This window comes from Chryseobacterium hagamense (assembly GCF_007991455.1).
Taxonomy (GTDB): domain Bacteria; phylum Bacteroidota; class Bacteroidia; order Flavobacteriales; family Weeksellaceae; genus Chryseobacterium; species Chryseobacterium hagamense.
In genome coordinates this window covers 1-111,917 of the sequence record NZ_BJYJ01000011.1, presented here as the reverse complement: position 1 = coordinate 111,917, position 111,917 = coordinate 1, and the positions used below count along the sequence as shown (strand labels likewise).

Genomic DNA, 111,917 nt, shown 5'->3' with positions numbered 1-111,917 from the left:
TTTGTTATTTGTTATTGGTTATTGGTTATTGGTTATTGGTTATTGGTTATTGGTTATTGGTTATTGGTTATTGGTTATTGGTTATTGGTTATTTGATAATAAACAAAGTTCGATATTATTCCGTGATTTTCTGCTAACTGTTTTTACGGTCAGCCGGTTAATTTTTTCAACGCAAAAAATCATTTGACAGTCAAACCTATGAAAGCATAATAATTCAAGACTTCCAGCTTTCTCCATCCTACTTTTACTCCGATTCCCGCTGCTTAGCATTTAATTTCTAAATTTTATCTTTGTATAAATTCAGAATATGGAACATCAGATCAGACCCGCCACTTCAGAAGATTACCCGGGAATTATGGAAATCTGGGAATCTGCCGTAAAAGCGACCCATGACTTTCTTACTGAAGAAGATTTTAATTATTTTAAAGAAGCCATTCCCAATGAGTACCTGCCGAATCTAACCGTGTATCTTATCATCGAAAATGAACAACCCAAAGGTTTTGCTTCCGTTGCAGAAGGAAACCTGGAAATGCTTTTTATTCATCAGGATGTACGGGGAAAGGGATTGGGTAAAACACTATTCCGGTTTATGAAAGAAACTACACCACTTACAAAAGTGGATGTGAACGAGCAGAATCCACAGGCGATCGGTTTTTATGAAAAAATGGGTTTCAGAAAAACGGGAAGATCCGAAAAAGACGGTTCCGGAAAGCCTTATCCGATTATCCATATGAGCCTGTAAAAAACTGCGATCGATAATCCTCATCCGTAAAGATGCCCTGGTCTGATAACAAAATCATTTCGGCACTCATGATTCTTAAAAGTCTCTTAATTCAAGATACTTCCAGCCTCCATCTCCTATCTCCCAGCCCTTTAATCCTGTTTCTATTTCAAATTCACGTTAAATCATTTCTTTCCCCATCACTTCCCGGAACAGTCCTTTGATATGACCAATCTCCTGCGGGTAATCCGTTTTTTTCCGGCAACCGAAATATAAAGTATTCTCCAGTTTTTTTTCACCTTCCCAGATCAGCTTGATCTCTCCGTCTTCAATTTCTTTTTTGCAGAGGAAATCGGGTACGACTGCTACGCCGGATCCTCCTTTCAGGCAGCGGACAATGGAATTGAGGTTGGGAACGATATAGTTAGGACGGAAATCCGGTTTGTGTCCGAAATTCAGGATCCAGAACTGGAAAAGGTGTTCCATATCCCCGGCAGTCCCGTACCATTTCTCATTTCTGAGCCATTCTTCTGCATATTCGGTTCCTTTGCCATGTAAAGCATTTTCAAATCCCTGTACATCAACATTCCTGCCGCCGACCAGAATAATCTGCTCCGATGAAAATGCTTCATGCTGAATATTCGGCGAAATGCCCTTTTTCGGGGTTATAATTAAATCTAAAATTCCTTTATCCAGCTGATCGAGCATCTCCCGGTATTGCCCGAAACTGATGATCAGGTTGAACGGCAGGCTTGAAACATACTGCTCCAAGGTGGTCTGGAAAGTTTCAAAGCACATTCCGACGCTGATGGTCGGCGTCAGCTTTTCAGTGGATTTCTGAAAATTCTTTTCTACCTCTTCCAGCTTGGTCAACGGCTCTGAGATGGCATTGAACAACACCTTTCCCCTTTCCGTAGGGATCATTTTCCTTCCCGTCCGGTCAAACAATTTATAGCCGACATAAGCTTCAAGGGAACTGAGATGCAAACTGACCCCCGGCTGGGAAATAAATAGGGTATCCGCAGCTTCCGTTAACGTACCGGTTCTGTAGATCGCCTTAAAGGTCCGGTACCATTCCAGATTAACCATAGGTATTATTTTTATGATGCAAATTTAATTAAATAATCACAACATTACTATTCAAGAGAATAAATAAAGCAATTTAAGCTGACTAAATTACAATTAAATAATTGAATTTTAATTAATTAATCATTAAATTATTTAAATAATACTTAAGTATAAATTATATTATTTTTCTGATGGTACTTAAGTAAATATCTTTGTCCTGCAAAATTTAAACCATCATCAAGCAATGAAAAAAGTATTGATTATCAATGGAGGACAGAACTTCGGGCACTCCGGAGGAAAATATAACGAAACGATTACGAAAAATACCCTGGAAGTATTAAAAGGCTTTGGAAATATAGAAACACAGATTACCCATGTCGATCAGGGCTATGACAGACATGAAGAAGTAAAGAAATTTGTGTGGGCAGATTATATCATCTATCATACGCCGATCTGGTGGTTCCAGCTGCCGAACGGATTAAAGAAATACATCGATGAAGTTTTCACTGCAGGCCATGCCAAAGGCATCTACCTGAGCGACGGCAGAAGTTCTGAAAACCCTGAAATCAATTACGGAACCGGCGGAATGCTGGGCGGAAGAAAGTATATGGTAACCACGAGCTGGAATGCCCCGGAAACGGCCTTTACCCTTCCGGGAGAATTCTTTAATGAAACCAGTGTGGATGACGGCCCGCTGTTCGGATTTCACCGGATGAACGCTTTTGTCTCCCTGGAAAAACTGGAAAGTTTCCATTTTCACGACGTGGAAAAAAACGCCGATGTGGATCGCGATATGAAACGGTACCGCGAGCACCTTACCGCCGTGTTGGAAAAAGAACTGAAACCGTATTTTGCCTGAAACAGGATGAAAAAGATACTGATTACCGGAATTACCGGATACATCGGCGGAACCATCGCCCAAAAGCTCCTGGATAAAAATTATACCGTAACCGGACTGGTCCGTAACGAGGCTCACACCAAAGAACTGCACACGATCGGAATTAAAACCGTTACAGGAAGCATTCATGATGAAGCGGTTTTGCAGGCGGCTGTCTCCGATGCGGATGCCGTTATCCACAATGCCGATTCCGCAGATGACGCTTATGCGGCAGACAGCATCATCCGTGCATTGGAAGGAACGGGCAAGACTTTTATCTTCACGTCCGGTTCAGCGATTTTCGGAGGAAAGGAAAACGGAGAAAGAAATGATTTCGTGTTTACGGAAGATTTCCCGCTGCAGCCGAGACTGGAAATGGCTTCCCGGGTTCTTATCAATCAGCATATCCTACGGTCTGCCCAAAAGAACGTCAGAAGCATCGTTATTGTGCCCACGATGGTCTATGGAGAAGGTCTGGGCCTGAAAAAAGACAGCATTCAGCTTCCTGCACTCGTCAGCTTCTCGAAAAAGAAAGGATTCGGGGCTTATTTCGGGAAAGGGGAAAACATCTGGTCGAATATACACATTGAAGACCTGGCCGATCTGTACGTTCTTGCTCTGGAACAGGCCAAAGCCGGATCTCTGTATTATGCAGAAAACGGTGCTTCAACGATAAAAAACCTGGCAGAAAAAATAAGTGAGCGTTACAATCTTCAGCCTGCCCGGTCGGTCACCGTTCAGGAAGCGGTCGATACCTTCGGACCTGCCGGAGGCTATTTCGGTTTTGCTTCCAACAGCCTGTGCCGCTCGGATAAGGCCCGGACGGAACTGCACTGGAAACCGCAACATCAATCGATCGAACAATATATTTAAATTATGAAAGTTTACCTTACCGCCATTATTAGGGCCAAAGAAGAACACCGTGAAGAAGTTTTGGAAACGCTTCGGAACATGGTCAGAGAAACCATACAGGAGGAAGCCAATGAAGGGTATACGCTCCATCAGGGAATTGAAGACCGCAACGCGTTTGTATTCTATGAAATCTGGAAAAGCGAGGAAGGGCTGGCCCGTCACAATGAACAACCCTACATCAAAGCTTTCGGCGAGCTGGCTGCCGAAAAGCTGCAGGAAAAACCACAGATTTATATTACGCAGGCCATTTAATAGGTTGAACTCCTGAAAACAGGAAACCGAAAGCATCATCAGGATCTTTGGTGCGGAAATTTCATATTTTTATTAAACTATCTGAATATGAAGCTTTTGAAAAACATGCTCACCGTTTTGATTTTTGTATTGATAAATGCTGTTAATGCACAACAGAAAGACCGGTGCCGTTACCTCAAAACCCCGACCGGCTACCTGATGGTGCTCCGCCAGGGGGATGATGTGCTGGCTCATATCGGAGATCTGGCCAAAAAGGAAAACATTCCTTCGGCCGGTTTTACCGGAATCGGTTTTGCTTCGGAAGTGACTTTCGGGTTTTATGATTTTCAGGCTAAAAAATTTAATCCGAAAACCTTCAGCAAAGTGGAAATGGGAAGCCTGACCGGATCTGTTGCATGGAATGAAAAAGGGCCATCCATCCATCTACACGGCATAGCTACCGACGATCAGTTCAATGCCTACGGAGGCCATATCCTTTCGCTTTATGTCGGCACCGGCTCGATGGAAATTTATATAACCGTCAACGACCAAAAGCTGGAACGGAAAATAGAACAGCCGCTGAACGCCAACGTCCTTCAGCTCAGCTGCCCAAAATAACAAAAGCGCTTCTCTTACCGGGAAGCGCTTTTAAAATTAAAAAATACACTACAGTCCGCTCTTATCGATATAATAATCTGTGAAGATCTTGCAATCTGCAGGAAATTATCCTGCAACCGCCATGTGCGTGGAAATCGCAATCCGGTTCCACATATTGATCGCGACTGCCGCCATGATGATATCTGCAATCTGGGTTTCGTTGAAAATCTGTTTTGCTTTTTGATAGGTTTCCTCAGTAAGCCCCTTGTGGCTGATCAGGGTAACCTCCTCGGCAACAGCTAAAATGACCTGCTCTTCTTCAGTATATAATTCCCGGGCATCCTTCCAGGCATTCAGAAGGAAAATCCGCTGTGGCGTCTCGCTATACTTCAGGGCATCTTTGGTATGCATATCGAGGCAGAAAGCACAGCCATTGATCTGCGAAGCCCTGATCTTGATCAGTTCTTTTTGGATCGGGGTCAAAAAACTGTTCTGAAGGGCTTTTTCCATTCCTGCTCCGGCCTGGTAAGCGGCGGGATGTACCTCATCCATGTTGAATCTTGTACTCATTTTTATTTGTTTAAAAGTTCTGAGGCAAAGTTCCCATTTCCGGATGGCAAAAATCTTAAACGGGTTTAAGAAATGAGATTTTTGGATACTGATGAAGTTGGAATACGCAAAGGCGCAAATCAAAGGGATAAGCATAATGTTTTAGGGCGCAAAGAATTTGACGATGTCAAATTTTAATACCGCTGAATTCCGGATTCGATCTGTGTCATCTGCAAAATCGGCGAGTGATGATGTTTCCGGTTATAGGAAAACGATCCTACGTAATCCATAATTTTATCAGAGATAAAATCCTTAAGACTTAAAAAAATGAAGCATCCAAAACCTCTTATGGCTTCACGTTTCCCAACCCTTTACCTTACAACCGCAGTTTTGCCCGGATTTCACTTAAATATTCCGGGGTGAATCCCAGGAAGGAAGCCACCAGATACTGCGGGATCCGCTGAATAAACCACGGATACAAGGTGCTGAACTGAATATAGGATTCTTCTTTGGACAATTCGTATAGGTACCGGATTCTACGTTCCGCAGCAGCCGAAGACCGCTGATAAACCATTCTGAAATACCGCTCCATTACGGGATGTTTTTCCAGCAGCTTTTCCCGGTCCTGGAAATCAATCGCCAGAACCACAGACCGCTCCACAGCCTGAATCCCGAAATCCGTTTTCGACTGCCTTTCGTAAGCGAAAGTATCGGTGATCCACCAGTTTTCAATGGCAAATTCCGTAGTCTGCTCAATGCCCTTTTCATTGATGAAAAACTTTCTCAGACAGCCTTTTACCACAAAAAATACCGAACGGCAGACTTCCCCTTCACACAGCAGATTTTCTTTTTTCTTCACTTCCAGCACCCGGAAGTAAGAAAGGACAGAACCCAATTCTTCCTCACTGATATGGATGAACTTTTCCAGATGCGCCCTGAATGCTTCCATGACTAAAATTATATCACCAAACTTACTTAATTTTACTACGCACAGGAAATAAAAATCAAAGATTTTTTAAAACTTTTACGGACTTATAAGCATAAATAATTAACTTTAATATCCAGCATTCTCATCTTTTGCGCCTTTTGCAGTTAATATAAATAAGCAAGTTAAAAGTAAACGATAAATTCATGGAAATCATAGCCAAAATCCTGACCGCCGCCGTTGCGCTCGAACACCTTTATATCCTGTGGATGGAAATGTTTGCCTGGGAAACCAAAGGAAAAGAAGTTTTCAGAAATGCCCTTCCGGCCGATCTGTTTAAACCCACAAAAGGCCTGGCCGCCAACCAGGGACTGTACAACGGGTTCCTCGCAGCCGGACTGATCTGGTCCCTGCTCATCAAAGATCCGGAATGGCAGACGAATGTGGCCCTTTTCTTCCTTGGATGTGTAGCCGTGGCCGGAATTTACGGAGGCATTTCCGCCACGAAGAAAATCCTTTTTGTGCAGGCATTACCGGCTATTCTGGCAATGGTGGCGGTGTTTCTGAAGTAAGAATCAGGGGTTCTGAAGGGCTAGTCAAAATTTGTAATAAGTTTCGGCTAAAGCCGACTTAAATGACGTTAGATTAGAACGGGTTAAAACCCGTTCCTATTGATAATTACCTTTACCTTTATGTTTATAACGATTCAATTAAACGCAAAGATTAATTAAGGCAACGGTTATTTTAAGAAGGCAATGGCAGATAAATTTGCTGCGCGAAGCGAACGTACAGCTTCTTCAATCAGCCTGCTGATTCACTCTTTGCTCCCTTAAATTACGCATTAGGAAAATAAAAACTTTGCGTTAAAAAATGAGACATTAGGATTTCCTTTTGTTCTGATTTTTAAATTTCTTTTGAAGATCGTCAATTTCTTTTTCGATCTCCTGAAGTTCTTTGTTGTCAAGCTTTTTGAATAGGACTAATAAATCAATCTCCAGGAAATTGCAGAGTTTGGAAATGATCCCAATAGTTGGATTAGTCTTGCCTCTTTCCATCCTGCCAATGTGATTGCTGGATAAATCAAGCTCATTTCCGATTTGGAATTGTGAAAGACCTTTTCTCAGTCTGTGTAATTGAAAAAGTTTACCGATCTGATATGTTAACTGCTCTAATTCCCATTTATGCATTCCGTAAATTTTAGGCTTTCTGAAGTTTTTCACCAACACATATATGTTATTTTAATAATTTTTTTTACATTTGATAATACTACCAGGTTAGCCGAATGCAGCCATTTGTAGAAAAACACAGCCAGAAACAGATAAAACGATTTGGCAATGTAACTTCAACTAAAAAAAAAATAAAAAACACAAAAACCTTCTTCCTATGAAAAAGAAAAAAAGAGACTTCGAATCCCGGTTCTGGTCCGGCACCCGGAAACATACCGCAATGGGATTGCTGGAAACGTTCTTCCAGTTTAACGATCTGGCCCCTGTAAAAGAAGCACTCACCGTTATGATGCAGTGTTCGGTACAGAAGAAAATGCGGATTACCGATCATCCTGCCGAAGTTTTCCAGTTGCACCAGTCGTTGCGTTCGCTGGTCCGTGCCGGTCATTTAATTTCAACCAAAGCAAAGAAATTGATGGCCAATGCTCCTTCGGAATCCCGATTTTCAAAATTCACAGGTTTGCTTTCAAATGAAGAATATCAGAATCCGGTTCTTGTATTCCAAAAAGCTTTTGAGGTCTGCAGCCTGAATGAATTTGAATATTTCCTCGCCTCTGCCGTTTACTTTTCACTCGGAAAGGCCCGGTGCGGGCAGGAAAAGAAGATCATCCTTCCCTACATCCAGCTTATGAAAATGTTAGAAGCAGCTTATCTTATGACAGAGCACACACTGAAAAAGACCAGAACGGGTTAAAACACGTTCCAATTGATAATCGTTTTGCGCTTAGACTCATTTTAAGGTATTGATAACTTAATTAAACGCAAAGATTAATTAAGTCCGCGTTTATTTCAAGAAGGCAAAAGCAGATAAATTTACTTCGCGAAGCAGCTGTTTTTAATACACCTTCATAAAAGCGTTAAGATAAAACATCCGCTTCATCAATCAGCTTACTGATTCATTCTTTGCTCCCTTAAATTATGCATCAGGAAATAAAATCTTTACGTTAAAAAACACAATATGCCTTCCGGAATAAAATTATAAGCTCCATAAAGTTAAAAGCTCATACTGATTTAGTAACATCAAAAGCCATACTATTTTACAACCTTAATTTATTGTCATTCAGACAACAATTCACCCGTTTCGTAAAGCACTACAATTCAATTATTTACATTTAATAAAATCCATTTAATTTAAATTCCGTAAATTTGCAGAGCCAATAATCTATAAAGCAATGCTTTTTATTGGCGTGCGTTTTGTCAAAATGTAGAAAATTCCAGTTGTATAGTCCGCCTATCTGATCGTTATTCTAAGGATAATGATCATCTGTTTAAAAAGAAATTTTTCTTTTCTGATCTTCTTTAAGAAGTAAAATCTGCAACTTTATATAAGCATCACGTTTTATATTTTTATTTGCATCAAGGTTCAGTCACCTTTCAAAGGATATTATTCAACGGTTAAACCTGAATACAGATTAAACGTTTAACTTATTTCGTCTAAATCTATACTGCATACAAAACATCTGATATGAATACAATTGAAAATAAAAAGAAAGTAAAACTTAAAGTCGAGGATCTCACGATTATCTTCGGCAAAAACAGAGAGAAAGCCCTCGAACTTCTCGACGAAGGCTTTTCGAAAAAAGAAATCCTTGAGAAAACCGGCTGCACGGTCGGAATCAACAGAGCGAATTTTGAGATTTATGAAGGGGAATTCTTCGTGATCATGGGTTTGTCGGGAAGCGGAAAATCCACGCTGTTGCGCTGCCTGAACCGGCTGAATGAGCCGACTTCGGGAAAAGTCTATATCAATGACGATAATATCACCGGTAAAAACAACAAAGACCTGCTGGAAGTACGGCGGACGGAAATGAGTATGGTGTTCCAGAAATTCGGTCTCCTGCCCCATCATACGGTGCTGAGCAATGCTGCCTTTGGACTGGAAATCCGCGGTGAAGATAAAGCTTCCCGTGAGGAAAAAGCACAGAAGGCTTTGGATATTGTCGGTCTGAACGGTTTTGAAAACCAACATCCGTCACAACTGTCCGGAGGGATGCAGCAGCGGGTCGGCCTGGCAAGAGCATTGGCCAACGACCCTGAAGTCCTGCTGATGGATGAGGCTTTCTCAGCTTTGGACCCGCTCATTAAATCGGAAATGCAGGACCAGATGCTGGAACTCCAGGAGACACTTCAGAAAACCATTGTCTTCATTACCCATGACCTCGACGAAGCCATCAAGATCGGCGACCGCATCGTGATTATGAAAGACGGGGTGATCGAGCAGATCGGGACCGCCGAAGATATCCTGACCAATCCGGCCAGCGATTATGTGAAAGCCTTTGTGGAAAAAGTAGACCGTAAAAGCATCATCACCGCAAGATCTCTGATGTTCGACAAACCTACCGTAGTCCGCTTCAGAAAAGACGGTCCGGAAGGCGCGCTCCGTAAAATGCGGACAACCGGGCTGGAAAACTTACCCGTAGTGGATTTCCAGAATACCTTCCTGGGATTTGTAAAGCTGGATAACATCCTGCAGATCGCCAAAAAGAAAGAGCCCACCGTAGAATCGGTAATTAACAGCAATGTCCCGTCGGTATTTCCGGAAGCTACCGTGGAAGAAATGCTGCCGCTGATTTCGGGAAGCAAATCCTCGATTGCCGTGGTAGACGGAAGCAACAAATTTCTGGGGCTGGTGACGCAGCTGTCGCTGGTGATCGAAGCCACAAGGTTCAACAAAGAAGAAATCATCGAACTAAAAGAAATCGCCAACAATCAATAACATCCTATGCATAAAATCATAAATATAGGGCAATACGTGGAAACAGCCGTCAACTGGCTCACCGACAATGCCAAACCTTTTTTTGATATCATTAAACATATCGGCAACGCTTCCATTCTCGGAATCGAATGGCTGCTGACCAACACGCCGTTTTACCTCATCATCCTTCTTTTCACCCTGCTTGCCTGGTGGAAGTCCGGAAAAGGAACCGCCCTGATGACCGCCGGTGGATTAACGATGATTTTCCTGATGGGATTCTGGAAAGAAACGATGGAAACCCTCGCGCTCATTTTCGTAGCCACGCTTACGGCGCTGCTTCTTTCGGTGCCACTGGGAATCTGGGCGGCGAAAAACAAACTGGCGGCAAAGGTGATCCGTCCCATGCTCGACCTGATGCAGACCATGCCCGCTTTCGTCTATCTCATTCCGGCCGTGTTGTTTTTCAGCATCGGTAAGGTACCGGGTGCTTTTGCCACCATCATCTTCGCTATGCCGCCCGCGGTCCGGTTAACGACACTGGGAATCGATTCGGTTCCGAAGGATATTGTGGAAGCGGCACGGGCTTTCGGAGCCACCAACCGCCAGATTTTATTCAAGGTCGAACTTCCTTTGGCCATGCAGACCATCCTGGCAGGAGTGAACCAGACCATTTTATTATCGCTTTCCATGGTGGTGATTGCCGGAATGATAGCCGCCGGCGGACTGGGTGAAAAAGTACTGGAAGGCATCAACAACCTGGATATCGGACTGGGATTTGAAAGCGGACTGTCCGTGGTGATTTTGGCCATCATCCTCGACCGCATAACCCAGGGATTTGTAAAGAAAAAAAAGTAAAATGAAACATTTAAAATATATCATACCCGTTTTTTTAACCGTTATTGCAGGTATGCTGATTTCCTGCAAGCAGTTGAAAAACTCCAAATACATCACCATCGGCATGGTAGACGGCTGGGCGGAGGATGTTGCGATGACGCACGTTGCCAAAGCCATCCTTGATGAACAGGGCTATCATGTCATCATCCAGAAAGCCTCTACGGATATGATCCTGGCCTCGATGAACAATGAAGACACCGACCTTTTCATGGGCGTCTGGCTGCCTTATACCCACGCCTCAAAAGTCAACCGGTTCCCCGATCTGAAAGTTCTCGGAACGAATTACGATGCCGGCCGCATCGGTCTGGTGGTTCCGGAGTATGTTCCGGTAAACTCTGTCGCAGATTTGAACCGGTACAAAGACCGGTTCAACCACCGGATCATCGGGATCGAAAAAGGAGCCGGACTCACGACTGCTGCCGACAAAGCGATCAGGGACTATCAGTTGGACTACAGCCAGGTAAATTCTTCCACCATTGCCATGATTACGGAGCTTCAGAATGCGATCCGGCAAAAACAATGGATGGTGGTAACGGGTTGGCAGCCGCACTGGATGTTCGGAAAAATGAAACTGAAATTCCTGAAAGACCCGGAAAAAACATTCGGCGACGCAGAGCAGATCAAGACCTACAGCCGGAAAAGCTTTGCCAAAGACCATCCGGAACTGGCAACATTCTTTTCCAATATGTACTATACCGATGCAGACATGACGGATCTTTTAACCAGGATGGAATACAGCAAAGACAAGGAAAGAACAGCCAAATTATGGGTGAAGAATCATCCTCATCTCATCAGCTCATGGCTGAAGAAAGATTAATTACCGCAAAGCCAGACGAAGGTTTCTGAACATTATGCTGCTTATTTTAAGCTAAACAGGCGCTTTGCCTATCAGGGAAATATAAAGTAAGAAATCTTGTATTATTTGGCTAAGTGAAATCGGAGATTCGACGGAGTCAAATGCTTTTGTTAAACTTTACAGGTATTCAAATGGATTTATTATTTGTTTAGCCCTGCGATAAATTAAAATCTGTGCAATCAGCCCAATCTGCGGGAAAGGATAAACGTCTTAAAAATCCGGAATTTCCAACAGCTTTTTCTTCAGTTCTTCAGGAAGAAAAATTCCTTCATGGTATTCGATGAGATCCTGATTTTTATCTAAAATGATCCACAGCGGATAGACCGGCCGGCTTTTGTTCCTTGATAATGCCAAAGCCAGTTCATGAATCCCGGAATTGCCGTTTGAAAAATAACGAAAGGTTTTACCCTGAAGCCTGATTGTTTCCATTGTTTTCTCTGCTTCGAACGGGATGAAATAAAAATGATCATTAATGAATTCCAAAAGCGGTTGATCTTTGTCCAGTTTAAATTGTTCAACCTTACAGACCGAACACCATTCCGTATAAAGATGAATAATAGTTGGCTTCGGGTTTCGATGCTGCCAAATTTCCCAATCTGAGAAACCAACAGTCCTAAGCTGGCAGAAACAGAAAAACGGAATTGTCATTAAAAAAAGGCTCATTAATTTCATAAAATATTTTTTGACTTTGTAAAGATTGAAACCGGATGACGGGTTGAAAGTGGCTTCAGTTCCGCTCAGCCACAGTACCGAATTGAAAATCTTTGATTTTCTTCTTATGTGCTCTAAAATTTGCGCAACGCAAGCAACTAAAATCTAATGTGACTCATGTGTTAAAGAGCTTTTGTGGCTTTTGTGGATAATATTCTTCGGTTAAAGTTTAATTCATCTGCTTCAAAGTATACTTTACGCCCAGGAATCCCCGGATTCTCTGCATCGGCGCATAACCGTAGGTTGTATCGAACGTATAGCCGTTCGGGTTGGTTACCGGATCATTCACAGTCCGGTCGAACGGATCGAAAGGACGCATCAGCGGATCTTTAGGGGTAAAATTGAAAAGGTTCTTGACACCGCAGTAGACTTCAAATCCGGACCTGAAACTTTTGGAAACCTGGATATTGGCCAGGGAATACCAGGGAGAATATTCCGGGCGGTAATCGTCGGGCAATACCGGGAGCCGCATCGGGCCGTAAAACTGGCCGGTAAAATCAATGGCCAGATCATTCGGAAACCGGTAAGTCAGGTTGTAGGTTCCGCTCCATTTCGGGGCATGCAGCTGCTGCGATTTTTCCCTTTCATCATCAAATTTCTGGTAAACATCAAGATAGGTTACGCCTGCATTCATGCTCAGCGGAAAACTGAAACTGTAATCCACATTTAACGAAGCCCCCCTCGAAATTCCGTATCCGCGAAGGTTGTCGTAAATGATCTTTCCCGGATCGGTATCGAAATCCCCGACAATTTTATTGCTGAAATAAGTATAGAAAGCCGAAGCGTCCAGATTGATCAGCCGGTCACCCGCCGGAATCTTCCAGATATAGTTCAGGTTTCCATTGACCGATCGTTCCGGCTTCAGTTCAGATTGGATCACCACTTCCCGGGAACCCGTCAGAGCAGCATGGTCTTCCGTAAACAGGTTGACCACCCGGAAGCCCGTTCCGAAATTGAACCGCAGCGTATGATAAGGATTCGGGGAAAACTTCCAGGCAAAACGCGGCGAATGAATGGCATGATGGATTTTATCATAATCCAGACGGTATCCGAGTAACAACGTATTTTTTTCATTGACTTCCCACTGATCCTGGACAAAAGCCCCGAAAATCGGCGACTTCATCGGTTCGTTCTGGAAACCGTCGGCAGATAAGGTGCCGGGAGTGTTATCATCATAGAAGGTTCTTTTGATGGTGACTCCTAAAATAAGATCGTGCTTACCCAGCTTTTTATCCCAATACGTCTGTGCAAAGGCCACTTTCTGGATGGCCAGAAAATGATGGTCTCCGTAAAAAGAATTCTGGTCATGGAAATTATAGGAAAACTGGGTCATGATATTCTCTTTCAACGGCCACTCATACATCCCGAACGCTTCTACCCTGTTGGTGTAAATACTTTCGCCGTAGACCTGATCACTCCCGCGGCAGGACCGGTTCCATTGCATTTCCCCGCCGAAACGGTCTTCATACAGGTACCGAAGGGCAAAGCCGGCCTGCCGGTTTTCTTTCCGTTTGAAATTCCATTTGTTGAATATTGACATCCGGTTCTGTAAGGCACCATCTGTAAAATTGTCATGGTTTTCATCGAATCTCTGGGTAGCATTAAAATAGTTGAGGCTTACTAGCGATGCTGCTTTTTTGCCCAGATTAAATTTTGCTGAAAGATCCACATTATTTTCGTTCCAGGTCGTAGTCATCAGGTCGACGCTGAATTTCGGAGCGGTCAGGGTATTTCTGGTAATGATGTTGATGACGCCGCCCATGGCTTCAGAACCGTAGATCGAAGAAGCCGGGCCTTTTACGACTTCAATCCTTTCGACGAGGCTGTTCGGGATTCCGCTTAATCCATAGACGGTGGAAAGTGAACTCACAATAGGCATCCCGTCGATCAGGATCATGGTGTAAGGCCCTTCCAGCCCGTTGATGTGGATGTCGCCCGTGTTGCACACCGAACAGTTGAGCTGAGGTTTTACGCCGTTTACCATGGCAATGGATTCAAAAATACTGGGCGTCGGGTTTTTCCGGAAGAATTTCTGGCTGTAGATTTCCACTGCTACGGGACTTTTGGAACAGCTGACCGGCTTTAGGGATCCGGTGATGACGACATCGTCAATATCCTTTATTTTAATTTCTTTTTTCTTCTGACTTCCCGACGAATCTGCTTTTAAAGATTGGTTTGTATTCAGACTGTCCGGTTCCTGAGAGGAACAGAAAGTGGAAAACAAAACAACCAAAAGTAATATTTGTTTCATGAAATTAAAATTGTTAGACAAAGCTAACAATTATTTTTTAAAGGAAAAACTTTAATTTGAAATTTATTTAAAATGCTGATTGATTACCTCTAACATGATGTACGCAAGGATCTTTCCTTAAAAATTACACATAAATCAGGTTGCAAAAGCAGATGGTAAATCGTTAATTTTTAATAGTAACCCTGCCTTTGATGTAAATTTTATCAAAGAATTATCTACATATTCCATTAGGGATAACCATCTGTGCAGCAACAAGTGTAGTGCATAGAATTGAACTCCGGCGGAGTTCTATCTCTTTCCAGCATACCAGTTGATATAATAGCACACCTACGGCGTGCCGACCGACTAAAAATCTTTCTTTTCTACACAGATATTGCTCCTCCGGAGCAAATTTATACAGGCTGAATTTTTAATTAAAAAGCTGATTATTTATTTTAATATGATGCATACAAGGATTTTTCCTTTACAATACGCAGAATTTGGTCGCAAGACAAAAGGTTAATTTTTAATGGTGAACCTATCTCTACTACAAATTTTGTCAAAAATCATCTAAATATTCCGTAGGAATACTATCTGTGTAGCAAGACAAGAACAGCAAATAGAATTGAACTCCGGCGGAGTTCTATCTCTTTCCGCAGCCTATCAGCTTGGTATAATAGCACCCCTACGGCGTGCCTATTGACTGAAAATCTTTCTTATCTCACAGATATTGCTCCTCCGGAGCAAATTTATGCTCTGATTATTCTTTATTTATATCCAACTTCCGCCTTACAGTCAAAAAATTTAACCGATTCTGATTTCAATTTATTTTAGCAAGCTTTCCCCCTTAAAATATATTCAGTATTTACCTTTCATTTCAATAAACCATTCCGGCCTTTGCGGTTAAACAAATCATCTTTCCGTTTCATTAAAAATTATTACATTTGAGAATCCACATATACAAGTAAAATGAGATATCATCAGTCGGGAAATATCCCACCAAAAAGGCATACGGTTTTCAAGTCTCCGGAAGATAAATTCTATTATGAACAGCTTTTCGGGACGGAAGGATTCCACGGAATTTCTTCTTTGCTGTACCACATCCACCGCCCTACCCAGATCAAATCCATCGGAGTGCCGAAAGATGTGTCACCTAAGATTGCCGTTGATAAAAACGTTACTCCGAGAATGTTCAAGGGGATGAATGTAACCCCGGAAGACGATGTGCTGGACAGCCGCAAATTCCTGATGGTGAACAACGACCTGAAAATGGGACTGTCCAAACCACGGAAATCCATGGACTATTTTTACAAGAATGCGGAATGCGACGAGCTTCTGTTTGTCCACAACGGAAACGGGATCCTGAAAACATTTGTCGGGGACCTGGAGTTTGCTGTCGGCGACTACCTCATCATTCCGAGAGGGACGATTTACCAGATCGAGCTGCATTCTGAAGATACGGTTTTCTTCATCGTGGAAAGCCACTCTCCGATCTATACGCCGAAACGGTATCGGAATGAGTTCGGCCAGCTGCTGGAGCATTCGCCGTTCTGCGAAAGGGATATTGTAGCACCGGCTTACAAAGCACCGAAAGATGAGAGGGGAGAATTTGTAGTCAAGGTAAAAAAGGAAAACCAGATTACGGATTTCGTCTATGCTACCCATCCGTTTGATGTCGTTGGATGGGACGGGTATTTTTATCCTTATAAATTCAACATCAAGAATTTCGAACCGATTACGGGAAGGATCCATCAACCGCCGCCGGTTCACCAGACTTTTGAGGCCCATAATTTTGTGGTGTGTTCCTTCTGTGCAAGAATGTACGATTACCATCCGCAGGCAATTCCGGCACCTTACAACCATTCGAACATCGACTCTGATGAAGTACTGTTTTATACCGAAGGGGATTTCATGAGCCGTAACCATATCGACCTGATGGACTTCACCCTGCATCCGGGAGGAATCGTGCACGGCCCACACCCGGGAGCGATGGAACGCAGCATCGGAAAAAAATTTACGGAGGAATATGCCGTAATGGTCGATCCGTTCCGTCCGCTGAAAATTACGGAAGAAGCCTTGAAAGTGGAAGATCCTTCTTACAAGACTTCATGGCTGGATGAAGAAGATCCTACCATGAAAGACCGTCTGCAGGAATAAGTATAAGCCCGTAAACCTCATAGGTGGTTGAAAACTCATGAGGTTTATTTTATATAAATACAGCCATAATATTTTGAAATATAACCCTTTGAAAAATATTTTGTAACTTTGAAAAAGTATGAATAAAGAAATTAAAAAGGAAACGGTCATAAAATCAATATCAAAAATGATATCTGATAAAGAAGCGGTATGCTCATACATCAAAGGAAAAACTTCAATCCAAACACTAACCAAAAAGAGGATTAAGTTTGCAAAGCCATTATAATTATGTTTTCGATTCTATTACAAATACTTATAACTTCGCTACGAAAAACAATATCCTTTATAGAGTTGCATTTGTTGTTGTTGAAATATTCTCTACAATTTCAGGTGAGGAAATTCCAAACATATATCAGTTAATTATAGAAAAAGCGACAGATGAATTAGAACCATTTGATACAAAAGTTTCTAAAACTATTGAACATATTATTGAGAGATTTTTTCAGAAGACAGAAAATGCATTGATTTATGTTTGTTCTGACGAAGATGAGAGAGCCAGAATAAGACATGAAATTTTTGACATGTGGTACAGGAATTCAGATTACAAGAATTGGATTGTTAAGATTGATAATATTATGAAATTTAATATCAAAAATGAAATTCAAAAGCTTTATACTTCTTTTTTGTTTCACAAGCAGAATTTGAACTATGAGAAACTTATTCAAATTTATACTCAAATTGAAAATGTTCTGAATGAAGAAAAGTAAACGGAAAATTCATAAATTAAAGAAGACTGAAAGCAATGCATTCAGTCTTTTTTATTTAAATATTCAGTTAAAACATGACAAAAATCTGTGCCCGTTTTCTCCGGATCCAAACAATATGAACTATCTTTAAGAAAAGAAAACCTCTGTAATCCAAACCCAATCTAATATGGATCAATACATCAGCGCAGAAGAAGCCATCTATACCATCAAAAGCGGCAACCGTGTTTTTTTTCACGGAAGTGCCTGTACCCCCAATTATTTAATTGACGAACTGGCAAGACAGGCCCACCGCCTGGACAACGTAGAAATGGTTTCCATTACCCAGCAGGGAAATGTGGAAATCGCCAAACCGGAATATGCCGGAAAGTTTTTTGTCAACTCATTATTTGTTTCCTCGCCGGTGCGGGATGCCGTCAATTCCGAGCGGGGGGATTTTGTACCGGTTTTCCTGAGTGAGATCCCGATTTTATTCAGAAAGAATATCCTGCCGCTGGACGTTGCCCTGATTACCGTTTCCCCTCCGGATAAGCACGGATTCTGCACTTTGGGAACTTCCGTAGATGTTGCCCGGGCCGCTGTGGATACGGCAAAGATCATTGTAGCCATCGTTAATCCGCTGATGCCGAGAACGCACGGTGACGGGATGATCCATATCAGCAAGATCAATAAACTGGTATGGCATGAAGAAGAGCTGCCGACCGTAGATTACGGATCCAAAGTAGGTCCTGAAGAAATGGAAGTGGGCAAAAACGTAGCGGAACTGATCGACGACAGATCTACTCTTCAAATGGGAATCGGAACCATTCCGGATGCGGTACTGAAATGCCTGCACAACCACAAAGATCTCGGAATCCATACGGAGATGCTGAGTGACGGCGTGATCGATCTGATCCGGAATGACGTGATCAACAACAAATACAAAGGCTACAACGACAATAAAACCATCACCAGCTTCTGCTTCGGTACAAGAAGGCTGTACGATTATGTGGATGACAATACTGTGTTTGCCTTCAAGGATGTCAGCGACGTAAATTTTCCGATCAACATCATGCGGAACAAAAAGATGGTGGCCATCAATTCGGCCATTGAAATCGACCTCACCGGACAGGTCTGCGCCGACTCTATCGGAACAATGCAGTACAGCGGGATCGGCGGACAGATGGACTTCATGCGGGGAGCAGCCCTGAGCGAAGACGGAAAGCCTATTATCGCCATCACCTCAAGAACAAAAAAAGGTGTTTCCAGGATTGTTCCTTTCCTGAAACAGGGAGCGGGAGTTGTAACTACCAGAGGACATATCCACTGGGTGGTAACTGAGTACGGAACTGCTTACTTATATGGAAAAAACCTGAAGCAAAGAGCCCAGGAACTGATCAGTATCGCCCATCCGGCCGACCGGGAAATGCTGGAGAAAGCAGCTTACGAACGGTTTAAGATATAATTGTAGCCGATCTCACACAGGTAATACGGATTCGTGCAGAAATTTTTAACACATAAGAAACATGAAAGAAGTTTCCGGCTTTGAAAATATTTAAGATCACATGAGATAAAAATCAAAGATTTTTAAGAGCTTTTGATTGCTTATTCAACATCTGGCTATTAAACTTTATTATGCAGGGTAATAGGCTTTTGTTGCTTTTGTGGTAAATTTTTAAAGTTAAATGTAATACTGATGCATAGGTTCTGCTCCGCTTAGCCACATGAAGTACAACTCCATTGAAAATCTTTGATTTTCTTCTTCTGTGATCTGAAATATGCGCAGGCTTTCAAATCTGAATCTTATGCTTCTTATGTGTTAAAGTCTAACCTTGTCCGTTCCTCCGTTCTTTTCATAATTCATCTTTCGTAACTGGAAGACCTTCCGACTACCGAATCTCAGCGTGATGAAGCATCTTGAACGGTTGCCTAACGTTTGTTTGTATATATTTTCCGTATTAGGGATAAATTCGTAATTTGCAACCCTAATTATAAAAAGTAAAAATAGAATATGTCAACACTTACATTTGCCGAAAAGATTGCTCAGGCAGAGAATTTTTTGCCGATCAACGGTACCGATTATATTGAGTTTTATGTAGGGAATGCCAAGCAGGCCGCGCATTATTACAAGACCGCTTTCGGATTTCAGTCTGTAGCGTATGCAGGACCTGAAACAGGCGTGAGAGACCGTGCATCGTATGTTCTTCAGCAGGGAAAAATCAGATTGGTGCTTACTACCGGGCTTAAATCCGATTCCCCGATTAATGAGCACGTAAAGAAACACGGCGACGGGGTAAAAATCCTGGCGCTTTGGGTAGATGATGCCTATTCCGCTTTTGAGGAAACCACGAAAAGAGGCGGAAAACCTTATCTGGAGCCGGTTACCTTAACGGATGAGCATGGTGAAGTAAGAATGTCCGGAATCTATACCTATGGCGAAACGGTACACATGTTTGTGGAGAGAAAAAATTACAACGGTGCCTTCATGCCGGGTTACGAAAAGTGGGAAAGCAAGTACCAGCCTGAAGAGGCCGGGCTTCTGTATGTTGACCACTGCGTAGGAAACGTAGACTGGGACCGCATGATCCCTACCGTGGAATGGTACGAAAAAGTAATGGGGTTTGTAAACATCCTTTCTTTTGACGATAAGCAGATCAATACCGAATATTCTGCCTTAATGTCCAAAGTAATGTCCAACGGAAACGGATTTGCCAAATTCCCGATCAATGAACCGGCCGAAGGTAAAAAGAAATCCCAGGTGGAAGAATACCTTGATTTCTACGAAGGGGAAGGCGTACAGCACATTGCCGTGGCTACCAAAGACATCATCCATACCGTAACCGAACTGAAGAAACGTGGTGTGGAATTCCTTTCCGCTCCGCCGGAAGCGTATTACGATATGGTTCCTGAAAGAGTGGGACCTATTGATGAAGATCTTAAAAAACTGCAGGACCTTGGAATCCTGATCGATCATGATGAAGAAGGGTATCTGTTACAGATCTTTACAAAACCGGTAGAAGACCGTCCTACCCTGTTCTTCGAAATTATTGAGAGACACGGGGCCCAGAGCTTCGGGGCAGGAAACTTCAAAGCGTTATTTGAAGCCCTGGAAAGAGAGCAGGAAAAAAGAGGAAATCTTTAATTTAAACAATCATACAGAGTTTTGTCAGGATAAACCGTCCTGGCAAAACTTTTTATACAAACACAGCAGTATGAAAAAATTAATCATCGGAATGTTATTCTTAGGAACTGCTTTTGCCGCAAAAGCACAATACGGTTCAATAAACAGCATTCTTAACAGGCTTGAAGAAAGGAAAGGTCTCAACCAAAACCTGGAAACAGTAAATATCGACAACAAAAAATTTGTTTTCATTAAGGATGAAGCCGACCATACCGAACGGGATTTCATCGTCATCAAAGGAAATAAAGCCACTTACGTAGAAGTTTTCGATGACAAAGCTACGGGAGAGAGCAATTCCAATGTCTTTTCAGGAGATATCGTCAGAAACAAAAAAAATATCATTTCCCTGCGAGCCGATATGCTGGAAAACAAGAAAGTGCCGGTCCCGGTAGCCAAAACCCTGCTGCTTACAAAGCAGGATAATATTCTTTACCTGATCGACATCAATACCCGCGACCGATGGATCGATGAAGAATCTTTCTCAAAAGCAAAATCCAATAAATAACTGTTGTCTATTCCCTTGAGTTACCGTTTTATCAGGAAGTTTTTGAATTTTCTTTCCGGTATTCTTAAGGAAACACAACGGTCTTAAATATTTCACAAACCGCAATGGCTGCCGTGCATTTACGGCGGAAATTATGTAATTTATGTCAGTATCAACTCAAAACACCTTACTGTAAACCAAATTAAAATTATAAGCTTATGAAATCATTTGTAGAATACGCAGCAGATTCAGATTTTTCCATACACAACATTCCTTTCGGGGTAGCCGTGTTCAACAAAGAATTTATCGCCTGCTGTACAAGAATCGGGGATCAGGTGATCGACCTGGCCACTTTATACGACTTAGCCTATTTTGAAGATATCGAAGGTCTTGAAGATAACATCTTCGAAGCTTATACTTTGAATGAATTTATTGAACTTGGAAAGCCGGTAACCAATGCGGTGCGGGCAAAAATCCAGGAACTTCTTCAGGAAGGTTCCATCCTCTCGAAAGATGAAAAAACCATTGAAGAAGCCTTCTATGACCTGGACCAGGTAAAAATGATGATGCCGGTACATATTCCGAACTATACGGATTTCTACAGCAGCATCGAGCATGCCACCAATGTAGGGAAAATGTTCAGGGATCCGGCCAACGCTTTACTGCCAAACTGGAAACACCTGCCGGTAGGATATCACGGCAGAGCTTCTTCGATCGTGGTTTCCGGTACGGAAATCAACCGTCCGAAAGGCCAGATGAAACCTGCCGATGCCGATCAGCCGGTATTCGGGCCATGCAAGCAACTGGATTTCGAACTGGAGATGGCTTTTATCATCAATAAAAACACCGAGATGGGAGAAAGCATTCCTACGCAGGAAGCGGAAGATGCCATCTTCGGAATGTTGGTCTTCAATGACTGGTCGGCAAGAGACATCCAGTCCTGGGAATATGTTCCGCTAGGGCCGTTCCTTGCAAAAAATTTCGGTTCGTCGGTTTCTCCGTGGGTGGTTACCCTGGAAGCGCTGGAGCCTTTCAGAACCGCTTCCCCGAAACAGGATCCTGAAGTACTGGACTACCTTAAATTCGAAGGCGATAAGAATTATGACATTAATCTTGAGGTATACATTCAGCCTGAAAACGGTGAACACAACCTGATCTCCGAAAGCAATTACAAACATATGTACTGGAACATGACGCAGCAGCTTGCCCACCATACGGTAAACGGCTGTAACGTGGAAGTCGGTGATATGTATGCCAGCGGAACCATCTCCGGAAGCGACCCGAAATCGTTCGGTTCGATGCTTGAGCTCACGTGGAGAGGCCAGAACCCGATCCAACTGAGCAACGGGGAAGAAAGAAAATTCATCAACGACAACGATACCGTCACCATGAAAGCCTGGGCGGAAAAAGACGGGATAAGAGTGGGCTTCGGTGAAGTTTCAGGTAAGATTATCCCTTCAAAATAATCAAAGATCAAAAAACATTAAACACGTAAGTCACAAAGAGATTTTATTTTAAATACATTAGAAAAAGAACACATTAGACTGAAAATCTGAGATTTTCATTTTTTAATACACAAACAGATGAGAAAGCTTACAAAAAGGTATGTTAATGAACTTACCTATAAAATTATCGGTGCATGTATAGAAGTTCATAAAGTTGCAGGCCCGGGTCTTTATGAAAATGCGTACCATAAATGTCTCGAAGGAGAATTCCAGGTATTTGGTATGAAATATAAAAGTGAACTTGAGATTCCTCTTATTTATAAAGATGTGAAGATTGACTGTACGGTAAAATGTAATTTTTTAATAGAAAATACTATTGTTCTGGAAATAAAATCTGTTGCAGAAATGAACAAGATTCACAAAGCACAGGTCATTAATTACATGAATTTATTAAAAGTTCCAAAGTCTATATTGGTAAACTTTAATGTATATAATCTCTATAGTGAAGGGACGGAGACATTTGTAAGCAAAATTTTCGAAACACTGGAATAATGAAAATCTCTGATTTTCGATCTGATGTGTTCTTAAATATTTCAAGGTATAAGATCTTAAATCTAATGTGACTTATGTGTTAAAAGAATTAATGTAAATATGAAGACACTCATTCCATCCGAAATAACCGCTGTACAGCTGCAGACGGTGATGCAGACGGCCATTTCGCCAAGACCGATTGCTCTGGCTTCCACGGTTGATAAAGACGGGAACAGCAACCTGTCGCCGTTCAGCTTTTTCAATATGTTCAGTACGGTACCGCCCATCTTAATCTTCTCACCATCGAGGAGGGTGCGGGACAATACGACGAAACATACCCTGGAAAACGTGCTCGAAGTGCCGGAAGTGGTAATCGGGACCGTGAATTTCCCGATCGTGCAGCAGATTTCGCTGGCTTCCACCGAATACGGAGACGGCGTGAACGAATTTATTAAATCCGGACTGACCATGAAAGAAGCGGATCTGGTACAGCCAAAACTGATTGAAGAATGCCCGGTCAACTTTGAATGCAAAGTATTGGAAGTAAAATCACTGGGTAATCAGGGCGGCGCCGGAAACCTGGTGATCTGTGAAGTACAGAAAATCCATATCCGCGAAGAATACCTGGATGAAAACGGCAACCTGGACCAGGCCAAGCTGGATATGGTGGCCCGTCTCGGCAGCAACTGGTATTCAAGGAATAATGAAAACAATCTCTTTGAAGTTCCGAAACCGCTGGTTACCAAAGGCATCGGTTTCGACCAATTGCCGGAAGCCATCAGATACAGCCGCATTTTTACCGGAAATGACCTGGGGATGCTGGCCAATGTGGAAGTACTTCCCGAAGGAGACTGTCATTCCGATGAAGAGATCCATCGTCAGGCTCAGGGATTGTTGGTGGAGAGTAAAATTGATGAGGCCTGGAAGTTGCTCATTAAGTAACGTGAATTCTAAGTACAAACCGTAATATAAATGCTGGAAGAGGGAAGCTGGATGCCGGAAGTTTCTCCTGTCAGGCATAGGATCAAAGGTCCTGATCATTAAACTGAATAAGTTATCGCTTTACCAGAGGAATTCTTATTCAATCCTGAATAACCGGCCTTTTTTTTATCAGGGAGGGATTTCTCTTGTTTTAAAGTCCTGAAAGGACGGCTTAGTACAGGATAGGATAAAATCCTATCAGAAGCATAAACTGTGTATTTGTTCTTGCACGATGAGTATTAATCAAAATTCCGACTGAATCACCTTCATTTTTATTTTTGAATAAAATAACTACTGAATATGATTCCACTACGGTCGAACTCACGTTAAATAACAAGAAACCATATACAAAGTAAAGGAGTGAAAATATTCACTCCTTTTTTATTTATTCTAAAGCTTAGTAGCAGCACTGCCAGCGGCCGTTGGCATTCTTTACTTCTGTCCCCAGATTGGGAGGTGCACATGGCGGTACCACGCAGTTCCCCTGGCCGTCACTTATGTAATCGTTATAGCATCCACTTGCCGAACATACCAAAACTTTGTCGCCTCCCGTAATCTGCTTCTGTGCTTCACGATTCAGCTTCCGGGCATTTTTTAAATTTGAATTTTTCATAGCAAAAGATTTTTGATTTAATTTAGTTTAGCCGATCAGTACCGGGAACAGTCAGATCATTCAGATTGATTGTTGCATGATTCCGGTTTATGGCAAAGTGTAATTACAATGTACAAATCAGCCGTTCCCGCAGTAGAACGGCTGATTTTATTTATGTTTAAAAGCAACACTGTGTCCGGCCGTCGATCACGACTTCACTTCCCGTTAATTCGTTACATGGCGGAGCTTTACAGTTTCCCTGGCCATCACTGAAGTAATATTTCACACAGCCTGACTGGCAAATCAGTTGTTTGTCGCCTCCCGAAATATGTTTCTGGGATTCCCGGCTCAGTTTCTGAGCATTTTTTAAATTTGAATTTTTCATAGTAATCTGGATAGATCGTTTTATTTTAAATTAAGTCTGTTACAATATTTACGGCCTGTAATTTCAGAAACAACATTTACGGGTTCCGTTGACGGTTTGCATATAACCATATACCGAACGGCAGGAAAGGATGTAGCACCGGTCATTGCTGTTATTAATGGCATTGTCATAACATCCGGTCGGCGGGCAGGAAGAAGATGCCGGCCCCCTTCCCGTAATGCTTTTCTGAGCCGCTCTGCTTAATTTCTGAGCTTGATGTAAATTTTTCATAATAATCTGGATTTTAGGTTAATAATATTTATCACCAAGATAGGATTTTTTTACTGATGGCAAATCTCTTTTAACAAAAAATACCCTATTTCCATGAATTTATATTTTTTCTTTAATGAAACGGATACATTTTTCAGTTACCCGATTCAGGTTTTCAGGAAGCTGACCACTTTCCCAGGGTTCTTTTGCTCCGAAAGTATGATCCGCATTTTCAATCAGATATAATTCGGAATTCGGGTGCAGCAAATGAAGATGCTCAGCATGCTTTACCGGTACGCTCTCATCATTGGTCCCGTGGATAATTAAAAAATGAGCTTTTGCCATTTCGGTAGCCCGTTCTACATCAAAACGGTGGACATCTTTTTCATAATCTTCATAGAATGGGTAATAATGCGGCATTTCCTGTTTTGTACGTCCATTCGTTACATAGTATACTCCTTCTTTCTTCCAGTTTTCAAAGGCTTCATTTTTCGGAAAACGGTCCAGGGTATCGACGCTGGCCAGGGTAATCAGCCCATGAATACGCTCATCTTCATAGGTTTTAATAATGGAAATCCCTCCTCCTCTGCTGTGGCCTACCAGGACGATTTTATCCTGATCTACGGCCTTGTCCGCAGTAAAATAATCAATGACGGCTCCCAGATCGGAAAGTTCCTTGGAGTAATTGTTATTGCCAAAAGCTTCGAGATCACCGAAATTCAGCGGATCGCCGACCGTCGTTCCGTTGTGCGAAAAATTAAATTTAACAAAGAAAAAACCGGCCTCTGCAAACTTCTCCGCCATCAGGTTCCAGGCACCCCAGTCTTTATAGCCTTTATAGCCGTGAACAAAAATGACCAGCGGCAGCCCGATTCCGTTTTCAGGATAAAAGGCATCGGCCAAAAAGTCCCTGGTTTCCGGATTTGAAATAACGATATTCTTCTTTTTTGTAATTTCCATAATTTATTTTTTATTCAATTTTAAATATGAGCAGACACTGTTACCGATTAATTTAACTTCAACCAGACAGAGCATTGGCCTACCTGCTTAGGTTTTGCACCCAATTCCCTCTTAAAAATATTAAAAATAGAAACAAACACAAAGGAAAACCTTATTTTTGCTGCATGTTGGACTTAAGAACGGTAACAGTCATGCGTTACATCCTGCCGCTTCGTGAGGGAGGTTCACTCCCTGCATTGGCAGAAGCTGATGACGATTTTAAATATGTGCTCAAATTCCGCGGTGCGGGGCATGGCGTGAAAATGCTGATTTCCGAACTGTTGGGCGGAAAAATCACGGAGGCGTTGGGGCTGAAAATCCCCGAATTGGTTTTTGTAAACCTGGATGTGGATTTCGGAAGAACGGAAGCCGATGAGGAAATCCAGGACCTGCTGAAGAATTCGGAAGGACTGAATCTCGGACTGCATTATCTTTCGGAATCGATTACGTACGACCCCGGCATTTCCGTAGATCCGCTGCTGGCCTCGAAAATCGTATGGCTGGATGCCTTTATCACCAATATCGACCGTACCTTCAAAAATACCAATATGCTGATGTGGCATAAAGAATTGTGGATCATCGATAACGGCGCTTCCTTTTACTTCCACCATTCCTGGCAGAATTTCGATACAGCGGCAAAAACCCCTTTCAAATATGTGAAAGACCATGTTTTGCTTCCTCAGGCGGCAAAGCTCGATGAAGCCGATCAGCTGGCAAAGGAAGTTCTGAATGATGCCGTTTTCAGGGAAATTGTCGATCTGATCCCGCAGGACTGGCTGCACTGGGAAGATGCCGAAGAAAGCCCGGACGAAATCCGTGATGTCTATTTCAAATTCCTGAAGACAAGACTGGAACATTCTGAAATCTTTTTAAACGAAGCCAAAAATGCAAGAGGATAAAATTTACGAATATGCCGTGATCCGTTTGGTTCCGAAGGTTGAAAGAGAAGAGTTTTTCAACATCGGACTGGTGATGTTTTCCAAAAGAGAGAAATTCATTAAGGTAGACTTCTACCTGTGTCCCGATAAGTTCCGTCTGATGAGAAGCAAACTGGACTATGAAGATGTACACCAGAATCTCGAAAGCTTCAAAAAGATTGCCGAAGGGAAAAAAGACGGCGGCCCGATTGCCCTGCTCGATATCCCGGACAGGTTCCGGTGGCTTACCGCGGTAAGAAGTGCCTCGGTACAGACTTCGAGACCTCATCCCGGAAAATCAAAAGACCTGGAAAAAACGTTTGAAAAGTTGTTTCAGGAACTGATTTTATAAACAATGACCAATCCTTTTTGAAACTGGGAAAATAATAATTGGTAAGACTTTTGATAACCTTTTCTGCAGAGAAAAATCAGATCTTCTCCGCATCGTATTTTATGAAACAATTTCACCAAAGTATATTGTACAGGTTTTCTTTAAACCTGTTTTTTATTTTCCTTTTAACCTCTTTCACAGCAGGATTTTCTCAGGAGCTTCCCGAACAGAAGTTCCCTCCCAGTACCCTCCTTCCTGAAAGAACGGTCATGACCAAAGAGATCGTTTACAAAACCAATTCCTTGGGAACACCGGTTTCCCTGGATCTCTACCGGCCTAAAAATCAGCCGACGGAAAAACTTCCGGTGGTTATTTACGTTCATGGCGGTGCCTGGGCCAAAGGTGATCAGGTCGTAAGGGCGGATAATTACATCGAACGTTTTATTTTAAAGCTCGTCGAAAAGAATTATGCCGTCATCAGCATCGATTACACCCTGGTCAGTGAAACGGTACACTTCCCGGTACCTATTGAAGATACGAAAGATGCCGTAAGATGGGTACGTAAAAATGCAGAGCAATATCACTTCGATCCTGACAATATCGGCTATTTCGGAGCCTCATCAGGAGCACATATGTCTCTTCTTGCGGCATATACACCGGACAATGAATATAAGGGAAGTTCTGAGCTCTCGCCTTATTCCGCAAAAGTAAATTACGTCGTAGACAATTTCGGACCTACGGACCTGAATAAGCTTTTACATACCAGATTGGGTAAAGTTCCCGTTACCATTGTAGGATGGTTTTTTAAACCGATTGTCGAAATCAGGGAAAAACTGGTGTACGGAATTTCAGGATACGACATCAACACAGAAAAAAGAAAAGCCATCGACTATCTGGAAACCGTATCCCCCATCAATGATACCGAAAACGGAATCCCTACTTTCATCCTTCACGGCGATAAAGATAAAGTAGCTCCCCTAAAGCATTCGAAAAAGCTGGTCAGAAAGCTGAAAAAGCAAAACGTTGAATCGACTCTGGTCGTGGTAAAAGACGGTATCCACGGTTTTGGAAAAACGGACCGGACTTATATGGACCAACTTACCGATGAAATGGTTCAGTTTATCGTTACTCACAAAAAATAAATTTTCCGCATCCCAGAATATCAATCCGGCTTATGGGTATTGAGGGTGGCCGGACGGTAAACCGGGCTATCAGCTTCCGCAGACCCTAATTCAGTTCAATGGAAATTTAATTCCGGATGCACCGATATGTTCTGCGCCACCGGCAAAATGATCAGAAAATCTATGTGGTTCCCGGCAAAAGGCTCGTTATCATCCGGATGAGCGATGTGGCAGATAATGTTAACCCTGCCCTTGGGATTTTGATGATGTACTCTGGCAGAAAATAAGTGCCGTAATCAATTAATTGATATATGCATGAATTCATAGCATCATTAATATCAGTGAACTATAGCTGAACAGTGCGCTAATTTGCTAAATTGATATACATCCTGTTATTTTATATGCTTAAAATAATTAACTTGGCTTTTGTTTAAATTATTCAAAAAAAAATTAATTGTTAATTCATTTATTCATAAAAAAAATACACGATATGGATTCATTAAATAATATCAATGCCTTAACCATCGTCTTTGTTTCCGTACTTGTTTTTGCCATCGCCTACCGTTTTTACGGGATCTTCATGGCCAATAAAGTATTGAAGCTGAATGATCAGAATACCACACCGGCTGTAGAATTTGCCGATGGTAAAGACTACGTGGCGACCAATAAAAACGTCCTTTTCGGACATCATTTTGCTGCCATTGCTGCTGCCGGACCTCTGGTAGGACCTGTTCTCGCCGCACAATTCGGATACCTCCCAGGTGCGTTATGGATCCTTGTCGGCTGTGTGCTCGGGGGCGGAGTCCATGATATGGTGGTTCTGTTTGCTTCCGTACGCCATAAAGGTCAAAGTCTCGCAACGATTGCCTCCAAAGAAATCGGCAAGACCACGGGAACGGTAGCCGGCTTTGCGATTTTATTCATTCTGATCCTCACGCTGGCCGGGCTATCTTTAGCCTGTATCAATGCCATGCATGAAGCTTCCTGGTCGCTGTTCACCGTCATCATTACCATGCCGATTGCCATCCTCATGGGACTGATCATGCGGTACAGAAAAAACTCGGTGACTTTTGCCAGTATTTTAGGTGGTATTCTTCTGATTGCCGGAATCGTCGGAGGGCATAACCTGATGCAGAATGAAACGATGAACAACCTGTTTTCATGGGATATCACAACCATTTCCATTGCTATACCGTTATACGGGTTTCTGGCCTCGGTGCTGCCGGTCTGGCTGCTTTTGGTTCCAAGAGATTATCTTTCGACCTACCTGAAAATCGGAACCATCATTATGCTGGCCATCGGTGTGATCGTTATTCATCCTACGGTACAGATGCCGGCGCTTACGCAATTCGTTAACGGCGGCGGACCCGTAATTGGCGGCCCGGTACTGCCGTTCATCTTCATCGTCATTGCCTGCGGCGCAATTTCCGGATTTCATGCCGTAATCGCAACCGGAACAACCCCCAAAATGCTGAACCGTGAAAGGGAAATCCTTTTCGTAGGCTACGGCGCCATGCTGGTAGAGGGTTTTGTAGCTTTAATGGCTCTTATTGCAGCCTGTACCTTAATGCCCGGTGACTATTTTGCGATTAATACCCCGAAAGAATCTTACGATGCTTTCCTGGCTGCACATCCTGCCCTTCATGGGGTCGATATCGACTATTTTTCTCAGAGAATCGGTCTTGATCTTCACGGAAGAACGGGAGGTGCCGTGTCGCTGGCGGTCGGTATGGCCCATATTTTCAACAAGATCCCGTATATGGACCAACTGATGGCGTACTGGTATAATTTTGCCATTATGTTCGAGGCGGTATTTATCCTTACGGCTATTGATGCAGGAACAAGGGTCGGCCGTTTCTTTCTACAGGAAATGCTGGGCTCCGTTATTCCCAGATTCAATGATAAAAACTGGACGCCAGGGATTATCATCAGCAGCCTGGTCTTCACCTTTGCCTGGGGTTATCTGGTCTTCACCGGAAACGTAAGCAGCATCTGGCCGCTGTTCGGGATCAGCAACCAACTGCTGGCTGCCTGCGGACTAATCGTATGTACCACCATGCTCATCCGTCTGAACCGTGGAAAGTATGCCTTATGCTCCGCCATTCCCGGCGTTTTCATGGCCGTGATTACATTTTGGGCAGGCTACATCCAGGTTACCTCCATTTATATTCCCAAAGGGCAGTACCTCCTGGCTTCCTTGGCAGTGATCGCAATGCTTCTTATGCTGGTGGTGTTCATCGGAGCCTTCCGGAAATGGTATCGGTTGCTGAAAATCAATAAAGCAGAAACCGATTTTTACGGAGAACAGGTAAAGGAACTGGTAGAGCGGTAAATGTGAATGGTGAATGGTGAATTCGCTGCGCTTGTCAATTTATACAGGGGCTAAATTCACCATTCATTTTCCAATCAAAAATGACAGTGGATTCAAGGATCAATAGTGAATCGTCAATCCGCTGCGCTTGTCAATTTTTCAAATCCTAAAAAATTCCCCATTCACTTGCGAAGCAAAATTCCCCATTCACCCTTAAGCATTCAACTTAACGATCGGGTTCTTCATACAGCTGGCTTCCCCAGAACTGGATGTCCCTTTCGGGCAGTTTGGAATGGTAGAACACTTCTTTTACTTCTTCTATAATCCTGGCCACGGCATCAGGATCGGTTGTTCTGATCCTGGTCTCATGGTTATCCCGCATTCCGCTTTTAGTAAAGTTGAGCGAGCCGATATAGGCAATTTCGTCGTCGATGATATAAATTTTGCTGTGAACGAATGTTTTGTTTGTGGAATTTCCACTGTTGGGAGAAACAAAAACCTTAAACGGGAAAAGCTGCTTATAGGTATAATGATATACTTTCGTTCTTTTTATTTTCTTAACCACAGCATCCCGTACAAAAAACATCAGAACCACAGCGATAAAGCCATACGCCAGTTTAAAATTGTTTAGGAGATACATTAGGGGCAATAAAACCATACCCAGCCCAATCATGGCAAGCAGAAGGGTTCCCGACAAACTCAAAAGGTTATCCCTTTTCTGCCTTGCTTCCTCGTCAACATGCTTATGCTGGATAATGAGCTTGTGGATATTTTTATCATATCCGTAAAAGTCTTCAATTTCATCGCTGGTAATCAGCCTGATCCGGATCCCCCTTGAATGGAGATCGATAAGTTCCTTAATGAGAACAGGCGAAAGGTAGGGGGAAACGATTTTCACGTTTTTACGGGCACTCCTGATGTCCTGCATTACCTTTACCCCCGCACTTTTTCCTATATAGATGTCGCAAACCGCATTGTTATAAAAAATTCCCATACCCATATATTTTAATTCACCTGACAAAGAATAAAAAAGCTTTGCAAAAATAAATTCTGCAAAGCCCGTATTTACTCTTTTGCGGAAATTTTATTTTTTTAATTTCTCAATCCTTTTGATTTCATTGATTAAAAGCGGAAACGCAGGCTGTGCCATTCCGCCGTGATCGAACCCCTGTAATTCGTATAAGGTGGTTTCTTTATGCCCTTTCAGCTTCATCATCCGGGCCATATAGGCATTTTCCTCGTATCTTCCCAGCAGTTCTTTTTCGCGGTCTCCTGTAATCAGCAGTAACGGCGGTGCATCGGCCCTGATAAAATGCAACGGTGCATAATCGTCGATCCTGGCATCCAGTTCGCCGATTCCTTTTTCCTGCCGGGTGGTAAAGTGGGAAATCATCTGTCCGCTGAACGGAATGATTCCTGCCAATTGATTGGCATCAATTCCGTATTTGTTCAGGTACATTTTGTTTAAACCTACCATAACGGCCAGATATCCTCCGGCTGAATGCCCTGAAATAAAGACAAGATCTTCCCTTCCGCCATAATTCCTGATATTTTTAAAGATCCATGCGGTGGCAGCAGCGGCATCTTCGATGTATTTCGGGGCATTTATTTTGGGCGAAAGCCGGTAATTCACTCCGATCACGGCGATCCCTTTATTTTTTAACCCTTCGGGAATTTCTTTCTGTCCGCCTGTCAGGCCTCCGCCATGAAACCAGATCACGGTCGGGAAATTCTTTATATTTTTCGGAATATAAATATCCAGTACACATCTTTCATTGATGTAGGCATCGGATCGGTTTGTTTTATCATCGTAATAATGGATATTCTGTATCGTGTTATACTCCTGTGAAAATAATGGTGCCGAACATAAAGTCAGGGCTAAAAATAAGAGAATCCTTTTCATTGTAGAACTTTTAAGGCTTAAAGATACGAATCGATACGGTCTCATTCTGATGATTGCCTATGAAATTTGCTGTAGGGCGTGCAGGTTTATAATGTATAACTGGATTGACATGAATTTTATCTCCTACGGGCTGTAAGGATTTTCACGGATGATTGCAGGTACTTTTAAAGATTATACTTTGGCTGAAGTGGATTACCGTGAGATTTATTTCCCATCGATTACACAGGTGATTGCGTGTGGCATCGAATCCGCTCACCCACCGTAAAGGAATCGTTTAAATAGCATTATAGATCCGGGTTTCAACAAAATATTTTAGAAGTATTGACCATAAAAACTCCCGGTATCCGGCATCCCTCTTCCAGCCTTTTACTGTCATTATTTCAGCTAAATCCGGCTTCCGCAAAAATCATGAATTAACGATTTGTCAACCGAACGGATTTAAAACAGTTGATATCTGTAAAATCCGTTCGGCGGTTGGAAGTTTTAAATCTTCGTCAGTTTGGCGTATTTTAGGATCAGGTTCTTTTCGCCTTCATGCTGGAAGACCACTTTGGCTTTGATGTTCTGCGGATCAGTGCCGTCCAGGAAAGTCACTTCCCCGACTCCGAAACGGTCATGCCTTACCTTGTCGCCCACTTCAATATCCTGTGAAGAAGCACCGCTCGGGTTAACGATTTTTGCGGTACTTACCGGCCTCAGCTTTTTCGGTTCTGCAACCGGCTTCGAGCTGTCCGATCTTTCAATGCTTTTCTTTTCCACTTTTTTGAAGCTCCTCATTTCGGAAGGATGCTCATCAAAGATATTGGACCGGACCCCGGAATTGTTGATAAACCGTTTTTCAATCGCCGGATTTACAAATTCAATGTATTCGTCATCGATTTCACTTAAAAACCTTGACGGCTCCGCATCAGTAATTTTTCCCCATTGGAAACGGGACACTGCATAGGAGAAAAAGGCCTGCTTTTCGGCTCTGGTTAGAGCCACGTAGAACAAACGTCTTTCTTCCTCCAGGTCTTCCCTGGTGGCCGAACTCATGAAGCTAGGGAAAAGGTTTTCTTCCAAACCTACCAGGTGGACTACCGGGAATTCCAATCCTTTGGAGAGGTGAATGGTCATTAAGGAAACCATGTCTTCATCGTTGTTCTTATCCTGTGTATCGGCAGAAAGGGCAATATTTTCCAGAAAGTTCGGCAAGCTCGGGTCGCCGTCTTCCAGCTGCATCTGTTCCTCAATGAATCCCTGCATCGAGTTCATCAGTTCCTGAACGTTTTCCACCCTGGAAATGCCTTCCGGCGTCTGGTCGTCTTTCAGGAATTTAATCAGGCCGCTCCGTTTGGCGACTTCCATGGCTACATTGTAGGCCGTTTCCGTTTTCAGCAGTACCTGAAAGGCTTTGATCATGGACCAGAAATCGTTCAGCTTATTTAAAATCCCATTATTCAGACCTAATTGCGGGGCATACATCGGCAGGTTGGCCAATACTTTTGATACGGAAATATTCTGCGCATCTGCAAAAACCACCAGTTTGTTCTGCGTTGTTTCACCGATTCCCCTTACCGGATAATTGATGATCCGCATCAAGGCTTCGGAATCGTTTTCATTTACCAGAAGCCTGAGATAAGCAATCAGATCCTTTACTTCCTTCCTCTGGTAAAAGGATAAACCTCCGTATACTTTGTACGGGATATTCTTACGCCTCAGCGCATCTTCAAAAGCACGCGTCTGGGAGTTGGTCCGGTATAAAATGGCAAAATCGCTGTATTTCCGCTGATCGCGGTTCCGGGATTCCCAGATGTTTCCGGCTACGAAGTTGGCCTCATCCGCATCTGAAAGCGAACGGTAGACTTTAATTTTTTCTCCTTCTTCGTTTTCGCTGAATACATTTTTCTTGAACTGCTGAAGGTTTTTGGCGATTACGACATTGGCCGCATTCACAATATTCTGTGTCGAGCGGTAATTCTGCTCCAGAGCCACCGTTATGGCGTCCGGATAATCTTTTTTAAAGTTTAAGATGTTGTAGATATTGGCTCCGCGGAAAGAGTAAATCGACTGGGCATCATCCCCTACCACGCAGATGTTTTCAAATTTTGAGGCCAGTGCTTTTACGATCAGGTACTGGGAATGGTTGGTATCCTGGTACTCATCCACCAGGATGTACCTGAAACGGTCCTGGTATTTCGCCAGCACTTCCGGAAAGCGGGTCAGCAATTCATTGGTTTTAAGCAGTAAATCATCGAAATCCATCGATCCGTTTTTGTAGCACTGCTCTACATACCGCTGGTAAATCTGCCCGATAAATTTCATGTTGGCCTTTTCATCCGCTTCCAGCAATTCCGGGTTGTTGAAATAGGCTTTTACGGTAATCAGGTTATTTTTATAGGTGGAAATTCTCGACTGTACCTTTTTGGGCTTATATAAATCGGCATCGATATTCATATCTTTCAGGACTTTCTTAATAACATTAAGCGCATCCTGCTGGTCGTAAATTGTAAAATTGGAAGGATATCCCAGGTAGTGCGCCTCACCTCTCAGAATCCTTGCAAATACGGAGTGGAAAGTTCCCATCCACAAACTTCTTGCGTTACTCTGCCCCACCACTTTGGCAATACGCTCTTTCATTTCCTTTGCGGCTTTATTGGTAAAGGTCAATGCCAGAATATTGAAGGGGTCTACACCATTGGTAATCAGATGGGCAATACGCATGGTAAGAACCCGCGTCTTCCCGGAACCTGCCCCTGCAAGAACCATCAATGGTCCTTCAAGTGAGGTAACGGCATCAAATTGTGATTCATTCAGTCCTTTCAAATAATCCTCCATACTGCAAAAAAATTAGGAATACAAAATTAGTGTATTATAAGGAGAATTCAAATTCCGATCCATAAACATCCATGCATTGGCCCGGTTCCGGGTTTTAATGCCGGATTTCTATTTTTAAATCATGAGAAAGCTTCAGAGTTTTGAAAACCCTGATGCTTTAATTTTATAAAAAAGAAGGTAAAATATTTAAATCTCTTTGATGTAAGTTCTCACCCGGGTAATCATATCCCCCATATCAAATGGCTTGGCAATGAAATCGTTGGCTCCGGCATCCAGGGCAGACTGTTCCAGACCACGGCTGGCCGACATGATGAGTACAGGGATATCACACAGGTTTTCATCGGCCCTTATGGTGCGGCAGATGTCCCGTCCGTCCTCACCGGAAAGCCACATGTCCATTAAAATCACATCAGGTTTAGGCTGAGCATTCAATGCATTGAGCATATCTGACCCTTTATAGAACTTGGCAACGCTTAATCCTTCCAGCTCCATCATCATTTCAATGGAATCAACAATTGCAGGACTGTCATCCAAGACTAAAATTTGTGTAGAAGTAGACATGTTTTATATTTTAATTTTAGGTATCTCGAAGCAAAAATCAGACCCCTTTCCTTCAACGGAGTGAACATAAATCCTGCCGCCCGTTCTTTTGATAATTTCGGATGAAATATATAAGCCCAGGCCCAAGCCCGGGAAGGTATGCTCTTTGGTTCCGCTTACCCGGTAATACTGTTCGAAAACCTTTTGCTGCTTATCTTCCGGGATACCGATTCCAAAATCTTTTACGCTGAATCTGATCGCATCGCGGCTTAATTCCGTAGATACAATAATTTCGTCGGCATCGGGAGAATATTTAATGGCATTGCTGATAAGGTTGCTCATGACCTGCGAGATCCGGTGCCGGTCTGCTGTTACTTTTCCGATTTCATTTTTATGAAAAATAATTTTATGCCGTGCCGTCATCTGCTGTTCAACAATCACATCTTCTGCCAGCCGGTCAAAATCGAATTCGGATTCATTCAGCTGGATTTTGCCGTTCTGGATTTTGGTAACGTCCAGCAGATCATTTACCAGTTCGGTAAGCGTATCGATCTGGCTGTTCATTCTTTTAGCTACCTCGGCATTTTTAAGATCTCCCTGTTTGCTGAGGCTGGTTTCAATAAACTGGGTGTATAATTTAAGGCTGGTCAGCGGTGTTTTCAGTTCATGGCTGGCAATTCCCAGGAAATTGTCTTTCTGGGCCTGCAGCTGTTTGAAATCATCAATATCCGTAAAAGTACCGGTCCACTGGCTGATTTCTCCGTCCTGACCGAAATTGGCCACTGCCCTTCCCAGGAACCAACGGTAGACCTCGGGATTCTTGGGATCGGCAAACTCATATTCCATCTCAAAGGGCTTCCCCGTTTTCAGGCTTTCTTCCCAGATTTTTACAATCCCGGGATAAACTTCCGGCCTGACCACTTTCCTTATCGCTTCGTTGGGATCCTCGTCCTTATGAAAACCCATATGCCTGTACCAGCTATCGTTCATGTAATTAATCCGGCCATGCTTGTCGCTGGTCCATACGAATTGCGGCATGGAATCGGCAAGATCCCGGTATTTCCTTTCTCTTTCCTGGACTTCTTTCCGGGTAATTACCAAATCGGTAACGTTAACGGCCACATTATAAATGGCATAAACTTCACCCGCAGAATTCTTCAGGGGCTTGTATGAAAAATTATAATAAAAAGTCTGAAGCTTACCATCTACCACCAGGTCTGCCGAATCTTCCGTCGCCATATAGGATTTCCCGGTCCTGAATATATCTTTCAGGATACCGATAAAGGGCTGACCTTCCAGCTCCGGAAGTGCATCTTCCAGCTTCATTCCGATAACCGAAGCATCCTTTCCCCATGTTTTCAGCATCGGCTCATTGGCCAGCTCAATGTAAAGATCTTCGGTACGGTAAATCGCAATACAATAGTCCGATTTTTTAATAAGATCTTCAAAACGGTACTCGCTGTCGATCAGCTTCCGTTCGGAGATGACCTGGTCGGTAACCTCAGTGGCAGCTACACTGATCCCCGTAATCTGTTTATCATCATTATAAACCGGGGAATAGATAAAATCGAAAAAATGCTCTTCGTAATTTCCGTATTTATTTAAAAAAACCGGCCATTTGTTTCCCTTGAACACTTCTCCTTTACGGTAGACATTGTTCAGGATTTCGTCAAATCCCTGGGTTTTTATCTCGGGAATAGCCTCGAATATGGATTTTCCGATTACCGAAGCCTCTCTCCCCCAAAGGCTCAGCATCTGCTCATTGGCATTACTGATGATAAAATCATCGCCCATCAGCAGAGACATGGCTACCGGAGCCTGGCTGAATAAAGTGACCAGTGAGTCATGAGAAATTTTCAGGTTGGAAATGTTTTTCATTATAACAGCGGTTTCTTATTTACAAAAGTAATTTTTATTCTAATCTCTACTCATAAATTTAATACCACTTTTTGGAATTTTTATGATTTATATAAAGAAATCTTTTCCGACGGAATTTTTATTTTGATAATGTAACAATTAGTGTAATTTTGGGACTCATTGACAAAACAATTTCTACTTTATGAAAAAGCGACTTCTTTCTGTTGCTGCAGCGGCTTTCTTCGGAATGGCCCTGAATGCACAACAAATTAAATTCGAAGAATATGACCTGCCAAACGGCCTTCACGTGATTCTTCATCAGGATAATTCTGCTCCGGTAGTTACAACAAGTGTAATGTACCACGTAGGTGCCAAAGATGAAGTAAAAGGAAGAACCGGCTTCGCTCACTTTTTCGAGCATCTGTTATTTGAAGGAACTCCCAATATCAAAAGAGGCGACTGGTTCAAGATCGTTTCTTCAAACGGAGGGCAAAACAATGCCAATACCACAAACGACAGAACGTATTACTATGAAACTTTCCCATCCAACAACGAGCAGCTAGGCCTGTGGATGGAAGCAGAAAGAATGCGTCACGCGGTTATCAACCAGGTTGGCGTTGATACGCAAAGAGAAGTTGTAAAAGAAGAGAAAAGGCTTAGAATGGATAACCAGCCGTACGGAAACCTTTTCACAACCATCCAGAAAAATTTATTTACCAACCACCCGTACAACTGGCCGACGATCGGTTCTATGGAAGATCTTAACTCTGCAAAGCTTGAAGAGTTCCAGGCGTTCTACAAAAAGTTCTACGTTCCGAACAATGCCACGCTGGTGGTAGCAGGAGATATTAAGCCTGAACAGACTAAAAAGTGGATCCAGGAGTATTACGGAGGAATTCCGAAAGGAACCCTTTACCCTAAGAATTACGCGAAAGACGCACCAATCACCCAGGAGAAGGAAGTAACCGCAACGGATCCGAACATCCAGCTTCCTGCTTATGTATTTGCTTACAGAACCCCGGCCAACAAAGAAAAAGATGCTTATGTATTAGATATGCTTTCATCTTATTTAAGCAACGGTAAATCTTCCGTTCTGTATAAAAAACTGGTTGACCAGGATAAGAAAGCTTTACAGGTACAGGCTTTCAACCAGGGTCTTGAAGACTACGGGATTTTTGCTTTCTTCGCAATCCCGATGGGACAGACCACGAAAGCGACATTACAGGCAGATATCGATACGGAAATCAAAAAACTGCAGACGACGCTGATCTCTGAAGAAGATTACCAGAAACTGCAGAACCAGTTTGAAAACCAGTTTGTAAACGCGAACTCCAGCATTCAGGGAATTGCTGCTTCACTGGCCACCAACCACGTTCTGATGGGCAATACCAATCTGATTAATAAAGAAATCGATATTTACCGGTCAATCACCAGACAGGATCTTCAGAATGCGGCTAAAAAGTATCTTAACTCCAACCAGAGAGTAATCATCAACTATGTTCCTGAGAAAAAATAATCCATAGGGATTTCAGGTTTAAATGATTATTAAAAATTAAATTTTACAAATGAAAAAGCAATTGACATATATAGCTGCAGCATTTTTCTTCGCAGGAATGGTTTCAGCACAGAAAATAGATCTTAATGCCATGCCGAAGCCGGGACCTACCCCAGCCATCAACATTGCAAAACCGAAGACGTTCCAGATGAGCAACGGACTTACCGTAATGGTCGTGGAAAACAACAAGCTTCCGAGGGTAAGCGCCAGCCTGTCGATGGACCGGCCTCCTTATTACGAAGGAAATGTAGTGGGTGCAAGCGAAATCATGGCGGAACAGTTCGAAAACGGAACGATGAACATGAGTAAGGATGCCTTCAACAAAAAAGTGGATTACCTTGGAGCCAACCTGAATTTCTCTTCCAACGGTGCTTCTGCAAACTCGCTTTCCAAATATTTCCCTGAAGTTTTAGGCCTGATGGCCGATGCCATCGTTAATCCTAAATTTTCGGCTGAAGAGATCCAGGATTCTAAAGACAGGGCTATTGAAGGACTGAAATCCGAAGAAAAAAATGCTTCTGCCATTGCTTCAAGGGTTTCCAATGCGTTGATGTACGGAAAAAACACCTCAAGAGGCGAATTTGAAACAGTAGAAACCATCAACAGGATCCAGCTGGCTGACGTACAGAATATCTATAAAAAATACTATACTCCGGACAATGCTTATCTGGTCATCGTAGGAGACGTTAAATTCGATAAGGTAAAGCCGATGGTTGAAAAGGCTTTCAGCGGATGGAAAAAGGCCAATACGCCGATCACTCCGGTAGAACCTGCTGCCAATGTGGCTAAAACGGAAATCGATGTGGTAGATGTTCCTTCTGCCGTACAGTCCGTGGTTTCGGTGAATAACCTGAATACCTTGAAAATGAAAGATCCCAACTATTTCCCGGCAACAATCGCAAACTATATCCTTGGCGGCGGCGGTGAAGCAAGGCTTTTCATGAACCTTCGTGAGAAGAACGGTTTTACTTACGGAGCCTATTCCAACATGAGTTCAAGCAAATACTCTCCACAGTTCTCCGCAAGTGCCAGCGTAAGGAATGAGGTAACGGATAAGGCAGTGAAGGAATTCATGAACGAGCTTAATTCAATCTCTAACGTAAAACCGGAGGAACTGGCCAATGCCAAAGCCAAGCTTAAAGGGTCTTTCATCCTGGCGCTTGAGCAGCCGGCCACCATTGCAAGATTTGCCCTGAACCAGAAAATCCAGGATCTTCCGGATGATTTCTATACCAATTACCTGAAGTCTATCGACAAAGTAACGGCTGCTGATGTTTCGAATGCGGTAAATTCGACCATTATGCCGAACCAAAGCAGGATTTTTATCGCCGGTAAAGCTTCCGATATTTCCGAAGGGCTGGAGAAATTGGGTTATCCTGTAAAGTATTACGACACGCAGGCCAATCCTGTGGCAAAACCATCTGCTAAAAAAGCTGATGCAAGCGTAACGGTAGCGTCGGTAGCCGATAAATATATCGATGCCATCGGAGGAAAAGCGAACGTTTCAAAAATTTCTTCCTATACCGTAAACGCTTCGATGACGATGCAGGGCCAGAACATCGACCTGAAAATGGTAAAGGCGCAGGGCGGAAAAGAAATGACACAGGTAACAGCCATGGGCCAGGTAGTTCAGAAGCAGGTATTCGACGGAAAGACCGGATATTCCGAGCAGATGGGCCAGAAAGTTCCTATGAAGCCGGAACAGATTGCTGAAAAACAGAAAAACACCGAACTTTTCGAAGAAATGGCATTTGCCAAATCCCCTGAATACAAACTGATGGGAATCGAGAAAATCGGCGGTGAAGATTCTTATGCTATCAAAGGTCCTGAAACAACTTATTATTACAGCGTTAAATCCGGACTGAAGACCGGAGAAACCAGAACGGTAAAAGCTCAGGGGCAACAGATCAGCGTTCCTACCGTATTCTCGGATTACAAAGATGTAGCGGGTGTTAAAATGCCTTATTCCATTACGGTAAACCAGATGGGGATGGACATGACGATGAACGTAAAGTCTTACGATATCAATCAGGCTAAAGATGCTGATTTCAAATAAAACTTTCTGATTTACAGAAAAACGGCAGCTCCGGCTGCCGTTTTTTATTTTTGGAATATTTAAAGGATTGTTTCTTTGCTATTCCGTAAAAAAAGATTAAATTTGCCCATTCAAAAAGATATCAAATTAATGGATTCTATATTTATACTATTGATGGTTCTTATTATGATCGCCAGCATCTTACTGGTTATCATCGTTATGGCTCAAAATCCAAAAGGAGGAGGCCTTTCCAGTACTTTCGGAGGTGCATCTTCGGCGCAGTTCGGGGTACAGAGGACCAACGACTTTATGGAAAAAGCAACCTGGACGCTGGGCGGAACAATTATCGTTCTTATCCTGCTAAGCGTTGTTATTACAGGTAAACCATCAGCGGCAACACCGGTACAGGTTCCTGCTAAAAAGGAAGCTCCGGCTAACCAGAAGGCAGCTCCTGCCTCTACAACCGCTCCGGCTCAGACCCCTGCACCGGCGAAATAAGCAAATAATTTTTTACATAGAAAAAGCAACTCTGTATGGAGTTGCTTTTTTGTTTTAAGCTAAATCCCACTGTATTCAGCTTGGCTTAATTGAAAAATAAAATAAGGCTGTTTCATCAGAATCTCAGATAGAATTCTTTTTAACGGAATGATGAGCGGATTTCTTTTGATCTTCATTCCCTTTGACTGTATTTATGACGGAAGGGTATTCAGGTATCCGACATCCCTCTTCCAGCCCGCCAATATAACGTGAGTTCGACCGTAGTGACATCATATCTTTAATTCAAAAATAAAAATGAGACTGATTCAGCCAGGAGTTTGGATACTACTCACTTTGCCGGAACAAATAAACGGTTCGCAGTTCTGACAGGGCTTCGTCCTATCCTGTATTAAGCCGTCCCTCCGGGACTTTAAAATAATATAAATCCGTTCCCCCTGATTGAAAAAAAACTAATGCTGGCTGTTCAGGATTTGATAAGAACCCCTCTGATAAAGCGATAAGATATTCAATTTAATAATCAATGTCTTTGATCTTATGCCTGGTAAGAGCAACTTCCGGCATCCCGCTTCCTGCTCCCAGCCTCTTGATCCAGATCCTTCATCGAGTTCACGATAATGTAATTTCCCGCTATTTCAATTTGATCTTCTCAATCTGATGTCTGAGGTTGAGCCCTGCTTTTAAAAAAGAATACTGCACCGGCTTAGCGGTTCTGTAATATTTATTAATAAAAATGTGCATGGCGCCGTAAAAACGTTCCAGATAGACTTCGTCTTTTACCGTACTTTCGCCCTTATGATGAAGAATGGAAGCTTTGCCGTAATAAAAGTTTTTAAAACCTTTCTTCAGCAAGGTGTAGCAGAGGTCGATATCTTCCCCATACATGAAGTAAGATTCATCCAGCCCCCCTACTTCCTGATAGACTTCTCTTTTTACCAAAAGGAACGCTCCGGTAACAATGTCTACTTCTGCCACTACCTGTTCATCGATATCACAGCGGTAATACGACTTGGAATTGTTCTTTTTAAAATTCGTAAAAAGCTTTTCAAAGGAATTAAACATATCCGGAACCGAACGTTTGCTTTCAGGTAAAAAACGGCCTTCCGCATCATGCATCCTCACGCCGAGGCATCCGAAATTGTTCCGGGCATCTGCAAAATCAAGGATCTCTTTCATGTAAAACCCTTCCAGTTCCGTATCCGGATTCAGGAGCAGTAGATACTCCCCTTTTGCAGTGCTTATGGCTTTGTTGTTCCCCTTGGCAAAACCGTCATTGGTTTCGGAAGGAATAAAGCGGACTTCCGGAAACTCCGGGACCAGTTTTTTCCAGGAGGGATCGGTAGAGGCATTATCCACGACAATCGTTTCGTAGTCTGTTTCCCGGAGATATTTCCGTAACGATACAAGACAGTTCCGAAGCAATGGAGTGACATTATAGTTGACGATAATGACGGACAACCTCATAAGAATCTCCTTTGGTTATTTATTTAAATGGTAATAATAGGTTCTGGTCAGCAAAAGTAAGTATTTCGCTTTATAAAATGCCTTCAATGCAAGATATTGAATAAAATTAATATTTTTCAAATCATACATTTCTTTCAGATTCCGCTGAAATCCTTTCTCCATTGCGGAAAGATTGCCCGAAAGTCCGGAAACCCCGAAGGTCCTTTTTCCTCCACCGGCAATCAGCAGGCTTTCATCGAGAATAAACATGCGGTTGTTGTTTGAAATCTTCATCCAGTAATTCAGATCTTCCGCATACCGCTGGTCTTCATTGAAAAAGCCTGTATTTTCGAGTACTTTTCTCTTAAACATAACGGTTGACGGCTGTGCTTCATTGCGGAGCAGTAATTTGCCAAAAGTTATTTCCGCCAGATTATTCTTCACCCGGTAAGGGGGCAGGATTTTACTGTTGTTGCGACGGGTGGCAATAAAGTCGATATCCGGATTTTTATCCGTAAGAAGCTTCAGCTGTTTTTCCGTTTTTTCCGGGAGCCATTTGTCATCAGCATCCAGTAAGGCGATAAACTCACCGGTTGCTGCCTGTAACCCTTTATTCCTGGCCATAGAGACCCCGCCGTTTTCCTGTTCGAAATACAGGATACCCAATCCGGGATTTTCCTGGATAAACGAATCTACTTCTTTCTTACTTCCGTCCGTAGAACCATCGTTGATGATAATAATTTCAAACATGCGGCTGTCTACTGTCTGCGCCTTTATGGAATCAAGAGCAGTCCGGATGGTTTTTTCAGCATTGTACATGGGAATGATAACGGAAATCATCTTGAATCGTAATTAAGGATTTCCTTCGCTGTAGGGAAGCCTGTTCATAATCGACCTTCCGAGTGAAATCTCATCGGCATATTCCAGCTCGTCCCCTACCGAGATTCCCCTGGCAATGCTTGAAAAATTCACTTCTGTATTTTTGAACTTTTTATAGATATAGTACGCCGTGGTATCCCCTTCCATAGTGGCACTGAGTGCAAAGATAAATTCCCTGACTTTTCCTTCGTTCAGCTTTTTTTCAATACTCGGGATATTCAGCTGGCTGGGGCCTACGCCTTCTATCGGAGAAATCTTTCCGCCAAGGATCAGGTATTTCCCGGTATATTTTCCTGTATTTTCAATAGCGATGACATCGCGCACGTCTTCCACGATGCAGATCAGTTCGTCGGATCGCTTATCATTGCTGCAGATCTCACAAATATCGAAATCCGAAAAATTATGGCATTCTTTGCAGTATTTAATGTCATTCACAAGGCTGATAAGGGAATTTCCGAGGCTCACCGCTCTGGAATTAGGCTGCTTTAATAAATGTAATGCCAGCCGCAAAGCAGTTTTCCTTCCGATTCCGGGAAGTCCGGAGATTTCATCCACCGCTTTGGCCAGTACTTTACTTGGATAGTCCATAATACAAAAATAGTGATTATTGTTGAGAGTTATCATGGATGACCATCAGTTTTTCATCTTAAACAGCCGCTGAAAAAGCAGATCTGATCCTGTCTCAGAAACCTGAAACTTCCGGCTTCCGGACTTTCCGTTTCCCCTGTTCAATTAAAAATCTTATCTTTGATCTACTTAATATTAACTGAAAAAAATAAACCAAATGGTACTTAACAACTTAAATTATCCGCTGGATTTTAAATTTAAGATTACAACGCTTGCAAGCGATTTCAACATCACCGACAGGAACGGGAACTATGTCGCTTATGTTCGTCAGAAAATGTTCAAGCTGAAAGAAGACGTCATCATTTTTAATGACGAAAGCAAATCCAAAGAACTTTTCAGAATCAAAGCCAACCAATGGATCGATTTTAACGCTTCTTATTCTTTAAGCGAAATTGCGACCGGCAGAAGCTTCGGAAGACTGGCCAGAAAAGGGATGCGCTCCATCTGGAAAGCAAGCTACGACATTCTGGATGCCAACGATCAGCCGAAATTCAAAATCCAGGAAGATAACGGATGGGTAAAGGTGTTTGATAATATGGTAGGAGAAATCCCTGTGATCGGGATGTTTACCGGCTACTTCCTGAATCCTTCGTATACGGTGACGGGCATGGATGGAAAAGCCTATTTCAGGCTGAAAAAAATGCCGTCTTTCTTCGGAAGGAGATTCCAGCTCGACCGTGTGATCGATATCGATGATGAAGAAGAAAGCCTGGTGATTCTCTCTTTGTTAATGATGACCCTGCTGGAAAGAGCAAGAGGATAACACCGGATTCCGCAGTTTCTTATCAATGAAAATATCATTTGATTTAGATGATACGATGATCTCCACCAGATTTCATTTGGAGAAAAGACCGTTTTTTGCTAAAATGGTCGGAACGGAAAAACTCAGGTCTGGGACAATTGCGTTATTTAAAACATTAAAAGCTCAAAAACATAAAATTTATATCTATACAACTTCTTACAGGAGTGTGTATAAAATTAAACTTATGTTTTTAGCTCATGGCATTCCGGTTGATTTTGTTATCAATCAGCAGATGCACGAAAAAAGGATCCGTAATAAGGGAAAGAGTATTTCAAAATTCCCTCCTGAATTCAGTATTGACGTTCATATTGATGATTCAGCCGGAGTAGAGACCGAAGGGAAAAAATTTGGATTCAAAACAATTATAGTGTCAGTCAGTGATAAAGACTGGGTAAATACGGTTCTGAAAAAAATGGATGAATTCTAATGTCAGAATTAAGATTAATTAAATACTATTACGATGAAATATTTAATCATTTTCATGTCAGCTTTTCTGTTGGTGTCCTGTAAAAAGGAACAACAGACGGTTTCGGGCCATAAACCTTCCGATTCTGCACAGGTGGTTCAGGATACGGTAAAGGCTGAAGCATCTTCAGATAAAATTGCCGTGGGAACCTTTGCCTTTCCGAAAGAAATTAAAGAATGCTCCTGCTACTTTGCCAGGAACAAAGCTGACTTTGAAAACGAAAAGTACATTTACGCCGACGATGCCGGAAAAACCGCTTATATGAAGCTTGACGGGAAAAGACAGGCGATGAACCTGATCTCTTCCAGCGATATGGAAGTGGATGAGCAGCTGAACAAAGAGATCGAAAGCGGTGATTATAAAATTTCCGTACAGGGAAAAAAGATCAGAGGCGAAGAAGCCCTGCTGTTTGAAGGCACCATCAGGATTGAAAAACCGGACGGAACCGTTGTTACGCTGCCGATCTACGGAGAGTGCGGATGTTAATGGCTGATGGCTGATGGCTGATGGCTGATGCAAAAAATATAGCTTCTGTTTTTACGGAAGCTTTTTTTTATTTTGTAATTTTGAGAAAAATAAATTCAATGGAACTATCGAATATAGAACCGCAGATCATCTGGAAGAATTTTTCCAGATTAAATGCAGTTCCGAGACCGTCAAAAAAAGAAGAAAGGGTAATTGCCTTCATTCAGGAATTCGGGGAAAACCTGGGACTTGAAACTACCGTGGATGGCGTAGGAAACGTGATCATCAGAAAACCGGCAACCCCGGGAATGGAAGACCGCAAACCGGTAGTCCTGCAGTCTCACCTGGATATGGTCTGCCAGAAAAACAACGATGTAAATTTCGATTTTGAGACGGAAGGCATTCGGATGGAAGTAGACGGCGACTGGGTACGGGCAAAAGGAACAACCCTGGGGGCCGATAATGGCCTGGGAGTAGCCACGATCATGTCGATCCTGGAAAGTTCGGATATTCGGCATCCTGCGCTGGAAGCCCTGTTTACCATCGACGAAGAAACCGGGATGACGGGAGCCTTAGGCCTGAAACCGGGACAACTGACCGGCGATATCCTACTAAACCTGGATACGGAAGAAGACGATGAAATCGATATCGGCTGTGCCGGAGGAATCGATGTAACCATTTCCCGGGATTATGAAACCGGTTCACCGGAAGGCCAGATGATCCGATTTGAAGTGAAAGGCCTTCAGGGCGGACATTCGGGAATGGATATTCACAAAGGTTTCGGGAATGCCAACATTATTCTCGGACGGCTCTTATACAAAGCCCTGGAAAAAGAAAACATTCAACTGATTTCCATTGACGGCGGCGGATTGCGGAATGCCATCCCCAGAGAAGCTACAGCAATAGCTTCCGTAAGAAATGCCCAGGAATTTATAGATGAGCTGACCAACGGCCTTAAAAATGAAATTTTAGAGGAGTTCGCAGGCCTTGAAGCAGGATTGCAGATCAATATTGAACATGCAACCAGCTCGGATCAAGCCATTTCCGAAGCCGATTCAAAAAAAATCATTCTGGTATTGAAATCCCTGCACAATGGGGTATACCGGATGAGCCCCGATGTGAAAGATCTGGTGGAATCTTCCAACAACGTAGCAAGAGTTGAGTTGAAAGAAGGGGCTTTAAAAATTTTAAACCTTTCGAGGTCATCGGTAGAATCTTCAAAGAACTCGGTGGCGGAACAGTTGAAATCCGTAGCGGATCTGGCCGGAATGAATACCGTCTTCAGTGGATCGTATCCGGGATGGAAGCCGAAGCCGGGTTCTGAAATCGTTCAGCTTATGGAGAAGATCTATACGGAAAAATTCAGCGAGAAACCTCATGTCGTAGCCTGCCACGCCGGACTGGAATGCGGGATCATCGGAGCGAATTATCCCGAAATGGAGATGGTAAGCTTCGGTCCGACCATCCGCGGAGCCCACTCTCCGGATGAAAAGGCCAATATTCCTTCTACCCAGAAATTCTGGAGTTTCCTGAAAGATATTTTAGCAAATATTCCACAAAAATAAAATTGTAAAATTGCTATACTGAAATATCCAAAGTCGTCTGATTTTGGATATTTTTGTTTTTTAAATAATTTGATTACATCATGAAAAGCATCACCGTATTCTGCGGATCGAGTTTCGGTTCGGACGATATTTATAAAGAACAGGCAGCCTTATTGGGACAGGCCCTGGCAAAACAAGGTATCCAGCTGGTCTATGGCGGCGCAGATGTCGGTCTGATGGGTGCAGTGGCAGACGGAGCCCTGAATGCCGGCGGAAAGGCCATTGGCGTCCTTCCCCACTTTTTACAATCCAAAGAAATCGCTCACCAACAGCTGACCGAACTGGTTCTGGTGGAAACCATGCACGAAAGAAAAACCAAAATGAATGATCTGTGTGACGGAGTGATCGTTCTTCCCGGCGGCTATGGAACCCTGGAGGAATTCTTTGAAATGATCACCTGGGCACAGCTGGGCCTTCATCAGAAACCAATCGGGCTTTTGAATATTGACGGCTTTTACGATGACCTGATCCGGATGGTTCAGACCATGGTAGAAAAGGGCTTTTTAAAACAGGTCAACCGGGATATGCTGCTGATCAGCGAAAGTATTGAGGAATTGCTTGAAATGATGAGGAATTATAAGGCGCCGACGGTCGGGAAGTGGATTTCGAAGGATGACGTTTAATAAACTTCTTTTTATATTGTTTTTTCAAATCCAAATTACGGTAATTTTTTATTTTAGCGTAAAACTTGCAGATTCATACACAATTCAATTCATTAAAAATTTATCCATTCAAAACACGAGTTTACCCATATGGCTGACGAATACCTGAATAAAATTCTGGCAGAATATAAAGAATGTCATTCCCTATATTCCGATTTAGGCTCCAAAGTGGAACAGCTGTTAAGAAGATCATGCAGGAAAATTCCGATCCATCAGATCAACAGCAGAGTAAAGAGCAAAGCAAGCCTTGCTCAGAAAATCATTAAAAAAGACAAATACAAAAGCCTTGATGAGATTACCGACATTCTAGGGTTACGGGTGATTACTTATTTTGAGGATGATATTTCTAAAATTGAAGAGATCCTGAACCGCGAATTTACGGTGGACTGGAGCAATTCCGTGGATAAAGGGCACATCGAGATTGATAAATTCGGATACAAGAGCATCCATTTTATCCTGCAGATCAATGAGGAGAAAGCAAAGACGAAAGCATATGCAGACTACCAAAATATCAGGTTTGAGATTCAGATCAGGAGCATTCTCCAGCATTCCTGGGCGGAAATCGAGCACGATCTGGGTTATAAATCGGTAACCGATATTCCTGAAAAGGCCCAACGTACTTTCTACCGGGTTGCAGCCCTTCTGGAGCAGGCAGATATTGAATTCACCAAACTTAAAAAAGAAATCCATGAGTTTGAAAATTCAGTAAGCAAAAACCTGAAGAACAAAAGGGAACTGATCAACATCAATGAATCAACGATTATTGCGTTTGTAAAAAAAAATACCTTGCTTCGTGAAATTGAGAGCAAAGTGAGAAAGGCACTCAGAACGCCCGGACAATCAAGATTCGATACGGCGTATATTTCGGCCAATCATTTCCCGGCACAGCTTAAAGACCTGGGCATCCTGAACCTCATACAGCTGGAAGACCAGCTCCTGCAGCATAAAGAAGAAATTATTACCAGCGAAATCAGCTATCTGAAGTCGATCAATAAAAACCTGACCGACCGGAGCATTAAATTTGCCATTCCGCAGGGTGCTCCCATCCTCTGGCTGATTCATTACTTTCAGAGCAAGCACAATACAAGATAATAAAAAACCTCCCGAAGAAAATATTCAGGAGGTTTATTTATATTCAAGTTAAAATACATTAAGGATAAGGGGCGATCTCTACTTCCAGCCCTTCCATTTCAGAGACGATGTGCAGCTGGCAGCCCAGTCTGCTGTTAGCTTCTACATGGAACGCCTCGCCCAGCATGGCATCTTCTTCATCACCCATCGGTTCAAGCCCGGGATCATTGATCACATACACCTGGCACGACGCACACATGGCCATTCCTCCGCAAACTCCGATAGTTCCTTCTTCAGCCAATTCGTACGAACGGATAATTTCCATCAGGTTCATGGACATGTCCGTTGGTGCCACAACCTCATGGGTTACTCCTTCCCGGTCGGTGATTTTTATATTGATATCGCTCATTCTTTATTGATTCTTACTGTTGATTTCTGCTGACGGGCGCTTTCTTTTTCAGTGACATCCGGCAGCGGCAACAAATTTAGTCAATTTTTTTCACAACGGCTTTCTCAGCTTCTTTCCGGCTTCCGTCAAAACCGTCTACCCCACTTACCGTAGTGTATTTCAGGACGAATTTTTTACCTGGGTTCAACCGGTTGTATACGCTCTGGCACATTAAGGTAGCTTCATGGAATCCGCAAAGGATCAGCTTTAATTTGCCGGGATAGGTATTGATATCTCCGATGGCATAAATTCCGTCGATATTGGTCTGGTAATCCAGAGCATTGTTTACGACGATGGCATTTTTTTCGATATTCAGGCCCCAGTTTCCGATTTCTCCCAATTTTGGGGTCAGTCCGAATAACGGGATGAAATAATCCGTTTCCATATCGTAAGGATCCTGTCCGTCCGGTGCTACGGTAATCGCTTCTACCTTTCCGTCCCCTTTAATGGCCGTTACTTCTGCAGGGGTAATCAGCTTGATTTTTCCCTGATTTTTAAGATCCTGGACTTTTTCTACGGAATCCAAAGCGCCGCGGAATTCATTTCTCCTGTGGATCAGGGTCACTTCGCTGGCCACATTCGAAAGGAAGATGCTCCAGTCCAGTGCGGAATCTCCTCCACCGGCAATCACAACTTTTTTGTTTCTGAAATGCTCAGGTTCTTTTACGAAATATTCAAGGCCTTTTTCCTCGTAGTCCGCAATATTTTCAAGCGCCGGTTTTCTCGGTTCGAATGTTCCCAATCCTCCTGCAATGGCAATGGCCTTTGCTCTGTGAACGGTGCCTTTGTTGGTAATCACTTCAAACCATTCGTCGTCTGCTTTGGTATAGGAAACTGCGGTTTCACCGAGGGTAAAGCCCGGCTGGAACTGCTTGATCTGCTCCATCAGATTATCAACCAGCTCACCCGCATTCACGGAAGGATAACCCGGAATATCGAAAATAGGCTTTTTAGGATACAGCTCTGCCAATTGTCCTCCCGGTTGCGGAAGTGCATCAATGATATGGCACTTCATTTTCAGTAATCCTGCTTCAAATACAGCGAAAAGTCCAGTCGGGCCGGCTCCTATGATCAATATATCGGTCGTTATCATAATTATAAGATAAATTAATTATACTTGTGACTGCAAATTTACTAATTTTAATGCGAAGCTTATTTAATCAGTCTAAATAAAAAACTGAGATTTATCAAACCTTTGCCCTTTTTTTCAATCTAAATGTTGGCAACCTTTTTGTAAAATTGTAGTTATGAAGAAATTTTTTAATAGTATTTTCCTTTTTTTATTTATTTCGGGATTCGGCCAGATTACCGATATCAATGATGGCGAATCCATTACCCTGAGAATCCATTATGGATTTCTAAATGCGGGGTACGCTAACCTTACGGCACAGAAAACCAATTACAGAGGGGTTCCCCATCTTCATGTGAGAGGGACCGGGCAGACTTCCGGTGCTGTAAAGGCATTTTTCAAAGTGGATGATTTCTACGAAAGTTATATCAATATGCAGACGGAACTTCCGAGCTTTTACGTAAGAAACGTAAAAGAAGGCACCTACAGGCAACACCTGGAAACGGTTTTCAACCACAGCAACAATACACTGGTTTTGACCGACAGGAAAACCCCGGCCAACGGATCCAAAGTAATAAAGTCAGTGAAAGGAGTACAGGATATGCTTTCCTGTTTTTATTACCTCCGCAGTAAAAGTCCTGCAGAGCTCAGAGTAGGCAGTGTGATCAATATGAATGTCTGGATTGACGATGAAATGTTTCCTTTCCAGCTTAAAGTAACGGGAACGGAAAATCTGGATACCAAATTCGGGACCATCAACTGTCTGAAGATCATCCCTTCGGTAAAGAGCGGAAGGGTCTTCAAGGAAAAAGAAGGCGTAACCATGTGGGTTTCCAACGATGCGAACCATGTCCCGATTCTTTTGAAAGCAGATATTGCCGTAGGATCCCTTAAAGCCAGTATCGACGATTTTAAAAATGTAAAATACCCTTTAAAATTTACAAAATAAGCAACAGCTTAATGAATACCTGCGGTAATCTGCAGGTATTATTATGCTTAATGGGAACAGCGCTTCCTGGCCGCCTGACGCAAAACCCCGATACAATAATTATTAATCCAACCCATGCCCCTAATGACATTTGTTCCGGGTCATTAATTCAAAAAAAATAAGCCTCCGGAATATTCCGGAGGCTTGATTTTCATTAAATGTGTTTTTTTGACCGCCTTCATCTATTACCCTCAGGAGCATCTGCAGCTAAGCAGATACAAAATCATTTGTGTTTTTAAATCCGGTTCCTCTCTAAGGATCATCATTTGTATACGGAACCGGGCACCACTTAAATATCAGTTATTATCGCTTATTATTGTTATACAAAAATACCATCCCCGGAGGAAATTATTGCTATCAATCCTTTAGATATATATCGCCGTCAATGTAGATATTTATCTACAAACTTCATGAAAAGCCTATTTCTGAAAGGAAATTAAGTTACCGGGAAACTGCATAACGCAGAGTCCTTTTTCAGAGTGAATAAAGAAAGATATGATACTCAGTAGTGATTTTTATACAGCTCAATAAGCTCCACCAGATTATCTATTTTAAGTTTATCGAAAATCCTTCTTTTAAGGGTACTTACAGTGTTCTGTTTTATATCCAGCCTGTTCGCAATCTCAAGATTCCCTAACCCTTCCCTGTACATTCCTGCAATCTGAAACTCCCGTTCCGTAAGGGAAAGAAAAGGATTCACCAGATTTGGGTTTTTAATTGAGTTCAACAGCAAAACCTGAGTTTTTGAAGAAATATATTCACCATGGGCAATTATTTTCCGGATGGCTTCTTTTATTTCGTCTTCCTCATTCAGCTTGCTGAGAAATCCATTCACGCCTGCGTTGATGAATTTAAGGGCATGCACCTCTTCATCGATTCCCGTAAAAATCAGAATGCGGATTCGTGGTTGAAGCTTTTTTATTTCAGGTATGATGGAAAGGCTGTTGCCGTCAGGAAAATGAGCGTCGATGATGGCAATATCGATCGCCTGGGTATTGATGAGTTCCATCGTTTTCTGCAGATTGGAAGCATGGAATACCTCATGTTCAAATTCCAGATCTTCCAGAACAAAAACAAGCCCCTGTCTGATCAGGCTGTGGTCGTCTGCCAGTAAAAACCGGATTCCTTTATGATCTGTTCTGTTCATGGATAAGATTTAAATTAACCGTAAAAGTAACGATAGTCCCTTTACCCGCTTCACTTTCGACGGCGATGTGCCCGGAATACAGTTCGATGAGTTCCTTACAGAGGCTCAGCCCGAGCCCTGCGCCAAGGTTTTCCACATCTTCCGACAATACCCCCTGATAATAAGGCTCAAAGATTTTTTTAAGATCTTTCTCTGAAATTCCGGTACCGGTATCGGATATTTTCGTCACCATGGAAATTGTATTTTCATTAAGTGATTCCGTCTGTACCTCAACGGTAATTCGGCCGTTTTCCGTGAATTTATTGGCATTGCCCAGAATATTCATAAAAACCTGGTTAATCTTTTTATTGTCGGAATACACTTCAAGGTCAGGATTTATATTTTCACGGATGATCAGGGCATTGTTTCTTGTTTCGATATAAGGCTCAATGGAAGTCAGGATCGAGTCGATCTCACGTTTAAGATTAAACGGCACCGGAAGCAGCTTGTTCTCTACCGCCTGGTTTTTGGTATACTCCAGGATCTGGCTGGCCTGCATCAGCAGGCTGTCATTGGTAAAGCTGATGGATTTAAGATATTCCTTGATCTGACGGTCGTCCGTCTTTTTATTGATCCTGCTGATGAAAAGCCCGATAATTTTCAGCGGCGATCTCAGCTCATGGCTCAGCATTCCCAAAATCCGGTTTTTGAAATTCAGGTTTTCCCTGATCTGCCTGTTGGCCGCATTAAGGCGTTTCTCATAAATAAAAGCAATGCGGGTGAGGAACATAATCAGGACGGATACCATGAACATAAGGAACATAGCTGCGAAAACAAGCCGGGTTCTGATCCTGTTGCTCTCAGAAGTCTGTTGGTCGTACTCTTTCTGAAGATCCTCTTTGGAACCTTTAATGGCACCCTCGTAAATATTCATCAGGCCGTTGCTGTAAAGCAGGAGCTTGCTGAAAATCCTGTAGAATTTCTCGTCATTGTTCTGCTTCTCGTTAACCGTAATTTCCATTTTCCTGATCTGTCCGGTATAATGATTCGTTACCTGATTCATGATGCTGTCCACTTCCGCTTTTATTTCCGCAGAAACGGGGACTTTCCCTTGCTTTACCGTAACGACGATGCTGTCCTTCCGCACATTTTCTTTTCCGGAAATGGCATCTCCCAAACGTCCGAAAAAGCCTTTTTTCTTTACGGTATCCGAAAAGGTTTTTGTTTCGATATTAAACCGGTCAAAGTTGTAATCTGCGCTGTACTTCTGCAGCCTGGGAAAACCGTTTTGGGCTCTTACACTGGACTGTGCCGAATATTCATATGTGGAATCGATCAGAGACCGCAGTTTCTTAATCTCTAGCGAATCGGTTTTCTGTACCTTTAAACTGTTTTTCAGTCTTGGATACCGGGAGCGGTAGCGGTTGATGCTTTCCAGATCTTCTCCCAGTTTATGCAGTGAGGCAAAATAATCATTCAGGTATTTCCTGTCTTTATAAATAATGTAATTCTGGAAACAATTCTGTGCGTTCAGCAGTTCTTTGCGGGAATTATCCGTCAGGTGGGAAAGCCCGTCCACTTCTTTGAGCTGTTTTTCAAAGAAAACCAGATGTTTACGGGTAACAAATTCATTGTAGAAAAAAGCGGCAATAAGAAGCTGTATCAGCAGAATACAGACAATAAGTGAATAATGAATGATCTTCCTCGATCTGAAACTAAATAATTTTTCGAACATTTTTGTGTGATTTTCAGTAAAAATAAAAAAAAATCCTGTAAAAAAAATGTTTACAGGATTTGTATGTCTGAAGTCTGAGCAATATTACAGAGTTTTAAACTGCTCGAGCGTTCTGATGTCGTTTTCAAAGAACATCCTGATGTCGCTCATCTGGTAAAGCAGCATCACGATTCTTTCAATTCCCATTCCGAATGCATAGCCGGAATATTTCTCAGGATCGATATTTACATTTTTAAGTACGGCAGGGTCCACCATTCCGCAGCCCATAATTTCCAGCCAGCCGGTTCCTTTGGTGATCCTGTAATCCGTTTCGGAATTCAGGCCCCAATAGACGTCGATTTCCGCACTAGGTTCCGTAAAAGGGAAATAGGAAGGACGCAACCTGATTTTCGATTTCCCGAAAAGTTCGGTGGTAAAGAACTGGATAGTCTGCTTCAGATCGGCAAAGCTCACATTTTCATCGATGTATAAACCTTCGATCTGATGAAAGATACAGTGCGAACGTGAAGACACCGCTTCATTACGGAATACCCTTCCCGGGGATAAAATCCTGATCGGGGGCTGATGCTCTTCCATGTACCGGATCTGTACCGAGGAAGTATGGGTTCTTAATAAAATATCCGGGTCCTGCTCGATGAAAAAGGTATCCTGCATGTCTCTGGCCGGATGGTATTCCGGAAGGTTCAGTGCTGTAAAATTGTGCCAGTCGTCTTCAATTTCCGGTCCGTCTGCCACGGCAAAACCAATGGATTTAAAGATCTCGATGATTCTGTTTTTCACCAGGTTGATCGGGTGTCTGGAACCCAGTTCCAGAGGAAAGGCCGGTCTTGTAAGGTCTTCTTTTTCCAGGATGACAGAAGATGCTGAAGCATTTTTCAAATCCTCCAATTTTACGTTAACAGCCTGCTTCAAAGTATTGATCTTCTGTCCGAAATCCTTTTTCCGGTCATTAGGAACTTCTTTTAATGCTTCGTAAAAATCATTCAAGATACCTTTTTTACCGTTGTATCTGATCCGGAAGTTTTCGATCTCCTCCTTTGATGTCGCATGGAAGCTATTTACCTCAACCAGTAAATCTTCTATCTTTTCTATCATTGTTTTACCCTTTCAAAATGTTTTGCAAAAATACGGTTTTTCAGCCGAATAAGTTTCTTAAAAATGTTAAAAAAATCTGCCTCTTTACGGGAGGCAGACTTCAATCACTTATTTCACTTAAATAAAAAAATTATTTCTTTTCCAAAGCTTTTACGTTGATCTGAAGCGTTACCTCATCTTTGATTACGCCATTGGCAGCAGGTGCCTTAAAGGTGATGCCGAATTCTTCCCTCATCACATCCTTCGGCTCGGTAGCGATACTGGCCACTCCGTTTTTCACGGAAACATTGGCCCTGAACTGAACCGGCTTGGTAATTCCCTTGATCGTCAGGTTTCCGTCCAGAAGGGTATTGTAATCGCCTTCAGAAGAAGAGGCCACTTTGGTAATTTCAAAGGAAGCCGTCGGGAACTTTTCCACATCAAAGAAATCTTTGCTTTTCAGGTGCCCGTTCAGCTTGTTTAAATTTCCGGGATCGCCTTTCAGGTCTTCGGAAGTGAGGGAAGCCATATCGGCAACAAATTTCCCGCTTTCCAGTTTTCCGTCTTTTACAGTAACGTCGCCGCTTTCAAACTTAATGGTTCCGAAGTGGCTGGTGCTTTCCGATTTCAAAATTTTATAACCTTTCCACTCTACCCTGCTGTTCAGGGTATCCACTACATACTGAGCTCCCTCTTTAGCTGTTGCCACTTCATTGCTCTCGCTGGTAAGCGGTTTTTCCTTTTTACAGGAAACCACTGCAGCCAGGGCAAAAAATGCGGGAATGACTAACGAAAACAGCTTTTTCTTCATGATTTATAAATTTTTATTACTTCCGCTAAAATAATAAAAAAAATTGTTCTTTCCTAGAAACATTTCAAATCCTTACTTTTGTAATATGCTATTAGAAATAAACCATTTAAACTTCTCCTATTCCAAAGAAAAATCGCTGTTTCAGGATCTGAGCCTTACGCTGGAGGCAGGGAAAATCATTGCACTGGCCGGAGAGAGCGGATGCGGGAAATCCACCCTGCTGAGCCTGATCTACGGACTGCTGGACTGGGAAAGCGGAGAGATCATTTTCGACGGGGAAAAGCTGATGGGGCCTAAAGGAAACCTGGTTCCGGGGGAAGAGCGCATGAAATTCGTAGCCCAGAACTTCGACCTGATGCCCTATGCTACCGTAGCTGAAAATGTGGGAAAGTTTATTTCCAATATTAATTTAAAGAAAAAGAAGGAAACCGTAGCGGAACTTCTTGAAGTCGTTGGCCTGGAAGATTTTGCCGATGTCCTGCCGAAATACCTGAGCGGCGGCCAGCAGCAGCGGGTGGCCATTGCAAGGGCCCTTTCCGTGCTTCCGAAGCTCCTGATTCTTGATGAGCCTTTCAGCAACCTGGATTTTCCGCGAAAAGCCGAGCTCCGGGAAAAGTTATTCCGGTACGTAAGACAGAACAACCTCTCCCTGCTTATTTCCACCCATGAGCTTCAGGACATTATCCCGTGGCTGGACCGGATTATTGTATTGGAGAAAGGGAAACTGATCCAGGACGGCAGCCCTGCAGATACCTACAAAAAGCCCAACAATGCGTATGTTGCGAAACTTTTCGGAGAAGTGAATATTTTCAGCGAAACGGAAAGGGCGGAATTCCGGTTGCCCAGGCTTTCCTATTATCCTCATGAGATCCGCATTGCAGCAACCGGCCCGGAAGCCGAAGTCCTGGAAAGCCGGTTTGCAGGAAGCCATTACCGGACCAAAATAAAAATGCGGAATAAAGAACTGGTGATCTACACGGATCATCAAGAGGAAGGGATAATCGGTATTTCATTCGACTGACAGAGATTTCTTTTTTTGAAGATGCCTGAAAGGAACGGCTGCCTCTAGCCCCGATTGCCGTGGAAATCCTTTTTTGAAAAAAAAGATTGCAACAGAAAGCGGGAAAAAGCTCCTGAAAAAACTGACTAACCCTCACGTTTCTATTAATTTACCGGCAAAAAAAATACAAATATAAGAACGGTTTGAAAAAACTTTTCTTACATTTGTATATATACACCGTATAAGGAAATTTTTGGTTAATGCTCTTTCTGCCTCCTGAGACAAATATCAGCGATCCTGCGATAGCGTCTTCTGAAAGATTACCCTGTCCAATTCTTTCCTTTTTTTATGCCTTTTTCACAAATTCGGATTTCAGGGCCATGGCTCCGAAACCGTCAATCTTACAGTCGATGTTATGATCGCTGTCCGGCCGTAAACGGATATTTTTCACTTTTGTTCCGGCTTTTACAGGCTTCGGTGCGCCCTTTACCGGAAGATCCTTTACCACCACCACAGAATCCCCGTCCTGAAGCTCATTTCCGTTCGAATCCAGGATTTTACCTGAAGCGGATGTTTCAGCAGATGTTTCTTCCGGGTTCCATTCGTAGAAACACTGGGAACACACCATCATATTATCGCTCGGGTACGTAAACTCGGAGCTGCATTTCGGACAAAGTATTGTATCACTCATATTCTTTTTTTTTGCAAAGGTAGAGTTTTAAAGTTTCCGGTTAAAACTTTATGGTATGAGATATTTCGCTTACCGGGCTATTGTTTTGTCCGTGATTTATGCTAAGGAAAAGTTTTTGTATCCGGACCGTAGAATTTCAAACGCCCTTTACCCAAGGCAAAAATCCGGTTCTGAAAATGTCAACTTAAATTCGTATTTTTGCAGATTCAAAATAGCAGAACCCAATTTTATGGAATTGATACACCGAAACCTGGCCATCGGAATCCACGATGCATTGCAGGAAACGTTTTTCGAGAAAAATAAATATGCCGATAAAGTAATCGAAAGGCTGCTGAAGGCAAACAGAAAATGGGGAAGCCAGGACCGAGCGGTTGTTTCCGAGATTTTCTACAACATCATCCGCTGGAAGAAACGCCTGGAATATTACATGGGAGAAGGCGTAAAGCCGAACAATATTTATAAATTAATCATCGCTTACCTGCTCTGGAGTAAGACCAACTATAAAAAATTTGAGGAATTTGACGGTATTAAAATCGCCGATATCCTCACCAAGCTTAAAAAAGGCACCGTTCCGACCAAAGCCATCGAATACTCTATTCCGGAGTGGCTGGCGGAAACCCTGGAAAAAGAACTGGGTCCGAAGTGGGAAAAGGAAATGAAGGCCCTGAACGAGCAGGCACCGACCGTTTTAAGAGCAAATTCTTTACGAACGACTCCGAGAGAGCTGATTTCCGATCTTTCCGATGAAAATATTGTTTCCCATCCCGTTAAAAATTACCCTGACGCCGTGCAGCTGGAAGAAAAGAAGAACGTTTTCCTTACCACAGCGTTCAAAGAAGGCCTGTTTGAAGTTCAGGATGCCTCTTCACAGAAAATCGCTTATTTCCTGGATGTAAAGGAAGGCCAGCGGGTGGTGGACGCATGTGCCGGAGCGGGCGGAAAAACCCTTCACCTGGCAGCCCTGATGGGAAATAAAGGACAGATTATCGCCCTGGACATTTTCGAATGGAAACTGGCGGAACTGAAACGCCGCGCCAAAAGAGCCGGAGCCCATAACATCGAAACCCGTATGATCACCGATAACAAAGTCATCAAAAGGCTTCATGACAAGGCAGACCGCCTGCTGATCGATGCGCCGTGTTCCGGATTGGGCGTTTTAAAGAGAAACCCAGACAGCAAGTGGAAGATCGACCAGGATTTTATTGACCGGATTAAAGGGGAACAGCAGCAGATTATCCAGGATTATTCCAAAATGCTTAAAGTAGGAGGAAAAATGGTCTATGCCACCTGTTCTATCTTACCTTCTGAAAATAATGGCCAGGTAGAAGATTTCATTAAAAACAACCCGAATTTCAGAATGATCAAAGATGAAAAAGTGATGCCTAGCGAAGGCTACGACGGTTTCTATATGGCTTTGATTGAGAGAGTTTCTTAAAAAGAAATACATATCATATACCAAATGAACTACTCTGCTTTGCGGAGTAGTTTTTTTTTGAATAACCATAAATAAATCTGATCCCGCAAAATAATGATTCCGGTTTATTTGTTTAAAATCTATCTTTGTAAAAATGAATTTTTCATATGCATCAAAGAATTTTACTGAGTATTTTCACCTTTTTATGTTTTTTTTCTTCTGCACAGACTTATGAAGTGCAGTACATCAGCTCTTCCAACGGGAAAGTTTCTGCCGACCAGTCTCCTACGCTGGTATTCGCCAATGCAAAAGAAAACCTGATCCTGAACCAGAAAATCAAAGAAAAAAAAGCCGACTTTCCTTATGAAATCACAAAAATAGAAAAGCCATCCAACACTGTTTTTGCCTATGCCTTTCTGAAAACCGGTGAAGTTGTGTCAGCCTCCGACAAAGAATCAATCGGGAAACAGACTTTTGAATTCACTGGTGAAACCAGGAAAATCCTTGGGTATCATTGTAAAAAAGCCGTTACAAAAATCAACTCCAACACCATCGAAGTCTGGTATACCAACGATCTGAAGATCCAGGGCGGACCTTCCACCATAGGGCAGAACCTGGGATTCGTGCTGGAAATTGAAAGGAATAAAACATCTGCCATTACCGCCACTGTACTGAAAAAGGTAAAGGATAACGGCATTGATGATCTCATTAAAGGCCAGGTTACGGCAACAGATCAGCTGGGCTACCGGGATCTGTTGTGGAAAAGCAGATTTACTACTTTAAAAGTCTTTGACAATGAAACCATCAACTTTTCCGATCAGTCGAAATCGGATGAACAGGTTAAGAGATTTGCGAACGGAACCATTCTTCTGAAGAAAATTAAGTTTCCGAAAATTACGGAAGGCGAAACTATTTTCGTGGAACTGAAGCAGCAGTCGAACGGAGATGCTTATGACCGGACAGGAACGGTATTCTTCATTCCTCAGGACAGATCACAGTCGTTCCTTAACGGCCTTGAAAACGGGGTAAAAACCCTTCCCCTTTATGAAAACGGAAACGGGAAACAATATTACGGGATCATGACTACTGAAAACTATTATCCCCCTGTTGAAATGATGCGCTTTTTTACCGCTTTCGGGATCAATAAATTCAACAATCTCCAACTGAAAGATAAAACCTGGCAGACTGTCAGTCCGTACAGGGAAGACATTACCGACCTGAAACCTTCTTTAAGCGAAAAAGAGGTCTGGATCGGGGCCTTCATAGGGAATTATGACAAGGGCGGCCATCAAGTAAGCCTTGAAATCACCATTCACAAAAGCGATCAGAATATTTACAGAAACAACGCGGTTATCCCTTTATTCAACACCCTGAATATTATGGAAATGGCCGGACAGGAATATTCGACCATGTTTGATAAAGACCAGGGCCTTCTGGTAGAGTTCACTTTAAAGAAAGATCTTAAGAATGCTCAGCTGAAATATACGGCTACAGGCCATGGCGGCTGGGAAAACGGTGATGAGTTCATCCCGAAAACCAATTCCATATTCCTGGACGGAAAAATGGCTTTTTCATTCGTCCCGTGGAGAACGGACTGCGGATCGTACCGCCTGTACAACCCCGCTTCGGGAAATTTCCCGGACGGGCTTTCTTCTTCCGACCTTAGCAGGTCCAACTGGTGCCCGGGCACGGTAACCAATCCCAACTTCATTCCGCTGGGTGATCTGAAAGCAGGAAAACACAGCATCCAGGTAAAAATTCCGCAGGGTCCAAGAGAAGGATCAAGTTTCAGTGCCTGGAATATTTCCGGTACCTTGTTGGGTACAGAATAAAAAAAAACCTTCTCGCAAACTGAATTACAAGAAGGTAAAAACACAAATGATGAAAAAAAATTATTTCGAGTCACAAAGTAAGCAGGAAAATTTATCAAATAAATTATCATAGATTAAGAAATATATCATAATTATTTCGTATGTAATGAATACCTACTACTGTCAAGTGAAAAAATTTAACTTTAATCCTGTTTTACGCTTTATATAATTAATTTTTTACTTAAAAATAAACAAATTAATTAAAATTTTAAATCAAATAAAATTTTTTGTTGTTTTTTTTAAACCACACCAATACATTTGTTTTAAATTAAATGATAAAATAATGTGTGGAATAGTATGTTTGTTTGATGCCAAACAAAAAACCGAACTCCTGAGACCCCAGGTTCTCGAAATGTCTAAAAAAATACGTCACCGCGGCCCGGACTGGAGCGGCGTATTCCAGAACGATAAAGTGGTTTTCTCCCATGAAAGGCTGGCCATTGTAGATCCGACTTCCGGAAAACAGCCTCTGTTTACCAAAGACGGAAAAGTCGTACTGGCGGTAAACGGTGAAATCTATAACCATAGGGAATTGAAAGAAGAATTTTCCGACTATGAATTCCTGACCCAATCGGATTGTGAAGTGATTTTAGCGCTTTACGGGAAATACGGAAAAGATTTTATTGAAAAGCTGAACGGCATTTTTGCCTTTTCTTTATACGATACGGAAAATGATGTTTATCTGATCGCCCGTGATCATATGGGCATCTGCCCGCTCTATCACGGCTGGGATAAAAACGGAAACTATTATGTGGCTTCCGAACTGAAGGCACTGGAAGGAGTCTGCAAAACCATTGAAACCTTTTTACCGGGACATCTGGTATACAGCAAAGACGGCAACGACCTTCAGCAGTGGTATAAAAGAGACTGGGAAAAATTTGATGCCGTAAAAGACAACCCAACCGATATCGATACTTTGCGGAAAGGACTGGAAGATGCCGTCCACCGCCAGCTGATGAGCGATGTGCCCTACGGGGTTCTGCTTTCCGGCGGACTGGATTCCTCCGTGATTTCGGCCATCACCGCAAAATTTGCCCGACAGAGGATTGAAAGCGGTGATACCCAGGAAGCCTGGTACCCGAGATTGCACAGTTTTGCCGTGGGGCTGGCCGGATCTCCGGATCTTATTGCCGCACAGAAAGCAGCAGATCATATCGGCTCGGTACACCATGAAGTTAATTTTACCGTTCAGGAAGGCCTGGATGCGGTAAGGGACGTAATTTATCATCTGGAGACTTATGATGTGACCACCGTAAGGGCTTCTACACCCATGTATCTTCTGGCAAGGGTTATTAAATCCATGGGAATTAAAATGGTACTGTCGGGAGAAGGTTCCGATGAGCTGTTCGGCGGATACCTCTATTTCCATAAAGCACCGAATCCCAGAGAATTCCATGATGAAACGGTAAGAAAACTCGGAAAATTACACTTGTATGATTGCCTGAGAGCCAACAAAGCCTTAATGAGCTGGGGAATCGAAGGGCGGGTCCCGTTCCTTGACAAAGAATTTATGGATATTGCCATGACCCTGAATCCAAAAGATAAAATGGTGAACGCCGCCGAAGGAAAAATTGAAAAATGGGTATTGAGGAAAGCCTTTGAAGACCTTCTCCCTGAATCGATTGCCTGGAGACAGAAGGAGCAGTTTTCCGATGGAGTCGGCTATTCCTGGATCGACACTCTGAAAGCGGTTGCCGAAAAAGAAGTGAGTGATGAAATGATGGCCAGCGCCCGGTTCCGGTTTCCGGTGAATACCCCTCAGAACAAAGAAGAATACCGCTACCGCACGATCTTTGAGGAACATTTCCCGAGTGAAACGGCTGCCGCAACCGTGCCTTCGGTACCTTCCGTAGCCTGCTCTACTCCGATCGCCCTGGAATGGGATGAAGCCTTTAAAAACATGAACGATCCGAGCGGAAGAGCGGTAAAGGTACATGAAACGTCTTACGGCGAATCATAGAGGTGAATGGTGAATTTTGCTCTGCAAGTGAATAGTGAATTTTTTTAAATAAACTTAAATTCACAAGCACAGCGGGTTGACCCGAAGGAATTGACTATTCACAGTTCATGAATGGTGAATTTTATGGATGAAGTTTAATCAGAGCAGAACAGGCAAAACCTTAATCGCAATTCCACTCCTCCGGAGGGGTGGCGAAAATTCTGAAAGAATTTTTGACGGGGTGGTTTCCCACAGTTGAAAAGTAAACCGCCGATGAAGAATAATAAAATTGGTCATCACCTTAAAGGAATAACAATTGATAAGAAATGAATGATGAATTTTTCAGATAAAAGACCTTTTGCCCTGTTATAATTAGCCATTTATTGATCATCAGTTCGGTCTTCTCCGGAAGACAGAATTTTAAAATTTATTAATCCTGTAGCGATACAGGATTTTTTTTTGAATTAACGGTAACAATATTGTCAGAATTTAACCGTTAATCAAAAATATTATCTAATAAATAATTATATTTGGAAAACGAAAATATCAATTATAAAAAATGAGAAGAAACATTACTATCTTATTTGCCTTATTAGCCATGACTTTTGCTTTCGGACAGGGAAAATACGGGAAATATCTTAGCTCCAAGAAGCTGGCCATGACGTATAAAAGCGTGAAAGATGGCGATAAAGACGACTTTTACCAACAATATTACTGGCTGGTAAAAGCAGAGCAGCTGAAAACGTATCCTCACCTGAAAGATATAAAGCCGAAGGTTTTATATGAATTCGTAAAAAAAGTTAACCCTCAGAATCCTTCGAAAAAGCTGGATGCCAGAGGAAAAGAGCTGAGAGCGACGGCAGAATTGTCTTTAAACCAGTATTTCAAGAATAAAAACCTGGACAACAATTCAGTTCTGATGTACAATCTTGAAACCTATGTAGACCCTTCCAAAGGACAGTATTACACAAAAGTTGATGCTGAAAAGATCAAGGAACTGGTACCGAAAGAGCTGTATGCCTTTAACTCCAACAACAGAAATACAGGCGAGGATAAAACCTATTATCTGTGGATCAATAAAGAAAAAGACGATTTCAATATCGTAGACATTATTCCGGAAGAGAAGGAAAACAAAGCGTTTTACGCCAGAGTGAAGCAGTATCTTCCAAGCTATAAATTCTCTAAATACGTTCCGTCCGTGAAAAAAGGAACGAAGACGGACAGAACCGATGCCGATTATTACTACATCATGCCGTTTGAACAGAATACGGATAACATCGAATACAAAACCAAGGATTTCAAAACCTTCGAATTAAGCCAGTACAGAAAAGCCGGTGACGAATGGAAAGGAGTTGAAAAGCCTAGAAAATAAAAACCGGAGGGTCCTGCGAATTTCGCGGGACTTTTTTATTTAATATGAGTTCGACCGTATTTAAATCCTATTCAGCGGATTATTTAATTCAACAATAAAAATGAGGCTGATTCAGTCAGGATTTTAAATAGAATTTCTTTTGACAGAACAAATAAATGATTCATGCTTCTGATAGGATTTTATCCTATCCTGTATTAAACCGTCCCTTCGGGACTACAAATATAAATTCGACCTTGGCTGAAAAATAAAACTAACAATATTTATTGAGGATTAAATAAAAGCTCTTCCGATAGAATAATAAAATATTCAGTCTGATCATCAGGACCTCTGACCCTATTTTCGACAATAGAAACTTCCGGCGTCCAGCTTCCTTTATCCCGCCTTTTAATCCGGCTTCTTCTTTGGGTAACTTTATTCAGTTTACATTAAACCATACCCTGAATTATATCTGGATCCGTATTTAAGGAACGGATATTGCTTTCATAAAACATTCTTTAATTTTTTTGAACCAATAAATCCGGAAAATCATTTCCGGTGAATTACTTATGTCAGAAGAACTACCGCAACCGGCCGTATCCATAAAAAAAATCCTTCCGTTGATTCTTGCAACCGCGATTTTCATGCAGATGCTGGATTCCACGATCCTCAACACTTCTCTTCCTTCCATCGCGAGGGACCTGCAGGAATCACCGCTCAATATGCAGAATGCCATCATCAGTTATGTGTTGACCCTTGCCGTTTTTATGCCCGCCAGCGGATTCCTGGCAGACCGATTCGGAACGAAAAAGATATTCATATTTTCCCTGATCCTTTTCAGCATCGGATCGCTGTTCTGTGCCTTATCCCAAAACCTTACGCATCTGGTCATTTCCCGTGTGGTACAGGGGGTCGGCGGCAGCCTGATGACGCCGGTCGGAAAGCTGGCCCTGATCAGGACATTTGATAAAAACGAACTTCTGAAAGCCATGAACTTTGCCATTGTTCCGGCGCTGATCGGTCCGGTACTGGGCCCTTTGGTAGGAGGCTATATGGTAGATTATCTTTCCTGGCACTGGATTTTTTTAATCAACATCCCGATCGGGATCCTTGGAATTACTTTAGGACTTAAATTTATGCCCGACTACAAATCCAAAGGTGTGGATTTCGATCTGAAAGGCTTTTTGATATTTGCTGCGGCTTCGCTCCTGCTTTCCATCGCTCTTGAGCTTTTCGGAAATATTCAGAATATCACGCCGGTTCTGGTAATTTTCATTCTCGGATTTCTCTGCCTGTATTATTATTACCGGCATGCCAAAAAGGACGAAAGCCCTATTTTTCCTCTGAATTTGTTTCAGGTCAGAACCTTCAGGGTCGGAATTGTAGGAAATCTCGCTACAAGGCTAGGGATCAGCTCCGTTCCGCTGTTATTGCCTTTAATGATCCAGATCGCCTACAAGCAATCTGCTGTAACTTCCGGCTGGATCATCGCACCGATGGCCCTTACAGCAATTTTCGGAAAATCTTATGTGATTAAGATATTAGATAAATTCGGATACCGCCAAACGCTGATGACGAATACGTTTATCATCGGGACTTTAATCTGTCTTCTGGCCATCCCAGACATCAACACCTCACTATACTGGTTTGTGCCGGTTATCGCTATTCTCGGATTTTTCAACTCGATCCAGTTTACTTCCATGAATACCATTTCCATTGCCGATCTGCGGAATTTCCAGACCAGCAGCGGAAATTCCCTTTTATCCGTTAATCAGCAGTTGGCTGTCGGATTTGGGATCGCCTTCGGACTTATTGTTTTAAAGATTTTTGAAAATACCGACCTCATCCACGGCGAAATCCACAATGCATTCCGCTGGACTTTTCTTACCGTCGGCATCCTCACTATTATTTCCGGTTTTGTTTTCCGAAGGCTTCACCTTTCGGATGGTAAAAATATGCAGTCGAAGGAAGATTGAAAGTGAATGGTGAACAGGTCAATGGTTGATTTTACTTTGCGCATGAATAGCGATTGTCAATTTTATCGTGAGTATAAGTGTTTGAAAATACCAGGGCGCAAAATATTTTGAAGCTTATGTGGAAAAAGAAGCAAAGATTTTATCGTTGATAAAATGGTGTGCCGCTGATTAATTTCGAGAACAGAATTTGTACTGATAATTCAACTGCATTAAAATTTGACGGCGTCAAATTCTTTGTGTCTTTAAACGCTGTTTTTTCTGTATTGTTTGCGTCTTTGTGTATTTCAACAACCGCAGGAAGCATCAATTAAAATTCACAAGCCTGGCGCATTCAACCACAGGAATTCACTATTGACAATTGTGGATTTACAATTTCAGACCTACGCCGTAAAGCTCATAGGTTTTGGAAACCTATGAGCTTTGAGTGCCATTTGAAACTTATTACCACAGATCAATGCAACCTTACCGCATATACCATAATTTTGCTCACAGAATAAGGAAATAGTAAACGGATGGAATTTTTTACAGATAAACAGGTCAGTCCGATTATTCTTTTTCCTATTTTTATCATTGAGCTTAAAAAAAGAAAGCTCAGAAAAGATTAAAATTAAAAACCACAGCATATGTCAAACATCGGATTGATCATTGAAGAAAAATCGGCGGATATCGGAAATTTTTTAGTGGGAAGATTACTGCCCTTCCGTGAGAAAAGAGCGGTCGGCCCTTTTGTTTTTATCGACCACATGGGTCCGGCAGATTTGAAGGATTACCAGAACCTGGATGTCCCGCCGCATCCGCATATCGGGCTTTCGACCCTTACTTACCTTTTGGAAGGATCTATTTTCCACCGCGACAGCCTTGGAAGTGCAATTGAGATCCGGCCGGGAGCGGTAAACTGGATGACTGCCGGAAAAGGCGTAGTCCATTCCGAAAGAACCCCGGAGTACCTGAGACATTCGGATAAACGGCTTCACGGATTCCAGATCTGGGTAGGCCTGCCGAAGTACCTGGAACAGTCGGAGCCAGGTTTCCATCATACAGAAGCGGCCGATCTACCGGTTTGGGAAGAAAACGGGATCCAATATAAACTGATTGCCGGAGAAGCTTTCGGAAGAAAATCGCCGGTTCCCGTACACAGCAAATTATTTTTTATCGAAATCAAAACCAAAGAAGCTCAAAAGATCAGCATCGGAAAAGATCTCTATGGGGAGGCCGCAATGTACGTACTGGACGGAACTGTTTCCACCGACGGAAATTCTTACGGCTCCAAGCAGCTTCTGATTGCCAAAAATACCCAGCTCTGCGAATTCGAGATGAGCGAAAATGGTACAGTTTACCTGTTCGGCGGTGAGCCCTTCGATGAAGAGCGCTTTATCTTCTGGAATTTTGTGAATTCCGATAAAGAACTGATCGAGCAGGCAAAAGTAAACTGGAGCGACCAGAACCACGAAGCATTCCCACTGGTTCCCGGTGATGAGGAAGACTATGTACCGCTTCCAAAAGCAATTTTAAACAGAAAACTATAGGTTTAATCCATGAAAATAGTAGCATTTGCAGGAAGTACCTCTTCCACCTCCATCAATAAAGAGCTTGTGAAATTTGCCCTGAAAGATTTTAAGGATGATGAAATCAACCTGATCGACCTGAACGATTTCGATATGCCCGTATTTTCCGTCGACCGTGAAAAGAAAGGTTTTCCGGATGAAGCCCATTACTTTTTGAAGGTAATGGAAGACTGTGACGTGATCATCTGCTCGCTGGCCGAACACAACCGGTCGTACAGTGCTGCATTCAAAAACGTTTTCGACTGGGCTTCGAGAATCAACGTTAAAGTGTTCCAGAACAAACCGATGTTCCTGATGTCTACTTCTCCCGGCGGATACGGTGGCGGCAATGTGATGAATACAGCAAAAACCTTTTTTCCGAATTTCGGAGCCGATATTAAAGATACCTTTTCTCTCCCGAAATTTTATGAAAATTTTGATCTTGAAAGCGGTATCATCAACCCTGAGATGCTCAAAGAACTTAAAGACAAAATTGAAAATTTTAAACATCAGATCAAAAACTGACCGTTAAATTTTTCAGAACAATTATTATAAATACAGGACTATGGCAGTGACCGTAAAAGCAAGTTTAGGCAAAGAAAAGTATTACACCGAAGTAATTGCCGGGGAAAATACCCTGATCACCGATGAGCCGGCAGATAAAGGCGGCGGCAACAAAGGTTTTAATCCTTTTGAAATTCTGGCAACGTCACTCGCAAGCTGCACGGCAGCTACCCTACGGATGTACATCGACCGGAAAGAGTGGGAAGTGGAAAAAATCAATGTGGAAGTAGAACTGGAGAACTTTCCGCTGACCAAAAGAGCCATCTTTAAAAGAAATATCAGCTTTGAAGGCACGCATCTTGATGAAGAACAGAGGAAAAGGCTGCACGCGATTGCCGATGCCTGCCCGGTTCATAAAATGTTGACCAACGATATCGAAATATTAACCCAATTTTCATAACATGATTGAAGTAAAACACACCAACGACGAGAAACGCGGAAGTTTTGAAGCCTTTATGGACGGAACCCACGCCGGTTTAATGACTTATACCTGGGCCGGAGAAGACCGGTTTATCATCGACCACACGGAAGTGGACGACGCTTACAACGGAAAAGGCGTAGGAAAAGAAATGCTGCATGCCGCAGTGGATTTTGCGAGAAAAAACGGCAAATCGATCATTCCGCTCTGCCCTTTTGCCAAGGCTACTTTCCAGAAGGAAGAAGCAATCCAGGATGTATTGGTGAACAAGGTGTAGGCTGAGAATAAGGTTGAGGTAAAGACTTAGCGTGCGAAGATTACAAAGCTGAACCGCTTTGTTACCTTTACCTTTACCTTTACCTTTACCTTTACCAGCCTTTCAGTACCGGAAGGTTTTTTCTTTTCAGGCAGAAGAGAAAAAAACTATATTTGCTAAAATTTAAATTAAAGCATGAATCCCGGAACTACTCTCCTGCTGTTTGTTTTTATCTATTTTATCGGGTTGTTGGTTATTTCCTATTTTACGAGCCGAAATTCTGATAACCAGTCGTTTTTTATCGGTAACAAAAAAAGTAAATGGTGGCTGGTGGCTTTCGGGATGATCGGGACCAGCCTGAGCGGGGTGACTTTTATTTCCGTTCCCGGGACCGTAGGTAAAATGACGGGAAGCGAATACATCTACGGCGGCTTCGAATATTATATGATGGTGATCGGTTTCTTCATCGGCTATTTCATTGTTGCAGCGATCCTTTTACCGCTCTATTACAAGATGAACCTCACCTCGATTTATACCTATCTGGGAAAACGGTTCAATGTGGAAGCGCATAAAATCGGTTCTATCTTTTTTATTATTTCCAGGGCGATCGGAGCAACGGCAAGATTGTATCTGGTAGTGAATGTGCTTCAGATCTTTTTACTGGAAGGCCTGGGTGTACCGTTTTGGGTAACGGCACTGGTTCTTCTGCTGATGGTTCTTTTATATACGTTTGAAGGCGGTGTAAAGACGATTGTGATTACCGATACCCTACAGACTTCTTTCATGATCATCAGCCTGGTGGCCTGCATCGTTTATATTTTATCGAATTTAAATCTGTCTGCAGGTGAAGCCTACTCGATTTTAGAACAGAAAAATTATACGCATTTTATTAATTTCGATCCGAATTCCAAAACCTTTTTCCTGAAAACCATTATCGGGGGAATTTTCATTACCATTGCCATGACGGGCCTGGACCAGGAAATGATGCAGAAAAACATCTCGGTGGACAATCTGAAAAACTCGAAAAAGAATATGCTTACGTTTGCAGGAACCCTGCTTTTCGTTAATCTGGCCTTTCTTTTCCTGGGCGGGCTCCTCTACCTTTTTGCTTTGCGGCACGGGGCTGAATACGGACAGATCAACGGGGAAACGGTAACCAACCTTTTCGGGTTTAAAGATGCCGGCGGTAACATTAAAAATATCATGGGCGACGACCTCTTTCCGGCTCTATCCCTTCAGGGGCATTTCCCGATGATCATTTCGGTGATCTTCATTATCGGTCTGATTTCAGCCTTGTTCCCTTCTGCAGACGGTGCACTGACCGCAGTTACCAGTTCGTACTGTGTCGATCTTCTCAACCTCAACGAAGACCGGAACAAAACCGAAAAGGAGAAAAAACGGCTCCGGATGAAAGTTCATTTAACATTTACCATTATTTTCTTTATTCTAATCATGATTTTTAAAGCACTGAACGACAAATCCATCGTTTACCTTATCATGGAAATTGCAGGTTATACTTATGGGCCGCTTCTCGGGCTTTTCGCTTTCGGGATCTTCACCAAATTCCGGATCTCGAAAAAATATTCCATCCTGGCCGTGACGATCCTGGCTCCGGTGGCTACCTATCTCATCAATTACCTGATCACGGCATACACCGATTACAGGATCGGTGTGGAACTGATTGTCCTGAACGGGCTGCTTACCTTTACCGGGCTGTGGCTGGTGCGGCAGAAATCATATCTGAAAATGGTTTAATATCATCAATTCCATGATTACATATCATCTGAACCTGATAAAACTCTAAATAAATTATCGTAAAAACTAAAGCCCGGACCTGAAATCCGGGCTTTTACATTTCTTTAAGCCGGTAAAATATCGTAAATTCGCTTACATATAAATCTTACACAATGAGTAAAAGTATCGAAGAGTTAAAATCTCTTACTACGCAAATCAGAAGAGACATTTTAAGAATGGTTCATGCGGTGAATTCCGGCCACCCGGGAGGAAGTTTAGGCTGTACTGAATTTTTTACGGCCCTTTACGGAAAAGTAATGAACTATCAGCTTCCGTTCACGATGGAAGGTAAAGACCAGGACCATTTCTATCTTTCGAACGGACATATCTCTCCGGTATTCTATTCTACGTTGGCCCGGTTCGGATTTTTTCCGGTAGAGGAACTGAAGACCTTCAGAAAGCTGGATTCCAGACTTCAGGGTCACCCGACTACCCATGAAGGGCTGCCGGGCATCAGAGTGGCTTCCGGATCCTTAGGACAAGGGCTTTCGGTAGCACTGGGCGTTGCACAGGCAAAGAAACTGGATGGGGAAAACTCTTTGGTCTATACTTTACAGGGAGACGGGGAACTGCAGGAAGGCCAGAACTGGGAAGCTTTTATGTATGCTGCCGGTAAAAAGGTTGATAATATTATTTCTACGATTGATTATAACGGCCAGCAGATCGACGGAAGTACGGATCAGGTACTGAATCTCGGCGATCTTCACGCCAAGCTTGAAGCTTTCGGGTGGACGGTTCTCGAAGAGAAAAACGGGAACGATCTGGAGGCGGTGATTGCCATTCTTGAGAAAGCAAAAACGGAAACCGGAAAAGAAAAACCGGTAGCAATCATTCTTCACACGCAGATGGGTAACGGAGTGGATTTCATGATGGGATCCCACGCATGGCATGGAAAAGCACCTAGCGATGAACAGCTGGAGACCGCTATCAAGCAACTGTACCTGGAAGCTCCGTGCGATTATTAATAATCAATCATTAATAGTCAGTTTTTTTAATCAATAATTTAGAACAAAATGAAATTTACATATACAGAAAAAAAGGATACGCGTTCGGGATTCGGTGCCGGACTGGCAGAACTTGCGGATAAAAACCCTAATGTAGTTGCCTTGTGTGCAGACCTTATCGGGTCGTTGAAGATGGAGAAATTCATAGAGAAAGCGCCGGAAAGATTCTTCCAGGTGGGTATCGCGGAAGCCAATATGATGGGCCTTGCTGCCGGAATGAGCATTACGGGAAAAATTCCTTTTACGGGAACTTTCGCCAACTTCTCCACTTCCAGGGTATACGACCAGATCCGTCAGTCGATTGCCTACTCTAATAAGAATGTGAAAATCTGTGCATCCCATGCAGGTCTTACGTTAGGAGAAGACGGGGCTACCCATCAGGTTCTTGAAGACATCGGAATGATGAAAATGCTTCCGGGAATGACGGTCATCAACCCTTGCGATTACAACCAGACGAAGGCTGCTACGTTAGCGATTGCAGATTATGAAGGTCCGGTATACCTGAGATTCGGAAGACCGGTGGTTCCGGTTTTTATTCCTGAAGATATGCCTTTCGAGATCGGAAAAGGAATTATGCTCCAGGAAGGAACGGATGTAACAATTGTTGCTACCGGCCACCTGGTCTGGGAATCCCTGATCGCGGCGGACGAGCTTGAAAAAGAGGGTATTTCATGTGAAGTGATCAACATCCACACCATCAAGCCTCTTGACGAAGAAATCATCCTGAAATCGGTTGAAAAAACCGGTAAGATCGTAACGGCTGAAGAACACAACTACCTTGGAGGTCTGGGCGAATCCATTGCCGGAATGCTTGCCAGAAAAAGACCAACCCGCCAGGAATTCGTAGCGGTGAACGATACCTTCGGGGAATCTGCCACGCCTGCCGAGCTGATGAAGAAGTACAAGATCGATTCTGCTGCGGTAAAAGAAGCGGTGAAGAGAATTTTAGACAAGTAATTTCTTTTTTTAATATAAATGAAAAGCATCCTTCTCCGGATGCTTTCTTTTTATATGAGTTTTCTGTCCTCCTCTTTTATCGGCAAATCATTTATGCTGGCAAACCTCTTTTTCATCAGGCCATTTTCGTCAAATTCCCAGTTTTCGTTTCCATAAGCTCGAAACCAGTTCCCCTCCTTATTCTGATATTCATATTCAAAACGGACAGCGATACGGTTGTCTGTATGGGCCCAGTACTCTTTTTTCAGTTTATAGTTCAGCTCCCTTTCCCATTTCTTTGAAAGGAATTTCACGATTTCTTCCCTGCCGTTGACGAACTGATCTCTGTTTCTCCATTCGCTGTCGGTCGTATAGGCTTTAGAAATCCTTTCAGGATCCCGGCTGTTCCAGGCATCTTCTGCCAATTGGATTTTTTCCAGGGCTGTTTCGAATGTAAAAGGCGGAAGCGGATGTTTTTGTTCCATAATTTTATTTGATTATTTGAATGACTATTTTTTTCGATTTTTCGATCAGTTCATCCGACCTGAAAAGCTGGCTTTCGATGATGCTGCTTTCAAACAACAGATAGATATGATCCGACAGATCCTGATCTTCCACTAATTCTGAAAAATACTTTCTCAGATCTGCTTTATGATCCTGGATGACGCTCAAAATCTTAACATTATCCATAGGAATTTCAGATAGAATATTCAGGAAACTGCAGCCTCTGAAATCTTCTTTCTGATTCATATAGATGAGAAAATCAAATGAGGAAGCAACAGTTGATTTCGCATCCCGATCTTTCGGAATAAACTGATGCAGTTCCTTAAACCAATAGTCGTGTCTTACTTTTAAAAATTCAACACACAGGTCCTCTTTAGACTTAAAATACTGGTAAAAGCTGGCCCGGGCCACATTCGCTTCGGAAATAATCTGATTAATCCCTGTTGAATTATAACCTTGCTTGGCAAAAAGTTCAAATGTCGTGGCGAGAATTCTTTCCTTTGGTGATGGCATGCTCATGTATTTAACAGAGCAAATGTACAAGAAATTTCTAAAACAGACAGGTCAGTCTGTCTATTAATGTGGTAAAAGTTTATCTATAATAATTTAAAGTGAATTTGACAATATTAAATTATACAGCCAGCATTCACTTAATTTTAGATTATTCTTAAAGTTAAATCAGCCAGGATTTTAAATGGAATTATTTAGGTAAAATGAATAAACGTTTCATACTCCTGATAGGATTTTATCTTATCCTGTATTGAACCGTCCTTTCGGGACTTTAAAATAAATCAAATCGGACCTATCCAATCATTTGATTGTTTAAATTAAAAAGGCTAGTCATTAAGATTATAAACAAATACGCTTAAGATAGAATGGTAAATAATTGAGTTTGATCATTAAGGCTTTTGACCCTATCTTTAACAGGAGAAACATCCAGTATCCCACCTTTTTCTTTCAGCTATTCATCCAAGTTTTTCTTCGGATTCATTTTAGAGCCTGTTTAAATTTACCTTTTATATTTTAACATTAAGAATTTAAGGCATTTTAGCTTAAAAAATCAATATGTCGGTTGCCCGGCAATATTCAATTAAGTCAATTGAAATCATCGTATTAAAGTGAAGAATAAACAAAGTTTATTTAATTCAGAAAATTAAGAGAAATGACGGAAAGTTTGATGAATTAAAATTTTAAACAGGCTCTTAATTTGTATTAATCTTATTTGCCTACATCTCTAAAAAAAACGGACTAAAAGCCCGTTTCTATTGTTTCAGAGATCATGCAATCCCTGACTGCTATTTTTAAATGCTTTCGATTTAATGAAAAATCATCTGAAAAACTTCCATTTGGGAATAATGGCCAGCATCCCGAATCCTGTAAAAAGAAAGAGGTTGGTCACATCCGTATACAGGAAAGTCGACAGGTAATAGCTGTGCATAAAGAAATGCATGATTAAAAGAGCGGGAAAAGAAAAGATCCCGATTTTCCTGTAGAAAAACATCAGCACCAGGCTGATCACCATCAGAGCATCGATGCCGAAGATGACAAAGAAGTACCACCTTGGAATATTCAGGTATTCATGCTGCAGATATTCGTCCAGATCGATCCCGAATCCCATCACCGTAAACAGCAGCAGTGCTGCAAATGCCAGAATAAATCCCCATCCTTTTTTCGGATCTTCGTCAAAGTAGCTGTATTCTTCCATAGGTACAAAAATAAAGAACTTATGAGAGATTTCATAAGTTCTTTGGTATAATTCGTTTAAATTTTTTAGACTGAAATCGCGTTGATCAATCTGTTTTTGTCGCTCAGATACTCTTCCATTGAAATCATACTCTCCGTTCTCATGACATCCTGGATATCATCGATCTGGTAGATAATTCTTTTGGCGTCTTCCGTATTTTTTGCTCTTACTTTGCAGAAAATATTGTATTTCCCTGAAATAACGCTGGCTTCAATTACGTTAGGAATACTTGTCAACTCCTTCAAAACTTCCTGCGTACGGTTTGATTTCGTTAATAAAATTCCGATAAAAGCTGTGAAATGGTAGTCCAGCTTTCCGTAATCGATGTTAAGAGATGATCCCAAAATAATACCTGCATCCTCCATCTTTTTCACTCTTACGTGAATTGTACCTGCAGAGACATCCATCTGCTTTGCAATTTCAGTAAAAGGCATTCTTGTGTTCTCTACTAAGAAATCAAGAATTTTCTTGTCTATTTCGTCCAGTTGATAGTTCATATTAGTTAAATTACAATTTCTTTAAAAAAACAATGTATTTTTTGCAAATTTATAAAAAATAATTTAACTAAAAAAATTATCTTAAACATTAACAATAATTAACACAGATGATAAAAATCATTAAAAAATTAGAATTATTTACCGTCTGATTTTATAGAATCTGTTTTTATTTCTTTTTGCTGACCCTGAATTTTTTTATCTTTTTTCTTCTTTTTAAAGAAAGAATTAAAGCTCTTGGTCCATACGATACCGCCGCCGTAAGCCTGATTGGCTGTACCATTTGATCCTGCTCCGTTTACAAGGCCGATATTGGAAGGTTTGGAATATCCGCGCAACACCAGGCTTCCGTCATTTTTCTTTGAAATATCATATTCAATGGTTCCTTCGCCGGACAAATAATTGGTATCCGTATTTTCAGTCTTTGTTAACGGAATTCCCAACCCTGTCTTTACCTTGATTCTTGGGGAAAGGGCAAAAGTTACTCCCGCATTGGCACGGTCTCCCACATTGGAATACTGGTCTCCTTTTACATAGTTGAGATCGATCTGAAACTCGTTACTCATGGCATTAAGTACCGATCCCAGCTGTTTTAAAAGAATATTGTATCCCTGGTTCTGTGCGACATCGCCTACATTGACATCTACCCCGCCCGTACTGGAAACGTTAAAGCTGTTCAGCAACAATACCGAGCCGAACTGCAGCACTTTTTCCCCTTCCTGGCTCATTTTGGCAGCCAAAGTCTCCTTTACCTGGCTGGAAACATCCAGCGCCGTTACGTTCAGATCGATTTTAGGATCTATCAGGGACTGGGTGATATTGGCCTGGAGCAGGATACTGATCGGCTGAAGGCTTCCCATATTCAGGTATTCCCCTGCATTGGAAACCATCCTTACATAATTGGCCGTAATATCCAATGCCGGTTTCACAGCGTCACCATCCCAGACAATGCTGCTTCCTTTCTCAATCTGGAAGGTCTTGTTCAGAATCGCCTTGGAGACAAAGGTACCGCTGTCTACCCGGTATGCTCCGTTCATTGCAATATTCCCCTGCCGGCTCATCTGGAAGTGCAGCTTCTCAGCAGATCCTTTCACCATGATGTTTCCGACATCATCCCCGATCAGTACGTTTACGGTGGTTCCTTTATCTACATCCAGCGCAAAATCGATATTCATATTGGCTCCGGATTTCTTTTTCTCATCAAGAGTAACGAGTCCGTTTTTTCCTTCTTTCAGGAACCGCAGCATCTTAAATTCTTCTACATTGGACGTTGATCCGGAATTAAACGTAAAGGTACTCCCGTTCAGTGCCTTCATGTTCGGAGTTGTAATGCTCAGTCCGGAAACCGGTCCGTCCACATACAGATCGCCCTGGCCGTATACCCTTCCCCAGAAAAGATCGTAATCCTTCTGTGTCGTATTCAGCACCAACAGGTTATCAGCCCTCATCACGAGATTGACGCCCATTGAGGAGAGGGTCTCGAACTGGATGGCCCCCGAAATATTTCCTTTGGAATTCGTTCTTCCGTCGTGAACTTCAATATTGTTGAGAATGGCCAGGCCTTTGGTCAGCGGAATCACCGTATCGTCAAAAGAATAGTCTACTCCTGTAAACAGAAGTTTCAGTCCGAAACCTTTCAGGGCAATATCCCCGCTGTAATCCAGATTGCTGAAGGTACCGGCAATTTTCAGATCTCCGGTGGCTTTTCCTCTTAAATTCCCGAAGACCGTTGTTACGAACTGCTGGGCAAAAGCGACATCGAAGTCCCTCATTTCCGCCGTAAGGTCAATCGTCGGTGAAGCATTATTATTATTGACGGTTCCGGTAACATGAAGGCTGTTGTTTCCGATGACCCCTGCTGAATTTACTTTGATATCGACGTCATAAACATTCAACGAATAACTATTGGTCGCAGAAATTGTAATATCGCCCATATCGTTCCCGTTCATCATGATGTCATCGATCGTCATATCCACCAATGGCTGAAGGGTGTTTTTATCCATCCTGATCTTCACGCTTCCGTTGGCCAGCCCTTTAATGTTCATGGTATTTCCTCCGGCCTGCATTTCCAGCAGTTTTTCGATGGAGAAATTATCCACTTCGGCATCTACGTAGAAATCTTTGGCAGATTTAAACTGGGCATCTTTTATAAACAGCGCACTATTCTCCGAATAAATCCTCAGGTTCTGGATATCAAAATCCCCTTCCTTTTTACGGTAGGTAATGGAATGGTTCAGTTCCGGGCTGGTATCGATGGCCCACGTTACATTGTTGAACTTCACTTCCGTCGGCTCGAATCTGAATACGAAATCCCCGCCTGCGTTAGTCGACTGATTAACATTGATGGCGTAGTCTTTCAGATTATCATCCATTTCGTCTTCCGGGCTTCCGTGCCTGAATTTTGCCGCGAGATGCAGAATCGTATTGTTCTCATTTCTCCCGCTCAGGGTAATATCTTTTAGTACATTTTTGTTATATAACACCCGGCTTATCTTTGCATAGATCTGTTCGTCGAGATTTGACGTATTGATCCGAACCATCACACTGTCGACCATCGCACTGTCGCGGGTTACATTGTTCCGGCCATTCATCTGATAATCGGGATTTGCAGCAGCCAGCGCCTTGTCAGCCTCGGTAATGTCCTGGGTTTTGGTCATCACATATTTCAGGGAAGCGGCATCGAGATTCAGGATCAGGTTGTTTGAGTTTCCGTCATACTGGCCTTCTACCCTGGCTCCCTGGGGGATTTTAAGGTCCGGCAGAAAATAACTCACCAACCCCTGCTGCACATCGAAATCCATGGTGAAATTCTGGCCTCTGTACACTTTTCTCGGTGCGGGACCTACCAGAATTTTATTCAGTCCGTTTTCCACCATTCCGGCCAGATCACCCAGGTTATATCTTCCTGAAATCTTTCCGTTGACGGCACCCGGCGCGTCTACATCGATCAGACGGCCGCCGTTTTCGATAAAGGTCTTTATTTTCGCGCTTGGAATCAAATATTTCTGGGTAGCGGTTGCAAAACTAATGCTGTTGGCTTCTACATCCAGGGTAAGGTCATTAATGGAAGACATGGCCATTTTACCGTTTACTTTTCCGCTGACGATCTGTTTTCCAGGTTTGCCGGTAAAATAATTCATGTTCAGATAACCGACATCCGCATTTACATTCATTGAGACGCGGGAAGTACTGAAATCGATCAGTCCTTTGACGGTGGCTTTCGCCTGCTCATCGTTGACGGTAATCAGTCCGTTGTATTTTTTATGATCGAGCAATCCGTCCAGATAAAGATTGTTGATTTCTTTATTCATGATCTCAATGCTGGAAATCTGGGATTTTGTCGTCAGCCTCATTGTATTGACATCAAAACTCTGCCCGTTGATATTGAATTTTCCTGAAATCAGCCCGACGGTTTTATTTTTGGTAATTACCGATGTGTTTAAATCTTTCACGTCGGCAATTCCTGCATATTTCGGTAAAGGGGAACTGTAATCCGTTAAAGAGAAATTCGTAATCCTGGCGTGCCCGATTCCCGTCATCAGATTTCCGTTTGAAACATAAACACGGTTTGGGTTGACACTTGCCGTTCCATTGTATTTCAGTTTTCCGAAATCATCAGCAAAGTTTTTCATTTTCGCTGAGATAAATGTCGGCATCATCGCTTTCAGATCTTTATAGGTAAAATCTGCAGAAAGGTCGTTGGTTTCAATTAAAAAATTACCTTTCAAAAGCCTGTTGACCTTCATGGTTCTCGTGGCAATATTCACATCGGGATTCCGGATCAGGAAATTATCCAGCTTAAAATTGTTCAGCGGTCCCGTCATTTTCCCGGAAATGTTGAAGGGCTTGAAATTATCCCAATTTGTTACAAAATAGCTGATGTCGTATCCGCTCAGCTGGCTGCCCAGCTTCAGGTTCATATCCCATTTTACTTTATCCGCAAAATCGGACCACGAACCGTCATCATGAAGATTGAATTTGATATCGCCCTGCAAAAGGGAATGATCGGTATTTAAGGTAAGGCCCTTCAGAAAAAGGTACTCCGGCGTCATGGAAAGCTCCGTAGAAAAAGTATCTACAAAATGCGGTTTTCCCCACCGTGTCGTCGTGAAGGTCATGTTATTGATCTGTCCTGTAATATTCCTTCCATTGACTTTTACATTCGGAGCGATCAGATTGAAATTGGTAGCCGTCAGCCACTTTCCTTTCTCTCCGGGAGAATTTAGATTAACAATAGAAACCCTGGAATCCAGGATCTGTAGCCTCGAATCCAACTGGAAAGGCGGCTTATTGGGATCTTTTTTCTTCCCGCTGTCGAATAACTGAGTGAACCGGATAAAGTTGGAGATGCTGTCGCCTTTATAGGTAATGACTTTTACATCGGCATTTTTCAGGGTCAGGGAATTAAAGAGGATGGAATTGTTTTTGGTGATGTTCGAAGCCAGGGAAAACCAGTTGGAATTGGCAATAAATTCTTTAGATTGGATAAAATCGTAGCCTTTGTAATCCTTGATCTTCAGGCCTTTGATTTTTACATTTCCGAAGAAATTTACCTCCACACTTTCGGTAGACATCTGTGCCTTGAAATCCCGGTTTACAACCTGTAATGCCTGGTCGGCCGCCCATTGTTTGGTAGCCGGAAGATTAATCGCAATGAAAATGGCCGCTACCAGCCCAAGTCCCAGCCAGAAGAGAATCAGGAGAAGCCTCGCCCACCATGAATAACTGGTAACATCTTTTACAGCCTGCTTTCCGAATTCCTCAGCCGTTTTCACAGGATGTTTTATGGCATCCGAAGCCAGCTCCGACGCTTCCTTCACCGTTTCTTTTACTGCGCCTCCTGCATTTTCAACGGCCTTCTGTACCTGATCCCCTAAGTTTCCAGCTACCGATTTTTTGTTCTCATTCTCGTTATTATTCTCTAACTTTGCCATTATTATGAGCGACTCTATAATTTTAGGTATTGAATCGTCCTGTGACGACACCTCAGCAGCTATCATCAAGGGAAATTCTATTCTGTCGAATATCGCGGCCAATCAGGCAATTCACAAGGAATACGGTGGTGTTGTCCCCGAACTGGCCTCGCGTGCACATCAGCAAAATATCATTCCCGTTGTTGAAAAATCTTTATCTAAAGCAAATATACAACAAAATGCAATCTCTGCGATAGGATTTACACGCGGACCCGGACTTTTGGGCTCTCTTCTTGTCGGAACTTCTTTCGCTAAGTCTTTGGCAATGAGTCTGGATGTTCCGCTAATTGAAGTAAACCACCTCCAGGCGCATATTTTAGCGCATTTCATCGAGGATGCAAATCCTGTGCCGCCAAAATTCCCTTTCCTGTGTCTTACGGTAAGCGGAGGGCATACCATGATCGTCCTGGTAAAAGATTATTTCGATATGGAAATTATCGGAAAAACCATCGACGATGCTGCAGGAGAAGCTTTTGATAAAATCGGGAAAATTTTCGATCTGGATTATCCGGCCGGCCCTATTATCGACCGGCTTGCCAGGGAAGGGAACCCGGATACCTTTCAGTTCAGCAAACCGAGAATGGAGCAATACGATTACTCCTTCAGCGGCATCAAGACTTCCGTGCTCTATTTCATCCAGAAAGAAGTGCGGAAAGATCCGGATTTTGTGAAGAACAACATCCATGACCTGTGTGCTTCCGTCCAGAAAACCATTATTGAAATCCTGATGAATAAGCTGGAAAAAGCAGCTAAGGATCTGGAAATTACAGAGGTTGCCATTGCCGGCGGTGTTTCTGCCAATTCCGCTCTGAGAAAAGCCATGCAGGATAACCATGAAAAGCTGGGCTGGAATATTTATATCCCTAAATTTGAGTATACAACCGACAACGCTGCCATGATCGCCATGGTAGCCCAGCTGAAATTTGAAAGGGGCGAATTTACCGATCTGAGAACCACGGCAACTGCAAAATACGATTTATGAAAATACTATTAGAAGAAAAAGTCCTGGGTACCCATTCCAAGAAAAACTCAAAATATTATTGGGTACTGGAAACGGTTACCGGAAAAAATGAAGTGACTGAGAAATCCGATAATGAAGATTACCTAATGATAAGTTCGGAAACCGGCTATGTTCAGAATATAAAAGAAGAAATCGTAGAAAAAATCAATTCGGAAAATGTCTTCAGTTTCACCTACGAACCTAAAGAAGGCGATTATTTATCCATCAAAAATAATCTAAGAAAAAATGAATACTTAAATCTGATCTTTATGAACAATAAGTGGGTGGAAGAAATCTACGCCTGTTCGTACCGGGATTGTGAAGGAGATATTTATACCACGATAAAAACAGGGGTTGCCTTTCTGAGCGAGAATGAGATCAGCTTTTAAAAACCAAGACTTTTATGAAACTTTTTTACGGCGAAATCAAAGGAAATCAGGTATTGATCAACGATGAAGAACAGCAGCACATCGTAAGGGTGCTCCGGATGAAGGACGGTGAAGAAATTCACGTTACCGACGGAAAGGGTAACCTGGCTTCCGGAACTTTAATCATCGAAGGCAAAAAAGCCAACATGGCCGTGACGGGAATCAAAAAGCAGCTTCCGGCTTTCAGCCCAAAACTCCATATCGCCATTGCTCCTACCAAAAATATCGACCGGATTGAGTTTTTCATCGAAAAAGCCGTTGAAATGGGCATTTCCGAAATCACCCTGTTGCAGACCGAAAAAACGGAGCGTAAAAATGTGAACATCGATAAACTCAGAAAGCAGGCAGTCTCTGCGTCCAAGCAAAGCCTGCGGTTTCATTTTCCGGTCATTAACGACCTCGTGAAAATTCAGGATTTCCTGAAAGATACGGACCATGGAACCACTTTCGTTGCCCACTGCCATGAAAACCTGGAAAGGATGGATCTGAACCAGATTCCGGCATCGGAAAACATCACTTTCCTGATCGGTCCGGAAGGGGATTTCTCGGAAAAGGAAATTTTATTCTTATCCGACAAAAACATCAGGGCAGTCTCTCTGGGCCATCAAAGGCTAAGAACGGAAACCGCAGGAATTTTTGTAGCGGCCTGGAATTATTCGGTAATGATCGATTAGTTTCCCAAACCAACGGGAATCTTATCGGGTATTTTTCAATACAGGCTTTACTTTTTCAGAAGATTACTATAGAAAAGAGCATCACTGAAGGAAAAATTTTCATCAATTAAAAAACAAGACTGTTATCCTGCAGATATTTATTGAAAATCTGCTGCCCGCTCCTGATGGAATTTACGGCCCAGCGGATTTTCATTTTCAGGAGTTTTTCTTCCTCCAACTTATATTCGATATCTGACCGGATCAGCTTCTGCTTCAGTTCATACATACAGATGGATGCGGCCACGGATACGTTGAAGCTTCTGGTAAAGCCGTACATGGGGATCGCGAGGGTTTCATCGGCAAAGTCCAGGATTTCCTTCGAAACGCCTTCCATTTCGGTCCCGAATACCAAAGCTACAGGCTCCGTGATTTCATAATCCGGAAGCATCGTTGCATTATTCTCCAGCGATACGGCCAGGATCTTATAACCACGGTTTCTGATTTCCTGGAAAGATTCCATATTCCGGGGAAGTTTTTCCACCTCTACCCAGGTGTCGGCGCCTTTGGTCACGCGCAGGTTCGGTTCGAAGCTGTATTCTTCCTGTAAGGCCACCACTTTATGGAAACCGCAGGCTTCGACGGAACGTACAATGGCCGCCGCATTCCGGAACTGGTAAATATCTTCCACCACGGGCAGCACAAAGTCTGAGCTTTCCTGAGAAAAATGTTCAATTTTGGACAGCCTTTCTTCCGTTAAAAACTGTTTTAAATATTCAAAGGTCTGTACTAAATCTTTCATCCGTTTTCAAATCTTTGCAAATTAACGTAATTTTGAGGAATCCTTCCGAAGAAGGATGAAAATTCTAATAAAGTTCCTGTATGAAACGAAAAGTCCTGTTGATATATACCGGTGGAACCATCGGTATGGAGAAAGATTATGAAACCGGCAGCCTCCGCGCCTTTGATTTCGGAAATATTTTTGAGAAAATGCCCGAAATGAAGCTGATGGAATGCGAAGTTTTTGTACATCCTTTTGAAAAGCCGCTGGACTCTTCCGATATGGGCCCGGAAGAATGGAAGGTAATTGCCCACTACATCCGTAAAAACTATGATGAATTCGACGGGTTCCTGATTCTTCACGGAACGGATACCATGTCATACACGGCTTCAGCCCTGAGTTTCATGCTTAAAGGACTGACCAAACCGGTGATTTTAACCGGATCCCAACTGCCGATCGGTGACCTGCGGACCGATGCCAAGGAAAACCTGCTCACCAGCCTGTACTATGCCAGCCTGTATGAAAACGACAAAGCCGTGATCCGGGAAGTGGCGATTTATTTTGAATACAAATTGCTGAGAGGAAACCGTACGCTCAAATATTCAGCAGAGTATTTTGACGCCTACGCCAGTCCGAACTACCCTATTCTCGGTCAATCAGGCGTTCATTTAAATATTATTAAAGAGAATCTTTACCGGCCGGATCCTGAGATTGAGTTTCATGTGGACGACCATATTTCGGAGGATATTATTTTCTGGAGGATTTTCCCCGGAATGAACCTGAACCATTTTAAGGAAATTCCGGAAATGAAAGTGCTTATTCTTCAGGTTTTCGGCTCGGGAACCATTTTCAGCAGCGAGAAAACAATGGAAACCCTGCAGCAGATCCGTAACAACGGGACTGAGATCGTAGTGGTAAGCCAGTGTATTTCAGGAGGCATCTCCTTCGGCAAGTATGAAAACAGCAATATTTTTTCACGGATCGGTGCCATCAGCGGAAAAGACATGACCGCCGAAAGTGCCATTACCAAAGCGATGCACCTTATCGGTAATCCCAACTATCCCGGAAGCTTTGCAGAGAACTTCTCCCGCAACCTTTGCGGAGAAATTTCATAATAATTTCAGTTTCTGTTTGCATATTAAAATAATTATCGTATTTTTGCAATCTCAAACATAGAGAGGTGTCCGAGTGGTTGAAGGAGCTACCCTGGAAAGGTAGTATACGGGTAACTGTATCGAGGGTTCGAATCCCTTCCTCTCTGCAAATCAAAGTCTTAGGTTTTTAATCTAAGGCTTTTTTGTTTTGAATTATATTTATGGATTTCCGTAAAAATAGAAGTATGAAGATTTATATATTTGCTAAAACTCTTTCATGAAAAAAATTATTTTCTTTATACTAGTATTATCAAATTTAATTTTTGCTCAAGAAACGAAGAATATCAAAGCTATAGATAGCATAATAACTTTAAAAAAGATAAAATTTGATAGCTTAAATTTAAAATCATCTGAAGTAGAAACTCAGTTAATAAAAATTGATTATTGCAAAATATTTTTTAATAAGATAATCTTAAATGACAACTATAAAAATAAAAAGCGATTATCTGAAATAATTCATGAATTTCAACTTTATCTACCTGATCAATACTCTTATATAAAACTTTACAATAATAAGAATGATATATTAACTTTAAGAAATGCTATACTATTCTCAGAAAAATATTCACTTTTAAAAATGTACCGTAAGTTTATAAATGGATGGTATGAAAATGAAATTACTAAAGAAGAAAATAAAATTAATAATATAGAAAATAGGATTTCATATCTTTTATTTAAAGGAAATATAAATATAGAAGACTACAATAAATTATCAAAAGAAGATCAAAATAAGCTTCTAATTGAATTAGAAGAAAAATATTAACCAGTAAAAATCCCGGTTCAAAAAGAAACGGGATAAGGTTTGAAAAGAGTACCAACTAATTTTCAAACTATTGAGCTATATGATGAATGTGAATGTCGGGTGGAAAATCAGTTGCACATCGTCAGGAACTGATGGCTCATCTGAACCCTGAATCTGGCTTCCGACTTCAGTCTGAAGTACAGCATGCTTTCAAAAGCACGGACCTCTTTGAGTTTATGGTCGATAAATTCTGCAATCTGAACGATGGAGAACAGGAAGTCCCTGTATACGGCAATATTTACCGTCTGTCCATGTACCGGAAGGTAGGCTTTCAGAAAAGGAAGAGTCGACTGATGCCTGTTGTAATCCACGCAGTAGCCGGCGCCTTCACGGGAAGTGATGATGTCGCGTTGGTTGATGAAATCCAGGATATTTCCGGATTCTTTCAGATTGTTTTTAGCCAGGTACCGATTAATTTTATCCAGGATGTGCTGGGCATATTCCATCATGGTAACGGTTTTCCATTCAAACTGATGACTGATCGTTTTCGTATTTTTAGCAGATTTGCCTTTTCCGCAGGTTACCGTACAGAATGAAATCCCGATTTTGTCATAATACGGAAAAAAGCAGTCTTTGATCTGCATCGAAGCATCGGCCTGCAGCCTGTCGTTATTGAAATTATAGTACAAGTAAGGGCTGTATAGAGCCGAAAGAGATTTCAGATAATCGGTTTCACTGGCGTTGCGATATTCTTCAAACCACTTTTCCAGATTGTCGTAATAGGATTTTTCAAATTCATTAAAGCTTAAATATAAGGGCAGTTCCATAACTCTGTTTTTTGATGAAACAAAGCTATACCGCTAATGCGTCAAAACTTGACGTATTATTTTTTATTTTGAATTTATTTTTAAGATTCCCTGTAAAAGCCTGAAATACTGAGGCTACTCAGCACATCTGATGACATTGTAACTTAAAATAGTAAGAGCTTAAAAAAGACAGAACTTCTCCGGAGTTCCGATGTTAGAAAATCAGCTGCATAAAACAAGAAAGCTGAATGAATTAAGACTTCACACAGCGTTTTTCTCAGAAACTGGAAAATCACTTTTTGATATTTAAGCCGGTTGACTGTACGATTGACAAAGAAAAACTTCCGGCATACAGACGCCCTTTTCCAGCCTATTCCTGATCATAATTCCGCATGATGTACTCAAAATAATGAATCATTTTCATGTAGTTCTCAATGCTCAGGTATTCATTGGTGCTGTGGATGGATTGTTTTTCCGCATCGTTGATCTTAATCGGCATAAACCGGTAAATATTTTTACTGACGATCTGGTATTTGTACGCATCCGTCCCTCCGACGGTAAGATATGGTGTGGCTATGGCGGTGGGATGAATCTCTTTAATCGCAGCTTCAATCAGTCTGAAGGCTTTGGTACCGGTAGGTGACACGGCAGAGGCTTCTTTTACACTGTCGATTTCTTTAACTTCCACATCAAAACCTTTGGTCGCCTCAGCAATCTGCGCTTTTACATCCCTGACGGTATTGCCCGGCAGCAGCCTGAAATTAACGACGAATTCCACTTCCGGAGACAGCACGTTGGGCGCGTCGCTTCCTTTCATCATCGTTAAGGCCGTTGTCGTACGAACCAAGGCATTGGTAGAATTGGTTTTGGTCAGCTGCGATAAAAGCACCGGCTTAAGCAGCCACTGGTTGGCAATTCCCATGCGGCTGACAAAAGACATGGAGCCACCGATATTGGTAAAAAACTGATTGATCAGCGGCGTGATTATCGGTTTCATCTGGTCGCGCTCCAGCCGCTGCATGATCACGGCCGCTTTCCCGATCGCGCTTTCCATCGGAGGCATGGAAGCATGCCCGCCCAGTCCTTTTACTTTGATCTTCACCGACAGAAATCCTTTTTCGGCACAACCGATAACTGCTACCTCGGAATTGATTCCTGCGACACTGCCTTTTTCCAGGATTAATCCGCCTTCATCGTAGACGGCATCAAATACCAGGCCTTTACTTTTAAAATAAGCGGCAATTTTTGCGGCTCCTTCCTGTCCGCCAACTTCCTCATCAAATCCGAAAGCCAGGTAAATATCCCGCTTCGGCACATGCTTGCTTTTAATTAAATTATCCAGTGATTCCATCAGCGAAAACAGCATGCCTTTCATATCGATGGCTCCCCTGCCATAAATCCTTCCGTTGGCCACTGCTCCGGAAAACGGCCCGTAATCCCAGTCTTCGGCTACTTTAGAAACCGGAGGCAAAGGTTTGTCATCCGGCCTGAACATATTTTTGCTCTGATCTTTCACTTCCGCATCTCCGGGAGGAACCACATCGGTGTGGGAAAGAAAAAGAATGGGAGAAAGCGACGGATCACTGCCTTTCAATCTAAAGACCAGTCCGTATGTATTGATTTCTTCAAATTCTGTGTTTCCGTAAACTGAAGGATAGGAGGCTTCAAGGTATTCTTTGATGGTATCAAAGGCAGAATAATCAAAATCCCCCAGCTTCCCGGCAGAAACCGACGGAATTTTCAGTCCGCCCGAAAGCCTTTGAATCGCCATGTCATCTTTAACCATCTTCCAGCCCTCCCCGTTCTTTGAATTTACTTTTTTAAAAGGATAAGTAAGCGTTTTGATCAGAACAACAATAATTAAAATGACGATGATGCCGGCAAGGATGAACAGGAGTTTTCTCATGGAAATTGATTTAACCAAAGATAAGAAAGACAAAGGATTATTTTGATTTAAAAATAATCAGACTGCTAATACTGTATATTCGAATTAAAATCCAGCCTAAATTCATCTATTCCCGTCATTCTCAAGCTCCTCCCTTCTTTTTTTTACAAAATCCGTGGGGCGGATGCCGTTGATCTCATAAAAAAGATCGGAGAAATTCTGCCGGGAGGCAATGCCGCATTCCCTGGCAAGGGTTTCGATGTTGTATTTTAAATATTTTTTATCCTCAAAAAGAAGGTTGGTAATATAGTTGATCCGGAGCTCGCTCAGGTATTTGTTGAAGTTTACCTTTTTATATTCATTAACGACTTGGGAAAGATAGTTGGAATTGGTACCGAGCTGAGCTGCCAGCTTACCGATCGTAAGTCCCTTCTGAGTAAACTCTTTTTTATCTTCAAAAGCTTTCAGCTTCTGCAGCAACTCTTCCACCTTGTCTTCATTAAGACTGAATCTTTTTTCTTCCACCATCGGAAGGGCAACCGCTTCAGCAGTTCCCTTTTCTGAATTCTGGCTGGCGGTGAATTTCTCTTCCACCAACACGTACTTCTGCTGGATTTCCTTTGCTTTTTTATGCCTTCTGGTCAAGAGAGCAACCAACCCTATCGCCCAGACAATCAGCACAATAATAATGATGGTCCCGAGATAATTTATTTTCTGGAGTTTATCTTTTTCATCCATTAAATTATTGGTATCGTAGTCTTTATGCATTTTGGGAGAGAGATAAATAAAATCCTTCGACATAATGCTGTCCGCTTTCAGAAGCTGATTGGTATAATACAGCTGCTGGGCCTGGTTTTTCTCTTTCCTGGAATAATCAATCAGGATTTCATAGTTTTCCCTTAATTCAGGAAGCATAAACTGGTGCTTCCGGAAAATAGAATCGATCTTTTTAAAGTACACTACCGATTCCTTCGTTTTTTTCAGGCCGGAATAGCTTTTGCCGATGTAGAAATATCCTACTGAAAGCCTTGCGAAATCCCGGCTGCTTTTGATGGCGGGGAGTGCTTCGTTTAAATTTTTCAAAGCCGGCTGAAAACGGCTGTGCCTGTATTCGGAAATCCCTCTGGAAAGCAGGAAATATCCTTTTTCAAGATCGTATTCAGGATTATTGCCGATTTCAGAGAAGCCGGTCTGTATGGCTTCATCGGCTTCTTTATATTTCCCAAGGTGCCTGTAGCAGATAATCGTCTGATACAGGCTGTTGAGATATCCTTTTTTATTGTTGTAAATTTCGTTCGGATGAAGTTTGGTGACCGATCTGGCTTTTTCACGGTAGTAAACAAGACATTTCATAAACAGTTCGGAAGCATCCTCATAATATCCGAGGTAACTCTTTATGACCCCGATGTGATAGAGGTTCTGGTACTTCAGATATTCATTTTTGGTATTTTTAGAATACTTGTAGGCTTCGAGGTATTCATTCAGGGCTAGCTGGTACTTTTTGTAGTGGTAATAATATACCACCCCTTTGTCGATATGGGAGATGATCCGGAGATCTTCGCTTCTGGACTGATTGGCTGCCCAGATCATACTGTCGGCGTATTTCAGCTTGTCTTCACTTAAAAAAGCAAAAAATACCCCGTCCTTATATCCCTGAACCAGTTTCTCATAATTCTTCTCCTTTTTTGCCTTATCAATATACGGCTGCAGAAAAGGAAAAGCTTTCTGGTCGTTCTCAGGAAAATCCTCATACTTCTCACGCATTTTATAGAAATCGCTATAGCCATCCTGGGACAGAAGGGCTGTAAAAATTCCGGTAAAAATGAGAAATAATAGTTTTTGGACCACCTTAGTAAATTATCTTCTCTACAATCTGGCGTCAAAAGTACATAAAATACCTTAGTTTTTATCAATAGGGAATGAATTAATGGCAATTATCGAACTATTTCTATTTTACAAAATAATAAATTCAGGATCAACTCATTAAATATCCCTAATTCACGAATTAAGACGTCATAATTTACAAATCGAGACAACAAGTATTTTTTTTTATCAGGTCAAGATGATAATTTTGAATTCAGAAAACTAACCGAAAACAAAACTAAACGGAAACCATCTTTAAGATTTCATGAATAGAGCCGCCAAAAAAACACGGTAAGATAAATTTCAGGGTAAAAACTAATACTAAAAAAACATGATGATTCTCTATTCATAAATCTAACCACCTTCCTTAATCGGAATAATTACTTTTAGGGAAGGCTGGTTTTTAAAATTTAATTTTTTTTAAAACTAATAACCTTTTTCAGAAATTAATAACCATTTATACAATTTAATGTAGTTGCCTGTACACCATACAGGTAATGAGGGAAGAGAAGATTCTTTAAAAGGAAGCTTTTCATTAACGTTTTCAGTTTTAATCGAAAAGAGACTGTTCCTTGCGGGCAGCCTCTTTTCTTTTTAAAACATTAAGGATTTACAATCACTTCCAGCCTCCGCCTAAGCTTTTGTAAATATCAACAACTGTACTCAGCTGTTTTTGTTTTGCTTCCACCAGTTCCATTTTGGCATCCAGTGCATCCCTCTGGTTCAGCAGAACCTCAAGATAATCCGCTCTGGAATTCCGGAACAGTTGGTTCGCAATATCTATTGACTGTTCAAGCGATTTTGTTTCCTGGGATTTCAGCTCATAATAATGGTCGAGGTTTTTAATCTTCGACATCAGGTTCGCTACATCCAGATAGGCATTTAAAATCGTTTTATCATACTCGTACAAAGCCTGGATCTGTTTGGCATCCGCGGCCTGGAAATTAGCTTTAATCGCACTTTTGTTGATCAGCGGACCAGCCAGCTCTCCTGCCAGGCTGGCAGCCATGGATTCAGGCAGCTTTACCAGATAAGAAGGCTTAAATGCCTCCAATCCAAGCGTAGCGGAGATCTCCAGGGTTGGATAGAATTCTTTTCTAGCCGCTTCCACATCCAGTTTTGAGGATTTCAGCTCCAGCTCGGCCTGTTTGATATCCGGGCGGTTCGCCAGCAACTGGGATGGGATCCCGGTATAAACCGTCTGCGGGATCGTCGTCATAAAATTCTCCTTCGTCCTGATAATCGGTTGTGGGTAACGCCCGCAAAGCGCATTGATTTCATTTTCCTTTTCCGTAATTTCCTGTCGGAGGGTATATTCCGTTGCTTTGGATTTAGCCAGTTCCGCTTCAAATTTCTTCACGGCAAGCTCCGTTGCGGCGGCGGCTTCTTTCTGGATCTTTGAAATCTCCAGGGCTTTCTGCTGAAGCTTGATGTATTGCTGTATGATATCCAGCTGGTTATCCAGTGCCAGCAATTCATAGTAATTGTCTGCCACTTCTTCAATCAGGTTAGACAATACGAAATTTTTGCCTTCCACGGTTGAAAGATAATGGGCAACAGCCGATTCTTTCTCCGTTCTCAGTTTTTTCCAGATATCGATTTCCCAGTTTGCAGTCAGTCCGCCTCCAAAGTTCATGATCGGATCGGGCACCGCTTTTCCGGGTTCAATATCCGTGCTGGCATCCCCGGCTCCTTCGCTGGTGTAACGTCCCACTTTTGTTATTCCGGCACCGCCTCCGGCACCAACCGTTGGGGTTAGCCGTCCTTTTTTAGCAAGAACATTGCTTTTGGCAATTTCGATTTCCTGCAGGGTAATCATCAGCTCCTGGTTGTTTTTCAGTGAGGTTTCGATTAAGGCTACCAGATTGGGATCCGTAAAAAACTGCCTCCACGGAGTGGTTCCGGTATTGTTGTTGGCATCCGCCTGGTCATCCTGATTAAAGTTCTGAGGCACGTTTTCCTTTACCTCATCTTTTATGACGGTCGCCATCGGCGCCTTACAGCTTGCTAAAACAAGCGATAAGGCAATGGCTGCTATATATTTATTATAAATCTTCATATTTATCATCGTGTTGATACGGTTCTGTTTGTTCTGTTAAAGGGTTTTCTTCTTCATACCGGGCCAGTTTCGACTTATCGGCTATGGTTCCGAAGATGTAATACAATCCCGGAATAATCATCAGTCCGAAGATCGTTCCGATCAGCATCCCGCCTGCAGCGGCAGTACCGATGGTACGGTTACCGACTGCTCCCGGTCCTGTTGCCAATACCAATGGAATAAGACCTGCGATGAATGCGAATGAGGTCATCAGGATCGGACGGAAACGGATGGCCGCCCCTTCGATGGCTGCCCTGGCAACCGGAATTCCTTCCTCGGCTTTCTTCTGGACGGCAAATTCTACAATCAGCACGGCATTCTTACCAAGCAGACCAATCAGCATGACCATGGCTACCTGAGCGTAGATGTTGTTTTCCAGCCCTAATAATTTAAGACACAGGAAGGCTCCGAAAATCCCTGTAGGCAGCGATAAAATTACCGGCAGCGGCAGAATAAAGCTTTCATACTGTGCGGCAAGGATCAGATAAACGAATCCCAAACACACCAGGAAGATATAGATCGCTTCATTACCACGGCTTACTTCATCTTTGGAGATCCCGGCCCAGTCGATCCCGAAACCTCTCGGAAGCGTTTTGTCCGCAACTTCCTGAATGGCTGCAATGGCCTGTCCGGAGCTGTATCCCGGTGCCGGCGTTCCGCTTACTTCGGCTGAATTATACATATTATGCCTTGTAATCTCTGACAGACCGTATACTTTTTCCAGATGCATGAAGTCTGAATAAGGCACCATTTCATCTTTATTATTTTTCACATAGAGTTTCAAAAGGTCACTTGGCAAGGCCCGGTACTGCGGACCTGCCTGGACAATTACCTTATAAGGCCTGTCGAACCGGATGAAACTTGTTTCGTAATTGGAACCGATCAGGGTGGATAAATTGTCCATTGCATTTTCGATGGTCACCCCTTTCTGCTCTGCCAGATCGTTATCGATCTTCAGCATATACTGAGGGAAACTTGCCGAGTAGAAAGTAAATGCGGATCCCAGTTCAGGACGTTTTTTCAGTTCCTTTACAAAATCGTTGCTTACTTTCTCCATTTTCTGGTAATCCCCGCTACCGGCCTTATCGAGCAGACGGAGTTCGAAACCTCCTGCCGCACCGTATCCCGGGATGGAAGGCGGCTGGAAGAACTCGATATTGGCGCCCGGAATATTCTTGGCTTTTTCTTCCAGCTTTTCAATAATTTCAGCAGCCGATTCTTTACGGTCTTCCCAGCTTTTAAGGTTGATCAGACAGGTTCCTGAGTTCGAGCCCGTTCCCTCCGTTAAAATTTCATATCCTGCCAGTGAGGATACCGACTGTACACCGTCGATACCTTCAGATTCTCTCAAGAGTTCCTTGGCAATCTGGTTGGTTCTTTCCAATGTAGATCCCGGCGGAGTCTGGATGATGGCATAGATCATCCCCTGGTCTTCGGACGGAATAAACCCGGAAGGCAATGAATTGCTTAAAAAGAAGGTACATGCGCAAAATGCAAGCAACAACGGAAGCGTAATGCTTTTTTTCTTTACCGTTTTGTTCAGCATTTTTTCGTATCTCCCGGCTCCCTTAGTAAATAAATTATTGAATTTATCCAGGAAGATGGTAATCGGCGTTCTTTTTTTCGCTTTCCCGTGGTTGTTCTTTAAAATCAGAGCACATAATGCCGGCGTCAACGTTAAAGCCACTACTCCTGAAAGGATGATTGCAGAAGCCATGGTAATCGAGAACTGACGGTAGAAAACCCCGACAGGACCGGACATGAATGCAATCGGAATAAATACCGATGCCATTACCAGCGTGATGGCGATAATTGCTCCGCTGATTTCATGCATGGCTTCTTCCGTTGCCTTCAACGGAGACAGATGTTTTTCCTCCATTTTGGCGTGGACGGCTTCAATAACCACAATCGCGTCATCAACCACTACCCCAATCGCCATTACCAGGGCAAAGAGCGAGATCATATTCAGGGTAATGCCAAAAGCGGACATAACGGCAAAGGTACCGATCAGTGAAACCGGAACGGCAATCGCCGGAATCAGTGTGGAACGCCAGTCTCCCAGGAAAAGGAACACTACGATAGCAACCAGGATAAAGGCTTCAAACAGGGTATGAACTACCTTTTCGATGGACGCATCAAGGAACTTGGAAACGTCGTAGCTGATGTCATAATGCATTCCTTTCGGGAAGGTGGTCTTCTGCAGTTCGGCCATCAGCGATTTTACGTTTTTGATAACGTCGCTCGCATTGGAACCGTAGGACTGCTTCACCGTGATCGCTGCCGAAGGCTTACCGTTCAGGGTAGAATAGATATCATACATGGACGAACCGAATTCGATATCGGCCACATCTTTCAACCGGATGAACTCTCCGTCAGGATTTGCTTTCAGGATGATATTTCCGTAGTCTTTTTCGTTATTGAAACGTCCCGGATATTTCAGGATATATTCGAAAGACTGGGATCTTTTTCCGGAGCTTTCCCCCGTTTTACCCGGAGAAGCTTCCAGACTCTGCTGGTTGAGGGCTTCCATCACTTCGTCGGCAGAAATGCTGTAAGCTGTCAGACGGTCCGGTTTCAGCCAGATCCTCATGGCATACTCTCTGGTTCCCAGGATGTCGGCAAAACCTACCCCGCTTACCCTTTTCAGTTCGGACATCACGTTGATATCGGCATAGTTGAAAAGGAATTTCTGGTCGGCTTTAGGATCATCACTGTACAGGTTGATGTACATCAGCATGTTGGGTTCCTCACGGGTAATCTTTACCCCTTCACGCACGACCAGTGGCGGAAGTTTGTTTACTACGGAAGACACCCGGTTCTGAACGTTTACGGCTGCTACGTTAGGGTCGGTTCCCAGATCGAAAACCACCTGAATGGAGGCTTCCCCGTCGTTTCCGGCATCGGAAGTCATGTATTTCATCCCGGGTACGCCGTTCAGACCTCTTTCAAGCGGAATAACCACGGACTTGATCAACAATTCGTTGTTGGCTCCCGGATATTCTGCAGTAATGTTTACTTTAGGCGGAGAGATGGACGGAAACTGGGTAACCGGCAGTTTGGTGAGGGATAAAACCCCCATAAATACGATAATCAGAGAGATTACGATAGACAGAACAGGTCTGCGAATGAATTTTTTAAACATAATTACTTACTTCATTAATGAGTCCTACTCTGCTTTTAATTTCAACGACTGAAGAACTTTTTTAGGATCCTGAACCTTTATCTTAACTTTCTGATCGTCTTTCACTTTCTGAACGCCTTCCAGCAATATTTTATCTCCTGTAGAAAGTCCTGAAGCCACTACATAAACATCCGGCAGCTCATAAGCGATTTTGATGTTTCTGGATTTTACGGTTCCGTTTTTATCTACTACAAAGACGTATTTCTGATCCTGGATTTCATAGGTTGCTTTTTGCGGAATAAGCATGGCATTTTTCAGCGGCAGGGTCATTCTTACCTTTCCGGTTTCCCCGTTTCTCAGCAGCTTATCCGGATTCGGGAATTTTGCTCTGAAGGCAATATTTCCGGTTTCACTGTCGAACTGTCCTTCGATGGTCTGTACCTGCCCTTTCTGTGGGAATACATCTCCGTTTGCCATGACAAGGGCTACCTGATCGCTTCCCCTGGAGGCTACATTTCTCTGATAGTTCAGGTATTCGGGTTCTGATACGTTGAAGTAAGTATAAATATCGTTGTTATCGGAGAGGGAGGTGAGTAAATCTCCTTCATCCACCAAACTTCCCAGTTTCAGGGGAAGCCTGTCTATTATTCCTGAAAACGGCGCTTTGATATCCGTAAACGAAAGGTGAATCTGGGCCAGTTTGGCTTCTGCATTGGCAGCATCCAGTTTGGCTTTTGCCATAGACCGTTCATTTTTGGACACGATGTTGTTACTGGCCAGCGTACTGGCGTTTTTCAGTTCTATTGTAGCCTGGGCAACTTCTGCCTGTGCTTTCAGGAGTTCTGCCTGGTAAAGTTTAGGCATAATCCGGAATAAAGTCTGCCCCTGACGGACAAACTGGCCTTCGTCTACAAAGATCTTTTCGAGGAAGCCTTTTTCCTGGGCGCGGACCTCGATGTTCTTTACAGATCGGATCTGAGCCACAAATTCTTTGTCGATCACCGTATCCATCACGAGCGGTGTGGTTACGGGATATACGGTGGCTTCTTCTTTTTCTTCTGTTTTCTTGTTACAACCGGTGAACAAAAAAATACTGCTTAGCGCAATGCCTGCGACAACTCTTTTAATCATAATGTTAGAGTTTATGTAAATCGTTAATGTTTTAATAGGAAGATGGTAATTGGAATTCAGCTGCTGTGAGGATTACCGGCAACACAACGCAGAGATATTTCCCACTGAACGGATCAGCAGAAAAAACGGTACAAAACGGAATGTTTAAATTCTTATGGAACGGATCAGGATGAACCTTTTAACGGTAGAGAATCCTGATAAAAAGCCATGCAGAGCAGGCTTTGATTTCTTGAAACTCTGAAGTCCGAAAATATAGACCAGGGTAAAAATGCCGGCAAACACAATAACGGCCTGAAAGCTGTCTGAAAACTGAAAGTTGTCTTCTGTAATTTCCAGAGAATAAGCATTGGCTGTATTGTCCGGCGACTGCTGAATGGTCAGTTTTTCGTAAGTCTGGTTCAGACGGTTTGCTTTTTTCGGTAAATTCTGAGAAGGATGATTCGTATCGCTGCTTTTCAAAGTCCGTACATTGATCTTGCTTTCCACTACGAAAAGAAGAAAAAGAGCAGTTAAAAAATATACGATGTAGTTTCTCATGATTTTCTGGGACAAAGGTAGTTTTTAGTTTTATTAGATTTCTACACAATCCCGTTACATCACGTTTACATTAACAATCTTTAACATTACTTTAAAATACCTGAATTTTATTAATAAATTGTAAATTAACCGATGTAATTACTTTAAAATAAACATTATAGACATAAAAAAAATTTAAAGAACACAGGTAATCATCAGGGTAATAAAACCATAATCAGCTCCCGGAACCTAATTTATTGTTAACATTTATTAAAATCCATATTTAAATGCATTAAATTTAAATTTAAACCTAATTATTAATAAAAAATCAAACAAAAGCATCAATATATAAGTTAATATTAAAAAAAATCATCTTTATGCCGGAATAATATGAGGGTGTGCCTTAAACATTAAGCATGCGAAAAGAAGTTCTGCTGAGTGTGATTCCGTACAATTAAAAAATCTGCACGTAATTTAATTCGACTTTTTCTCGTATTTCTTTCTTGCATCAGCTTCTTTAGCATGGTTTTTGTAAATGCAATTCCGCTTTTCGATTCATCAAAAATGAGATCATAATATTTAAAATATAAGAATTTTTAATTAATTTATAAAAAATTAACAAATTATGATTAATAAATTTGTAATTTTATACGATCACATCACCAAACTATTCACGAATCAATGAAATTGCTTATTATTATGAAAAAGTTAGTAAAAACCATTATGATTGCATCGATACCGCTCACTGCGGTGGCAGCCTGCAGGCATCAGTCAAAGGAGGAAGAAATTATTCCTGAAAATACAGCTGACGTCAAAAAAAGTACCGACCCTATTACAAAAGAGGTTTACACTGATGATTTCGGGGATCAGCTTGAAGTAGCGGTTAATGATGCCCACAATACGGTTACTGTAAGGCTGGATGGAAAAACATACGAACTTAAAAAGAATGACAAACTCCCGGAATTTACGGCTAATGATGCCTTTTATCAGTTTTCTGATGTACGTGGAGAAGTTACTTTTCTGAAAAAAGATTATAATATAGTCCTTTTTCACCATAAGAAAAACAAGGCTTCTTCCGCCGGTACCAAGATGGCTTCTTATTAATTCCTTTAATCCTTACTACAAAATCTTAATATGAAAAATACCATCACCTTTCTCTGCTCACTGTCGGTTGTAATGACCATAGGTTCCTGTGCCAGTAAGCAGGGAACTACGGCTTCGTCCGGAAAACCGGGTGACATTACCGGAAAAACCTGGAAACTTACTGAAATTAACGGCCAACCGATAACGCTTGTAAATCCGGCAGCTAATCCTCATTTCATGCTCAATAAGGCTGATATGAGGTATACAGGGCATGGAGGATGCAACGGCGTAGGCGGAACTTTTGAAATAAAACCGGAATCGATGCGCATCAAATTCAACCAGGGCATGTCGACCATGATTGCCTGCGACGATCTTGCCACGGAACGTGCTTTTACCCAGGCGCTTCTTACCGCCGATAATTATTCGGTAAACGGGGATACGCTGATGCTTAACAAAGCCCGGATGGCTCCTTTGGCAAAATTTGTTGTTCAGCGATAGTTCAGAAACACATCATCATATATAAGAACACTTCTGTCCTGCGGAAGTGTTCGCCCTTTTATGAAGATTTCTTTTTATATATGATACAGCATATTAACAGGGTAATATTAACGAGTACAGCAAAGGCATTGGAAAGAATAATGGGAAGTTCGTCTTTGAGGAATCCATACCAAACCCACAAAGAAAGCCCGGAGATAAGCACCATCAGCATTCCCCATGACAGATCCTCTGCATTTTTATTTTTAATGACTTTCAACAGCTGCGGAAGCATGGCTACTGAAGTTAAAGCCCCTGCTATGATCCCTAAAAGATTTTCATCCATAATCCATTATTCTTGATTATTAAGATACGAATAATTTTCAGATTATTTTATGCTTAAGGTCAATTATATCATATTTATTTGATGTAGACCCGCAACAGAAGCCAGGTAATAAGCTGGGAGCGGGAAGTTTTCTTAGCTAAAACTACGATCAGCGGCACTGATTATCAGATAAAATCATTTGTTGGTTAAGCAACTGGAAAATTTATTTCAATCCTCATTCCGGAACCTGACTTTTGCTTTCTGTTTTAACGTAAACCAGAAGAAGAAATGGAGTGAACAGGCGGGAAGAGGGAAGCTGGACGCCGGAAGTCTCTCTGTCAAAAACAGATGTAAAGGTCTTAATAATCAGACTAAACATTTTGTCATTGTATCAGGTGAAATTTTTGTTTAATACTGAATAAACAGCCTTAAAATAAGGTCTGATTTATCTTGTTTTAAATTCCTGAAAGGACGGCTTACTACAGAATTGGATAAGATCCTGTCAGAAATGGGAACCTTTGTTCATTCTGACCAGGAAGAACTGTACTTAAAAACCGTGACCGAATTCGTCTTGACTTTGTTTTCCTTAGTTGCTTAAATTACTGAACGTACGTTAACCATGATCGAATTCGCGTTGTTTTATAGGCAATTAGCAATAAGTAAATAGCTCAAATCAGGCTATTTAAAACGATCGACAGAAACTTCCGGCGGCAAAGGGATTCCTTCTTCAATAAAATTATAAAGGTTTTTGGAAAAATAACATCCGTTTAATATTCCCCGTGCACCAAGTCCGTTGAACACATACAGATGCTGGTGTTCCGGATGCCTGCCGATAATGGGTCTGCGGTCCTTTACCGTTGGCCTGAAGCCTACCTTAACGTCTGCAATTTCGAATGCCGACTGATAAATTTCAGACAATCCCTTTTTCAGCTGTTCTACTGCTGAATCATCTACCTGATCATGCAACTGTTCCCGGTCGTAGGTTCCGCCGTAAAAATGAAGTCCATCATTAACGGGAAACAGAAAATGCTTTTTCTTAATGGTTATATTTTCAGGAATTTCTTCTGAGAGTTTCACCTTGATATGGTGTCCTTTATTCGGATTTACGGGAATATCTGAAAAGAAAGGGTTTTTGGTCACCCCCATCCCCTCGCAAAATAAGATATTTTTAAACTGAAAGTTTTTATATTGCGATTTTTCAGCATTAAGCTCATCATAATCGAAACTTTCCTTAAGCAAATAGCCTCCGGCATCTAAAAAATCGAATAGACCTATGAAAAATCCGCTTACATCAAGCCTGGCAGACTGATCGACCTTTCCCGTAAGAAAGTCGTTTTTTACCCCTTCCAAAAGATCAAAATTTTCACTTAAAAAATTTTTAAGCTCTTCACTGACGGATTTCTTTTTCCAGAGCTTCTGTTCATTTTCATCGTGGAAGATCCGGTGGATCGGTGCATCGATTAAATAGTTGCTGCCTGTGTAGCCCTGGATTTCCAGCAATGATTTTTTAAGGAAATCAATCTGTTCCTGCGCTTTCCAGAAGGTTGTGAATTTTTTAAGGACGACCGGGTTGATAATCCCGGCAGAGACCTGTGAAGCACTCTTTCTCCCTTCCGAAAACAAAATAAAAGATTTGTTGTTCCTGATCAGCTGGTGGGCAAAGAAAAGCCCCGCATATCCGTCTCCGACAATGATATAGTCTACCGTACTCATAATAAAAAAACCTGAGTAAAAATACTCAGGTTTTCTATACTTGACAAGTGAAATCTTAATAATTCCACATTTCATTTTCCATTTTAAGGATCTGCGCCTTAATTCTGTCGCTTTCTTCAATCTGTGCATCGGCATCGTTCGGAACATAGTCGTCGATAACACCGTCACCCATTCCTGAAGAAGATTTGTAAATCACGGAAGAGAATCGTCTAGCGTTGATCAGGTCATCAAAAGATAAATCGGCAGATGAGTTTTTCCTGTTATAAACGTAATTGTTTGCTAAGATATCTCTGGCTTTCGGATAATAGATCCAGAATAGATCGATAAGCTCATCTTTCCCTGCAATTGCTTTTCCTTCCGCATCATAAACCCCTTGTACAGCAGGATCCGGGCCCATAGCAGCAATTCCTAAAGGTCGGTATTTCAGCTGTCCATCTCTTTTATCAATAAACCACATCCCCATCATCTTAAGTACTTTGACCTTATCCGTTGTAGTTTCAAAAATATCAGTATTTTCTTTGATTTCCTGTTCGGTCGGTTTTCTACCTGAAGCAATAATATCTACTAAAACATCACTCGCAACGACTTTCTGCAATCTCGCCTTTATTTGCTCAGGAGTCAGTTTTGTAGTAAAATTTTCATCATCATAAACTTCTTTCACTTCACCATTCATTGCTGCATCCAGCAAAATTTGATACAAAGATCTAGTAGTTTTAGATTGAAGTCCATTCGGATTATCATAATAAAAAGGCTGATTAACTTTATCATTTAGGTCAATAATTTCCCAAACGAACATGCTTTTCAGAATATCCTTCTCATCTACGTAGCCATATTCCAGAGGAGTAACTTTATTGCTTACTATAGAATCCCCTATTTTTCTGGTATTTTCAGCTCTCATCTGTCTAAACTCCTCGGGCGATGAAGCGTTTAGTATAGTCTGGGAAAATGCAAACCCAGAAGCTAATACCATAAGACTGCTAATATATTTTTTCATTTTTATTGTTTTAAATTATGGAACATGTATAATGATTGGAGTGATTCTCTTGATAGGACCTTCTAACCCTTGGGCTGTTGCTTTTATCTCGATAATTGAAACATCATCTCCAGGCCTAACATTTTTCAACAAACCTGCTGCATCAGATAATGAATTACCTTTTACAAGCATTGCTGCTTTACCAGGAATTCTCACCATGAATTCAGTAACAGTAAACGATACCGGGAAATCAAAATCAGGAATAGCAGCCTGAACGGTCTGATTCGGAATTGAAGTCGCAGGCATTGTTAATACATTCTGGCCTCTCATCTGTCCTTGTGGCGGCGGTACATTTTTAATTCTGTACTCAAATACCTGAGTAATTGATTTTCCATAAGGATCTGTTCCTGAAAGTGTTAATTTAACTGTATTTCCTGACTGTGGTTTCACGCTCCATTTTCCAGGACCTGTACTTCTTACCACAGCACCAGGAGCAGATAAGGAAAGTTTAGAGTTATCAGCGCCTAAGATAGAACCAGATACAGGGTTTTCTAAACCTCTATACATTACATTCATCTTATCAGCAGATAACAATAATCCTTGCTGAAGCTTCACTTCCTGCGGTCCTGCAATTACATTATAAGTATGTGTGAACGGGAAGTTCTGTGCCTTACCGGTTGCATCAGTTAATGTAATATTTCCGCTGAACGTTTTCTGTCCGATTCCGCTTGTATTCAATGAAGCGTATCCTTTTCCGTTTTCCTGTCTGCTTACGCCGGAGATGTTGATTTTGTTGCTGTTTGAATAGTTTCCTAACATGACAACAGCTTCTGCAGGTTTTCCTGCCACCACATCTACCGGAGCAGAAACGATAGCTTCATAGCTGTTGAATTTAATGCTTGCATCCACTTTTTCCTGAAGCATCAAAGCTAACGCATCCGATTGAACGTTTCTGGCATCATTCTGGATAATCTCCAGGTTAGAGATCGCTGCGATCAATGGCTGATGATAGAACTTGTTCTGGAACCATGTTTTCTCGTTCGGAGATTTTCCTTTAGGATATTCTGCGATCAATGACTTGTTGGCTCTTTCTACCAGATCTTTCAACTGGGGATTGTTTCCAAAAGTTGCGTTGATGTAATTTCTTACATCATCAATTTTAGATTTCAGATCCAGTGCTCCTTTTGAAGGTGTATTTTCATCACCTTCCTTAAAGAAATACTCAGTGGTCGCCTCATTGTTGTTCAATGCAGCAAAGTTTTCACTTACATCAATATCTTTTCCCTGCGCATCTTTGTCATGGAATTCAGATTTCTTCTTAAGAGAAACCTTTATGTCCTGTGCAGATTTTACCAGGCTGTTGATTTTATCTCTAAGAACCTGATACTGGGCCCAAGGCTGCGCATAGGTATCCGGTACCTGCTGTGCTTTAGCTTCAAGGGTTTTTTCAAATATCTTTTCGTTCTTTTTTTCCGTTAACATCCGGGTTTCATTAAGCGCCTTGGTGGAGTCATAATACGACCTGATGATTTCCGCATCAATATTTAGGGCCATCATCGCGATGAACACCAAATACATCAGGTTGATCATCTTCTGACGAGGGGTCTGTTTTCCTGCTGCCATTCTCTTTTCTTTGTTTTTTTATTAAGTAGTTAAATTAAAAATGGTTTGGAAAATTAAGATTTCATAGCAGTTAACATACCACCGTAAACTCTGTTTAAATTGTTTAAGTTTGAAGTTAAACCCTGTAATTCCTGATTGAATTTTTCAGACTGTTCAGCAGATTTCTGCATATCTGATACATATTTATTGGTAAACTCAGCTTGTTTCTTTGTGCTTTCCATCTGCATTGAATATAAAGCGTTCATGCTTTCCATGTGCTGAGCGGCCTTATTAAGTTGCTCATTATATTTATGGGTGGAAGCAGATACGTCAACCGTCTGATTGATCTGATCTACTGAGCTTGAAAATTTATCGATCCCTGTTCTCAATCTTTCGAATAACTGTACATCAAGTTTAGCATCCTGAAGCATTTTGTCCAATTTGGTTGAAAGTGAATTTTCAAGTTCAGCAAACTGAGCAGCACTGTTTTTAGAAGTATTGGAATGTAATGGGTTAGGGTTTGCATGCTTATCCAATAATTCAGGATATACATTTTCCCAGGCATAAGACTCTTCAGATTTCGGCGGGTCGAAAGCGAAGATAATGAAGATAATTGCTTCTGTAATAAGTCCCACGGTAAGGGCTATGTTACCGTTGATCGGTCCCAAGGTGATGTGGGTAATTTTAAGCCATGCTCCAAGAATTACAATTGCAGCACCGAATGAATAGAAGAAATTCATCCAAGCATCTTTAGTCTTAAACATATAAGTTAGTTTTTTTTAATGTTAAATAAAATTGTTATTGAAAATAGTGTTTAATGAATAGATTATCTGTTAACTTTTCTTGGTTTAACAGCAGCTTCAGGAATATCCTGCACGGTTCTGAATCCGATATAGCTTCTTGCCGAATCTTTTCTTTCCCAATCTCTCGCACCGTTCATCAGCATGTATCCTACATCTTTCCAGGAGCCACCTCTAACTGATTTTTTAGTATCAACTTTATCTTTGGTAGAAGGATTTAATGTAGATGCAAATCCGTATGAAGAGTTGTTGTAAGCAGATTCTGTCCATTCAGAAACGTTTCCAGCCATGTCAAATAACCCGTATCCATTCTTCTTAAATTTCTTTACCGGAGCAGTATATGTATAAGTACCTTTTTTGTCGTCTTCCATGTAGTTACCTCTCTTCGGTTTGAAGTTAGCCAGGTAGCAACCTCTGTCGTCCATCAGGTAAGGACCTCCCCAAGGATATGTAGCATTCTGCATTCCGCCTCTTGCTGCATATTCCCACTCGATTTCCGTAGGAAGTCTGAAGATCAATGGTTTTTGCTTTCTTCTTTTTAAACTTTCATTGTAATCAGATTTCAATTTGGTTCTGAAGTTACAGTAAGCTCTTGCCTGGTCCCAGGTTACCCCTACTACAGGATAGTCTTTGTAAGCTTTGTGCCAGAAATACTGTTCGAACAATGGTTCGTTATAAGCAAAATGGAAATCTTTAACCCAAACCGTAGTATCAGGATATACGGCGATGCTTTCGCTTCTGAGATAATTAACACCTCTTTCTTTGTCTGCCAAAGCAGCATCCATATCTCCCCATCTGTAGGTATATTTCAATTTACTCACGTCCAGGATTCTTTCGTTACTTACTCTTGACGAAGCCGGTAAGTACATTGATTCTAACACTTCTGCGTATTCTACGTCAGGATACTTGGAAGTACTCCAGTGCAATGGCACTTTCCAGTCCAGTTTTTTGGTAGGGTCGAAGTTTCCTTCGTTTCCACCGCCCTGTCCTTCTAAATATTCCTGATATGGTGTTAAATTCTCTTCTTTTTGAGCAAGGTATGCGTAATCTCCGATATTGGTTCCTCTACCTTTTCCTTCACCGCCTTCTCCGGCAGCTTCAGCAAGTAAAGTTCTCGCAATGGAATCTCTTACGTAGTTGATAAATACCCTGTATTCTGCATTTGTAGTTTCCGATTCATCCATGAAGAAAGAAGAAACGGTAACCGTTTTTGCTTGAGCTTTCTCAGGACTATCTGTGAAATCCTGATCCGTTAACCCAGCGACAAACGATCCTGCAGGAATGGCAACCATACCAAATGGTCTTTCTGCAACAAATGATTTTGTTTTTTCTCTAGGTATCAATTCTCCTTTTGTTCCCGGTTTACCTACCGAAGAGGCTCCCCCACCTGAACAAGATACCGATGCTACCGACGCAGACAATAATAAAAGAAATATCCTTTTCATGTTAATTTTTATAATTAAGCCGTAAATATATAATTTTTTTAAGAAACTTTTAAGATTTTTTTTGAAATAACGGAAGAAATCTAAATTTATTTTATTTACCTATAATATTTATTCCACCGTTACCGATTTTGCAAGGTTTCTCGGCTGATCCACATTCGCGCCCCGGTATACGGCAATATAGTATGCCAGCAGTTGCAGAGGTACAGATGCGACGATCGGTGAGAAACATTCTGAAGTCTCAGGAATTTCAATAACATAGTCTGCCATTGCGCTTACCTGAACATCTCCCCTATTGACAACAGCAATTACTTTCCCTTTTCTTGCCTTGATTTCCTGAACATTGCTTACAATCTTGTCATAATGCCCTTTTTTAGGAGCAATGATAACGATCGGCATATTTTCATCAATCAATGCAATCGGACCGTGTTTCATTTCGGCAGCCGGGTATCCTTCAGCATGAATATAAGAGATTTCTTTTAATTTTAAAGCACCTTCCAGTGCTGCGGGATAATTATAGCCTCTCCCCAGATACAGGAAGTTGGTAGCCTGTACAAAGTCTTTTGCGATATCCTGTACCAGTTCGTGTGTTGAACTCAGCACGTCCTCAATTTTCTTAGGCATCGCATCCAGTTCTGCGATTAGGCTCATAAAGTCGGCATTTCCCAAATTTCCGTTATGCTTTCCTAATTTCAGGGCAATCAGGGAAAGGATGGTAAGCTGTGCTGTAAATGCTTTTGTAGAAGCTACCCCGATTTCAGGACCGGCGTGCGTATAAGATCCGGCATCCGTAATTCTTGCAATTGAAGAATCCACAACATTGCAGATCCCGTAGATGAATGCGCCTCTTTCTTTAGCCAGCTTCAATGCGGCCATGGTATCTGCCGTTTCGCCGGATTGGGAAATGGCGATTACCACGTCCTTGTCGGTAATGATCGGGTTCCGGTATCTGAATTCCGAAGCATATTCCACTTCCACCGGAATTCTTGCATATTCTTCGATCAGATATTCACCGATAAGACCTGCATGCCACGAAGTTCCGCAGGCAATGATGATAATCCTGTTGGCATTCCTGAACTTTTCCATGTGGTCCCAGATCCCCGCCATTTTGATTACGCCTTCTTCTACGATAAGCCTTCCTCTCATGGTATCCTGCACAGACTTGGGCTGTTCGAAAATTTCTTTAAGCATGAAATGTTCGTAACCTCCTTTTTCAATCTGCTCCAGACTTAATTTAAGTTCCTGGATTTCCGGCTCTATTTTGGAATTTTCGATAATGGTCCGAATATCTACTCCATTTTCCAGGGAGATGGTTGCCATATGGCCTTCTTCCAGATAAATCGCTTCTTTTGTAAATTCCACGAAAGGTGAAGCATCCGAAGCGATGAAATATTCTTGATCACCGATTCCGATCGCCAGAGGCGATCCTAATCTTCCAACGACCAGAACACCCGGATATTCTTCATGCATCACGGTGATGGCGTAAGCGCCATATACTTCATTAAGGGCATATCTTACTGCCGTAGGGAAATCCATTTCCACATTCAGATCCATAAAATACTGGATCAGATTAACCAGAACTTCAGTATCGGTTTCAGATTTAAAGCTGAATCCTTTATCCGTAAGCATGGTCTTAAGGGTATCATAATTTTCAATGATCCCGTTATGGATAATCGCAATTTTGCCGTTGTTCGATAAATGCGGGTGGGAATTCCTGTCACTTGGAACTCCGTGGGTTGCCCATCGGGTATGCCCCATTCCTATTTTGGCAGTTCCTTTTAACTGTCCGGAGATTTCTACGAGATCGTCGACCTTTCCTTTCGTTTTTTCAACTTCAAGTTTGTTGTCTTTATTTTCCAGAACGATTCCGGCACTGTCATACCCTCTGTATTCCAGCCTTCTAAGACCATTGATTACAATATCGTAAGCGTCCTGAAAACCTGTATATCCTACAATTCCACACATATTTTTTTGAAAGTGTTTTTTAATAATTTATTTTGTACCGTAAATAATTTTCAACTGTACTCTGTTTGCATTACCGGCGTCTGTCCCTACAAATACTGCTCTGCTGGTATTATAAGGAGTTGAAGTATATTTTTGTCCTGCCAGGCCTGTACCTGCAGCGTTTGTCTGAAACGATCCCATGTCAATTCTGAAATACAAAGTGGACGCATCTATTTTAGCATCAGGATCTAATGTATTCTCAACCAAATCTTTAACAGACTTTGTCACTATAAAATCATAGTATGCAGGATTTTTAGTTAAATCATAAGTTTTATAGATAGTATATCCTGCAAGCCCTGATAAATTTAATAAATCACTGGTAAACTTTGTAACAGTTACGGGCTTACCAGTCGTAGAATTAATAACTACAGGATTATTCTTATACTTTTGCAGAAAAGTAAATTCCGTTGGCTTTGTATAGCTGTTATTCCAATTTGTTGCATCTGTATAAATTCTAATTTTAGCGCTGATAATTGCTGCTTTATTATTCTGATACAATGTTTTAAGATCATTAATAACTCCTTCCTGTAATTTGATTCCTATGGAAGGCCCTCCCATCCCCTGAAGGAAAAGTTTTGAATCACCAGTGCTTCTGTTTCCAATAGTAGAGTTTCCTAGTATTGAGCTTGTTCTGTTATACTGATATTGGCCGATATGCGTATTCGCAGATCCTAATGCAAACGAATACGTTGCCTGTGTTTTGGTTGTAGGGGTAGTTGTCGTATTGTCATATTTGTAATACATGATCAGCTCCATATCGTTTGGAGAGAACTGGAACAGGTATCCGTCCTGCTCATCAACAGAAATCCTGATTCCTTTGAAATATCGGGTAAAGTTTGAGGCATCCTGAAGTTCAGGCTGTCCTTTTTTGGCAATAATCTTATTCTGGAAAAAGTTTTTATCCAACGGAATCCTGATTCCCGGAGTTGCCGCCGTAAATAAAGCGGCCCCGCCGTCATCTTTGGTAATGGCTACCGAACTTACACTTCCTTTGAATTCTTTGGTTCCCAATACGGCTCCGAAAGCAAAGGTCTGGTTGGATTTCACACTGTCTGAAACCCCTTTCAGAAATTCATCAACTTCATGAACCCTGATATTGAATGTTCTCTTCGCTTTACCGAATTTTAAAACCGGATAGGTATTAACTACCTTTTTGGCATTTACATTGGTTTCAGTAGCCGTGGTAAAGGTATAATTGTCATCTACCGTATTGGTTGTAACGGAATCCGAAGCATATCTTGGCTTCACGACCAACACCACGGAGTCAACCGTTGCATTGGTTCCGAAATCAGGGTCGTAAGTAGACAATCTCAATTGTGTTAGGTAAGAAGCCTTCTGCATTCCGAACTGCCCTTCATCGAAAGCTCCGAGAACACCGTAAGTTAATTTTGAAGCATCACTCCGGATACTGTCATTATTATTGATATTAAAAGCAACCACAGGATAAGACACCTCATTTGCCTGTGCAGCTCCGTCTAAAAACAGCTGTTCCCCTAAAGTATCGGCATCAGGTTCACAATTGTAAAGGACGGCACTTCCGAAAATCACCAGAGAACATATAGCGATTGCTTTCTTAATAGTATGGATCATTAAAATGGGTTTAATAAAGTTGATTGATAGAATCTACGTCCAGATATTCCGATTTCGGCGTTGCCGTTTCGTTAAAGGCTTTATCCAGATCTTCATCCAGAAATTCGTCGCCTTTTACCACTGCATCCACGTAGTTCATACTTTCGATGACAAAACTCTTTACACTTGGGTTATCTAACGCCTTTAATCCCGAAATATTGTCGAAACTCAGCTTTTCACCGATATTCGATGCCAATGATGCATCTTTTTCATTATAAAGGGAAAGAACAATTTTAGCGTCTTTGAAATACGTATCCGATTCGTAATAGGTTTTCAGATAAATTGGAACGAAAGAGGCCATCCATCCGTTAAGGTGGATTACATCCGGCACCCAGTTTAATTTCTTGATGGTTTCAATAACTCCTCTGGCAAAGAATATCGCCCGCTCGTCGTTATCTTCGAAAGGCTGTCCTTCATCATCAAAATAATATTGTTTTCTTTTGAAATATTCTTCGTTATCAATAAAGTAAACCTGAAGCCTTTCCCCCGGAAGAGACGCTACTTTAATAATAAGAGGCTGATCCAGGTCATTGATAATAATGTTCATCCCCGACAGGCGGATCACTTCATGAAGCTGGAATTTCCTTTCACTTATCTGTCCAAATCTTGGCATAAAAACTCTTACATCATTGCCTTCTTGGTGCATCTTAAGTGCCATTTTGTTTACCACAGCAGCCATATTGGTGTCTTCCTGATATGGATACATCTCTGTAGTAATGTACAGTATTTTTTGATTCGGCATAAACTTCTATCTAATTTTTGTAAAAATGCTTTAATGCGCAAAATTACGAAAAAACATTTAACATTATTTTAATTAACATTTTTTTACGAAAATTCCCTCCTGAAATTATTAAAACCAATATTTATCGTATGATAATTATATGATATTTTTAGTATTTTTGAATTACTATTAAAAAAAGCTATGGAAGTTTTAAAAAGTAAAAAGGTTCTTCAGGATTTCATTGAAAGACAGAAGGAAATGGGGAAGAAAATAGGTTTTGCCCCAACCATGGGGGCGCTTCACGACGGACATTTATCACTATACAAAATGGCAAAGGAAGAAAATGATCTTGTTGTTTCATCAATTTTTGTGAATCCTACGCAATTCAACAATCCGGATGACCTTAAAAAATATCCAAGGGATATCAACCGGGATATTTCCATCCTTGAAAAATCCGGACTGGTAGATGCGGTGTACATTCCTGAAGTAACTGATATTTATCCTGAAAAAACCGAAAGCCGCAATTATGACTTCGGCGGACTGGAAAATGAAATGGAAGGAAAATCGAGACCGGGCCACTTTGATGGGGTCGGGACCGTGGTGGAAGAACTTTTCAACCAGGTGAAGCCGGACAATGCTTATTTCGGAGAGAAAGATTTCCAGCAACTGGCCATCATTAAAAAGATGACAGAAAATAAAAAACTTCTGATCAATATCAAGGGGGTCCCTGTTTACAGGGCAGAGAACGGGCTGGCACTCAGCTCAAGAAATCAAAGACTGCAGGAAGACCGCCGTGAGGCTTCAAAAGTTATTTTTGAAACCCTGAAAAAAGTAAATGACTGGTTCAGGGTGGTTACCATCCCAGAAATCAAAGCACGGGTGCAGGATATTTTCGATCAGCAAAGAGGCATGCAGCTTGAATATTTTTTAATTGCAGACGAAGAAACCCTCAGAGAAACCGATTTCTTTTACAAAGACCGGAATTTCAGGGCATTTATTGTAGTCATGGTGGATGGTGTCAGATTAATTGACAATATGCATCTGGATTAGTCAGAATTTAATTGAGGAAAAAAAATAAATATGCGTCACAGGTCAGTGGCGCATTTTTTGCAAATGAAGACTAAGGGATCAGTACT

Annotated in this window: 101 protein-coding genes, 1 tRNA gene and 1 pseudogene; 56 read left to right on the top strand and 47 right to left on the bottom strand. The window is 42.1% G+C overall.

Annotated elements, in window-relative coordinates; translation table 11 throughout:
• Together CHA01nite_RS20840 and CHA01nite_RS12015 are read left to right on the top strand one after the other, a co-directional pair.
• Positions 1–187: pseudogene (locus CHA01nite_RS20840) on the top strand (hypothetical protein); the annotation flags it as partial.
• A gap of 120 nt (positions 188–307) precedes the next feature.
• The gene (locus CHA01nite_RS12015) at positions 308–742 is read left to right on the top strand and encodes an acetyltransferase (RefSeq protein WP_146941683.1); all 435 of its coding nucleotides are present in this window, start codon (positions 308–310) and stop codon (positions 740–742) included.
• A gap of 159 nt (positions 743–901) precedes the next feature.
• On the opposite strand, the gene CHA01nite_RS12010 is transcribed toward CHA01nite_RS12015, so the two are convergent.
• Positions 902–1,810: a LysR family transcriptional regulator gene (locus CHA01nite_RS12010; RefSeq protein WP_146941682.1), complete on the bottom strand. Its 909-nt coding sequence runs from the start codon at positions 1,808–1,810 to the stop codon at positions 902–904.
• A 223-nt stretch (positions 1,811–2,033) separates the two neighbouring features.
• Here CHA01nite_RS12010 and CHA01nite_RS12005 point away from each other — a divergent pair, with 223 nt between their 5' ends.
• From CHA01nite_RS12005 to CHA01nite_RS11990, 4 genes are all read left to right on the top strand, one after another.
• The gene (locus CHA01nite_RS12005; protein ID WP_146941681.1) at positions 2,034–2,648 is read left to right on the top strand and encodes an NAD(P)H-dependent oxidoreductase; all 615 of its coding nucleotides are present in this window, start codon (positions 2,034–2,036) and stop codon (positions 2,646–2,648) included.
• A 6-nt stretch (positions 2,649–2,654) separates the two neighbouring features.
• Complete coding sequence (locus tag CHA01nite_RS12000; RefSeq protein ID WP_146941680.1) at positions 2,655–3,539, top strand: NAD-dependent epimerase/dehydratase family protein; 885 nt, start codon at positions 2,655–2,657, stop codon at positions 3,537–3,539.
• A 3-nt stretch (positions 3,540–3,542) separates the two neighbouring features.
• Positions 3,543–3,830, top strand: a complete 288-nt coding sequence (locus tag CHA01nite_RS11995) for a putative quinol monooxygenase (RefSeq protein WP_146941679.1) — start codon at positions 3,543–3,545, stop codon at positions 3,828–3,830.
• A gap of 87 nt (positions 3,831–3,917) precedes the next feature.
• On the top strand, positions 3,918–4,427 hold the full coding sequence (locus CHA01nite_RS11990; protein WP_146941678.1) for a PPC domain-containing DNA-binding protein: 510 nt from the start codon (positions 3,918–3,920) through the stop codon (positions 4,425–4,427).
• Between the two features lie 105 nt (positions 4,428–4,532).
• Here CHA01nite_RS11990 and CHA01nite_RS11985 read toward each other — a convergent pair whose 3' ends face one another.
• Both CHA01nite_RS11985 and CHA01nite_RS11980 read right to left on the bottom strand, forming a co-directional pair.
• Positions 4,533–4,976, bottom strand: a complete 444-nt coding sequence (locus CHA01nite_RS11985; protein ID WP_146941677.1) for a carboxymuconolactone decarboxylase family protein — start codon at positions 4,974–4,976, stop codon at positions 4,533–4,535.
• A 355-nt stretch (positions 4,977–5,331) separates the two neighbouring features.
• Positions 5,332–5,904 (bottom strand): Crp/Fnr family transcriptional regulator, encoded by a 573-nt coding sequence (locus CHA01nite_RS11980; RefSeq protein WP_146941676.1) that lies wholly within the window; start codon positions 5,902–5,904, stop codon positions 5,332–5,334.
• Positions 5,905–6,086: 182 nt separating this feature from the next.
• On the opposite strand from CHA01nite_RS11980, the gene CHA01nite_RS11975 reads away from it, so the two are divergent.
• Positions 6,087–6,452 carry a DUF1304 domain-containing protein gene (locus CHA01nite_RS11975; protein ID WP_146941675.1) on the top strand — a complete coding sequence of 122 codons (366 nt, stop codon included), beginning with the start codon at positions 6,087–6,089 and terminating at the stop codon, positions 6,450–6,452.
• 306 nt (positions 6,453–6,758) lie between these two features.
• Here the strand turns inward: CHA01nite_RS11975 and CHA01nite_RS11970 are convergent, their stop codons facing one another.
• On the bottom strand, positions 6,759–7,100 hold the full coding sequence (locus CHA01nite_RS11970; RefSeq protein ID WP_146941674.1) for a helix-turn-helix domain-containing protein: 342 nt from the start codon (positions 7,098–7,100) through the stop codon (positions 6,759–6,761).
• A gap of 163 nt (positions 7,101–7,263) precedes the next feature.
• On the opposite strand from CHA01nite_RS11970, the gene CHA01nite_RS11965 reads away from it, so the two are divergent.
• From CHA01nite_RS11965 to CHA01nite_RS11950, 4 genes are all read left to right on the top strand, one after another.
• Complete coding sequence (locus CHA01nite_RS11965) at positions 7,264–7,800, top strand: hypothetical protein (RefSeq protein ID WP_146941673.1); 537 nt, start codon at positions 7,264–7,266, stop codon at positions 7,798–7,800.
• Between the two features lie 771 nt (positions 7,801–8,571).
• The gene (locus tag CHA01nite_RS11960) at positions 8,572–9,822 is read left to right on the top strand and encodes a quaternary amine ABC transporter ATP-binding protein (protein ID WP_146941672.1); all 1,251 of its coding nucleotides are present in this window, start codon (positions 8,572–8,574) and stop codon (positions 9,820–9,822) included.
• Positions 9,823–9,828: 6 nt separating this feature from the next.
• Positions 9,829–10,656 (top strand): ABC transporter permease, encoded by an 828-nt coding sequence (locus tag CHA01nite_RS11955; RefSeq protein WP_146941671.1) that lies wholly within the window; start codon positions 9,829–9,831, stop codon positions 10,654–10,656.
• Between the two features lies 1 nt (position 10,657).
• Positions 10,658–11,512: a glycine betaine ABC transporter substrate-binding protein gene (locus tag CHA01nite_RS11950; protein WP_146941670.1), complete on the top strand. Its 855-nt coding sequence runs from the start codon at positions 10,658–10,660 to the stop codon at positions 11,510–11,512.
• A 249-nt stretch (positions 11,513–11,761) separates the two neighbouring features.
• Here CHA01nite_RS11950 and CHA01nite_RS20835 read toward each other — a convergent pair whose 3' ends face one another.
• Entirely contained in the window at positions 11,762–11,980 is a 219-nt protein-coding gene (locus CHA01nite_RS20835; protein WP_228458405.1) for a hypothetical protein, read from the bottom strand.
• A gap of 451 nt (positions 11,981–12,431) precedes the next feature.
• Positions 12,432–14,513 (bottom strand): TonB-dependent receptor plug domain-containing protein, encoded by a 2,082-nt coding sequence (locus CHA01nite_RS11940; protein ID WP_146941668.1) that lies wholly within the window; start codon positions 14,511–14,513, stop codon positions 12,432–12,434.
• Positions 14,514–15,461: 948 nt separating this feature from the next.
• On the opposite strand from CHA01nite_RS11940, the gene CHA01nite_RS11935 reads away from it, so the two are divergent.
• The 8 genes from CHA01nite_RS11935 to CHA01nite_RS11900 all read left to right on the top strand — a co-directional run bounded on the left by CHA01nite_RS11935 (position 15,462) and on the right by CHA01nite_RS11900 (position 23,954).
• The gene (locus CHA01nite_RS11935; RefSeq protein WP_146941667.1) at positions 15,462–16,649 is read left to right on the top strand and encodes a homogentisate 1,2-dioxygenase; all 1,188 of its coding nucleotides are present in this window, start codon (positions 15,462–15,464) and stop codon (positions 16,647–16,649) included.
• Positions 16,650–16,897: 248 nt separating this feature from the next.
• Positions 16,898–17,395 (top strand): DUF6169 family protein, encoded by a 498-nt coding sequence (locus CHA01nite_RS11930; protein ID WP_146941666.1) that lies wholly within the window; start codon positions 16,898–16,900, stop codon positions 17,393–17,395.
• Positions 17,396–17,561: 166 nt separating this feature from the next.
• Positions 17,562–18,836, top strand: coding sequence for an acetyl-CoA hydrolase/transferase family protein (locus CHA01nite_RS11925; RefSeq protein WP_146941665.1), 1,275 nt, complete (start codon positions 17,562–17,564; stop codon positions 18,834–18,836).
• Positions 18,837–19,382: 546 nt separating this feature from the next.
• The gene (gene hppD, locus CHA01nite_RS11920) at positions 19,383–20,513 is read left to right on the top strand and encodes a 4-hydroxyphenylpyruvate dioxygenase (protein ID WP_146941664.1); all 1,131 of its coding nucleotides are present in this window, start codon (positions 19,383–19,385) and stop codon (positions 20,511–20,513) included.
• A gap of 70 nt (positions 20,514–20,583) precedes the next feature.
• On the top strand, positions 20,584–21,057 hold the full coding sequence (locus tag CHA01nite_RS11915) for a hypothetical protein (protein ID WP_146941663.1): 474 nt from the start codon (positions 20,584–20,586) through the stop codon (positions 21,055–21,057).
• Between the two features lie 197 nt (positions 21,058–21,254).
• A complete protein-coding gene (gene fahA / locus CHA01nite_RS11910; RefSeq protein ID WP_146941662.1) occupies positions 21,255–22,502 on the top strand; it encodes a fumarylacetoacetase in 1,248 nt (415 codons plus the stop codon).
• 117 nt (positions 22,503–22,619) lie between these two features.
• Positions 22,620–23,033 (top strand): GxxExxY protein, encoded by a 414-nt coding sequence (locus tag CHA01nite_RS11905; protein WP_146941661.1) that lies wholly within the window; start codon positions 22,620–22,622, stop codon positions 23,031–23,033.
• Positions 23,034–23,132: 99 nt separating this feature from the next.
• A complete protein-coding gene (locus CHA01nite_RS11900) occupies positions 23,133–23,954 on the top strand; it encodes a flavin reductase family protein (RefSeq protein WP_146941660.1) in 822 nt (273 codons plus the stop codon).
• 436 nt (positions 23,955–24,390) lie between these two features.
• Here the strand turns inward: CHA01nite_RS11900 and CHA01nite_RS11895 are convergent, their stop codons facing one another.
• From CHA01nite_RS11895 to CHA01nite_RS11880, 4 genes are all read right to left on the bottom strand, one after another.
• A complete protein-coding gene (locus tag CHA01nite_RS11895; protein ID WP_146941659.1) occupies positions 24,391–24,606 on the bottom strand; it encodes a hypothetical protein in 216 nt (71 codons plus the stop codon).
• Positions 24,607–24,763: 157 nt separating this feature from the next.
• Complete coding sequence (locus tag CHA01nite_RS11890; RefSeq protein ID WP_146941658.1) at positions 24,764–24,970, bottom strand: hypothetical protein; 207 nt, start codon at positions 24,968–24,970, stop codon at positions 24,764–24,766.
• Positions 24,971–25,033: 63 nt separating this feature from the next.
• Entirely contained in the window at positions 25,034–25,240 is a 207-nt protein-coding gene (locus tag CHA01nite_RS11885; RefSeq protein WP_146941657.1) for a hypothetical protein, read from the bottom strand.
• Between the two features lie 99 nt (positions 25,241–25,339).
• Entirely contained in the window at positions 25,340–26,179 is an 840-nt protein-coding gene (locus CHA01nite_RS11880) for an alpha/beta hydrolase family protein (RefSeq protein ID WP_146941656.1), read from the bottom strand.
• A 164-nt stretch (positions 26,180–26,343) separates the two neighbouring features.
• Between CHA01nite_RS11880 and CHA01nite_RS11875 the strand changes: the two genes are divergently transcribed.
• The 5 genes from CHA01nite_RS11875 (at position 26,344) to CHA01nite_RS11860 (ending at position 30,919) form a co-directional block, all read left to right on the top strand.
• A complete protein-coding gene (locus CHA01nite_RS11875; RefSeq protein ID WP_146941655.1) occupies positions 26,344–27,117 on the top strand; it encodes a HipA family kinase in 774 nt (257 codons plus the stop codon).
• Positions 27,104–27,487: a DUF3037 domain-containing protein gene (locus CHA01nite_RS11870; RefSeq protein ID WP_146941654.1), complete on the top strand. Its 384-nt coding sequence runs from the start codon at positions 27,104–27,106 to the stop codon at positions 27,485–27,487. Before CHA01nite_RS11875 ends, CHA01nite_RS11870 begins: the two co-directional genes overlap by 14 nt.
• 101 nt (positions 27,488–27,588) lie before the next feature.
• Positions 27,589–28,608: an alpha/beta hydrolase gene (locus CHA01nite_RS11865; RefSeq protein WP_146941653.1), complete on the top strand. Its 1,020-nt coding sequence runs from the start codon at positions 27,589–27,591 to the stop codon at positions 28,606–28,608.
• 116 nt (positions 28,609–28,724) lie between these two features.
• Positions 28,725–28,874, top strand: a complete 150-nt coding sequence (locus tag CHA01nite_RS20510; RefSeq protein WP_170234727.1) for a hypothetical protein — start codon at positions 28,725–28,727, stop codon at positions 28,872–28,874.
• A 203-nt stretch (positions 28,875–29,077) separates the two neighbouring features.
• Positions 29,078–30,919 (top strand): carbon starvation CstA family protein, encoded by a 1,842-nt coding sequence (locus tag CHA01nite_RS11860; RefSeq protein ID WP_174771822.1) that lies wholly within the window; start codon positions 29,078–29,080, stop codon positions 30,917–30,919.
• Positions 30,920–31,124: 205 nt separating this feature from the next.
• Here the strand turns inward: CHA01nite_RS11860 and CHA01nite_RS11855 are convergent, their stop codons facing one another.
• The 5 genes from CHA01nite_RS11855 to CHA01nite_RS11835 form a co-directional block, all read right to left on the bottom strand.
• Entirely contained in the window at positions 31,125–31,892 is a 768-nt protein-coding gene (locus CHA01nite_RS11855) for a phospholipase D family protein (protein WP_170234726.1), read from the bottom strand.
• Between the two features lie 90 nt (positions 31,893–31,982).
• A complete protein-coding gene (locus tag CHA01nite_RS11850) occupies positions 31,983–32,801 on the bottom strand; it encodes an alpha/beta hydrolase (protein ID WP_146941651.1) in 819 nt (272 codons plus the stop codon).
• A 483-nt stretch (positions 32,802–33,284) separates the two neighbouring features.
• Complete coding sequence (locus CHA01nite_RS11845; RefSeq protein ID WP_146941650.1) at positions 33,285–35,618, bottom strand: ATP-dependent helicase; 2,334 nt, start codon at positions 35,616–35,618, stop codon at positions 33,285–33,287.
• A gap of 186 nt (positions 35,619–35,804) precedes the next feature.
• The gene (locus CHA01nite_RS11840) at positions 35,805–36,179 is read right to left on the bottom strand and encodes a response regulator transcription factor (protein ID WP_146941649.1); all 375 of its coding nucleotides are present in this window, start codon (positions 36,177–36,179) and stop codon (positions 35,805–35,807) included.
• Between the two features lie 3 nt (positions 36,180–36,182).
• The gene (locus tag CHA01nite_RS11835) at positions 36,183–38,036 is read right to left on the bottom strand and encodes a PAS domain-containing sensor histidine kinase (RefSeq protein WP_146941648.1); all 1,854 of its coding nucleotides are present in this window, start codon (positions 38,034–38,036) and stop codon (positions 36,183–36,185) included.
• Positions 38,037–38,217: 181 nt separating this feature from the next.
• Here CHA01nite_RS11835 and CHA01nite_RS11830 point away from each other — a divergent pair, with 181 nt between their 5' ends.
• From CHA01nite_RS11830 to secG, 3 genes are all read left to right on the top strand, one after another.
• Entirely contained in the window at positions 38,218–39,531 is a 1,314-nt protein-coding gene (locus CHA01nite_RS11830; protein WP_146941647.1) for a M16 family metallopeptidase, read from the top strand.
• 49 nt (positions 39,532–39,580) lie between these two features.
• A complete protein-coding gene (locus tag CHA01nite_RS11825; protein WP_146941646.1) occupies positions 39,581–41,626 on the top strand; it encodes a M16 family metallopeptidase in 2,046 nt (681 codons plus the stop codon).
• A 129-nt stretch (positions 41,627–41,755) separates the two neighbouring features.
• Positions 41,756–42,103, top strand: coding sequence for a preprotein translocase subunit SecG (secG, locus tag CHA01nite_RS11820; protein ID WP_146941645.1), 348 nt, complete (start codon positions 41,756–41,758; stop codon positions 42,101–42,103).
• A gap of 627 nt (positions 42,104–42,730) precedes the next feature.
• Here the strand turns inward: secG and CHA01nite_RS11815 are convergent.
• The 3 genes from CHA01nite_RS11815 to recR are packed head-to-tail and all read right to left on the bottom strand — an operon-like array spanning position 42,731 to position 45,010.
• Complete coding sequence (locus CHA01nite_RS11815; protein ID WP_228458404.1) at positions 42,731–43,564, bottom strand: glycosyltransferase family 2 protein; 834 nt, start codon at positions 43,562–43,564, stop codon at positions 42,731–42,733.
• 15 nt (positions 43,565–43,579) lie between these two features.
• A complete protein-coding gene (locus CHA01nite_RS11810; protein WP_146941643.1) occupies positions 43,580–44,383 on the bottom strand; it encodes a glycosyltransferase family 2 protein in 804 nt (267 codons plus the stop codon).
• Positions 44,384–44,395: 12 nt separating this feature from the next.
• A complete protein-coding gene (gene recR / locus CHA01nite_RS11805; RefSeq protein WP_146941642.1) occupies positions 44,396–45,010 on the bottom strand; it encodes a recombination mediator RecR in 615 nt (204 codons plus the stop codon).
• A gap of 196 nt (positions 45,011–45,206) precedes the next feature.
• Here recR and CHA01nite_RS11800 point away from each other — a divergent pair, with 196 nt between their 5' ends.
• The 6 genes from CHA01nite_RS11800 to CHA01nite_RS11775 all read left to right on the top strand — a co-directional run bounded on the left by CHA01nite_RS11800 (position 45,207) and on the right by CHA01nite_RS11775 (position 50,140).
• Positions 45,207–45,812, top strand: a complete 606-nt coding sequence (locus CHA01nite_RS11800; protein WP_146941641.1) for an LURP-one-related family protein — start codon at positions 45,207–45,209, stop codon at positions 45,810–45,812.
• Positions 45,813–45,837: 25 nt separating this feature from the next.
• Positions 45,838–46,278, top strand: coding sequence for a hypothetical protein (locus CHA01nite_RS11795; protein ID WP_146941640.1), 441 nt, complete (start codon positions 45,838–45,840; stop codon positions 46,276–46,278).
• Between the two features lie 33 nt (positions 46,279–46,311).
• On the top strand, positions 46,312–46,803 hold the full coding sequence (locus tag CHA01nite_RS11790) for a hypothetical protein (RefSeq protein WP_146941639.1): 492 nt from the start codon (positions 46,312–46,314) through the stop codon (positions 46,801–46,803).
• Positions 46,804–46,901: 98 nt separating this feature from the next.
• On the top strand, positions 46,902–48,347 hold the full coding sequence (locus tag CHA01nite_RS11785) for an aminoacyl-histidine dipeptidase (RefSeq protein ID WP_146941638.1): 1,446 nt from the start codon (positions 46,902–46,904) through the stop codon (positions 48,345–48,347).
• Positions 48,348–48,427: 80 nt separating this feature from the next.
• The gene (locus CHA01nite_RS11780) at positions 48,428–49,009 is read left to right on the top strand and encodes an LOG family protein (RefSeq protein ID WP_146941637.1); all 582 of its coding nucleotides are present in this window, start codon (positions 48,428–48,430) and stop codon (positions 49,007–49,009) included.
• Positions 49,010–49,138: 129 nt separating this feature from the next.
• The gene (locus tag CHA01nite_RS11775) at positions 49,139–50,140 is read left to right on the top strand and encodes a GTP pyrophosphokinase (RefSeq protein WP_146941636.1); all 1,002 of its coding nucleotides are present in this window, start codon (positions 49,139–49,141) and stop codon (positions 50,138–50,140) included.
• A gap of 58 nt (positions 50,141–50,198) precedes the next feature.
• Here the strand turns inward: CHA01nite_RS11775 and CHA01nite_RS11770 are convergent, their stop codons facing one another.
• Positions 50,199–50,528 (bottom strand): 2Fe-2S iron-sulfur cluster-binding family protein, encoded by a 330-nt coding sequence (locus CHA01nite_RS11770; RefSeq protein ID WP_146941635.1) that lies wholly within the window; start codon positions 50,526–50,528, stop codon positions 50,199–50,201.
• Between the two features lie 76 nt (positions 50,529–50,604).
• Positions 50,605–51,660: an NAD(P)/FAD-dependent oxidoreductase gene (locus CHA01nite_RS11765; protein WP_146941634.1), complete on the bottom strand. Its 1,056-nt coding sequence runs from the start codon at positions 51,658–51,660 to the stop codon at positions 50,605–50,607.
• 154 nt (positions 51,661–51,814) lie between these two features.
• Between CHA01nite_RS11765 and CHA01nite_RS11760 the strand changes: the two genes are divergently transcribed.
• Positions 51,815–52,585, top strand: a complete 771-nt coding sequence (locus CHA01nite_RS11760) for a DUF3108 domain-containing protein (protein WP_146941633.1) — start codon at positions 51,815–51,817, stop codon at positions 52,583–52,585.
• A gap of 541 nt (positions 52,586–53,126) precedes the next feature.
• Here CHA01nite_RS11760 and CHA01nite_RS11755 read toward each other — a convergent pair.
• The 4 genes from CHA01nite_RS11755 to CHA01nite_RS11740 all read right to left on the bottom strand — a co-directional run bounded on the left by CHA01nite_RS11755 (position 53,127) and on the right by CHA01nite_RS11740 (position 57,370).
• Positions 53,127–53,771 carry a response regulator gene (locus CHA01nite_RS11755; protein ID WP_146941632.1) on the bottom strand — a complete coding sequence of 215 codons (645 nt, stop codon included), beginning with the start codon at positions 53,769–53,771 and terminating at the stop codon, positions 53,127–53,129.
• Entirely contained in the window at positions 53,752–55,485 is a 1,734-nt protein-coding gene (locus CHA01nite_RS11750; RefSeq protein WP_146941631.1) for a sensor histidine kinase, read from the bottom strand. The genes CHA01nite_RS11755 and CHA01nite_RS11750 overlap by 20 nt, the downstream gene beginning before the upstream one ends.
• Before the next feature lie 84 nt (positions 55,486–55,569).
• Positions 55,570–56,580 carry a phenylalanine--tRNA ligase subunit alpha gene (locus CHA01nite_RS11745; RefSeq protein ID WP_146941630.1) on the bottom strand — a complete coding sequence of 337 codons (1,011 nt, stop codon included), beginning with the start codon at positions 56,578–56,580 and terminating at the stop codon, positions 55,570–55,572.
• 130 nt (positions 56,581–56,710) lie between these two features.
• A complete protein-coding gene (locus tag CHA01nite_RS11740; RefSeq protein ID WP_146941629.1) occupies positions 56,711–57,370 on the bottom strand; it encodes a YceI family protein in 660 nt (219 codons plus the stop codon).
• Positions 57,371–57,455: 85 nt separating this feature from the next.
• Between CHA01nite_RS11740 and CHA01nite_RS11735 the strand changes: the two genes are divergently transcribed.
• Positions 57,456–58,391, top strand: a complete 936-nt coding sequence (locus tag CHA01nite_RS11735) for an ABC transporter ATP-binding protein (protein WP_146941628.1) — start codon at positions 57,456–57,458, stop codon at positions 58,389–58,391.
• Positions 58,392–58,716: 325 nt separating this feature from the next.
• Here the strand turns inward: CHA01nite_RS11735 and CHA01nite_RS11730 are convergent, their stop codons facing one another.
• The gene (locus tag CHA01nite_RS11730) at positions 58,717–59,061 is read right to left on the bottom strand and encodes a zinc ribbon domain-containing protein YjdM (protein ID WP_146941627.1); all 345 of its coding nucleotides are present in this window, start codon (positions 59,059–59,061) and stop codon (positions 58,717–58,719) included.
• Between the two features lie 229 nt (positions 59,062–59,290).
• Here CHA01nite_RS11730 and CHA01nite_RS11725 point away from each other — a divergent pair, with 229 nt between their 5' ends.
• The 12 genes from CHA01nite_RS11725 (at position 59,291) to CHA01nite_RS11670 (ending at position 74,146) form a co-directional block, all read left to right on the top strand.
• Positions 59,291–60,496 carry an RsmB/NOP family class I SAM-dependent RNA methyltransferase gene (locus CHA01nite_RS11725; RefSeq protein WP_146941626.1) on the top strand — a complete coding sequence of 402 codons (1,206 nt, stop codon included), beginning with the start codon at positions 59,291–59,293 and terminating at the stop codon, positions 60,494–60,496.
• A gap of 146 nt (positions 60,497–60,642) precedes the next feature.
• The gene (locus tag CHA01nite_RS11720; RefSeq protein ID WP_146941625.1) at positions 60,643–62,307 is read left to right on the top strand and encodes a GLPGLI family protein; all 1,665 of its coding nucleotides are present in this window, start codon (positions 60,643–60,645) and stop codon (positions 62,305–62,307) included.
• Between the two features lie 322 nt (positions 62,308–62,629).
• Complete coding sequence (gene asnB / locus CHA01nite_RS11715) at positions 62,630–64,306, top strand: asparagine synthase B (RefSeq protein ID WP_146941624.1); 1,677 nt, start codon at positions 62,630–62,632, stop codon at positions 64,304–64,306.
• A 538-nt stretch (positions 64,307–64,844) separates the two neighbouring features.
• Complete coding sequence (locus CHA01nite_RS11710; protein WP_146941623.1) at positions 64,845–65,657, top strand: hypothetical protein; 813 nt, start codon at positions 64,845–64,847, stop codon at positions 65,655–65,657.
• 545 nt (positions 65,658–66,202) lie between these two features.
• On the top strand, positions 66,203–67,609 hold the full coding sequence (locus CHA01nite_RS11705; protein ID WP_146941622.1) for an MFS transporter: 1,407 nt from the start codon (positions 66,203–66,205) through the stop codon (positions 67,607–67,609).
• 623 nt (positions 67,610–68,232) lie between these two features.
• A complete protein-coding gene (locus tag CHA01nite_RS11700; protein ID WP_146941621.1) occupies positions 68,233–69,135 on the top strand; it encodes a pirin family protein in 903 nt (300 codons plus the stop codon).
• A 9-nt stretch (positions 69,136–69,144) separates the two neighbouring features.
• Positions 69,145–69,678, top strand: coding sequence for an NADPH-dependent FMN reductase (locus CHA01nite_RS11695; RefSeq protein ID WP_146941620.1), 534 nt, complete (start codon positions 69,145–69,147; stop codon positions 69,676–69,678).
• A 40-nt stretch (positions 69,679–69,718) separates the two neighbouring features.
• Complete coding sequence (locus CHA01nite_RS11690; RefSeq protein WP_146941619.1) at positions 69,719–70,117, top strand: OsmC family protein; 399 nt, start codon at positions 69,719–69,721, stop codon at positions 70,115–70,117.
• A 1-nt stretch (position 70,118) separates the two neighbouring features.
• On the top strand, positions 70,119–70,412 hold the full coding sequence (locus CHA01nite_RS11685; RefSeq protein ID WP_174771821.1) for a GNAT family N-acetyltransferase: 294 nt from the start codon (positions 70,119–70,121) through the stop codon (positions 70,410–70,412).
• A 174-nt stretch (positions 70,413–70,586) separates the two neighbouring features.
• A complete protein-coding gene (locus CHA01nite_RS11680; protein ID WP_146941618.1) occupies positions 70,587–72,146 on the top strand; it encodes a sodium:solute symporter in 1,560 nt (519 codons plus the stop codon).
• A 152-nt stretch (positions 72,147–72,298) separates the two neighbouring features.
• Positions 72,299–73,150, top strand: coding sequence for a transketolase (locus CHA01nite_RS11675; RefSeq protein WP_146941617.1), 852 nt, complete (start codon positions 72,299–72,301; stop codon positions 73,148–73,150).
• A gap of 48 nt (positions 73,151–73,198) precedes the next feature.
• A complete protein-coding gene (locus CHA01nite_RS11670; protein ID WP_146941616.1) occupies positions 73,199–74,146 on the top strand; it encodes a transketolase family protein in 948 nt (315 codons plus the stop codon).
• Positions 74,147–74,196: 50 nt separating this feature from the next.
• On the opposite strand, the gene CHA01nite_RS11665 is transcribed toward CHA01nite_RS11670, so the two are convergent.
• The 5 genes from CHA01nite_RS11665 to CHA01nite_RS11645 form a co-directional block, all read right to left on the bottom strand.
• Complete coding sequence (locus CHA01nite_RS11665) at positions 74,197–74,610, bottom strand: nuclear transport factor 2 family protein (protein ID WP_174771820.1); 414 nt, start codon at positions 74,608–74,610, stop codon at positions 74,197–74,199.
• Between the two features lie 4 nt (positions 74,611–74,614).
• On the bottom strand, positions 74,615–75,142 hold the full coding sequence (locus tag CHA01nite_RS11660) for a TetR/AcrR family transcriptional regulator (protein WP_146941614.1): 528 nt from the start codon (positions 75,140–75,142) through the stop codon (positions 74,615–74,617).
• Positions 75,143–75,956: 814 nt separating this feature from the next.
• Positions 75,957–76,334: a hypothetical protein gene (locus tag CHA01nite_RS11655; protein ID WP_146941613.1), complete on the bottom strand. Its 378-nt coding sequence runs from the start codon at positions 76,332–76,334 to the stop codon at positions 75,957–75,959.
• A 65-nt stretch (positions 76,335–76,399) separates the two neighbouring features.
• Positions 76,400–76,870, bottom strand: coding sequence for an Lrp/AsnC family transcriptional regulator (locus tag CHA01nite_RS11650; RefSeq protein ID WP_146941612.1), 471 nt, complete (start codon positions 76,868–76,870; stop codon positions 76,400–76,402).
• A 134-nt stretch (positions 76,871–77,004) separates the two neighbouring features.
• Positions 77,005–81,801 carry a translocation/assembly module TamB domain-containing protein gene (locus CHA01nite_RS11645; RefSeq protein ID WP_146941611.1) on the bottom strand — a complete coding sequence of 1,599 codons (4,797 nt, stop codon included), beginning with the start codon at positions 81,799–81,801 and terminating at the stop codon, positions 77,005–77,007.
• Positions 81,802–81,805: 4 nt separating this feature from the next.
• On the opposite strand from CHA01nite_RS11645, the gene tsaD reads away from it, so the two are divergent.
• Genes tsaD through CHA01nite_RS11630 form a run of 3 tightly spaced genes read left to right on the top strand, consistent with a single transcriptional unit; the run spans position 81,806 to position 83,942 of the window.
• Positions 81,806–82,822, top strand: a complete 1,017-nt coding sequence (gene tsaD / locus CHA01nite_RS11640; RefSeq protein WP_146941610.1) for a tRNA (adenosine(37)-N6)-threonylcarbamoyltransferase complex transferase subunit TsaD — start codon at positions 81,806–81,808, stop codon at positions 82,820–82,822.
• On the top strand, positions 82,819–83,229 hold the full coding sequence (locus CHA01nite_RS11635) for a hypothetical protein (protein ID WP_146941609.1): 411 nt from the start codon (positions 82,819–82,821) through the stop codon (positions 83,227–83,229). The genes tsaD and CHA01nite_RS11635 overlap by 4 nt, the downstream gene beginning before the upstream one ends.
• Positions 83,230–83,243: 14 nt before the next feature.
• Entirely contained in the window at positions 83,244–83,942 is a 699-nt protein-coding gene (locus tag CHA01nite_RS11630; RefSeq protein ID WP_146941608.1) for an RsmE family RNA methyltransferase, read from the top strand.
• 106 nt (positions 83,943–84,048) lie between these two features.
• Here CHA01nite_RS11630 and CHA01nite_RS11625 read toward each other — a convergent pair whose 3' ends face one another.
• On the bottom strand, positions 84,049–84,720 hold the full coding sequence (locus tag CHA01nite_RS11625) for a TrmH family RNA methyltransferase (protein WP_146941607.1): 672 nt from the start codon (positions 84,718–84,720) through the stop codon (positions 84,049–84,051).
• Positions 84,721–84,800: 80 nt separating this feature from the next.
• Here CHA01nite_RS11625 and CHA01nite_RS11620 point away from each other — a divergent pair, with 80 nt between their 5' ends.
• The 3 genes from CHA01nite_RS11620 (at position 84,801) to CHA01nite_RS11610 (ending at position 86,616) form a co-directional block, all read left to right on the top strand.
• The gene (locus CHA01nite_RS11620) at positions 84,801–85,814 is read left to right on the top strand and encodes an asparaginase (RefSeq protein WP_146941606.1); all 1,014 of its coding nucleotides are present in this window, start codon (positions 84,801–84,803) and stop codon (positions 85,812–85,814) included.
• A 59-nt stretch (positions 85,815–85,873) separates the two neighbouring features.
• Positions 85,874–85,960: transfer RNA gene (locus CHA01nite_RS11615), tRNA-Ser, on the top strand.
• A gap of 110 nt (positions 85,961–86,070) precedes the next feature.
• Positions 86,071–86,616, top strand: a complete 546-nt coding sequence (locus CHA01nite_RS11610) for a hypothetical protein (RefSeq protein ID WP_146941605.1) — start codon at positions 86,071–86,073, stop codon at positions 86,614–86,616.
• A 107-nt stretch (positions 86,617–86,723) separates the two neighbouring features.
• On the opposite strand, the gene CHA01nite_RS11605 is transcribed toward CHA01nite_RS11610, so the two are convergent.
• The 7 genes from CHA01nite_RS11605 to CHA01nite_RS11575 form a co-directional block, all read right to left on the bottom strand.
• Positions 86,724–87,422, bottom strand: coding sequence for a hypothetical protein (locus tag CHA01nite_RS11605; protein ID WP_146941604.1), 699 nt, complete (start codon positions 87,420–87,422; stop codon positions 86,724–86,726).
• A 349-nt stretch (positions 87,423–87,771) separates the two neighbouring features.
• Positions 87,772–89,307: a M20/M25/M40 family metallo-hydrolase gene (locus tag CHA01nite_RS11600; protein ID WP_146941603.1), complete on the bottom strand. Its 1,536-nt coding sequence runs from the start codon at positions 89,305–89,307 to the stop codon at positions 87,772–87,774.
• Positions 89,308–89,409: 102 nt separating this feature from the next.
• Positions 89,410–91,134, bottom strand: coding sequence for a helix-turn-helix domain-containing protein (locus tag CHA01nite_RS11595; protein WP_146941602.1), 1,725 nt, complete (start codon positions 91,132–91,134; stop codon positions 89,410–89,412).
• 631 nt (positions 91,135–91,765) lie between these two features.
• The gene (locus tag CHA01nite_RS11590; protein WP_170234725.1) at positions 91,766–93,208 is read right to left on the bottom strand and encodes a TolC family protein; all 1,443 of its coding nucleotides are present in this window, start codon (positions 93,206–93,208) and stop codon (positions 91,766–91,768) included.
• Positions 93,195–96,389 (bottom strand): efflux RND transporter permease subunit, encoded by a 3,195-nt coding sequence (locus CHA01nite_RS11585; RefSeq protein ID WP_146941600.1) that lies wholly within the window; start codon positions 96,387–96,389, stop codon positions 93,195–93,197. Before CHA01nite_RS11585 ends, CHA01nite_RS11590 begins: the two co-directional genes overlap by 14 nt.
• Before the next feature lie 24 nt (positions 96,390–96,413).
• Positions 96,414–97,496 (bottom strand): efflux RND transporter periplasmic adaptor subunit, encoded by a 1,083-nt coding sequence (locus CHA01nite_RS11580; protein ID WP_146941684.1) that lies wholly within the window; start codon positions 97,494–97,496, stop codon positions 96,414–96,416.
• Positions 97,497–97,643: 147 nt separating this feature from the next.
• Positions 97,644–98,036, bottom strand: coding sequence for a hypothetical protein (locus tag CHA01nite_RS11575; protein ID WP_146941599.1), 393 nt, complete (start codon positions 98,034–98,036; stop codon positions 97,644–97,646).
• A gap of 678 nt (positions 98,037–98,714) precedes the next feature.
• Here CHA01nite_RS11575 and CHA01nite_RS11570 point away from each other — a divergent pair.
• Together CHA01nite_RS11570 and CHA01nite_RS11565 are read left to right on the top strand one after the other, a co-directional pair.
• Positions 98,715–99,119, top strand: a complete 405-nt coding sequence (locus tag CHA01nite_RS11570) for a hypothetical protein (RefSeq protein ID WP_146941598.1) — start codon at positions 98,715–98,717, stop codon at positions 99,117–99,119.
• A gap of 30 nt (positions 99,120–99,149) precedes the next feature.
• A complete protein-coding gene (locus CHA01nite_RS11565; protein ID WP_146941597.1) occupies positions 99,150–99,596 on the top strand; it encodes an META domain-containing protein in 447 nt (148 codons plus the stop codon).
• A 58-nt stretch (positions 99,597–99,654) separates the two neighbouring features.
• On the opposite strand, the gene CHA01nite_RS11560 is transcribed toward CHA01nite_RS11565, so the two are convergent.
• From CHA01nite_RS11560 to CHA01nite_RS11520, 9 genes are all read right to left on the bottom strand, one after another.
• Entirely contained in the window at positions 99,655–99,918 is a 264-nt protein-coding gene (locus tag CHA01nite_RS11560; RefSeq protein ID WP_146941596.1) for a SemiSWEET transporter, read from the bottom strand.
• A 657-nt stretch (positions 99,919–100,575) separates the two neighbouring features.
• Positions 100,576–101,610, bottom strand: a complete 1,035-nt coding sequence (locus tag CHA01nite_RS11555) for an NAD(P)/FAD-dependent oxidoreductase (RefSeq protein WP_146941595.1) — start codon at positions 101,608–101,610, stop codon at positions 100,576–100,578.
• A 55-nt stretch (positions 101,611–101,665) separates the two neighbouring features.
• Positions 101,666–102,604, bottom strand: a complete 939-nt coding sequence (gene porN, locus CHA01nite_RS11550; protein WP_146941594.1) for a type IX secretion system ring subunit PorN/GldN — start codon at positions 102,602–102,604, stop codon at positions 101,666–101,668.
• A gap of 15 nt (positions 102,605–102,619) precedes the next feature.
• A complete protein-coding gene (gene porM / locus CHA01nite_RS11545) occupies positions 102,620–104,206 on the bottom strand; it encodes a type IX secretion system motor protein PorM/GldM (RefSeq protein ID WP_146941593.1) in 1,587 nt (528 codons plus the stop codon).
• Between the two features lie 53 nt (positions 104,207–104,259).
• Complete coding sequence (gene porL, locus CHA01nite_RS11540) at positions 104,260–104,949, bottom strand: type IX secretion system motor protein PorL/GldL (protein WP_146941592.1); 690 nt, start codon at positions 104,947–104,949, stop codon at positions 104,260–104,262.
• Positions 104,950–105,011: 62 nt separating this feature from the next.
• The gene (gene porK / locus CHA01nite_RS11535; protein ID WP_146941591.1) at positions 105,012–106,430 is read right to left on the bottom strand and encodes a T9SS ring complex lipoprotein PorK/GldK; all 1,419 of its coding nucleotides are present in this window, start codon (positions 106,428–106,430) and stop codon (positions 105,012–105,014) included.
• A 108-nt stretch (positions 106,431–106,538) separates the two neighbouring features.
• Positions 106,539–108,392 carry a glutamine--fructose-6-phosphate transaminase (isomerizing) gene (glmS, locus tag CHA01nite_RS11530; protein WP_146941590.1) on the bottom strand — a complete coding sequence of 618 codons (1,854 nt, stop codon included), beginning with the start codon at positions 108,390–108,392 and terminating at the stop codon, positions 106,539–106,541.
• 27 nt (positions 108,393–108,419) lie between these two features.
• Positions 108,420–110,021 carry a DUF4270 family protein gene (locus tag CHA01nite_RS11525; protein ID WP_146941589.1) on the bottom strand — a complete coding sequence of 534 codons (1,602 nt, stop codon included), beginning with the start codon at positions 110,019–110,021 and terminating at the stop codon, positions 108,420–108,422.
• A 10-nt stretch (positions 110,022–110,031) separates the two neighbouring features.
• Positions 110,032–110,802 carry a glycogen/starch synthase gene (locus CHA01nite_RS11520; protein ID WP_146941588.1) on the bottom strand — a complete coding sequence of 257 codons (771 nt, stop codon included), beginning with the start codon at positions 110,800–110,802 and terminating at the stop codon, positions 110,032–110,034.
• A gap of 180 nt (positions 110,803–110,982) precedes the next feature.
• Between CHA01nite_RS11520 and panC the strand changes: the two genes are divergently transcribed.
• Positions 110,983–111,831, top strand: coding sequence for a pantoate--beta-alanine ligase (gene panC / locus CHA01nite_RS11515; RefSeq protein ID WP_146941587.1), 849 nt, complete (start codon positions 110,983–110,985; stop codon positions 111,829–111,831).
• Positions 111,832–111,917 lie beyond the last annotated feature (86 nt).

Bases quoted from the DNA above. Each gene is read 5' to 3' on its own strand.
- CHA01nite_RS12015 (WP_146941683.1), top strand. From the start codon at position 308: ATGGAACATCAGATCAGACCCGCCACTTCAGAAGATTACCCGGGAATT.
- CHA01nite_RS12010 (WP_146941682.1), bottom strand. From the start codon at position 1,810: ATGGTTAATCTGGAATGGTACCGGACCTTTAAGGCGATCTACAGAACC.
- CHA01nite_RS12005 (WP_146941681.1), top strand. From the start codon at position 2,034: ATGAAAAAAGTATTGATTATCAATGGAGGACAGAACTTCGGGCACTCC.
- CHA01nite_RS12000 (WP_146941680.1), top strand. From the start codon at position 2,655: ATGAAAAAGATACTGATTACCGGAATTACCGGATACATCGGCGGAACC.
- CHA01nite_RS11995 (WP_146941679.1), top strand. From the start codon at position 3,543: ATGAAAGTTTACCTTACCGCCATTATTAGGGCCAAAGAAGAACACCGT.
- CHA01nite_RS11990 (WP_146941678.1), top strand. From the start codon at position 3,918: ATGAAGCTTTTGAAAAACATGCTCACCGTTTTGATTTTTGTATTGATA.
- CHA01nite_RS11985 (WP_146941677.1), bottom strand. From the start codon at position 4,976: ATGAGTACAAGATTCAACATGGATGAGGTACATCCCGCCGCTTACCAG.
- CHA01nite_RS11980 (WP_146941676.1), bottom strand. From the start codon at position 5,904: ATGGAAGCATTCAGGGCGCATCTGGAAAAGTTCATCCATATCAGTGAG.
- CHA01nite_RS11975 (WP_146941675.1), top strand. From the start codon at position 6,087: ATGGAAATCATAGCCAAAATCCTGACCGCCGCCGTTGCGCTCGAACAC.
- CHA01nite_RS11965 (WP_146941673.1), top strand. From the start codon at position 7,264: ATGAAAAAGAAAAAAAGAGACTTCGAATCCCGGTTCTGGTCCGGCACC.
- CHA01nite_RS11960 (WP_146941672.1), top strand. From the start codon at position 8,572: ATGAATACAATTGAAAATAAAAAGAAAGTAAAACTTAAAGTCGAGGAT.
- CHA01nite_RS11955 (WP_146941671.1), top strand. From the start codon at position 9,829: ATGCATAAAATCATAAATATAGGGCAATACGTGGAAACAGCCGTCAAC.
- CHA01nite_RS11950 (WP_146941670.1), top strand. From the start codon at position 10,658: ATGAAACATTTAAAATATATCATACCCGTTTTTTTAACCGTTATTGCA.
- CHA01nite_RS20835 (WP_228458405.1), bottom strand. From the start codon at position 11,980: ATGGAAACAATCAGGCTTCAGGGTAAAACCTTTCGTTATTTTTCAAAC.
- CHA01nite_RS11940 (WP_146941668.1), bottom strand. From the start codon at position 14,513: ATGAAACAAATATTACTTTTGGTTGTTTTGTTTTCCACTTTCTGTTCC.
- CHA01nite_RS11935 (WP_146941667.1), top strand. From the start codon at position 15,462: ATGAGATATCATCAGTCGGGAAATATCCCACCAAAAAGGCATACGGTT.
- CHA01nite_RS11925 (WP_146941665.1), top strand. From the start codon at position 17,562: ATGGATCAATACATCAGCGCAGAAGAAGCCATCTATACCATCAAAAGC.
- hppD (WP_146941664.1), top strand. From the start codon at position 19,383: ATGTCAACACTTACATTTGCCGAAAAGATTGCTCAGGCAGAGAATTTT.
- CHA01nite_RS11915 (WP_146941663.1), top strand. From the start codon at position 20,584: ATGAAAAAATTAATCATCGGAATGTTATTCTTAGGAACTGCTTTTGCC.
- fahA (WP_146941662.1), top strand. From the start codon at position 21,255: ATGAAATCATTTGTAGAATACGCAGCAGATTCAGATTTTTCCATACAC.
- CHA01nite_RS11905 (WP_146941661.1), top strand. From the start codon at position 22,620: ATGAGAAAGCTTACAAAAAGGTATGTTAATGAACTTACCTATAAAATT.
- CHA01nite_RS11900 (WP_146941660.1), top strand. From the start codon at position 23,133: ATGAAGACACTCATTCCATCCGAAATAACCGCTGTACAGCTGCAGACG.
- CHA01nite_RS11895 (WP_146941659.1), bottom strand. From the start codon at position 24,606: ATGAAAAATTCAAATTTAAAAAATGCCCGGAAGCTGAATCGTGAAGCA.
- CHA01nite_RS11890 (WP_146941658.1), bottom strand. From the start codon at position 24,970: ATGAAAAATTCAAATTTAAAAAATGCTCAGAAACTGAGCCGGGAATCC.
- CHA01nite_RS11885 (WP_146941657.1), bottom strand. From the start codon at position 25,240: ATGAAAAATTTACATCAAGCTCAGAAATTAAGCAGAGCGGCTCAGAAA.
- CHA01nite_RS11880 (WP_146941656.1), bottom strand. From the start codon at position 26,179: ATGGAAATTACAAAAAAGAAGAATATCGTTATTTCAAATCCGGAAACC.
- CHA01nite_RS11875 (WP_146941655.1), top strand. From the start codon at position 26,344: ATGTTGGACTTAAGAACGGTAACAGTCATGCGTTACATCCTGCCGCTT.
- CHA01nite_RS11870 (WP_146941654.1), top strand. From the start codon at position 27,104: ATGCAAGAGGATAAAATTTACGAATATGCCGTGATCCGTTTGGTTCCG.
- CHA01nite_RS11865 (WP_146941653.1), top strand. From the start codon at position 27,589: ATGAAACAATTTCACCAAAGTATATTGTACAGGTTTTCTTTAAACCTG.
- CHA01nite_RS20510 (WP_170234727.1), top strand. From the start codon at position 28,725: ATGCACCGATATGTTCTGCGCCACCGGCAAAATGATCAGAAAATCTAT.
- CHA01nite_RS11860 (WP_174771822.1), top strand. From the start codon at position 29,078: ATGGATTCATTAAATAATATCAATGCCTTAACCATCGTCTTTGTTTCC.
- CHA01nite_RS11855 (WP_170234726.1), bottom strand. From the start codon at position 31,892: ATGGGAATTTTTTATAACAATGCGGTTTGCGACATCTATATAGGAAAA.
- CHA01nite_RS11850 (WP_146941651.1), bottom strand. From the start codon at position 32,801: ATGAAAAGGATTCTCTTATTTTTAGCCCTGACTTTATGTTCGGCACCA.
- CHA01nite_RS11845 (WP_146941650.1), bottom strand. From the start codon at position 35,618: ATGGAGGATTATTTGAAAGGACTGAATGAATCACAATTTGATGCCGTT.
- CHA01nite_RS11840 (WP_146941649.1), bottom strand. From the start codon at position 36,179: ATGTCTACTTCTACACAAATTTTAGTCTTGGATGACAGTCCTGCAATT.
- CHA01nite_RS11835 (WP_146941648.1), bottom strand. From the start codon at position 38,036: ATGAAAAACATTTCCAACCTGAAAATTTCTCATGACTCACTGGTCACT.
- CHA01nite_RS11830 (WP_146941647.1), top strand. From the start codon at position 38,218: ATGAAAAAGCGACTTCTTTCTGTTGCTGCAGCGGCTTTCTTCGGAATG.
- CHA01nite_RS11825 (WP_146941646.1), top strand. From the start codon at position 39,581: ATGAAAAAGCAATTGACATATATAGCTGCAGCATTTTTCTTCGCAGGA.
- secG (WP_146941645.1), top strand. From the start codon at position 41,756: ATGGATTCTATATTTATACTATTGATGGTTCTTATTATGATCGCCAGC.
- CHA01nite_RS11815 (WP_228458404.1), bottom strand. From the start codon at position 43,564: ATGAGGTTGTCCGTCATTATCGTCAACTATAATGTCACTCCATTGCTT.
- CHA01nite_RS11810 (WP_146941643.1), bottom strand. From the start codon at position 44,383: ATGATTTCCGTTATCATTCCCATGTACAATGCTGAAAAAACCATCCGG.
- recR (WP_146941642.1), bottom strand. From the start codon at position 45,010: ATGGACTATCCAAGTAAAGTACTGGCCAAAGCGGTGGATGAAATCTCC.
- CHA01nite_RS11800 (WP_146941641.1), top strand. From the start codon at position 45,207: ATGGTACTTAACAACTTAAATTATCCGCTGGATTTTAAATTTAAGATT.
- CHA01nite_RS11795 (WP_146941640.1), top strand. From the start codon at position 45,838: ATGAAAATATCATTTGATTTAGATGATACGATGATCTCCACCAGATTT.
- CHA01nite_RS11790 (WP_146941639.1), top strand. From the start codon at position 46,312: ATGAAATATTTAATCATTTTCATGTCAGCTTTTCTGTTGGTGTCCTGT.
- CHA01nite_RS11785 (WP_146941638.1), top strand. From the start codon at position 46,902: ATGGAACTATCGAATATAGAACCGCAGATCATCTGGAAGAATTTTTCC.
- CHA01nite_RS11780 (WP_146941637.1), top strand. From the start codon at position 48,428: ATGAAAAGCATCACCGTATTCTGCGGATCGAGTTTCGGTTCGGACGAT.
- CHA01nite_RS11775 (WP_146941636.1), top strand. From the start codon at position 49,139: ATGGCTGACGAATACCTGAATAAAATTCTGGCAGAATATAAAGAATGT.
- CHA01nite_RS11770 (WP_146941635.1), bottom strand. From the start codon at position 50,528: ATGAGCGATATCAATATAAAAATCACCGACCGGGAAGGAGTAACCCAT.
- CHA01nite_RS11765 (WP_146941634.1), bottom strand. From the start codon at position 51,660: ATGATAACGACCGATATATTGATCATAGGAGCCGGCCCGACTGGACTT.
- CHA01nite_RS11760 (WP_146941633.1), top strand. From the start codon at position 51,815: ATGAAGAAATTTTTTAATAGTATTTTCCTTTTTTTATTTATTTCGGGA.
- CHA01nite_RS11755 (WP_146941632.1), bottom strand. From the start codon at position 53,771: ATGAACAGAACAGATCATAAAGGAATCCGGTTTTTACTGGCAGACGAC.
- CHA01nite_RS11750 (WP_146941631.1), bottom strand. From the start codon at position 55,485: ATGTTCGAAAAATTATTTAGTTTCAGATCGAGGAAGATCATTCATTAT.
- CHA01nite_RS11745 (WP_146941630.1), bottom strand. From the start codon at position 56,580: ATGATAGAAAAGATAGAAGATTTACTGGTTGAGGTAAATAGCTTCCAT.
- CHA01nite_RS11740 (WP_146941629.1), bottom strand. From the start codon at position 57,370: ATGAAGAAAAAGCTGTTTTCGTTAGTCATTCCCGCATTTTTTGCCCTG.
- CHA01nite_RS11735 (WP_146941628.1), top strand. From the start codon at position 57,456: ATGCTATTAGAAATAAACCATTTAAACTTCTCCTATTCCAAAGAAAAA.
- CHA01nite_RS11730 (WP_146941627.1), bottom strand. From the start codon at position 59,061: ATGAGTGATACAATACTTTGTCCGAAATGCAGCTCCGAGTTTACGTAC.
- CHA01nite_RS11725 (WP_146941626.1), top strand. From the start codon at position 59,291: ATGGAATTGATACACCGAAACCTGGCCATCGGAATCCACGATGCATTG.
- CHA01nite_RS11720 (WP_146941625.1), top strand. From the start codon at position 60,643: ATGCATCAAAGAATTTTACTGAGTATTTTCACCTTTTTATGTTTTTTT.
- asnB (WP_146941624.1), top strand. From the start codon at position 62,630: ATGTGTGGAATAGTATGTTTGTTTGATGCCAAACAAAAAACCGAACTC.
- CHA01nite_RS11710 (WP_146941623.1), top strand. From the start codon at position 64,845: ATGAGAAGAAACATTACTATCTTATTTGCCTTATTAGCCATGACTTTT.
- CHA01nite_RS11705 (WP_146941622.1), top strand. From the start codon at position 66,203: ATGTCAGAAGAACTACCGCAACCGGCCGTATCCATAAAAAAAATCCTT.
- CHA01nite_RS11700 (WP_146941621.1), top strand. From the start codon at position 68,233: ATGTCAAACATCGGATTGATCATTGAAGAAAAATCGGCGGATATCGGA.
- CHA01nite_RS11695 (WP_146941620.1), top strand. From the start codon at position 69,145: ATGAAAATAGTAGCATTTGCAGGAAGTACCTCTTCCACCTCCATCAAT.
- CHA01nite_RS11690 (WP_146941619.1), top strand. From the start codon at position 69,719: ATGGCAGTGACCGTAAAAGCAAGTTTAGGCAAAGAAAAGTATTACACC.
- CHA01nite_RS11685 (WP_174771821.1), top strand. From the start codon at position 70,119: ATGATTGAAGTAAAACACACCAACGACGAGAAACGCGGAAGTTTTGAA.
- CHA01nite_RS11680 (WP_146941618.1), top strand. From the start codon at position 70,587: ATGAATCCCGGAACTACTCTCCTGCTGTTTGTTTTTATCTATTTTATC.
- CHA01nite_RS11675 (WP_146941617.1), top strand. From the start codon at position 72,299: ATGAGTAAAAGTATCGAAGAGTTAAAATCTCTTACTACGCAAATCAGA.
- CHA01nite_RS11670 (WP_146941616.1), top strand. From the start codon at position 73,199: ATGAAATTTACATATACAGAAAAAAAGGATACGCGTTCGGGATTCGGT.
- CHA01nite_RS11665 (WP_174771820.1), bottom strand. From the start codon at position 74,610: ATGGAACAAAAACATCCGCTTCCGCCTTTTACATTCGAAACAGCCCTG.
- CHA01nite_RS11660 (WP_146941614.1), bottom strand. From the start codon at position 75,142: ATGCCATCACCAAAGGAAAGAATTCTCGCCACGACATTTGAACTTTTT.
- CHA01nite_RS11655 (WP_146941613.1), bottom strand. From the start codon at position 76,334: ATGGAAGAATACAGCTACTTTGACGAAGATCCGAAAAAAGGATGGGGA.
- CHA01nite_RS11650 (WP_146941612.1), bottom strand. From the start codon at position 76,870: ATGAACTATCAACTGGACGAAATAGACAAGAAAATTCTTGATTTCTTA.
- CHA01nite_RS11645 (WP_146941611.1), bottom strand. From the start codon at position 81,801: ATGGCAAAGTTAGAGAATAATAACGAGAATGAGAACAAAAAATCGGTA.
- tsaD (WP_146941610.1), top strand. From the start codon at position 81,806: ATGAGCGACTCTATAATTTTAGGTATTGAATCGTCCTGTGACGACACC.
- CHA01nite_RS11635 (WP_146941609.1), top strand. From the start codon at position 82,819: ATGAAAATACTATTAGAAGAAAAAGTCCTGGGTACCCATTCCAAGAAA.
- CHA01nite_RS11630 (WP_146941608.1), top strand. From the start codon at position 83,244: ATGAAACTTTTTTACGGCGAAATCAAAGGAAATCAGGTATTGATCAAC.
- CHA01nite_RS11625 (WP_146941607.1), bottom strand. From the start codon at position 84,720: ATGAAAGATTTAGTACAGACCTTTGAATATTTAAAACAGTTTTTAACG.
- CHA01nite_RS11620 (WP_146941606.1), top strand. From the start codon at position 84,801: ATGAAACGAAAAGTCCTGTTGATATATACCGGTGGAACCATCGGTATG.
- CHA01nite_RS11610 (WP_146941605.1), top strand. From the start codon at position 86,071: ATGAAAAAAATTATTTTCTTTATACTAGTATTATCAAATTTAATTTTT.
- CHA01nite_RS11605 (WP_146941604.1), bottom strand. From the start codon at position 87,422: ATGGAACTGCCCTTATATTTAAGCTTTAATGAATTTGAAAAATCCTAT.
- CHA01nite_RS11600 (WP_146941603.1), bottom strand. From the start codon at position 89,307: ATGAGAAAACTCCTGTTCATCCTTGCCGGCATCATCGTCATTTTAATT.
- CHA01nite_RS11590 (WP_170234725.1), bottom strand. From the start codon at position 93,208: ATGAAGATTTATAATAAATATATAGCAGCCATTGCCTTATCGCTTGTT.
- CHA01nite_RS11585 (WP_146941600.1), bottom strand. From the start codon at position 96,389: ATGTTTAAAAAATTCATTCGCAGACCTGTTCTGTCTATCGTAATCTCT.
- CHA01nite_RS11575 (WP_146941599.1), bottom strand. From the start codon at position 98,036: ATGAGAAACTACATCGTATATTTTTTAACTGCTCTTTTTCTTCTTTTC.
- CHA01nite_RS11570 (WP_146941598.1), top strand. From the start codon at position 98,715: ATGAAAAAGTTAGTAAAAACCATTATGATTGCATCGATACCGCTCACT.
- CHA01nite_RS11565 (WP_146941597.1), top strand. From the start codon at position 99,150: ATGAAAAATACCATCACCTTTCTCTGCTCACTGTCGGTTGTAATGACC.
- CHA01nite_RS11560 (WP_146941596.1), bottom strand. From the start codon at position 99,918: ATGGATGAAAATCTTTTAGGGATCATAGCAGGGGCTTTAACTTCAGTA.
- CHA01nite_RS11555 (WP_146941595.1), bottom strand. From the start codon at position 101,610: ATGAGTACGGTAGACTATATCATTGTCGGAGACGGATATGCGGGGCTT.
- porN (WP_146941594.1), bottom strand. From the start codon at position 102,604: ATGAAAAAATATATTAGCAGTCTTATGGTATTAGCTTCTGGGTTTGCA.
- porM (WP_146941593.1), bottom strand. From the start codon at position 104,206: ATGGCAGCAGGAAAACAGACCCCTCGTCAGAAGATGATCAACCTGATG.
- porL (WP_146941592.1), bottom strand. From the start codon at position 104,949: ATGTTTAAGACTAAAGATGCTTGGATGAATTTCTTCTATTCATTCGGT.
- porK (WP_146941591.1), bottom strand. From the start codon at position 106,430: ATGAAAAGGATATTTCTTTTATTATTGTCTGCGTCGGTAGCATCGGTA.
- glmS (WP_146941590.1), bottom strand. From the start codon at position 108,392: ATGTGTGGAATTGTAGGATATACAGGTTTTCAGGACGCTTACGATATT.
- CHA01nite_RS11525 (WP_146941589.1), bottom strand. From the start codon at position 110,021: ATGATCCATACTATTAAGAAAGCAATCGCTATATGTTCTCTGGTGATT.
- CHA01nite_RS11520 (WP_146941588.1), bottom strand. From the start codon at position 110,802: ATGCCGAATCAAAAAATACTGTACATTACTACAGAGATGTATCCATAT.
- panC (WP_146941587.1), top strand. From the start codon at position 110,983: ATGGAAGTTTTAAAAAGTAAAAAGGTTCTTCAGGATTTCATTGAAAGA.